Below are 115,343 nucleotides of genomic sequence, written 5' to 3'. Positions count from 1 at the left end.
GCATGGTAATGCACAGGATGAATCCAGCTAGGGCGTTCATTGTATTGCCCATCTGCACGTCGCGCAGCGTGGCTTCGGCAATGTTGCAGAACACGATTCCGTACAGCACCCATCGAACCCAGCGTTTGCGCATGAGCCGCCAGAAAGGAGTGTCTTTCTGCTCGACGGCGGCGATGCGTCCGAGCCCCGCGAAGATGAGCGGCAAAATGACGGACAGGTTTTTGGCCCAGCGGAACCAGTCGTCGCCCGGAATGTTGGCGATCCAAAGCGGAACGGTAATCAGAGAAATTACCCATACCCACATTGACGTGCGGTAATGTCGCCTCATGAACTCGGTGAGCAGCATGAGCAACACGGTGTAGACAACCATGGAGACGGGTGTGACCCAAACGGGCACGGTCATGGCGAATCCCCTTTCTGCCGAAACGACCTGGCCGTCTTTCGCGACGGCATTCGCGCTCTTTTCCCAGGTGGCGCGCTTGGCGCCAGTCTAGCATCGTCTGCGATTCGGCTTCTTTCACAAAAGGACCCCTTGTGTGAAAGACTTCCTTGAAAGCCCCTCGTATACTGCGGGGCGTATGGGTGGCGACGGAGGGGTTCGCCGCAAGAGAGTTTGCAAAGGGGCGATTCTCGTGGGCATTCTGTATCAAGCGGCCGATCCGCTGTACTGGGCCATTTGGCTGTTCATCCTGTTTGCGCTTATGGCGTTCAACGAACTGGGCCGCACGTCGCTGTGGGCGGGCATTGCGCTGTTTGCCGTGGTGCCTATCGTTTTGACCGTGTTCGTGTGGCCGACTACGGCGGCGCCTGGCAACGAATACGGTACGGGCACGTGGTTCAACTGGGTGAAAACGTACTCGGCGTTGGCCGGCTGCCTGGGATTCATCGCGCTGCGCTTCGTGAAGTGGCGCGGCAAGGACGGCAAGGTGCACCATCTGTACGAAAAGAAGTGGGCCTTGTGCTTCCCGCCTCTTATTCTGGCGATCAATATTGCCGAAGCGGTCATCCGCGATTTCCAGGTGTTCAGCTTCGGGCTATGGCAGGGCGGTATCGTCGAGAACCTGTGGACGATTTCGGGTCCGTGGAACATCATGAACGGCATTGCGGGCATTTTGAATATCGTTACCATTTGCGGTTGGTTCGGCATCTTCATCTCGAAGGACTCGTCTAAGGACATGATTTGGCCCGACATGATTTGGGCATGGATCATCGCGTACGATCTGTGGAACTTCGCCTACACGTACAACTGCATTTCCGACCACTCCGCCTACTGCGGCTTGGCGCTGCTGCTGGCATGCACGATTCCCACGTTCTTCATCAAGAAGGGCGCTTGGCTGCAGCATCGTGCTCAAACGCTGGGCTTGTGGATCATGTTCGTTATGACGGTGCCCCAGTTCGCCGATGTGCTGGCTCCAATTCCGACCACGCATAATCCGGCTGCGTTCTTCGCGGTGAGCTTGGTGGCGCTTGCGTCGAACGTGGCGCTTGCCGTCTACCAGTTCCGCAAGATTCGCCGCTGCAAGTTGAACCCGGTGAAGGACGAGCTGTACGCCGATACGAAGGCGTACCAGCGGGTCGCCCAGGAAAACCGTTAGCATGCGTCGGCGCGAGGGCGACTGCGCCCCGCGTCGGCAGCCGCTTGACGCGCAACGCATCTTCGCCATGACTGAACAGAGTCATCTTTCGTATAATGGACGCGCACAGGATCGCCCTGTGCGCGTCCATGCGCGTTTCGGCGCGAGGGGAGATGCAATGCGGTTGGGCACCCGACAGACCAGATACGAGCCGGCGCGGCGCGATTGCGGGCGTTCTTTGATCGAGCGCAAGCGACTCGATGGCCCGGCGGGGGATATCATGGCCGCGGCCCGTTCGCTGTTCGAGCGGCAAGGCGTGCGCGCGACTACCGTGAAGGACATTGCGGCAGAGGCGGGCGTCACGCGTGAACTGGTCTACTATTACTTCGAAAACAAGCAAGCCGTCATCGATGCGGTGCTGGACGACTACGTAGAAGACCTGGTGGAAAGCGTGGTCGTGTGGAACGAATCGCGCGCGTTCGGCGATACGCCCGGATCCCTTAAAACCTGCATCGCCACGTTTCGGCGCGCGCTGTACGACGCGGAGGGCAATCAGCGTCCGATGATTCGCGTGCTCGAAGAGCTGGGGATGCGCGACTCGTTCGACGTGCGCGCCGTGCGCGAAACGGTGGACTGCATTCACGATCACATCGTAGTGGAGTACGCGGAATACCACCATATTGAAATAGACCTGGTGTACGAGATGTTCTGCGTGGTCATATTCGGCTTGGTGGGCCTTGTCAAAATCAATCCCGACATATCCGACGAAGCTCTTATGAAGGTGGTTGAGCAGGCATTGCGCCTGGACATGGATCCAATTGCGGTATCATGAGCGAACGAAAGCCGATGAATCGTTCAGGGCGATAGGAGCCGCAATGACCACATTGTTCGTGAATGCCTGCATGAGGGGGCATGATTCCCGTACACTTACGTTGTGCCGCGAGTACCTTGCGCGGAAGCAGGACGTCGTCGAAGTTGACTTGGCGGCGCTCGCGTTGAAGCCTTTTGACGCCGATATGGTGGCGGATCGCGTGGAGAAGCAGACTGCGGGTGCGTGGGACGATCCGATATTCGCGCTGTCGCGCCAGTTCGCCGAGGCGGATGACATTGTAATTGGCGCGCCGTACTGGGACCTCTCGTTCCCGGCTTCGCTCAAGGTGTATCTGGAGCATGTCAGCGTGTGCGACAGCACGTTTCATTTTACCGAGGATGCGCGGTGCGAGGGCTTGTGCAAGGCGGCGACCCTCACGTACCTTACGACGTCCGGCGGCTTCGTGGGGGATGCGAACTTCGGATACGACTATCTGTGCGGCATTGCGCGCATGTTCGGAATACCGGAAACGCGTTTCGTGGCGGCGGAGGGCTTGGACATCGTGGGCATTGACGTTGAGGATCAGATGGACAAGGCGCGCGCTCAGATGGCGAAGCTCGGGTGAGTTGGCGGTAAGGCAGAGGAGGAATGCACATGAGTCGCTTGCTGATTGTGGTGGACTATCAGGTTGACTTTGTAGATGGCGCGTTGGGCTTTGCGGGAGCGGAAAAGCTCGCGCAGCCTATTGCGAACAAGATTTCGGAGTACCGGAAACGGGGGGACGACGTTGTATTTACGTTCGATACGCACGGATCCGACTACCTGAGCACCCAGGAAGGGCGCAACCTTCCGGTTGAACACTGCATCGAGAATACGCCTGGTCACAAGCTGTACGGAGCGGTTGCTTCGGAACTGCTCGACTCTGACAAAGTGTTTTTCAAGCCCGTTTTCGGCTCGGTCGAGTTGTTCGATTGGTTGAGGTCGGCCCAGCGTGCAGCCGACGAAGCGGGAGCGCTGCCGTTCGAGGAGATCGAGCTGGTGGGGTTGGTGTCCAATATATGCGTGGTGGCCAATGCGGTGCTGGTGAAGACCGCATGTCCCGATGTGCCGGTTACGGTTGATGCCGCATGCACGGGTTCGTTCGACGTCCGCTTGAACGAGGCTGCCCTCGATACGATGGAAAGCCTGCAGATCAAGGTGGCCAATCGCTGATGGGTCACCTGAAATCCAAACGATTCACGATTCTGAGCTGGTTGGCGGTTGCTGCTTGGGCGGTGTTCATCTTTTGCATGTCGGCGAACACGGGCAGCGATCTGAATCAAGGCACGGGACTCCTTTCGCACCTGTATCAGGCGTTGAAGGAGCTGCAGGCGCACATCTTGGGACCCGAGGCCGATGCCATCAACTCGATTGCGCATTTCTGCGAATACACCGTGTTCGGTGCGTTGTGGGCGAATGCGCTGCGTTGCCACATGCCCCTTCGACGTGCTTGCGCGCTGGCTGTTGCGTGCGGCAGTCTGTACGGCGTGACCGATGAGTTCCATCAGTTGTTCGTTCCTGGTCGCATGTGCGATCCCGTGGATTGGGCGGTTGACACCGCGGGTGCCGCGTTGGGCTCGGGGATTGCGTTCTTCCTGCTGAGCCGGCGCCTTGAGGGGCGGGTTCCGAACGACGCGCGGTAGCCTTTCCTGCTTGTTCCGCCGCAGAGATTGCGTGCCAGGTTGAGAAAACGATGCTGGCTGAGGAATGCGAGGCGGCCGAAGACGCGCGCAGCCGCCCGGCGACGGCTGCGCGCGTCTTCGGCCGCCTTGTTTTGCACGTGGGGTTCGTAAAAGCTTGATGGCTGGCAGGTTCTTGCGGTTTGAGGTCGTCGAACGGGGCGCCGCTTCTTTCGTCGTCTGATTTGCATTCTGTTTTACCTGATCACGGCGTTGGGTCGCTGCGTGATGTCTTCGGGTGCGCGCGATTCGCCGGCTTCGACGACCTCAAACCGTCAAAACCTGCCACGGAAAGCGATTTTTCGTGCGCGCGCCTTCTCTGCATAGGAAACGCTGTCACCCATTTGATGAGACTGCCGCTTTGAGCGAGCGAGGCGCGTGGCAAAACGGCGTCTTCGAGCCGTGCCGATTTTGGCGTAGCGGCAAAGTTCGGAAAAACTTTTGCATAGGAATTTGTAAAGTTCTGTGGTATCGTGTCAAAAAGTTAGCCTTAGATAACATATTACTACTAAGCTAATAATATATTTCGCATGCATGTAATGCAGGGGAAAGCCCTTTGAAGCGGGCGGTTCGACACGAAAGGATATCCATGGAACATTCGATGAAGGCGGGCGTTGTCGCGCGAGGCTCCGCTGTTGCGCTGGCGTTTGCTTTGGCGGCGGGCGCAGTGCCGGCGCAGGCCATGGCTGTTGGCGCAGCGCCGATGCCGACTGCAGAGGCAGCGACGGGAAGCTCTGTCTCCTTGGATAAGGATAATCTTGCGAACGGAACTTATGCGGTTCCGGTGCGCATGTTGCAGGCTTCCAACTTGAGTTCGTCTCAGGGTTCGATTGCAAGCAGTGCGCTGGATCCGATTGGTTTGCTGACGGTGCGTCATGGGGCGTACACGCTCAGCCTCAATATGAGCGGGCAGGTTCTGGGTCAGTACTGCAACTACCTGGGATATTTCGGGTCGTATCACGTGGATGGGAACGCGCTTGCCACCAACGGATCCGATGTTGCAGTTGTGGACTTTGGCGGCGAAGCCGGTAGGCCGTTCGTGGCGGATGTTCCTTTGGGCGAGGTTGCCAAGACTTCCGGTTACGTTGCGTTGCGACTTGGCGCGCAGGCCATGGGCGACAATCGCCAGACCGCTGCGGTCCTGATCGACTGGAGCGGCTTGACGGTTGACAGCCTTGACGGCGAGGGCCGACCCTTGGAGACCCTTGTCGATGAAGCCGCCGCCATCGCGCAGGGTGGCAAGAGCGACGAGGCGTATCGATCTTTGCAGGATGCTATCGCGCGCGCCCGTGCCGTTGTCGAAAAGGGCGCCGCTGCAACGCCGGAGGAGATCGTGGCTGCCGAAGCGGATTTGGCGTCGGCTATCGAGACGTTCAATGGCTCGCCTGATGCGGTCGACCCCGTTGTTCCGGAGGGTCCCGGAACCGAACAGCCTGCTCCGACGCCTGAAAAGCCGGGTACCGACGCCTCGAACGGAAACGGGAACTCGACGACAACTCCTTCGCAGCCTCAGCAGCCGAGCGCCGCTTCTTCTCGCGCCGAATACGTTGCCGGGCATACGTATGCCGTGCCTATGAAGTTTTACAAGGCGAATTCCGGCGAGCTGTCGATGGCCGATCAGTATTTCGGCGACACCGCTTACGTGGTTCCTCGTTCCGATGGCATGTTCGAAGTGCGCTTTACGACGAACAGGTCGGACTACGTCGAAAAACTCTCGTACGGCGGATACGCGGCCTCGGTGGTGAGCGAAAACGGCGCAAGCCGTACGTACAGCGTGGTGATCGCAGCTTCGAAGGATACCGTGGTGCTGCCCATCACGATGACCATCAAGCCCATGCGCGAAATGGGCGGCGGCGACGTGTCTGCCGACCTGCATCTGTATTTGGGAGATGCAAAGGTGAAGGATTTGGGGTCGGGCGACGCAGGTGTTCCGACCAGCGGAAAGACCGGCAATAGCCCCGCTTCCGGCGGTGCGCAAGGTTCGTATCTGCCGAAGACCGGAGACGACGGCTTGGCTGTTGCCGCAGGAGCCGTTGCGGTTGCGGCGGGAGCGGTTGCGGTCGGCGCGGCAGCGCGGCGACGCTTTTCGCTGCAGGGGCGAGGGGAAGGTCGTTGAACGTGCGGTCATCGTTCGCCGTGAAGTCCTCGCGCGCGTTTGTCGCCGTTGTTGCCCTGGCGTTCTCTGCTGCGCTTTCCGTTGGCGGTTCTCCTGCTCATGCGGCAGTTTCATCGGTTTCGACAGCTGCGGTTCATGCGAGCTACGCTAATCCCGACACCGGCGTGATCGAGGATTCGGGCGGGCAGGCAAGCGAGGCTTTGGGGACGTCGATGAGCCAAGGCATTACCGGATCCTCGGCGCTTGTCGAGAAAGATGCGGACGGAAGCGAGTTCGTGACCATCAGGCTTTCCCAGGCTGACCAGATCGGCGAGGTCAGCATTGCCTCCGACGTCGATCGTACGGGCGTTTATTCCGAGGACGTTGCGGCCGAGATAATGCAGCGCGATGCCGAGCTCAATACGGCGGACTATCGTGCGCAGGTGGCATCGGCGCAGGCTACGTTGCGCATTTCGATGTACGTGCATCCCATGGGGCGCTCGGTGGTGTACTTCGTGCAGTTGTCCGATGCGGCTCCCGGAAACTCGGAAGGTTTTGTCGAAAGCATCGTTGCTGGCCAAGGGTCCGAGCAGGGCCAAGCGCCGGACGGTGGAACGGCTCGGGGATCGAGCGAAGCGTTGGAGGGTTCTGCCGCTTCAACTGCCGCGTCCGGCGATTCCGCAGGCTCGGGCGTGAGGGAGTTCGACGGCGAAGGTCGCGAGGTGACGGGCTCTGCCGCCCCGATCTTCGCTTCTCCCCAGACGTATGCGATTGCCGCGGTTGCAGCTACGGCGGCAGTCGCGGCCGTGGCTGCGACGTACTACCTGGCGTACGGTCGCAAGCGCAAGGCGCGAAGCGATAACGCTGCCGCAGCGGCAGCGGGGCATGGCGGCAGCGCGCCGCCCGAGGCTTAGGGCTTCGTTGCATGAGCGGGAGAACGTTTGCCCGGGTTGGGCTTGCGGCGCTGTGTCTGGCTGTGCTGTGCGCCCTTTCCTCGTGCGTGGACCAGCATCCTGCGCGCGACGGCGGGGACGAGCGATCGGGAAAGCGCATCGTGGCCACTTCGCCGGCCGTTGCAAGCATGTGCGATCGGCTTGACCTTGACCTGGTGGGCGTTCCCGCTACGTCGCGCGCATTGCCGCAGCGATACGGCGATGCGGAGGTGGTAGGCCCTCCTATGGGACCCGACCTGGAGAAATTGTCGATGTTGCGGCCCGATTGCATCGTGGCGCCCGGATCGCTGCTGAACGACTTGCAGCCGAAGTTCGCCCAGATAGGAGTGCCTTCCATGTTCGTTGACCTGAACAGCGTGGAGGGCTTGCATCGCTCGATGGATTACCTGGGCGTCGCTTTCGGGCGCGAAGCCGAGGCGCTGAAGGCGCGCGCTGAATACGAAGCGTTCATGACCGCGTATCGGCAGGGAATAGAAGGGCTTGCCCGTCCGCGCGTTTTGGTTCTCATGGGCGTTCCCGGGTCGTATTTGGTGGCGACGCCGCGAAGTTACGCGGGCAGCCTTGTGCAGCAGGCCGGTGGCGAAAACGTGTACGCAGATGCTGCGGACGCATTCGTTAACGTGAGCGTCGAGGACATGCTCGATCGCGACCCGGATGTCATTTTGCGTACGTCACATGCTCTTCCCGACCAGGTCATGGAGATGTTCGCTCAGGAGTTTTCCTCGAACGACACGTGGAAGCACTTCCGTGCCGTGCGTGCGGGGCGCGTCTACGACCTTTCGCATGAGCGATTCGGAATGAGCGCGACGTTTGCCTATCCGGAAGCGCTCGAAGAACTTAAGCCGCTGCTGTACGGCAACGGCGAAACCGTTTAGGACAAGGAGCTATGCGTAAAGCCAGAAATATCGCGGCATTCGCGCTTACAGTAGGTGCCGTGGCGGCGCTGTTCGCGTTCGCCGTCAATGCGGGCACGCTCAAGGTGCCTGTCGACGAGCTGCTTGCGGGCTTGTTTGTGGCCTACGACGATCGGGTTGCAACCATTTTCGACCTGCGCTTCCCCCGTATATTCATTGCGCTTGTGGCCGGCGCGTCCTTGGCTGTGTCGGGCGTGCTGCTGCAGGCGGCCGTGCGCAATCCTTTGGCGGATCCGGGCATTATCGGCGTCAACGCGGGCGCGTCGTTCGCTGCTATTTTGGTGACGGCGTTTGCACCCTCGCTGTTCTTTTTCATGCCGATTGCCGCGTGCGCAGGGGGCCTTCTTGCGTTCGCGCTGGTGTACGCGTTGTCGTGGAAAGGGGGAGCGCTCGCGCCTGTGCGCATCATCTTGACCGGCATCGCGATGAGCACTCTGTTCGCCGGGCTGTCTTCTGCGTTCAGCACGGGATCGGGCGGGGTGTTGACGGGCGTTGCCAGCTTGGTTGATGCGAACATCTCGGCTAAAACGTGGAGCGATTTCTTCACGCTTGCGGGGTATGCGCTTGCCGGGTTGGTTCCGGCCCTGTTTGTTGCCAGGCGTTGCGATCTTTTGTCGCTGAGCGACGAGACGGCTGCTTCGCTTGGCGTGGACGTGACGAAAAACCGCCTGGTGGTTTCCGCTTTTGCCGTTTTGTTGGCATCGGTTGCCACGGCTATCGTGGGACCGATCAGCTTTTTAGGCTTGGTGGTCCCGCATTGTGCGCGCATTTTGGTGGGGTCGGGACACCGGCTGCTTATTCCGTATTCTATGGTGCTCGGCGCGTTTTGCCTGCTGTTGGCCGACACCGTGGGACGAACCATTGCCGCACCGTACGAGATTAGCGCCGCTGTCGTCATGTCGGTAGTGGGCGGCCCCGCGTTCATTTTGCTGCTGAGAAGGGCGCGTGATACGTATGGCGGGTAACGCGTTCACCCTTGAGGGCGTTGGATTTTCGTACGGGTCGACCCGCGTGTTCAAGGGACTGGATCTTGTCGTGCGCGAAGGGGCGGTGACCACGCTGCTCGGAGCGAACGGTTCCGGAAAGACAACGCTGTTCAACGTGATGACCAAGCGCCTCAAGCCGCAGGAAGGCCGGGTGTTCTTGCGCGCCGGAAACGTTGCGGACGTGCGTCCTGCGGACTTCGCCAAGTTGGTGTCGGTTGTGCATCAGCACAATATGGCTCCGGCTGACGCGGAGGTGCGAACTTTGGTCGGCTACGGGCGTTCTCCCTATCGAAAGCTGGGGGTGCGACGGTCTTTGCCCGATCGGGAGCAGGATGCTCGCATGATCGAGTGGGCTCTTGCTACCTGCGATTTGAAGGATGTCGAGCATCGCGTCATTTCGTCGCTTTCGGGCGGACAGCGCCAGCGCGTGTGGATGGCCATGGCGCTTGCCCAGGGGGCGAATGTGCTGCTGCTTGACGAGCCTACCACGTTTTTGGATGTGCGCTACCAGCTGGAAATACTCAAGTTGGTGCGCATGCTCAACGAAGAGCACGGCATGACCGTGGTCATGGTGCTGCACGATATGAATCAAGCCATCGAGTACAGCGATGAGATCGTGGCCTTGGTGCAGGGGCGGATTGTTGCGCAGGGAGCGCCGCACGATGTGGTGACCCCCGCTTTTCTAAGCCAGGTGTACGGAGTTGACCTGGACGTGGTGCGCGTACGGGGCAAGCCGTACGTGTTAGCGGTATGAAAGCGGCTTTCCGCAAAAGGACAAGCTATACGAAGAATCATGAGAAAGGAGCGAACGATATGACAAGTACGTTGCAACCGGTTCGCCGGGTATGCGCGGCTGCGTTGGCGCTTATGATAGCGCTGACGGGGTTGAGCATTACGCCGAGCGTGGCTCGAGCGGAGGGCGTCGCGCCGCCGCTCGATGCAGGGTCAAGCTATACGGTTTCGGTTGACGTCCATGACGCCGGCAATCCTTCCGAGCCGTCGATGTCTGCCGGCATGTTGGCTAAAAACGCCGAGATCGACGTGGACGGTTCGGGTCGGGCGCGCATCACGCTGCACTTCGTGCCCGCCCAGATCATGGGCCTTGATGTGCATGCGAGCGACCTTGGCGTGTATGAAGAGGGTTCCCAGAGCAACTTCATCGAAGGGGTTTCGTTCAAGTTGGGCGAAGACAACTCCGCTATCTGCCAGTTCGTCTTGCCGTATGTGCCCAATGACGGCTTGTATCGCGTTGAGATGCGCTCTGACATCATGAACAGAGACGCGCTGTTGTATGTGAAATGGCCCACGTTGAAGAAGACGGGCGGCTTGGGCGATACGCTGGCCGGTTTGGTGGAAAGCGCCAAAAAGTACTCCGCGAACGACTACACCGAGGATTCTTTCGGTAAGTTGAAGGCCGCGATTGCGGATGCGGATGCGGTTCTTGCCAATCCTGATTCGACGCCCGAACAGTTCCAGGCGTCGATCGACGCCGTCAACAACGCTGTTCAGGGGCTGAACGCTGCGGCGAAAAGCCCCTTTGAAGCGGGTCGTACCTACTATGTCGACGTGACCGATCAGGACCCCACGGGAAGTCGAGCGCTTGACCTTGAAGCCCGGTTCGACGTTGACGAAGCCGGCACCATCAAGGCGACGCTGCGTTTCAACCCGTACTCTGATTTTCTAGGAGCCTATCAGGTGTCGGCGGCAACGCTTCTCGATCGCGAAGGGGAGGCCGCTGCGAACAATGCGATCGAGCAGCATGACGACGGCGGGGCAACCTGGACGTTCGATCTGCCTTACTTCGCAAGCACCGGTCTGTACAAGGCGAAGGTGACGGCAACTTCGGCCAGTCCCGACAAAATACATACCCTGGCATTCGACTGGAGCACGATTCGCACCACGGCAGACTTCCGCAAGCTTGCCGCGGCCATAGAGAAGGCCTCCGGTCTTGCCGCGCCGGCCTACACGGCGTCGAGCTTCGCCGTGCTTTCCGAGGCGCTTGCTCGAGCCAAGGACGTGGCTGCCGACACCTCTCACGCGCAGACGACGGTCAACGACGCGCTCGCGGCGTTGACCGAGGCGATGGATAAGCTTTCCATTGCGGAGAATGCGGGTAGCGGCAATACGGTTAACCTGGGTATTTCCGGATTCAACGCCCCGTTTTCGGACGAGAGCGCTCCGGGCAAGCCCTGGGCTGGCAGCCGTGTATACTTCGGCAAGGACGACCAAGGGAAGCCGATTTCCTGGAGGGTTCTGCAGACTTCCAAGGATGGGGTCCTGCTCAATTCGGAGCACACCGTTACCGGTCAGGCATGGAACACCGATATGTCCATTCCTGCCAGCGAGTTGTTCTGGAATACCGCCACGCTGCGTACGTACCTGAACGACGAGTGGTTCAACAAGACGTTCGACGCACTGTCCAAGGAAGCGGTGAAGACCACGGAAGTGAAGTCGTTGTCTTTGGCGGACGCATCGAAAGAGGTGGCGCCTGCCACGCAGGACAAGGTTTTCGCGCTTTCGATACAGGATTACCGGAACAAGGCTTACGGGTTCGTTTCCAATGAATCGCGTGCGGCGAAGGAGATATCGCTTTTGACTCGCACGACCGACGAAAGCATGTCGTTCATGACGATGGTCTTGATTGTTCTGCCAGACGGAGACCTTGAAAGCGGCTTCAACACTATGATGCCCTATACCCCCAATCTGGGAGTTCAGCCCGGTATCACGCTTGATCCGAGCAAGGTTTTGTTGACTACGCCGGCGTCTGCGGCGGCTCCTTCGGGCATTCAGAAGCCTTTGGCCACCGAAGATAACGCTTGGAAACTCACGCTGATCAACGATGATTGGAAGTTCGATGCGAGCAGCCCTCGCGTTGACGGCGAAAAGATCTCCGTAGAGTATGCGGCCAACGCCTCCCCTTCTGGTCGAATGTCGCGAAGCGCCGTCCTCGATCAGGATGATCGCGTAGTGTCCGCCCTTGTGGTGCGCGGTGGCGATTGGAGGACCGGTACCCCTGTCGGCTACGGCACCGTGGGCAAGGTTTCGGGCGAGAGCGGTTCGGTTTCATTTGAGCTGCCCGCCGATTTCAATAAAGAAACCGACAAGCTTTACCTGTTCGCAGAGCGAATTGGCGAAGGTGCCGAGAGCAATATCGCAACGATGCCCGTAGAAGTGAGCGTTCCCGATGCCGAGGAGCCTCCGGCTCCGGAGCCGAACGACCCCAGCACTCCGGGCGGGGACGCCCCGGGAAATTCCAACGCGTCTGACAAGCCTGTTCCATCGAATCCTGGAAATGCCGGGACGTCCGGGTCCTCGCCTGCGCCGTCTGGCGGCCAGGGCCAGGCCGCCGGGTCGACTGATGCGGCGAAGGTCGTTGCTGCAAAAACGGACAGCCGTGCAGCGGCGCAAGCTATTCCCAAGACGGGAGACGCTGTTTTCCCCGCTGCAGCATTTGCTGGCATTGCCGGTGCGGCGGCAGCGTTGTCGCTGATTGCGGTGCGCGCCTATCGTCGTAAGTTGGAGGGTTAGCAGCTGAAGCGTGCGATGTGCGTTTTTCCGTGATACGTGCGGGCCTCGCCTGGCTTGAAAACCGAAGGCGAGGCCCGTGCTGGTTTGCTTGCGGCGTGCGAAGGCGCGAAGTCGCGTGGGCCGCTGGTGTGGGGCGTCTTTGCGCTGGCGGCTACCGTCTGTGCGCGAAGGCTTCCAGCACCAACTGGACGCGGGTGCCCAACGGGGTGGTGTTTTCTGCAAGGAATCGCGGGACGTCGGCGATGTCGAGCAGGAACGGCTCGATGAGCTCGGCGGGTTCCGGTTGCGCGTCCGCCGCTTTCTCGACCTGGGCGAACACAACGTGCACGGTCTCGTCGGTTAGCCCCGTGGACGAGAAGCCGGCTTGCGGCAGCGGGTCGATTGCTTGAGCGCCTAGGTTGGTTCGCAGCGCGTACCCTGTTTCTTCGCGAAGCTCTCGATCGACGCATTCCGCCAGGCTTTCTCCCGGCTCCATGAGGCCGGCCGGAAACGCGATGCACCAACTGTTCAGCGGATAGCGAAATTCCCTGATCAGGAGCAGTTTTCCGTCGGGGGTTTGAGGCACGATGGATACGGCGTCGGGAGGAGTTGGGTTCCCGGCGGCATTTGCTTCGAGTGCGCGACGGTAGGCGTCTTCTCCTTTTCTGGATGCGCTTTCGTATTCGTACAGCGATCCGTCCGGCATGGTGTAGGTGAGCACGTACTTCTTGATCCATCCGTCTGCTACCTGTCGGATGTCTTTGAGGCGGGGCGCGGTTGCGGTCACGGGGTCTCCTTAGGCGATTGTTGCATTTTGTATAGTGTAGCAATGAGGCGAGAGGGCGGAGTCATCGACTCCGCCCTCTCGCCTCATTCGTAGAGCAGGGCAGCTTTGGGGCCGCCCTGCTCGTTTCTTTTGCTGCCGTCCGCGTTTTCAGTGCGGTCCGATGCTGTGCTAGCCTTCGATCGAGATGGTCTTCTTCTCCTCGATCTTGGGCTGCTCTTGCTTCTTGGGCACGGCGATCTTCAGCACGCCGTCTTCGAATTTAGCCTTGATGTCGTCTTCTTCGATATCGTCTCCCACGTAGAAGGTGCGGCTGCATTTTCCGCTGAAGCGCTCCTTGCGCACGTACGTGCCCTTTTCATCCTTGTCCTCGGATTCGGATTGCGTTTGCGCGGTGATGCTAAGGTAGCCGTCCTTGAGCTCTGCCTGCACGTCTTCCTTCTTGAAGCCCGGAAGGTCGATGGTCAGCTGGTATGCCTCGTCGGTTTCCTTGATGTCGGTGCGCATGAGGGCGGGCGACATCTTCTGCATTGCCTGCATTGGCGCGGCTGCCGTGTTGAGGAATGCGTCAAAGGGGTCGGTCATCAGCTCGCTGAGAAGGTTGCGGTTCCTGCGCATGGGTACCATCATTGCCATGTTCATCATCTCCATTTCGTGCGGCTTGCGTGCACGTCATGCAGGTACGTCGTCGCATGGGCGTGACTCAAGCCTCGGTTGCGTCGTTTGTTTGTACGATTCATTTATAGTACGCGTTTTAGCACTCGTCAAGCGAGAGTGCTAAAACGTAACATTCTCGTTGACCTTAGGGGGTTTGCAGCATGCCTTTGCGGTTTTGACGCTTCGCTGAAGGAGGGGCTTGCTCTTGGCAGATGGCCTATACTGGTGCGCATTCGAGGAAAGGATGCGCACATGACGGTAATTGGCCTTATATCCGACACTCACGGGAATCTGTCCGATGATGCGCTGGCGGCTATGGCCGACGTTGACCACATCATTCATGCGGGAGACATCGGCAGCCCTGATATCTTGCGTGCTCTGGAGGCGCTTGCCCCCACAACGGCAGTATTGGGGAACAACGATTTCGATGAGTACGGATCGCGCGTGGGTCGGTTCGCGCATCCGGTTATCGACGGCGTACGTTTTCTGGTCGCGCATTACCCGCGCGATGTTCGCATAGGGTTCAACGGGTGCGCGGGGCTTGCTGCGGGCGATCCCATTCCGCAGGTGTGCGTTCACGGGCACACGCACGTTCCGGAATTGCTGACCGGCGCAGACGCTCGTCCCGCGGAGTATTTTCTGTGTCCGGGAGCTGCATTTCGCCCGCGCGGCGGGTTTCCTCGTTGCACGGGGCGGATGGAGGTTGAGAACGGGCGCGTGTTGCGTGTGCGCATCATGTCGTTGAGCGGCGACGTGATCATGAGCGCAGGGGAGCGGGCGTGAGCGACGGGCGCTTTCCGCCGGTGAAGGAGCGGGACGTTCGGCGAGCTGCGCGGCGCATGGCGAAGCGGCTGGGAAAGAGTCCGGCGGGCAGGATCGCAAGCGGTTTGCTGCTGCTTGCGCTGGCGGTTGCCGCATGGGCGGGGCCGCAGCTTGCTTCGTCGGGAGGGGGTTCGCCTGACGGGTCGGGTGCGCGTCCGACTGCGTCTGCCGGGTTGGAGGCCGCGCATGTAACGGAAGATGCGCGCCGCGCTGCCGAGCAGGACGCGAAGCGCTCGACCGACGTTCAGCGTGCGAACGCGGATCCTGCTGCGTTCGACCAGGTGACGGTCCGGCACGTTGTGGACGGCGATACGCTGGCGGTGCTTTTTGCCGATGGCGAGCGTGCGTCGGTGAGGCTTATCGGCATAGACACGCCCGAAAGCGTGGCGCCGCAAAAGGAGCGTAATCGCGAAGAGGGCGTATGGGCGTCCGACCACATGAAGGGGCTTGTGGGCGAGGGCGACACGTTGTGGCTGCAGTACGATACCAACCAGGTTGACAAGTACGGTCGTCCGCTTGCCTACGTGTGGCGAACCCTGCCCGCCAGTGCCGCCGAGGCCGACAATCCCGCTGTCATTGCGCAGCACATGTTGAATGCCATTCAGGTGATCGACGGCTACGGTCAGCCGAAAACTTACCGTCCCGACACGTATCACGACGGCTTGTTCGCCCAGTGGGGGATCGAGGCCGCCGCGGAAGGGCGCGGGGTGACGTACTTGTGGGCGTAGCGCTGCGAGGTCGCCGACGTCGTTGCACACACGTCGTTGCACGCACACTGCTGCAAGCACATTGTCGCCCGAAACGTACGGTTTTCGCGGCAAAACCGTACGTTTCGGGCGACAATGCGTTCTTCGTTGCGCGCGGGGCTTGGCCTTAGCAGATGATGGCGAGCTCCCCGGTTTCCGAGTCCATCACGCAGCCCGTGACGCGCACGTGCGGCGGCATGACGGGATGCGCGCGCACCATGTCGACGCTCTTCCGTACGGCCTCCTCGGTATCTCCGAAGCCGGCGAGCCAGTGGTCGAAGTCGATACCGCAATGACGTGCGAAATCAATGCGCTCAGAGGACACGCCGAGCCGTTTCATGTTCTCTACCATGCTCGCGCCGCTCATGTGTTGCGCTCCGCAGTTCGTGTGCGCAACCACCATGACGTCTTCCACGCCCAACTCGCATACGGCTATCAAGAGCGATCGCATCACGCTGCCGAACGGGTGGGAAACTTCGCCTCCTGCTACTTTGATGATCTTCGCGTCGCCGTTTTTCAGGCCGAGCGCAGCGGCCAGCAGCTCGGTCAGGCGCGTATCCATGCACGAGACGATCGCGAGCTTTTTGTCAGGGTATTTGTCGGTGACGTAGCGCTCGAATTCGCGCTGCTCGACGAACGAGCGGTTGTGAGCGAGGATGTCCTCGACGGTGGAGGATGCGGTAATGCATTGACGTTGGTTCATGGTGCCCTCTCTTGTTTGAAGGGTAGTATGATAGCGCAACGACGGGCGTTTGCCGGGCTTTCGCGTTGTCCGTGTTGTTGGTCGAACGGCATGAAACAATGCGAAACGACCGCCCGATGGGGCGGCCGTTTCTTGCGCAGGTGAAAAAGTTAGCTTAGAACGCCTTGAAGGAAGCCTTCGGGCAGAAGCAGATGGGGCACTTCTCAAAATCCTCGCCCTTGTGGATATAACCGCAGATGGGGCACAGATAGAAAGCGTCGTCGTCGGCAGCGTCGAGGTCGTTGTATGCGGCCAGGTAACGCTCGGCATGCACGGACTCAGCCAGCTTGGCGCGCGTGAACACCTGCACGGCCTTGGCGTTGCCCTCTTCCTGAGCCTTCTTGATGAATGCCGGATACATGTCGGAGGTCTCGAAGATCTCGCCCTGCGCGCCGGAGATCAGGTTCAGGTCGGTCTGAGCGCCGGAGCAATCAGGAGCTGCGGGCTTCTCGTAGCCGGGCTCCATGTCGGCGACCAGGGCGTACTCCAGGCCGATGTGGATTTGCTCGGCGGCTGCGGTTGCCTCGAACAGACGCGCGATCTGGTCGTACCCCTGTTCCTTGGCAGCCTTGGCGAAAGCGGTGTATTTCGCGGAAGCGCCGGTCTCGCCGCCGATGGCAGCCTTCAGGTTGTCGAGGGTGGAGCCAACTTCGCACGTGCCGAAGCCGTTCATGTTCGTGGAATTCTCAGCGGTGGGGATTTGCGCGCGCACTTTCATGGATGCATGCTCCTTCTCGTCTTAGTTCGTCTTCTCATCTTAATGAGAACAAATCTCATTAACTGAAATACTACCCTGAACGCCAGGTGCATGCAAGAGGGTAATCGAAACGGATGACAAGGCTTCGCACAAAGTTCATACGGCTCTAATATTGCGAACAGATGTACCCTTATGGTATACTATTGCCAAGAACCAAGCGCTTGGCAAGGAGAAGGATATGAACGTTGCGGTTTTGGAGAAGCCTCAAGCTATCAAAATATCGAGCAAGCGGCAGATCACCATCCCGGCGAAAATATACGAAAAGGCTGGCTTTGGGGATTACGCCTTGTGCACTTGGACCGACAAAGGGATGTTCCTTCAGCCGCTTGAGGTGGAAGACGAAGACGTGACGGTTGATATCCTGCGCCATTTGATCTCGGAAGGCTACGAGGGTGAGGAGCTGATCGAGCAATACTGCTCTTTGAAAAAGAAAGTGGTCTCGGTGAGGGAAAGGGTTGAGGAGGCTGAGCACGATATCGAGGAGGGGCGCTATATGACGTACGAAGATATGCGCGCTGGGATTCGGAATGAATACGGATTTTAGTATTTGCGTAGCAGATACATTCGATGATGATCTTCGAGATGTCCTGTCGTACCTGATGGTTGATTGCGGTTCGCCGAATGCTGCTGAACGTATGGTGCGTGCCGTGGATCGCGCAAAGGAGCTTTTAGCATGTAGTCCGTTTATAAACGCTGTTTCCAGCAGACCTCGTTGGCTCGGTCGTTCCTATAGGGAGCACTACGTTCTCAAGTACGTCATCGTGTATCGCATAGACGGCGAGGTGGTTTGGTTCTTGCAGCTCTTTCATCAGGCGCGACTGTACGAACGGTTCGTGACGGAATGGGGTGGTTCGGAGTAAGGGGGTGAGAAGCGGAGTGCCGGCGTGGTGCGAGGGACTGCGGCAGGGGGGCGAAAGGCCGTGGTGCATGCCCTTGTTCTGCCCCTTCGCCGCGCTGCGTTCCGCATAAAAAAGCGAGCGACCTGTTTGGGCCGCTCGCTCGAAAAGACGGTGCGAAGCGTTAGCGTTCGCGGGCGAGAGCTGTCGTGCTATTCGCTCCGCAGTGCTTCCACGGGGTCTTTGCGGCTTGCGGCGCTCGAGGGGATGAGGCCGGCCAGGAACGTGAGGAACACGCTGATGGCAACCAGGATAACGGCGGCTTGCCACGGCAGCGACGCTACGTCGGCTACGTTGAACAGGGAATACACAATCGCGTTGACGGGAATGCAGGCAAGCGCGGTGGTGCCGATGCCGATAAGCCCGGCCGTGAAGCCCACGATGATGGTCTCGGCGTTGAACACGCGGCTGATATCGCCCTTGCTCGCACCTATGGAGCGCAGGATGCCGATTTCCTTCTTGCGTTCGAGAACCGAAATGTAGGTGATGACACCGATCATGATGGATGACACCACAAGCGAGATGGCTACGAACGCTACCAGCACGTAGCTGATCATGTTCACGATGTCGGTAACGGAAGACATAAGCGTTCCTACGAAATCAGTGTACGTGATAACCTTGTCGTCTTGACCTTCGGCGGTCATGCGATCGTTGTAGGCGTCCAGGATCTCGATGGCCTTTTCTTTGCTTTCGAAGTCGACGGGATAGATGTCGATAGCGCCTGGTTTGTTGAGGTCGGCGTAGCCCAGTTTCTTGAGGTTGTTGTCATACGAGGCGTCTTCGCTGCTCATGAGCGACATCATAAGCTCGCCCAATTCCTCTTCGCTCATGTTCATCTGGAACGCGTCTTTGAACTTGTCGGGATCGATGGACATGGCGGAGGCCATGTTGGCGGCCATCTGGTTCATCGATTGCTGCAGCGCGGCGGTGACCTGCGTTTGCAGCTCGGTTGCCATGGCTCCCATGTACGTGGTCATAGTCGTTTGCATATAGCCTTGCAGGGCGGTGGCGATTTGGGCTTGCAGGTCGCTTTCCGTTGCAATGCCCGCTGCGGCTGCGACGATGATGGCTTGGGCTTCGGGCGTCGCCATGTAATCGGAGAAGCTCTTGTTGAACGCGTCGGGATCGCTAGGGTCGATCGGATGGGTGAGCAGGTACTTTTTGTATCCGGCCATGACGTTATCGACGATGTCGCGGGTTTGCTCGGGCGTGACCTCGAACTTGATCTTCCCGGCGGTCTCGTCCATGTTCGGCTCGGGGACCTGCGGCATGTTCTGAAGCCCGGACGACAGGTTGAGCGCATTGGACATGTCGACCGAGAGTTTGCTTTGGTCGATGGTGAATGCCGCTTGCAGGGCGTCGCCGTTAATGGTGAACAGCGAATCCATGGCGAAGCCGCCGTCGTTTTCATCCTCTTCGCCGAAGGGCTTTCCAGTGAACACGTTGGTGCCGGGGTTTGCCAACTGGTCTTTCACGATGGTGCTGTTGGCTGCCTGCTCGATCACGTGGTTGGTGAGGGACGCGGGGTAGTTGATGCCCGAACTGAGCATAGTGGCGGTTGCGTCTTCGCGCGGCTGGACAATGCCTACGATTTTGACGTCCTCGCCTTTCGACACCAGATCCAGCATGTAGTTGGTGTCATCGGTTTTATCCTTCCAGACGCCGAACTCGTTGTCGCGGACGTAATAATCGGTGGCGTTCACCAGCTTGAACGACACGTCGAGAATTTGATCGTAGGAGGGCTGTTCGATGTCGGTAGGAGCCGTTATCTCTTCTTCTGCGGCAAACTTCTTCACGATGTCGTCAAGTTCGGCCGAGTCGCGAAGGCCCATGGTGTACAGCATGAGGTCGCTGATGGCTCCGTTCCCCGTTAGCACGAGTACGACCTCGTTGTAGTTGCTGGGCCATCTGCCCGCTTTCACGTCGTATTGGCTTTCGTACAGGTCGGGATCGCTGGGCATTTCGTAGAACGTGTCGGTGCTCATGGACATGGACATGAGGCTGTTCGAGCTGGTGGTCGAGCCCAGCCCCAGCGCCGAGAACGATTTGTCCGGGTTCACCTGGCGGAGCTTTTCGGTGTTCGAGCTGTATATCTGCGGCGCGACGTTGTACGTGTACTCGATTGCGTTCGTGTACTGATCGATATCGCTTTCGCCGCTGTCGAAGTACGCCTTGAGCGACGCCAGGTCGTTCGATCCAATGCTTGAAACCATGTTGGTGATCATTTCAGCCACGCGGACAGTGCCTTCTCCGTCGCTTTCTGCGGCTCCCTGACCTGCTGAAACGTCGCTCTCAACGCCGGCGGCTCCCAGCATCATCGACGTCATGTCGAATCCGGTGCTTTGGATTTGCAGCGGGTATTCGGACAAGGTTTCTTCTTCGACGTTCTTAATGTAGTTGTTCACGCCGTTGGCAAGCGAAAGGATGGCCGCAATGCCGATGATGCCGATCGACCCCGCAAACGCCGTCATGAGCGTGCGACCCTTTTTCGTCATGAGGTTCTTGAACGACAGTGCAAGCGCGGTCAGAAACGACATGTTCGTTCGGCGTACGGGCTTGTCGCTGACGCGTAGATCCTCCGAACTGGGGTCGAAGGGATCGGTGTCCGCGCGGATAACGCCGTCGGCAAGGGTGACGATGCGGGTAGCGTACTCTTCGGCCAGCTCGGGGTTGTGCGTGACCATGACCACAAGGCGGTCGTTCGCGATTTCGGTCAGCAGGTCCATGATCTGCACCGACGTTTTCGAATCGAGCGCGCCGGTAGGCTCGTCGGCAAGAAGAATTTCGGGGTCGTTGATGAGTGCGCGCGCGATGGCGACGCGCTGCATCTGGCCGCCGGACAGTTGGCTGGGCTTTTTGTTGACGTGATCTCCCAGTCCTACTTTGCGCAGCGCTTCGACCGCCCGATCATGGCGTTCTGCGCGAGAAACGCCTGATAGCGTAAGCGCCAATTCCACGTTGGCGAGCACCGTTTGATGCGGGATCAGATTGTAGCTTTGGAACACGAAGCCGATGCGGTTGTTGCGATAGGCGTCCCAATCGCGGTCTTTGTACTGCTCGGTGGATATGCCGTCGATGATAAGGTTGCCGGAGTCGTAGTGATCCAGGCCGCCCACAATGTTCAGCAGGGTTGTTTTGCCCGAGCCGGAAGGACCAAGAATGGCGACGAACTCGTTATCGCGAAAGGACACCGATACGTTGTCGAGGGCAGTTTGGGTGAAATCGGCCGTAGTGTAGGACTTGCAGATGTTCAGAAGTTGCAGCATGGGGCGCCTTTCAATGCGCGACTCGTTGCCGGGTGCACGGCGCGCAATGTGCGTTTGCAATTAGTTTAGTTTCTATAGTAAATTTTCTCGCTTCGAATAAACCGCGAATTCCCAATCTCCACCGAGTTACCGAACGGTTACCTTGAACGTCCTACCTTGGTTTCTTCAAGAAATTCCTTGCGAGGCCCTTCATGCACGGCGTCAGCAGCGATAATGGCCCTGAACTAACGGACGTGCGAAAGGAAGCGTATGGAACACGAGACAGCCTGGAAAAAGTACGACGAAGCTGACCTGGAAGCTCTTGAGCATCTAGCTGCCGAGTACATCGATTTCATTTCCGAAAACAAAACCGAGCGTGCGTGCGCGGCAACTGCCGTGACCATGGCTGAGGCCGCTGGCTACCGGCCTTTGGCGGCTGCCGTGAGCGAAGGTCGGACGCTCAAGTCGGGCGACAAGGTATGGGCGCTCGCCCATGGCAAGGCGCTCATTTTAGTGCAGTTGGGTGCCGGTTCGCTGACGGCCGGTTTGAACATTCTGGGTGCGCACATTGATTCGCCGCGCCTTGACGTCAAGCAGAATCCGTTGTACGAGGCGAACGACTTCGCGCTTTTGGACACGCATTATTATGGAGGCATCAAGCACTACCAGTGGGTTACGCTGCCGCTTGCTTTGCATGGCGTGGTGGCGAAGACCGACGGCTCCGTGGTGGACGTGCAGGTGGGCGACGATCTGGGCGACCCGGTATTCTGCGTGACCGATTTGCTCATTCACCTGGCGAGCCAGCAGATGGGCAAGAAGGCGTCGGAAGTCGTTGAAGGGGAGGCTCTTGACCTGCTGGTGGGAAACCGTCCGCTTCTGATCGAGCGGGAAGGCAAAGGCGAAGCGACGTCTGAAGCGGCGGACGACAGGCCCGCTTTCGAAAAGCTGGCGGAAAAGGAGCCGGTGAAGGCGTTCGCGCTCAAGCTGCTGGCCGAGAAGTACGACATCGCCGAAGAGGACTTCCTTTCGGCTGAACTGGAAGTGGTGCCGGCCGGTCGTGCGCGCGACTTGGGCTTCGACCGCAGCATGGTCATCGGCTATGGGCAGGATGATCGCGTATGCGCGTTCACGTCCCTGGCCGCGCAGCTGGCCATGGCGGATCAGATGCTCGACAAGGCCGCGGTATGCGTGCTGGTGGACAAAGAGGAGATTGGCAGCGTGGGCGCTACCGGTATGGCCTCGCGATTCTTCGAGAACACGATAGCCGAGGTCATGGAGCTTGCTGGCGAGGGCGGTCCTTTGCCGTTGGCTCGCGCGCTGGCTTCGTCGAGCATGCTGTCCTCCGACGTGTCCGCAGGATTCGATCCTGCATACGCGAGTGTTTTCGAGGCTAAGAATTCCGCTTTCTTAGGTCGTGGCCTGGTGTTCAACAAGTACACCGGCGCGCGCGGCAAGAGCGGTTCGAACGACGCAAGCGCCGAATACATGGCGCGCATCCGCCGCATCATGGGCGATGCCGGCGTGTCGTTCCAGACGGCCGAGCTGGGCCGCGTGGATGCGGGCGGTGGCGGGACCATCGCCTACATTCCCGCCGAGCACGGCATGGACGTTATCGACTCGGGCGTGCCTGTGTTGTCGATGCACTCCCCGTGGGAGGTTACGAGCAAAGCCGACATCTACGAGGCGTTCAAGGGCTACGAAGCGTTTTTGAAGAACGCGTAGCGCGTCGATTCCAAAACTCGTGCGCACGTGGTCGATCGCGTGCGCACGAGTCGATTATATTGCTGGTGCTTCGGCCCCCTTTCCGCTACACTGCTCGCATTGTACGTGCGCGCCCGAGCCGCTGTCCGGTTCGGGCGCTTTCAGATAGCGAGGCGCTTATGGCTCGGGAGCAGTTTGGATCAAGGTTGGGGTTCATCCTCATCAGTGCGGGATGCGCTATTGGGTTGGGCAACGTTTGGCGTTTCCCCTACATTACCGGCGAGTACGGTGGCGCGGCATTCGTGCTGCTGTACCTTCTTTTCCTGGTTATTTTCGCGTTGCCCATTTTGGTCATGGAATTCGCCGTCGGCCGCGCGAGCCAAAAAGGCGTCGCGCGCAGTTTCGACGATCTGGAGCCGCAGGGGTCCAAATGGCACCGGTTCAAGTGGGCGGCTTTGGCGGGCAACTACCTGCTCATGATGTTCTACACCACCGTGGCCGGCTGGATGCTGGCGTTCATGCTGCTCACTGCAATGGGCACGTTCAACGGCATGGACGCTTCCGGCGTGGAAGGCGTGTTCAACGGGCTGTTGGCGAATCCCTTGGAGATGACGGCGTTCATGCTTGCGGTGGTCGTCATTGGCGTGCTGGTGACGCGCGCCGGATTGCGCAACGGCGTCGAGCGCGTTACGAAGCTCATGATGGTTGCCCTGTTCGCCGTGTTGGCCGTGCTGTGCGTCCGCGCGATCACGCTTCCGGGAGCCGAGGCTGGCCTCGAGTTCTATCTCATGCCCGATTTCGGAAAGCTGTTCGCAGGCGGGTGGGGAACGTTTGCCGATGCGGTGTTTGCCGCCATGGGTCAGGCGTTCTTCACGGTTTCGGTGGGCGTAGGGTCCATGTCCATCTTCGGCAGCTATATTGACAAGCGTCATCGGCTGGCGGGCGAAGCCGTGCGCATCGCGGGATTGGACACGCTGGTTGCGCTTATGGCGGGTCTGATTATCTTCCCGGCATGCTTCGCTTTCGGGGTCGAGCCCGGAAGCGGCCCGGGCCTCGTGTTCATCACGTTGCCCAGCGTGTTCGAGCAAATGCCGTTCGGTCAGCTGTGGGGCACCTTGTTCTTCCTGTTCATGAGTTTTGCCGCCCTGTCGACCGTGATCGCGGTGTTCGAGAACATTATGAGCTTCGGCATGGATCAATGGGGCTGGTCCCGTAAGAAGTCCTGCCTGGTGAACGGCATTGCGCTGGCGCTGCTTTCGCTGCCTTGCGTGCTGGGCTTCAACGTGTGGGCTGGCGTGGAGGTGCCGGGCATCGGTAATATCCAGGCCATCGAGGACTTCCTCATGTCGAACAACGTGCTGCCGCTGGGCGCGCTCGTGTTCCTTTTGTTCTGCACGAGCAAGCGCGGATGGGGTTGGAAGGCGTTCGTGGCCGAGGCCGACACCGGCAAGGGCCTTGGCTTTCCCCGGTGGGCTCGAGGATACATGCGGTTCGTGTTGCCCGTTCTTATCCTGGCCGTGTTCGTGATGGGCTACGTGCCTATCGTTCGCACGTGGATGGGGCTTGGATAGCGTCTTTCGCGAACTGCGACGCGAATATTTCTTCATATTCGGAGTTTTCCCGGGCGGAACCTCGCGTTTCCGGCTTTCCCGTGGCTATAATAGCGGATAACACTTGAGTAACGGTTGCTATGCGGGGCGTTCGCGCACGTCGTCCCCTTGCCGACCGTCGCCCGCGCCGGCCGCGCGAGCGAAGCGACATGCCGACAGCAGATGGAGGAGTTCATGGCCTATTATTTCGACGAGCCGTCCCGTACATTCAACGAGTACCTTTTGGTTCCCGGCTACTCGCCGTCTACGTGCGTTCCGGCTGCCGTCAGCCTGAAGACGCCGCTGGTCAGGTACCGCAAGGGCGAAGAAGAGTGCCCCATTTCGCTGAACATCCCCATGATTTCGGCTATCATGCAGGCCGTGTCCGACGACGGCATGGCCGTGGCGCTTGCCACCGAGGGCGGCATGTCGTTCGTGTACGGTTCTCAGTCCATTGAGAGCCAGGCCGCGATGGTGTCGCGCGTGAAGGACTACAAGGCTGGTTTTGTCACGAGCGACGCCAACCTGTCTCCCGACATGACGCTGGCCCAGGTTGTAGAGCTGAAGGAGAGGCTTGGCCACTCCACCATGCCCGTGACCGAGGACGGCACCGCTACCGGCAAGCTGCTCGGCGTGGTAACCGAGCGCGACTACCGCTTGTCCCGCATGTCCTTGGACGAGAAGGTCGCCGATTTCATGACTCCGCGCGAGAAGCTGATCGTGGCCCCGGTCAGCACGTCCCTGAAAGTGGCGAACGACATTATCTGGGATCACAAGCTGAATTCGCTGCCTATCGTTGACGAGGACGATCACCTGGTCAGCCTGGTGTTCCGCAAGGACTACGATTCCCATAAGTCCAACCCGAACGAAATGCTGGACGACCACAAGCGCTACATGGTGGGCGCCGGCATCAATACGCGCGACTACGCCGAGCGCATTCCCGCGTTGGTGGAAGCCGGCGTCGACGTGCTGTGCATCGACAGCTCCGAGGGCTACTCCGACTGGCAGAAGTTCACCATCGAATGGGTGCGCGAGCACTACGGCAACACCGTGAAGATCGGCGCGGGCAACGTGGTTGACGCCGAGGGCTTCCGTTTCTTGGCCGATGCGGGTGCCGACTTCATCAAAGTTGGCATCGGCGGCGGTTCCATCTGCATCACGCGCGAGACGAAGGGCATCGGCCGCGGCCAGGCCACGGCTACCATCGAGGTTGCCGCTGCGCGCGACGCGTACTTCAAGGAGACGGGCGTGTACGTGCCCATCTGCTCCGACGGCGGCATCGTGTACGACCATCATATCTCGCTGGCGCTGGCCATGGGCTCCGACTTCGTCATGCTGGGTCGCTACTTCGCGCGCTTCGACGAGAGCCCGTCGAACAAGGTGATGGTGAACGGCTCGTACATGAAGGAGTACTGGGGCGAAGGCTCGGCGCGCGCTCGCAACTGGCAGCGCTATGACCTGGGCGGCGACAAGAAGGGCATGACGTTCGAAGAGGGCGTCGACTCCTACGTGCCGTATGCCGGCGCTTTGAAGGACGGCGTGGCGCTTACGCTTTCCAAGGTGCGCTCCACCATGTGCAATTGCGGCGCGCTTACCATTGACGAGCTGCAGGACAAGGCGAAGCTGACCATCGTGTCCAGCACGTCCATTGTGGAAGGCGGCGCGCACGACGTTCTGCTGAAGGACAAGACCCCCTACGTGAGCAACACGAGCCACTAGGGCGCGGTCGGAAAAACGGATTCGCGAGCGGGGCGGCCTTCGGGTCGTCCCGCTTTTTTGACGCGCCGAGCACGGTGCAAAGGGAGTGCTCGGCGCGTCGGGCAGGGCGGGCGTTTCGGAGCCGGGCGCGAATCGCTCGATCAGTCTTCCCGGGCTTCCACGCTGGGATTCGCGTGAATGATGGCATGGAGTTCTTCGATGTAGCGCAGCAGCAGCGGGCTGGGGCGTCGCTCGTTGTGCATGATGTAGCCGACTTGCATGCGCTCGCCTTCGTCGGTATCCAAGGGGATGCTGGCTATGCCGGATTGCATTTCGGCCGAAAGCACGCCGGTGGACAGTGTGTAGCCATTATGGCTGGTCAGCAGGTTAGTGAGCGTGCCTCGGTCCGAAATGCGGATATTGCGCGCGTGCGGAAGGTAGCTCAGGGGCTCCTCGGAGTAGTAAAACGAGTTGGTGGTTCCCTGCTCGAACGAGTAACGCGGGAAGGGTGCCAGGTCGTCGGGCGCGATGCGGTCGCGCTTCGCAAGCGGATGGTGCTCGCCGACGAACACGTGGACGTCGGCGTCGAAAAGGGGCGCGTACGCCACATCGGCGTCGTCGAAGGCTTTTTGCAGGACGCGTCGGTTGAAGCTGTCGGTGTAGAGGATGCCTACTTCGCTGCGAAACGCCCGCACGTCGTCGATGATCTCCGCCGTGGTGCTTTCTCGTAGGATGAATTCGTAGTCGCAGGCATCGCATGCTTCCACTACGTTCACGAACGCCTGCACGCTGAACGCGTAATGCTGCGTGGACACGGCAAGACGCAGGTGCGCGGCTCCCTTGTTCTGGTAGCGCGCCTCCAGCATGTCGGCCTGTTCGACCACTTGGCGGGCGTACCCCAAAAGCTCCGTGCCGTCATTGGTGAGGGTGACGCCGCGGTTGCTGCGCGTGAACACGGTGATGCCCAGTTCGCTTTCCAGTTCTTTTATGGCGGTGGACAGGTTCGACTGCGAGGCGTACAGGTTTTGCGCGGCGGCGTTGATGGATCCGTATTCTGCGATGGCTATTAAGTAGCGGAGCTGTTGAAGCGTCATAAGGACCCCTTTCTTCGTTCTGGTCGCTATTCTACCGGGTTATCGTCAATATCGATAGCAAAGCATCAAAACATTGAATGACTTATATGGTTGTATTGAGCGGCTGTTCGTGGTTTCATGCAATACGCTGCTTCGCGCGCAAAACGATTCGGCGCATGCGGGCGTTTCTTTCTTCAGGGAAGCGCGCGCCGCGCAACTCGGCGAATCGTTTGAGCGATTTCGGTCGACGGTGCGCGGCGGCAGCGCGAAAGACGAAACGAACAAGGAGCATCTCATGGCGAAGGACATCCCCTACGATCAGAAGTACTACGATCCGGAGATCGAGTGCATGCCGCGGCCCCAGCTGGAGGAGCTGCAGCTGCAGCGATTGCAGGATATGGTGGCCTACGCGTACGAGAATACCGTGTACTACAAGCGCGCGTTCGACGAGGCCGGCGTGAAGCCTTCCGACATCGAAACGCTTGAGGACATTGCGAAGTTCCCGTTCATCGACAAGAAGACCGAGCGCGAAACGCAGCACGTGGGAAGCTTCTTCGGCGAGATGTGCTCGGTGCCCGAGGAAGAGGTCATCTTCATGGCCACGTCTTCGGGTTCTACGGGCGTGCCCACGGTGAGCCCGTTCACGCAGGAGGACTTCGACCTGTGGCAAGATACCGAGGCTCGTCTGTTCTGGCAGGCTGGCATGCGCCCGAACGATCGCTACGTGCACGCGCTCAACTTCGCGCTGTACGTGGGCGGCCCCGACGTCATCGGCGCGCAGCGGCTGGGCGCGCTGGCCATCTGGGTGGGCGCGGTGCCGTCCGACCGTCTGCTGTTCGTGCTGAAGCAGTACCAGCCGACGGTTATCTGGACATCGCCTTCGTATGCATGGCATTTGGGCGAGGTGGCGAAGGAGAAGGGATACGACCCGCGCACCGACTTCAACATCCACACCATCATCGTTGCTGGCGAGGCGGGCGGTTCCATCAAATCCACGCGCGAAAGCATCGAGGACTTGTGGGGCGCGAAGGTTGTTGACTTCTACGGCCTGTCCGACATTTACGGCGCATGCGCTGCGGCGTGCGAGGCCCACGACGGCCTGCACATCGTGGAGGACCAGATTCTGGTCGAGACGGTGAACCCGAACACGGGCGAGGTGCTGGCTCCAGGCGAGACGGGCGAGCTGGTGTACACCACTTTGAGCAAGAAGGCGCGCCCGATGATTCGCTTCCGTACGGGCGATATCGGCTACGTGAGCACCGATACGTGCGAGTGTGGCCGCACGCTTGCACGCATTCACATTACGGGCCGTAAGGACGAGATGTTCATCGTGAGCGCCGTCAACGTGTTCCCGAGCGATATCGAGTTCGTGGTGCGCGGCCTGGAAGGGCTGACGGGCGAGTATTCCATTCGCGTGTACGAGCAGGACTTCACGTGCAAGTACGAAGTGTCCGTGGAGCGTGCGCTGGGTAGCGACGAGCCTTACGACGAGGTGGCGAAGCGCACGATGGCGGCCATCAAGGCGCATGTGGGCGTGCGTCCGCAGAAGGTCATCGTGTATGATGCGGGTAAGCTGGGAACGTCGTCGGAGCACAAGGCGTCGCGCTTCGTTGACGAGCGCAGCTGCCAGACTCGATAGGGAAGGATTCTACCCATGGCTAACACCTTTGCAGTTTCCGGTCAGCACTATCTGTTCAACGTGCAGACGTTCGCCCATGTGGTTCTGGCTTTGGGCGGCGATGCGTACGCGTATGCGCTGCGCGATCGCAGCACGCAGGGCGTCATCGATGATGTTGCGTCGGGGAAAAGCCAGCTGGGCGTGCTGTTTCAGACGTCGGCTTCCGCTGAAACGCTGAACGCTGCGCTTGACGAAGCGGGTCTTGAATTCGTGGAGCTTATCGAGTCGGCCCCGCGCGTTGCGCTGCCGGCCAGCCACCCCATGGTGAACGCCGCCAGTCTTACTCTGGAGGATATGGAGGACTATCCCTACTTGTATTTCGAGCAGGACGAGGATTCTCCGGTTGCCTTCGCCGAAGAGGCGCTTGCGGGCGTGCCGCGTGCCAAGAGCATTGCCTGCACCGACCGCGCGTCGCTTTCGGAGCTGATCGTGGCACTGAACGGCTATACGGTGACGAGCGGCATTTTGGTGGGTATTTCCGACGGCGCCGGGCTGAACACCGTGCCGCTTGATACCGATGTGTCGCTGCACTTGGGCTACGTGGTGCGCAAGGGCGAGCAGCTGGATGAGAATGCCCAGCGTTTCGTGGACACGTTGAAGAAGAACCTGGTCAAGTACGCTCGATTCTAAGTAGGTTGCCGTCGCGTGTAGGCGAAACGGCAGCTCTTGAAACGAGGGGGACGGGGGCGGCGATGCCGCGCTCGTCCCCCTCGTTGTTTACTCGTTGTCGTTCGGATGGCGCCTGCCGGCCAGGTCGCGAGCCTCTTCGCTCACGACGGGTCCCGCGTGCGCGCCGCGTTTTTCCAGCACGCGTTCGCGCCGCGCTCGTTCGGCGCGTGCTTCGCTGGGGCGCGGACGGTCGGCTTGCTGCGGGGCGGTTTCGCGCGGGGCTTCGGCTTTGGAGAAGCCCATGCGGATGCCGATGTATTCGCTGACCAGCAACACGAACAGGATGCACATCACAATGAGGTAGCCGATCACCGCGCCGGGCAATCCCGTGAAGTTCACCAGCAGGATGGGAACGAACAGCGAGAATCCGAACGTGATCAGGTACAGGCGCGTGACGGCCTTCTGGCGGCGCAGCACGGTGATCACCTGGTACAGGAAATCGATAGCTGCCGTTACCCCGCCTGCGGCCAGCATGATGAAGCACAGGCCGCGGAATTGCTCGAAGTCAAGGCCGTACATGAAGCTCATCAGGGGAATGCCGATGGTCGCCATAACGCCTGCCACCACCAACGTGATGGCAACGATGACGGCCAGCACGGCCGCGATGGTCAGATCGAACCGCTTCCGCTTGCCGGGGTCGGCCCATGCTTCGGCCATGCGGACGAGCATCGGCTTGTAGATGAGGCCGATGGTCAGCAGGATGGCCTGGGCGGGGAAGTACAGCGCGTTGAAGTACAGCTGGTTGTCGTAGCTGAGTACGCCTTCCATCACGAATTTCGGCATGTTGTCGATGAGCGCGTACATGAACAGCGCTGCGAACAGAGGGAAGCACTGCTTGAACAGCGCGCCCACGTTGCCCATGCTCACACGGCGCGATTTCGGCGTTTCGAACAGGGCCAGCGGAAACGTGAGGAACAGGAACGTGGCGGCGGCAACCACGGCCATGGCGATGCAGGCAACGCCGAGGTTGCGGGTGATCAGCAGCACCAACGAGAACACGATGAACACGGCGACCGAGCGAAACGCTTGGGAGATTCCGGCAAGGTAGAGCTTGTCCACTTGCTGCAGGCGCCCCTCGTACACGTCGGCCAGGCCGTCGATCATCTTGTAGAGGTACACGCCCAAGCTGATGGTCAGCATGTGATCGGTGTATCCGCGAATCGAGCAGTACGCCACGCCGACAACCACCATGAGCGCGCACGTGATCCAGCGGTTTACCTGGTAGTCCGCGAACGAATGCTCTTCGGCCAGGTCGGACACTTGAAAGGTTCGCACGCCGTAGTTGGCAAGGATCATGAGCAGCGTGCCGGTGACGAACGCCAGCGAGAACATGCCGGCTTGCTCGACGCCCACCAGTTGCGTGACCACGATGGTGAGGAAGGGAAACACCATGCCCCACGTAGCGATGCCCAGCGTGTTGCACACGTAGTCGCGCGTGGTGCGTCCGGCGGCGTATTCTTCTTGCTGCGCCGAAAGGGAGCGCTCGGATACGGCCCCCAGAAGCCGGTTGCACCAGTGGTTGACGGCGCGCGTGATGAAGCTGGGCTTGCGAGGCTTTTTCGCCGCGCGACGTGCGCGGTTCCCGCGCTGATCGGAGGCGCTGTCGGGCTGTGTTTGCGGGTTCGGATCTTGGGCGCTGCGCCTGGTTGCGTGCAGCGGCGCGTGCTCGGTCGCCTCGTGCTCGGGCGCGGTGCGTTGATGGAGCGCCCGGGTGGGCTGGCTGCGCTGTTCTTGTTCGGAGTTGTTCCGCGGCATGCGGTCCATAAGCTGCGTCGAGCTCCTTCGCTGCGTGTGTCGTTGTCTCTCCTTGAGCATTATAGGGGTCGTGCGCAGTTGGTCCCCTAAGATTCATAGCAGCAGCAAACGAGGGCGTGCGCGTCCTTGCGCGCTTGCGTCTGGCCGTGCTGGGCTCGGTTGGAGGCTCCGCGCCTGTTGCGACACGGGCCGGGGCGGCTCCGTTCGAGACTGTCCCCCTGTCCCCCTGTCCCCCTGCTCCCCAATCGGGGGAGTTTGACGGCTGGTCGTCTGCGCGCGCCTGCGAACGCGCGAGGGCAACGCTATACTGGCATGATCAAGACGTGACACGAATGGGAGAGTTCCATGATCGAGGTACTGTGGCATGGGCGCGGCGGTCAAGGCGCGTTCACTGCGGCGCGGCTGCTGGGCGCGGCCGCATCGCTTTCCGAGGGCCGCTACGCGTTGGCGTTTCCGTCGTTCGGACCCGAGCGACGCGGCGCGCCGATGCGCGCGTTCACGAAGATGGACGATGCGCCTATCGGCGATCGGAGCGCGGTGGCGCGCGCCGATTACGTGGTGTATCTGGACGAGATGCTGCTGGGGCCTGGCTGGGAGCATGAGCTGAAACCCGGAGGACGCGTGCTGGTGAACAGCGCTGCAACCTTCGATGACGAGCGTATCGTGGCCATCGATGCCGACGGAATCTCCGCTTCTTTTTTGGGGCGCCCCATTCCCAACACGGTGTTTCTTGGGGCGATCGCGGGCCTGTGCGATCGGGTGTCGCTCGAGGATCTGGACGAGGCGATTCGCCAGTACATGCCGGAAAAACTGCACGGTAAGAACCTGGCAATTGTGGAGGAAGCGCTCCGGCGGATGGCCGATGCTTCCGATGCCGAAGCAATCGATCGGCCGCCTGTTGCGGGGATTGCGGTTGAATCCGGCGAAAGCGATCTGCGCGCGGAAAACTTCGAGGCGGCCGAAGGCTTGGAGGGCTCGCCCTCGGAATCGCCCGCTCGTCCGCCCGCGCGCATCTGCACCTTGCGCAGCGGGGACGCCTTGGACCCCGCCGTGTTCGCGCGCACCACGTGCTTCGAGGCGGGCTATCTGACCGCGAAGAACGCTGGCTGGCGCAACGTGCGCCCCGTGATCGACGCTTCTGCGTGCACGGGATGCCTCCAATGCTATTGGCTGTGCCCGGACGGTACGGTGTTCAAGGTTGACCAGGCTGCGTCCGTCGGCGCTCCTGTTGCCATCGATCTGGACTTCTGCAAAGGCTGCGGCGTGTGCGCGAAGGCTTGCAAGTTCAATGCGATTGCCATGATTCCCGAAAGCGAGGCGGATGCTCGATGAAGAGGTTCCTTTCCGGCGACGAAGCGCTGGCGGAGGGCGTGCGCCTGGCGCGTCCGCAGGTCATCAGCGCGTATCCCATTACGCCGCAAACGGTGGTGGTCGAGCGTTTGAGCGAGATGGTGGAAGAAGGCACGCTTGCCGCCGAGTACGTGCACGTGGAGTCCGAACATTCGGCGCTGTCGTGCGCCATCGGCGCGTCGGCTACGGGCGCTCGCACGTTCACGGCTACGTCGAGCCAGGGCTTGCTGTACATGGCAGAATGCCTGACCTATGCATCGGGCGGGCGGTTTCCCATTGTCATGATGAACGCGAACCGTGCAACCGCGCTGCCGTGGAACATCTACGGCGACCAGCGAGATTCGCTCGCCTTGCTGGATCACGGTTGGATCCAGGTGTATGCGCAGGACAACCAAGAGGCGCTCGATCTTGCGCTTATGGCGTATGCGTTGGCGGAGGACCCGGCGGTTATGACGCCGGTGATGGTGAACCTGGACGGTTTCGCGCTCACGCATACGTACGAGACCGTGGACGTGCCTTCGGCGGAGCAAGCGGACGCGTTTCTGCCGCCCTACGAGCCTGCTGGGAATCACTTCGATTTCGAGCATCCCGTGAACATCGGGTTTTCGGCAGGCCCTGAGTACAACCGCTATTTCAAGTACTGGGAGCATCGCGACATGCTGAACGCTCCCGACGCGGTGGAGCGGATCGAGCGGCGCTTCGCCGAGGTGTTCGGGCGCCAATACACCGGCATGATCGAAACGCTGAACTGCGACGATGCCGACGTTGTCCTGGTCACGCTGGGGTCGGCTGCAGGCCTTGCGCGCTCCGTGGTGGAGCAACTGCGCGCCGAGGGCGTTCGCGCGGGCATGCTGCGCATTCGCTACCTGCGCCCCATGCCCTCGGAGCTGATTGCCGAGGCGCTGCGAGGCGCGAAGGCGGTGGGCGTTCTGGAGAAGGATATCTCGTTCGGTTCGGAGGGAACCGTGTTCACGAACGTCAATTCGGCGCTGCAGCAGGCGGGCGTGTGCGTTCCCACGTACAACTTTGTAGGAGGTTTGGGCGGCGACGACATTTCCGAAGCGCAGACGATCGGCATGTTTCGCGCTCTCCAGCAGGTGGCCGACGGCGCGGGGTCCGGTAGCTTGCCGCGCGTGTCGTTTTTGGGTGTTGATGACGTTCCGCCTGCCTGCCAGCCGACGGAAGCAGCCGACGCTGCGGCTTCCGTCGCTGATTCATGCGAACCTGCGAGCTGCGACGAAAGGGGGCGATAGGAATGGCTCTCAATGCGAAGACCATAGCCAACGACGAGTTTTTCTTCGGTCACAAGGCATGCGCGGGGTGCGGCGGTTCCCTTGCCCTGCGCGCTGCGCTTAAGGTGCTGGGCCCGAACGCTGTGGCCGCGCTGCCGGCGGGCTGCATGAGCGCCGTCGGCTTCAATTTTCCGCAGCTTTCCTTTGCCAACAACGCAATGATCACGCCTTTTGCGGCTACGGCAAGCGTGCTGACCGGTATTGAGGCCGGGCTGCGCGCGCAGGGAAAGAAGCCCGACGATTGCACCGTGGTGGGCTTTGCGGGCGATGGCGGCACGGCTGACATCGGCATCCAGGCGCTGTCCGGGGCGATCGACCGCAACGACGACGTGTTGTACATTTGCTACGACAACGAGGCGTACATGAACACGGGCATCCAGAAAAGCTCGCTGACGCCTTTTGGCGCCAAGACCACCACGACGCCTGCCGGCCGCAACGTGCACGGCTGTCTGACGCAGAAGAAGAACATGTTCGAAATCGTGGCGGCGCACGGCATTCCGTATGCGGCCACGGCAAGCGTTGGCTACCTGAACGACTTCGTCCGCAAGGTGGAGCGCGCCCGGGACATCAAGGGCACGCGCTATATTCACGTGATGGCTCCGTGCCCGACAGGGTGGGGCTGCGGCGTGGACGAGATGGTGGACATCGCGAAGGATATCGTGGATACGGGCTTGTGGTACCTGGCCGAGTACGAAGGCGAAGCGGTGTGCGGCCAGTACGGAGGCCGCTTCAAGCTGAACAGGAACCCGAAGGAGTTCGCCAGCGTTGAGGCGTACCTGCGCAGGCAGGGCCGCTTCAAGGCGCTTTCCGATGACGAGATCGCTAGCGTTGAGGCCGGTCGTGACGCTGCTTGGGAGGCCATGCGCCGAGATTGGGCGTGAGTGGGGCTTTAAGGATGCGAAAAGGCGCCGCTTGAACAGCGGCGTCTTTTTTACGAGGCGGAGGGATGGGCTATTGGCTCTGTCCCTCCGTCTCGTTTTTTGCCTTGCCCCCTATGCAATAAAACAATCACATGATATAGTGTGATCTATCAAAAGATAGTAAAAAGGAGATAATCATGTCACATGATCTGACTTCGCAGGATATTAAGAGGATTCGAGAAAAGTACGGGCTGACGCAGCAAGGGTTTGCGCGCTTGTTGGGACTTGGCGAGGCTAGCGTGGTTCGGTACGAAAACGGACAAACTCCCAGCAAGGCGAATGCGAACCTCATTCGTGCTGCGGATGATCCGAGGTTTCTTGCGGATTGCCTTGAACGCGACGGGGCTTTGCTTGCGGACAGCCAGCGTGAGAAAACCGAGAAGATCGTGTATGCGCTGGTTTCTTTCGACGAGGATGGAGACGTCATGGACATCAACGAACTGTACGAAATCACGCTTCAACAGGAGGTTCTTAACGAGCAGGCTGCGCAGCTGATGGGGGAGATCTCGCGACTGCTTATCGCTGCTCGCAATGGAGGGGATGTCGCTTCCGCGGCGGTCTATGAAGACGTGTATATGCAGCTTGCCATGGTCAAGCCTCGCATTATCAGTGAAGGTCATTTGGACAAAGTGAAGCTTTTGGAATTGAAGGCGCAGATCGAATGCTTGGGGCGCGTGGCGGAAAGTCGCAAAGTGAAAGCTGCGTAACATGGCAGGTATTGAAGAGTACTCGAATGAGGAATTTCAGAACGGGTTTCAAGGGATCGTCGGCGCCCTCGTGGCAGATGGGAACCTGGCGCCCCTCAGCAGCCCGCGGGCTGTTTTGCTTGGCGGGCAGAGCGGTGCGGGAAAAACAACGCTGCACAACATCTTTCTTATCGCCCAGAAGGGCAATGCGATCATCATAAATGGTGACGAGTACCGGTCTCATCATCCGCGATTCAGGGAAATCAGTGCGCGGTATGGAATTGATGCTCCGTCGTATACGGCAGCATGGGCTGGAAGCATGGTGGAGGCGCTGGTTGACGCCCTTTCAACTGCAGGGTACAACCTGATCATCGAAGGAACGCTGCGGACATCCGAGGTCCCACTCAAGACGGCAAGGCTCTTGCGCGATCGGGGATACGACGTTTCGCTGGCACTGATGGCGGTGAAGCCGGAACTATCGCTGGTAAGTTGCCAGCTGCGATACGAGCAGATGCGTATTGCGGGTACAGAGCCTCGGGCGGTCGACCCGAACCATCATCTTTTGATCGTTGAAAGCATCGTCAGCAACTTGAAAGTGCTTGAGGAATCCGGGTTGTTCGATGCCGTAAGCCTGTACGATCGCGCTGAGCGTCGATTGTTCTTCAGCGAAGATGACGGCGGGTATGCGTGCGATGCGCTCGAGCGAATCTTGTTTGGTGAGTGGAGCGACGAAGAGCGCTTGCACTTGGCGTATCTGGAACGAAAGCTGGCTGAGCTGAAAACTCTTGGCTGATCGCCTTGCTTTCGGCGTTTGTGCTGGCGGGATCCATCCTGGTCAAACCCGTGCGGGCTGGAATATGGTACCCTGCTGAACACAGGGAACGGCGAAAGGGATCCATATGGGGACGGCCAGCACGACTGAGCGCATCCGCGAAATCGGGGCGGATATCGAATCCGAGGTCATCGCACTCAGGCGCGAGTTGCACAAGCATCCCGAGTTGAGCGGCAAGGAAACGCGGACGCAAGAAGCTCTTTGCATCGAGCTGGGCAAGCTGGGCGTGGAGTATCGCCGTGCAGCTGGGACGGGCGTAATCGCCACTATTCGCGGTGAAGCGAAGGGCGCGTACGATGCCGACGGCAATCCTGCCAAGCGCGTGGCGTTGCGTGCCGACATCGACGCTCTTCCCGTGACCGAGCAGACGGGCGCGCCTTACGCTTCGCAAAGCGAAGGGATCATGCACGCATGCGGTCATGATTGTCATATGGCTATGATGCTGGGCGCCGTTTGCATTCTGAACGGCTTGCGCGATCGGCTTTGCGGCGAGGTTCGCGTGCTATTCCAGCCTGCGGAGGAGATATCTATCGGCGCGCTCAAAATGATCGAAGACGGTGCGCTCGACGGGGTCGATGCGATCTACGGGGCTCATATTTGGAGCGAAGTGGATGCCGGGAAGATTTCGTGCGAGCCCGGACAGCGTATGGCTCATACCGATTGGTTCCGCATCGATATCGAAGGCGTTAGCGCACATGGATCCATGCCGCACAAGGGTGTGGACGCCGTGGTGGTGGGTGCTGAAATGGTGACGGCTTTGCAGATTCTGGTCAGCCGAGACGTTTCGCCGTTTGAACCCGTGGTGGTTACGGTGGGGGAGTTTCATGGCGGCGAAGCGCGCAACATCATGGCGGGGACGGCTTACCTGACCGGCACGGTGCGTACCTGGAGCGATAAGCTGCGCGCCGAAGTGCCTGACCGTTTGGAGCGCATTGTGGGGAAGATCGCTCGTGCGTTCAACGCTGAAGCTCGGTTCACGTTCGAGCCGGGCAATGCGGGCTTGGCGAATGACGTTCAGTGCGCGGAAGCGGCGCGGCGCGCTGTTGTCGAGGTGCTGGGGGAAGAAGCCGTCGGCAGTTACGAGGGTACGCTTTCCGGCGAAGACTTCAGCGAGTACCTGCGTCTGGTTCCCGGGGTCATGGCGTTCGTGGGTACGCGCAATCCTGCTGTGGGCGCCGAGCATCCCCAGCACAGTTGCTACTATGAAGTGGACGAAAGCGTGCTGGTCAAGGGATCCATGGTGGCTGCTCAGTGGGCGGTCGACATGTTGGGAGAAGGGTAGGAGTCGTGCGCTTCATTATCTCGCCCGCCAAGAAGATGAACGTAGCGGACGATATGTTCGCATGGCGCGAGCTGCCGGCGTTCGTTGACCGTGCCGAGCAGCTGGTCGAAGCTGTGCGGGCTCTGACGTATGAAGAAGCGAAGGTGCTGTGGCAGTGCAGCGATGCGCTGGCCGAGCTCAATTTCGATCGCTTCCGCACGATGGACGTGTCCGGTGGCGCGGGCTCGCTTGTTCCAGCGGTGCTTGCGTACGAAGGCATCCAGTACCAGCATCTTGCTCCGCGCGTTATGACCGCCGCGCAGCTGGAATACGTGCAGGAGCATGTGCGCATCCTGTCGGGCCTTTACGGCGTGCTGCGCCCGTTCGACGGCGTGGCGCCGTATCGTCTTGAGATGCAAGCCAAGTTGGCGGTGGGCCCGGCGCGCACCTTATACGAGTTTTGGGGCGATTCGCTGGCGCGCGCATTGGCTTCGGAGGCTGACGTTGTGGTGAATTTGGCTTCGGTCGAATATGCGAAAGCGGTGCTTCCGCATGCGAAGTGTCTTGGCTTGCAAACCGTCACGTGTTTGTTCGGTACGATCGATGCGCGCGGCCGCTTGGTGCAGCGTTCGACGGCTGCCAAGGCGGCTCGCGGTTCCATGGTGCGATGGTGCGCCGAATGCGCCGTCGAGTCCGTCGCTGATCTGCGCGCGTTCGACGTAGCTGGCTATGTGTTCGACAAGGCGCGCTCTACTGACGACTGCCTGGTGTTTGTGCAGTAGGAGGCAGAAAGCGTTCGCGGCGATCCTCGCTTTGAGAGCCGGCGTCGGGCCGGCAGGCGAGCGTCTGACGTCCTTGACGGCTCGCGGATTTGGGCGCCCTCTTTCGGCTCGGCTAGCTCCTTTTGCGGTTTGGCGTACGGCTAACGGATCCCGGCCGCGTTCGCCACGCCGAGCGTCTCTTCACCTTGGCTGCTCAGTTTGAACTTGAGCGGTCGGCGGCTTGTCGTTTCAACAAGATCGGTCCGTTCTAGCTCGGATGCGTATTTGCGAGCGCTTTGGGCTGTGACTTCAAGGTGCGTCGCGGCGTCCTGCAGCGTCACGTCCGCGTTCGCGCCGAAAAGCGACACCTGCACCACTTGGTACAGCAAATTACATGCCCGCTCCGACAAGTCAAACTCAGCGCGCACGCTGCCGAGTTTTTCTTCGGCTTTCATCAGCGCTTCCCGCTTTGCCTGCAGCTCGGCTACCAGTTCGTCTTGAGCCGTCCTGATCAAATTCATCATTTGCAGCACGAAGAACGTGCCCTCGGCATGGTTAAGGGGGTGCTCAGTTACCGAAAACGCCTGGTAGTACACTCCTTTATGCTCGGCGATAACGCGCGAAAGCGATAGCGTGGTGGGTAGGGACAGCGGACTGCTCAAGTGCAGCGCCAGCAAGAATCGGCCCGTTCTCCCGTTTCCGTCATAAAAGGGGTGGATGTACTCGAACAGGTAATGCGAAAGCAACGCACTGTACAGTTCCGGCACTTCCTCGGAATTGACCAGCCTGATCATAGCGTTGAGATGCGAGATTATGGCGGATTCGGGTTGCACGCCACGATGGACGATCCGTTGCGAGGACGCCTTGACGTCCACGCCATCGGCGCGGAACAGCTGGCCGTCAAGCGCGTCGCCCGAGTCGAGCGTACCCGCCACGACGGCGTCGTACAGCGCACGGATGTCCTCAGGAGTCTTGGGCGGCACGACGTCGCCGCTCGTCAGGCCAAGGTACAGGCGAGCGAATTCCATGAACTGCTTTGTCCGCCGATTCTCCCCGACAGGCTGCTCGATGCTGTCGATAGCCTCCCTGATCTGCTTGCGCGTGCTGCGAACGCCTTCCATTTCGTTCGTGCATACCACTTCGTCGACGATGAGGTTGCGTACGTAAGCGCCCTGCGCAATGCCGGGTAAGGCACTCCATGATCTTGACACCTTGCGCTCGGCGCGAAGAACCTGCTCCGTGACAAGAGACAGCTCGCGCGGCACGGCAAGAAAAAGCTCGCCTGTCTCTACGTTGATCCCGGTCCTGAATGACGAAGCGGCCGTGAGGCGCTTGCGGGCTTCACACTCGTTTTCGCCCTTGCGATCGCTCGAAGCGTCTTCGTAAAAGAGCCTGTCCATTCTTTTGTATGCCATACCGTAAGACCTTCTTTCGAATGCTTTTCACGATTTTAACGCATGTTAATACTATCTAATAGTGAAAAATCTCAATATTTCACTATTAGATAGTATTGCAGAATACTTTATGATGAATGAGCCTGTCCGGTAGCGGTTGGCTAACAACTTAAAACACAGGCCAACGCGAAGGAGGCTCTCGACAACGTCGAGGAAGCTTGCGAAGGGAGCGCGGCTTCGATCTGCTGACGCAGGAGAGGCATTGTTCGTCCGCTTGCGATTAAAACGATCGAGGTCTGCACGCAAGGGTTTGATTGCCCCTGCGAAGTCGTGAAGTCGATCGATAACGCTTCGCTTTCGCGCCGCAATCACTATAATGGGAACATTCGCGAATAAACGACCCTCTGCGCGGACGCGCGCGGGCGGTGCCGACCTGACGAGGAAAGCAACATGACCATGAAACCTTACAATCCGCACGAGATCGAACCCCGTTGGCAGCAGGTATGGGCCGACACCGACCTCAACAAGGTGACCGAGGATGCCTCGAAGCCTAAGAAGTACGTGCTCGAGATGTTCCCCTATCCTTCGGGCGACATTCACATGGGCCACGTGCGCAACTACACCATCGGCGACGTGATCGCCCGCTACTCCAAGATGCGCGGCTTCGACGTGTTGCATCCCATGGGCTGGGACGCGTTCGGCCTCCCGGCGGAAAACGCGGCTATCAAGCACAACAGCCACCCGGCTACGTGGACGTACGCCAACATCGAAACTCAGAAGGCCAGCTTCAAGCGCATGGGCTTTTCGTACGACTGGGACCGCACCGTGGTGGCGTGCGATCCTGAGTACTATCGCTGGGGCCAGTGGATTTTCCTCCAAATGTGGAAGAAGGGCCTGGTCGAGCGCCGCAACAGCCCGGTGAACTGGTGCCCGAACTGCGAAACCGTGCTGGCGAACGAGCAGGTGACCGAGGGCGAGTGCTGGCGCTGCCACGGCGCGGTGGAGAAGCGCGACCTGACGCAGTGGTACTTCAAGATTACCGACTACGCGCAGGAGCTCCTCGACGACTTGGATCAGCTGAACGGTTGGCCCGATCGCGTCAAGCAGATGCAGGCGAACTGGATCGGTCGCTCCGAGGGCGCGGAAGTCACGTTCACGCTGTGCGGCGCCGACGGCGAGGCTCCGGCCAGCCCGACCGATGACGATCTGATCACCGTCTTCACCACGCGTCCCGATACGTTGTTCGGCTGCTCGTTCTTCCTGCTGGCCCCTGAGTACAAGGGCCTGATGAGCTTGGTTGAGGGCACGGAATACGAGTCTGCCGTCCGCGAGGTGGTCGAGCAGGCGTCCAAGGTGAGCGCTGTCGAGCGCGCGCAGGGCGATCGCGAGAAGCACGGCGCGTTCACCGGCCGTTACATGGTGAACCCCATCAATGGCGAAAAGGTGCCGGTGTGGGTTGCCGACTACATCGTGAGCGATTACGGCACCGGCGCGGTCATGGCTGTTCCGTGCGGCGATCAGCGCGACTTCGAGTTCGCGCGCAAATACGATCTGCCCATCATTCCCATCATCCTGGGCGAGGACGACCCGCTGTTCGATCAGTTGAACGGGGTACAGGATCGTCGCGTCACCTCGGTCGACTGGGATCATGCCTACGATGCCGAAGGCGTGCTGGTGCAATCCGGCAAGTACACGGGCATGGTGGGCGGCAAGCACAGCCCGGCGGTTGACGCGATCATCGCCGACCTCGAAGCGGCCGGAAAGGGCCGCACGAAGGTCGAGTTCCGCCTGCGCGATTGGCTTATCAGCCGTCAGCGCTATTGGGGCAATCCCATTCCTGCCGTTCACTGCCCGACCTGCGGTTTGGTGCCCGTGCCCGAAGAGGATCTTCCGGTGCGCCTGCCCGAGGACATCGATCTGGCTGCTGGCGAGACGCTGGCTACCCACGAGGGCTTCGTGAACACGACGTGCCCCGTGTGCGGCGGCCCGGCTAAGCGCGAAACCGACACCATGGACACGTTCACGTGCTCGAGCTGGTACTATTTGCGCTACACCGACCCTCATAATGACGAGCTGCCGTTCGATCCTGCGAAGGCGAACCGTTGGATGCAGGTTGATCAGTACATCGGCGGCATCGAGCATGCTATTCTGCACCTCCTGTACAGCCGCTTCTTCACGAAGGTGCTGCGCGATCTGGGGCTGCTGAACGTGGACGAGCCGTTCGCGAACCTGCTGTGCCAGGGCATGGTAAAGGACGAGCACGGTGAGACCATGTCGAAGTCGAAGGGCAACGTGATTGCGCCTGAGGATATGATCGCCGAATACGGAACCGATGCCGTGCGCGCATACATCCTGTTCATGGCTCCGCCTGACAAGGATCTGCTGTGGGACGAAGGCGGCTTGGCTGGCATCTACAAGTTCATGAACCGCGCGTGGCGCATCGTGTGCGACCTGATGGGCACCGCCGATGAAGAAACGCTGTTCCAAGCGGGATCTTCGGAGGACGAGGGCAAGAAGGCTCTTGAGAAGCTGGTACGCGAGCGCCATCGCGTGGTGGGCAAGGTGGCCGATGACTTCGATCGCAACAACTTCAACACGGCGCTTGCCGCCATCATGGAGCTGACGAATGCGGCGAGCGATTACCTGCGCAAGTGCTCCGCGGACGAGCGCGCCGCAAGCGCGTTCTCACAGACGTTCGATCGCGAGGTTGCCGAGGTTATCGTCAAGCTTATGGCTCCGTTTGCCCCGCATTGGGCCGAAGAGCTGTGGCATGACGCACTGGGCAACGAAGGCTCGGTGCACGTGCAGCTGTGGCCTGAGTTTGATCCCGAGCAGGCGAAGGCTGACGAAGTGGAGCTTGCAGTTCAGGTGAACGGCAAGGTGAAGGCGAAGATCACGGTTGCTGCCGATGCCGCCGAAGACGATATCAAGGCCGATGGTTTGGCTGCCGTCGAGGCTGCTTTGGCAGGCAAGGACGTCAAAAAGGTTGTTGTGGTTCCCGGTCGCTTGGTCAACATCGTAGCGAAGTAGGGCGGCAGGCAAGATGGATAATGCGAAAGCGGCTCGGGTATCCGAGCCGCTTTCGTTGAGGGGGGGGGTCGATGAGGCGTTATCCCACGTAGTCGGCGGCGTTGTTTCCCGCTACACGACCAAACGTGTAGATGTCTGCCATGGATGTGGATCCTAGGCGGTTTGCCCCCATCTTGTGGCCGGCCACTTCGCCTGCAGCGAAGAGTCCGGGAATGGGATTGCCGTTCGCGTCGAGCACCTCGGCGTTCGCGTTGATGTGCAGGCCTCCCATGGTGTAATGCACGGCCGGCTTGTACGCCATGATGTAGTAGGGCGGCGTATCGATCTTATGCATGGTTCCGCGGTAGGCGAAATCGGGATCGGATCCTGCGTTTACGTAACTGTTCCATTGCTCGATTGTCTTTGCGAGCGCGGCGGCATCGATGCCGAAAGGTTCGCAGGCTTCTTCAAGCGTATCTGCTTTCGTACAAAGATTCCGTGAAACGAGGTTTTCAAATTCGTCTGCATGGATGTCGACCACTTTAGTCTCGTCTGCAGCCGCCTGATCCCAGATTTCGTAAGCGCGTTCGTCGGTCTGTTTGAGAATGGCTTTGGACAAAACGTCTCGTCGGCCAAGTTCTTCGACGAAGCGTTTTCCTTCCTTGTTAAACATGACCGTGCGTTCGTCCAGGCGCATGTCGTCCAAATACAGCAGCGCTCCGGTGTTTACATCGCAGATGGGATAGGTTTGGATGAGTTCCATATCTACGAGCTCGGCACCGATAGCGGATGCCATGGTAAGTCCGTCTCCCTGCGCTCCTACCGAATCGGTTGAATTGAATTGCTTCCCAAACTCAGGATTTGCCTGCTCGCGCATTTCGACGTTTGCGCCAAACCCGCCGCATGCCAGTACGACGGCTTTACATTCGAAGGAGTATTCGTTACCGGTGACGGTATTCGTTGCCTTGATGCCGCCAATGCCTCCATTCGCATCTTGCACGAGCGCGGTTGCTTTCGTGTTGTCGATGAGCGTGATGTTATCGATTGACTGGGCCCGGGCGGTCAACTTGGTCGTCATGGCGTTGCCTATGTGTCCCGAAGGAATGATGGAACGCTTGACCGAGTGGCCGCCGAAGAACAGAAGGTTGTGCTCCCAAGATATTCCTCCTTCGTAAGTGAGCCATTGCGCTGCGTCGTACACGCCGTTTGCGATGACGTTCACTAGGGCAGGGTCGCCGCGGTGGTCCCCGCCTTCTAGCATGTCATTCGCCAGCTGTTCGGAGCTGTCGCTTAATCCTGAGTTTTGCTGGATCCAATTGCCGGGCACGGCCATCTCTCCTCCGGACAATGCGGTGGAGCCCCCGAATACTCCTAGCTTCTCCATGAGCAGTACCTTCTGGCCCTTGTTGGCCGCGCTAATGGCGGCAGTAAATCCTGCGCCGCCTGTACCCACGACTACAATATCAAACGCTGTGGGTATATCGCTCTCTGGCTGTTGCACGGCTCTGTCGCGTTTCTTCCATTCGGATGACTTCTCTCCTGCCTTGTCAAGTGCTTCAGCAACGGCGGTGAGGTACGCCATGCTGGATAGCGAGGCGCCCGTCACGACGTCAACGTTCAACGTTTGATTGTCGACGATGAGCTTGCCCAGCTTTTTCATGCACACATCGCCCAATCCTGCGGACTCGCGAGAATCTAATACATCAATACGTTCGATAGCGCCATCTTTCGAGACAACCTCGATCTGTATGGCGCCGTGCTTTCCCATGCCGCTGCCGACGGTTGCGATGCTTGCGTCGGCGGACCGCTCTTTCGCGGCGCTTCCTGATGACGTGCATCCGCCCAATGTCAACGCGCCTCCTGCCGTCGCTAACGCAGCACCCGTAAGAAACTGTCTACGTGAAAGTCCTGCCATCTTGTTCATCCTCCTTGTTGTATCCGGTCCCGCCTCCCATGGTGCGCCACCTTTTTTGGTCGCGCTGTTCGGGACGACGAGAACATAGCACCGCAGTACCGCATCGGATGGACGCCGAAGGGGTTCAATGTGTAACCCAGCCTTGGTTTAAATAGGTAACCCTAGGCAAAACGCTCGGTGCATCATGCTTTTTCAGGGTAAGATGAAAACCCGAAATTGCAGGAAGGGGAGGTTCTGCATGAAGGAGTTGTGCGGTTGTTGGAAGAATGTGTTTACGCGCATCGGGACTATGCCCGTTGCGTTTCTCGGTATTGGATTGTACCGTGCGTGGCTTGCAACTTTTTTTCGGTACGATGCATTTCCGACCGTCGACTTTTTTGATTATGCGTTGTTCGAGGGAGCCATAGGCGTTGCGTCGTTTGCAGTTGTTTTTCTTGCGCGTCGCGTTACTCCTCTCTGGTCGAACCGGGTGGCGGTGGGCCTGGTTGCCTTCGGCATGGTGGGCGGGTCGGCGCTGTGCGCCATTGCATGCTTCTGGGTGCAGATTGCGGCGCTCAAGTATCTTGGGCTTATGTTGGCGGGCGCGGGGCTTGGGCTGCTCATTCTCATGTGGACGGAGTTTTTTGGATCACTTAATCCTATGCGTGTTGCTGCCTATTATGCCGCGGCTATTTTTTTGGGAGAGGTGTTAAAGTGGCTGTTTAGTGGACTTGAACCTGCATATATCGTCGTATTCTCTTTAACTCTTCCGCTCGTTTCCCTTGATTGGGTGCGCCGTTCTATGAAGCATTTACCAGAAATCGACCTGCCTAAACCTATGGGTAAAGCAGGGATTTCCGAAATTCCCTGGAAACCGATTGCTCTCATGGGGATATGCACGTTTGCGACAGGGTTTGGGGTTCTTCCTGATCAGCCCTTGGCGGCAGGAAATACTGTGGGTACGATGTCGGTTGCGGCGTTTGTGTTTTTTGGCGTCCTTTCATCGTCGAGGTGGTTTAATTTCGACATCATATACCAACTGGCGTTTCCTCTCATGATCGTGGGGCTTCTGCTCATTGCTCCGCAATTCTCGCTTGATTCGAAAACAGTAGCGGGTTGCTACGATGCAGGTTATACCATGCTGTCCATTTTCATTATGATTGTCTTGAGCAACATCACGTACCGATTCGATATTGCAGCTGCTTGGTTGAATGGTATTGAACGTGGTATTCGCTATCTGGTGGAAGCAGGGGGCTGGAGTTTGTTTGCGGTCACTTCTTTCTATTTGTCAAAAGATACTGTAACGGCAATCCATCTAGGAATCGTAGCGGTTGTGGCGCTGGCGTTCACGGTGCTGTTTTTTACGGAAAAACGGCTATCTGCCAAGTGGGGCATCAATTTGAAACAAACCTCCGACGGCGATGACGTGTTCTCGCCGGGATTGCTTGCTATGCGCGTGTCCGATTTGTCGCGCGAGCATAATTTGAGCCCGCGTGAGGAAGAGGTGTTGCAGTTGCTCGCGCGCAAAGGAACTTCAGCGCAGATCGAGGAAAACTTGTTCGTAGCACGCGGTACGGTGAAAGCGCATACGAGTCGCATTTATCGCAAACTCGGAGTCCACAGCCGGGACGAGCTTTATGAGCTGCTGGGCATTGGGGATTGACGAATACGGAAACGCATAGCAAGGGGGGCGGCTTGATGGGCGCGTTGTTCGAAAAGCTGGAGATAGGAGCGCTGCAAGCGCGGAATAGGTTCGTGCGCGCGGCAACTTACGAAGGATTGGCTACCGACGATGGGCACATGACCCCAGAGCTCCGAGCTGTTTACGAGGAGCTTGCCAGCGGCGAGGTGGGCACGATCATCGTGGGCTACGCGTACGTCACGCGCGACGAGCAGCCGAACCCGCGCATGCTTGGCATCTATGACGACTCGTTCGTTCCCGCGTACCGTGCGTTCGTTGACGATTTGCACGCTCGCGGCGCGCGCGTTGTTTCGCAGATCGTGTACGGCGGCTCGGCTACCAGGCTCGATCCGCCCAGCGCGCGAATCCTCGGGCCGTCTTCCGTTGCCAATCCGAAGACCGGCATCGTTCCCGTGGAGGCGACGAGCGCCGACCTGCAAGCGCTTGCGCGCGCGTTCGCGGGCGCGGCTGAACGTGCCCAGGCCGCAGGGTTCGACGGTGTGGAGCTGCATGCGGCGCACGGCTACGTGCTCAGCCAGTTTCTAAGCCCGCTGTTCAACAAGCGCACAGACGGGTACGGCGGCTCCCTTGAGCATCGTGCCCGCTTCCTAGCTGAGGTTGTCGATGCCGTCCGCGATCGAGTGGGCAAGGCGTTTCCGCTGATCGTGAAGCTGAACAGTTCCGACGGTGTGGAGGGCGGCTTGACCGAAAGCGAAAGCGCAGAAGTGGCGAAGCTGCTTGAGGCGCATGGCGTGTCGGCTATCGACGTAAGCGGAAATTGGCGCTCCTGCCGGGTGAAAGACTATGCGGGCGAGCCGTTCTTCGCTTCCTACGCGCAGCGTCTTGCACGTGAGCTCGACATACCTGTGATCTTGACGGGCGGCAACCGCAGCTTTGCTGCGATGGAACGCCTTGCAACGGAAGGCGGCATCGCGGGCTTCGGCTTGTGTCGCCCGCTTATTTGCGAGCCGCACCTTGTGCGACGCTGGAGCGCCGACCCGAATGCCGCGCCGCGTTGCGTATCGTGCAACGGATGCAGTTCCTCGCCCGGCCATCGCTGCATAGTGCCGTAGGTGTTTCGCATCGGCGCTTTCCGGCTGCTTTGACTCGCAGTTTGCGTGGATTCCCCCTTGAGTTTCGATGGCAACGCCGATGTTGCAGCGCACGGGCACCCCTCGTTTGCTATCATCGACGCCTATGGCAAAGGCGAAGAAACATGGATGGGTAAAGGCGATGCTGGGTGCAGTGCTCGGATGCGTGCTTGCGGTTGGGGCGGTGTTCGCGATAACGAACGTCGTGACCGTGGTCACGGCGAAAGGGAGCATCGTAGACTCGCAGGAGGCGATTGGCTACGATGCCGACGCCATAGTGGTGCTGGGCGCATCCGTGTTCGCGGACGGAACGCCGTCGAGCATTTTGCAGGACCGGCTTGACGACGGTATCGCTTTGTACCGATCCGGCGTTGCTCCGAAGCTGATCATGAGCGGGGACAATAGCACGATCGCGTACAACGAAGTCAAGGCCATGAAAGACTATGCCGTTTCCCAGGGGGTTCCTAGCGAAGACGTGTTCTGTGATCACGCCGGGTTCTCTACATACGAGAGCATGTACCGCGCCAAGCACGTGTTCGGCGCGCAGCGCATCGTGGTGGCCACGCAGACCTACCATCTGTATCGAGCGCTCTATGCGGCGCATGGCCTGGGGCTTGAGGCTATTGGAGTTCCGAGCGACTATCGCACGTACGCGAAGCAGACCCAATACGATCTGCGTGAAATACCTGCGCGCACGAAGGATTTTTTCAAGACGCTGTTCGAGGTCCCGTCGACGTTCGTGGGCGATCCCATCAGCTTGGACCAATCGGGCGACGTGACCGAAGGCTACTGAGTCGATTCTCCGAACGGGAGAGGGCGATCCTGCTATTCGGGCCGACGCAGCGGTTCCCCGAATGCGGTGGCTCGCGTTCTTAAAAGCTCCAACAGCAGGGTGCAAGCTTCGCACTGCACGGCATCGAGCACGGGAATCCCTGCTGCGCGTTCGAGTTCCGGAGCCAATCCTATGGTAGCGAACCCGGTGCATGCCAACGCGATCGCCTGAGCTCCTTGCGCGGAGAGGCTTTCGACGGATTTCAGAGCGCTTGCTCGCCCTTCGGGAGTTTGCAGGTCAAGGGTGCTCTTCACTCCGGCGGGTACGACGTTTGCCAGCAGCTGCGGTCCCAGGATGCGGTCGAACGCTGGCGGAGCTTCGGGTGTGATGCCCAGAACGCCGACCGGTCCGTTGAAGCGCGCGGCGGCGGAAGCGGTGCTTTCGCCTGCGCCGACAACCGGGATGCGCACGGCTGCGCGCGCTTCGAGAACCCCGGGATCGTCCGCGCAGCTCACGATAATTCCGTCGACGCCCGCCTGCTCGAGTTCCTGGGCCAGGGCCGCCACTTTGGGCGCAGCTGCGCGTTTGGTGCCCGCGTCGTGCACTCCTTCGGGCTGGTCGGGGATGCAGCGCGACAGCGTTTTCACGCCGGGGATCCACTGTTCGATCAGTTGCCCGTGCGCGTCCACCTGGGCTTGCTCCTGCGTGATCACGCGAATGATGCCCATGGTGTACGCAGGACTCATATCGACCTCTTTCTTGCGGGGATCTGTTGTCATTCGTACCGATCGATCAAGTCGATCAGCTCCTGCTTGGAGTGTAGCGCAGTTTTTTCCAGAATGCGCCGCGTGTGCGTGCGGATGGTGCTTTCGGATACGAACAAGGCATCCGCGATGACCTTCGCCGATCGTCCGCGCGCCAGATACGGAAGCACTTCCGCTTCGCGGCGCGTCAGGCCGTAGTACTCGGCTATCTGGTCGTAGACGCGCTCGCTGGCCGACTCCGCCTCCGCCTCGCTCATGGATCCTGCTCCGGTGGCGGCGGGCTTCGCAGCAGGCTGTTCAGGCGCTTCCGAAGCCATGCGATTTGCGCTTTGGGTGGACGCTTCCGCAGCGTTGACCTGCGGCGCTGGCATTGCGGTGGCAATCTGGCCCGTGAGCGTTGCGGACGCGTCGCCGATGTTTGCGGAAGTATTCTTCTCCTGTCGAGCGTCTGTTTCCTGGAAGAAGAACGAGAATCGATGGCGCGTACTTTGAAGCACCAAGAGCATGGCGAGCACGTACACAGCGCCCACCGAGATACCCACGATCAACATGGACGGTCTTTCCGGGATGAGCATGATCACGTACCCGATGCCAATGCCTACAAGTCGTGCGATGATGGACAGCGCTCGCACGATGCCGCCGATCACGAAACCCGACACTGCGAAGTCGTAGGCGGTCGAAACCACCATGTACCATATAATGACGTCGAACATGCCGTAGCCGGTGCTCATGATGACGTTGAGCATGACTGGGTTCGACTCCCAGAACAGCGGCATGATGGCGAACAAAACGACGATACCGGGCACGATCACGCGAAACGCGAAGGAAAGATCGATGCGCTTTCGCGCCAGCAGCACGAGCGCAATCAGCCCTGCAGCTGCGATGATATTGGCGATCAAGGGTAGCCGGTGCGCGTCGTCCGCCGACCCAACCGAAACGACCGTCATCTGCCAGACGAAGCCGAACAGGCACGAAAGAACCAAGCTGGATACGATCAGGCTCACCAGCGATCCGAGCGCGGTGCGGTACCGATCCGAATTGACGTTGCTGGCGTAGCGCCCTTCGGGAACCTCTTGCTTGCATCGCGCAAGGCAAAGCTGGGAAAGAACGGGCAGGGGAGCTATAAGCAGGAGCGCGGGGACGCCTCCGTGATCCGAGCAGATCGAGATCACGACGAACAGCGAAGCCGTTAGCAGCAGCACGACGGGGATGTAAAACGACGTGCGCGAGGGGTGCATGCGTCCCAGGTACTCCGCCCAGCTTCCCCAGTAGTAGCCGTACCCGGCGCCCGCAAGCACGGCGCCCGTGACGATAGGGGCGGCAAGAGCCGATTCCGGTAGCAATCCCATGCTAGCTAGAGGACCCGATCCCGACAGCAGCACAAGCCCGATAACGATGAGCGCGGTGAACGCCCCCGGCTTCAAGCGGTCGTAAAACGCAGGGTTTCGCTCGATGCGCGAGGCGATCAGAAACAGCGTTGTCATGTTCGCTACGAACGAGACGATGACGATAAGCGTTTGGCACGACGTGTTGTCGGCAGGCCCCTCCAGAAGAAGAGAACTGCGAAACGTCAGCATGCTGCACGCCCAAAAGAATGCGAGTCCCACGTGATGCGGCCGCAGCGTTTTCCAGATCATGCGCATGCTTCGCCGATCTGCATTGATACGCGAGTTTCCAACCATGAATCGATGCCCCCCGATAGCGTTCCGCCTCGTTGCGGTTGTAGCTGTACACCGTGATTGCCTACGTGTTCTATTGCTTGTCACACTATAGTTTACCAGCCAAAACGCAGAATCATCAGAAACTGATGATATGTAAGCAAGCTGCTGGATTTAGCCTTTTTCGCGACGAGAAAGGACGCTAGTGAATTCCCAAGAGCAATCCAACAAGGCGCTCATGCACGCTTGCGCCGAGGCCGCTTTGCTGTTCACGAGAATGGGTGAAGACGGGTTCACCGCTGCAAGCGAGCGACGTGCATGGGAGGGCATGGCGGCGTGCGCGGGCGTGGTTATCGAAGCGCCTTCGGCCGATGCGCGCCATGCGGTTGAAAGCGAGCTGCTTGTGCCGGGGCTGCCCCTGGCCGCTATGCCGGTGGAATCGCTTTACAAGCCGTGGCGGGCGCCCGACGGAACCGTGCGTGCGTCGCGCGGACTGTACGGCGGCGAAACGGCGGGTCACGCGCAAGCGTTGTTCGATGCGTGCGGTTTGGAGATTCCGCAGGAGTTCTCGGCGATGCCGGACCACCTGTCGTTGCTCTTGGAGCTGCTGGCGCTTTTTCTCGAGGTTGGCAACGATCAGGCTGCGGACAACCTGATCCGGGATCACTTCGATTGGCTGGGCGAGTACGATGCCGCTTTGCGCGACCGTGCAGAGCGCGCCGCCGACGCCCCCGCTTTCGACGAAGCCAAGCGCCGCGCCCTTGCGGAGGGGATCGCCTTTCTGCGGACGCTGACGACGGCGGTCGATAAAGCGGTGCATGCTCGGCTTGCGTAGCCGCTTCGATTCTGGGGCCAACAGGGAGGAGGCTGCGGGCTTGCTCGCGGCGAAGACGAGATGGTAGGAGGAGAAATGTTCGATTCAACGGTTTCGCGCAGAACGTTTCTAAAGGGATCGGCCGCCGCCGCATCGGTTGCAGCGGTCGGGTCTCTTTCGCTGGGCGCTTGGAGCGCCGAGCGCGCGAATGCGGCCGGGGGCGAGCGGGGCACGGCGCCTTCGCTGTGCAACGGATGCTCGAGCAAGTGCGGCCTGATGGCAACCACGCTGGGCGGGACGCTGTTCACGCTGAGCGGCATCGAGCAGCATCCGTATTCCAAGGGCAAGCTGTGCGCTCGCGGGCATGGCTTCGCGCAGATGGCGTACAACGAGGAGCGCGTGACGCAGCCGCTGCGGCGTACGGAAAGCGGTGAATTCGAGCCCATCGATTGGGACACCGCGTTCAGGGAGATCGGCGAAAAAGTAAAGGCAATCGTGGCTGCGAACGGCCCCGAGTCGCTTGCGCTCGTTCACGATCCGCGCCCGTCGGGCAAGTATTACACGAAGCGCTTCATGAACGCTCTGGGATCGGCGAACGTCTACACGCATGCGGCGGCGTGCAACCTGTCCAAAGAAGCCGGCTTGACCGAAACGATCGGCGCGTCGAACTATTCGGTTGACTTCGGATCGTGCAAGATGGTTCTGTTCATAGGCCGCAGCTACGGCGACGGCATTCGTCCGTCCCATGCTATGAGCTTGGCGGATGCTGCCGAGGCCGGCACGCGCGTGGTCATCGTAGATCCGCGCCTGAACAACGCGGGCATCTTCGCCAGCGACTGGGTGCCCGTCAACCCCGGCACCGACCTGGCGCTGCTCATGGGCATCTGCAACGTGCTCATCGAGGAAGACCTGTACGATCATGATTTCATCGAGCAGCATACGGTGGGCTTCGAGGAATTCGCCGCGCAGGCGAAGGAGTACACGCCCGAATGGGCCGAGAAGATCTGCGACGTGCCCGCCGATCGCATTCGCGAACTGGCGCAGGCTCTTGCGAAGGCGGCCCCGGCTGCCGCGGTGGAGGCCAGCTGGCGCGCTGCGTTCGGTTGCGCGTACAAGAACTCTTTCGACACGGCACGCGCGGTGACTGCGGTGAACGCGCTTCTGGGCAGCTGGGGCGCGAAGGGCGGTGCGCTCATCACCTCCTCGCCGAAGGCCGGCAAGATAGCTGACGAGCGTTTCGCCGAGCCGCCGAAGCCCGAAGCGAAGCGCATCGGCGACAAGGAGTACGGTGCGGTTAGCAGCTCCGGCTCGAACATCGCCGCGCTTGAGGCTGCGCTGGACGGCCGCGTCAAGGGCATGTTCTTCTACAACTCCAACGCGGCGAAGGGCTATGCGCAGCCCAAGGTGTGGTCCGAGGCGTTCGATAAGCTTGACCTGGTGGTTTCCATTGACGTGCAGATGTCTGAGACGGCTATGCAGGCCGATTACGTGCTGCCGGAGTGCACGTACCTGGAGCGCATGGAGGCGCCGGATTACATTGGCGGCAAGAAGCAGTTCGTGGCTTTGCGCGCCCAGGTGATCGATCGCCTGCATCCCGAAACCAAGCCCTGCGACGAGATTTTCGCCGGCCTGGCTCAGGCGTGCGGCGTGGGTCAGTACTTCGACTTCACGGTTGAGGAGCTGGCGAAGGCCGAGCTTGACACGCTGGGCGTGAGCTTCGACGAGCTTAAAGAAAAGGGCATCGTGGACGTGACGTCCAAGAAGTTCGAATACGGTGTGCCGAAGTTCAAGACGCCGACGGAAAAGTACCAGTTCGTCAGCGAGAAGGCGGGCAACGCGGGCTTGAACCCGGTAATCGGCTACGTGGAGCGCCTGGTCATGCCGCAGGGCGATCAGCTGCACTTCATCGGCGGCAAGCAGTCCATCCACTCGCACACCATGACGCAGAACGTGGAGTCCCTGAACGCCATTTCGCGCGAATACAACCTTGAGCGCGTGTGGATGAGCGCGAAGGACGCGGCCGATCGCGGCATCGCTGACGGCGACTTGGTGGAAGTGTCGTCCAGCGAGCATACCGGCCAGGTGCGCGCGAAGGTCACGGAGCGTCTCAAGCCCGGCGTGCTGTACCTGCCCACGCACTACGGCGGAACGTCGCCGTACCAGACGCGCGCGTACGAGTACGGCATCAGCATGACGGAGTTCGTGCCGTTCCACGGCGGCGAGCCGGGCGTCGGCTCGACCATGAGCCAGGAAGTGGCGGTCACGGTGAAGAAGGTGGAGGCGTAAGATGGCTCGTTACGGAATGCTCATCAACACGAAGAAATGCGTGGGATGCTACGCGTGCCGCGTGGCGTGCCAGATGATCAATGGCCTGGATCCTGACAAGGCGTTCATCCATTACGAAGAGCTGGAAACGGGGGCGTATCCCAACGTGTACGCCGAAAACGTGCCCGTGCAGTGCATGCACTGCGAGGACGCTCCGTGCCAGTCGGTGTGCCCGACGGGCGCCACGTATACTACCGATTCGGGCGTGGTGCTGGTTGAAGAGGGGAAATGCATCGGCTGCAAGTACTGCATGGCCGCGTGCCCCTACGGCGTTCGCGTGCAGCTGCACTCGGGCGTGGTGGAGAAGTGCCGTTTCTGCTGGTACGAGGGCGAGCCGGGCAACCCGCCGGCGTGCGTGGGCACGTGCATCACGAACGCTCGCATCTTCGGCGACCTGGACGATCCCAACAGCGAGATCAACCAGGCTATCGCGCGCTACAACGCTCAGCCTCTTGCGAGCGACCTGACCGAATCCAAGATCTTCTACGTGAGGTGATGAACAATGGTATGGGGACCCCTTATCGCTTGGTACCTGTTCCTGGCGGGCGCGTCGGCCGGCGCGTTTCTAACGGCTGCTTTCGTGGAGGCGAAGTATCCTGACAGCACGAAGATGCGCATCGCCGGACGTATCATCGCGCCTATCTTTCTGGGCATCGGCCTGATCATGCTCATGATTGACGCCGAGGCCGGGCTGCACAACCCGTTGCGGTTCGTGTACTTGGTCATGAACCCCGGATCGGTGATGACTTTGGGCGTGTACTTCATCTGCGTGTTCATGCCGGTTGCCTTGGCGGCGGCGCTGCTGGAAGTGCTCAAGAAGCCCGTGCCGAAGTGGCTCACCTGGATCGGCGTGGTGGCGGCGTTCGCCGTGGCGGCCTATACCGGCTTCCTCTTGGGCGTGGTGAAGGCGTATCCGCTGTGGAACAACGCCGTGCTGCCCATCCTGTTCGTGGTGTCGGCGCTGTCGGCCGGTTTGGCTGCCACCAGCTTCGTGGGACTGATCGTCGACCGCGAGCGTTTCGAACAGATGTGGCTGGTCAAGAAGTCGCACGTCATCTTGTCGGCTATCGAGCTGGTGGTGCTGTTCACCATGCTGGTGATCGTGTCCGCCGGAAGCTACGAGGGCGCGGCGTCCGTTCAGATGCTGCTGACTGGGCAGTATGCCGTGCCGTTCTGGATCGGCATCGTCCTGTTCGGCTTGGTACTGCCCTTCGCGATCGAAGGCTATCCGGTGTTCATCACCAAGCGCGTCGAAACCTCGATGACCTCTATGGTGGTGAGCGTCATCGGCGAGGCGGGCGTGCTGGTGGGCGGCTTCCTGTTGCGCCTTTTGGTCGTGATGGCCGCGCTGCCGGTGGCGTACCTGTAGCGCACCGCCGCGCGATCGCTGCTGCAAGCCCCTCCTTGAAGGACGTCGCCTTTTCCGGGCGGCGTCCTTTTTCGGTTGCGACGTGCTTTTCAAGGCTGGGTTGGGGCACGGTGGCGAAGCTCCGAAGCCTCGGATTCTTCGTTTCGCGCGTTAGCGGTACGTTTCTATAAGGTCGATGATCTGCTGCTTCGAGTGCAGCTCGGTCTTTTCCAGAATGCGTCGCGTATGGGTGCGAATGGTGTTCTCCGACACGAACAGCGCTTCGGCGATGACCTTGGCCGATCGTCCGCGTGCCAAGTAGGGAAGCACTTCCGATTCGCGACGGGTCAAGCTGAAGTCCTCGGCGATCATGTCGTAGATAGCCTGGTCTGAACTCGGCGAATTTGGCGCAGGAGAAGCTTGAAGTCCTGGCGTTTCGGGCCGTGCGTGCGGCGGCGCGGTTTGCGGCTTCGACGCGTCGGCGGCGGACTCGATGCGCTTTGCAGGGCTTCCCGCCGTCGTCGCACCCTCGGACTTTTTGCGCGCGACGTAGAAAAGGCCCAGCATAGCCAGCACGTATACGCCTCCGGTGGACACGCCGACGATGAGCATGGAGGGAGTGCCGGGAATGAGCATGAGCAGATACCCGATGCCGATGCCCACCAGTCGCGCAAGGATGGACAGCGCCCGTACGATGCCGCCCACCACGAATCCCGACACAGCGTAATCGTAGGCGGTCGAAGCCACCATGTACCAGATGATGACGTCGAACACGCCATAGCTTGCGCTCATCACAACGTTAAGAACCACCGGGTTCGTCTCCCAGAAAAACGGCATAACGGCGAACAGGACCACGATGATGGGAACGATCACGCGGTACGCCAGCGCCAGATCCATTCGCTTGTTCGCGTAGAGCACCAAGCCGATGAGCCCGACCGCCACCGCAAGATCTGCGACGAGCGGGATCTGATGGGCTTCGTTGACCGAGCCGACCGACAGCACGGTCATTTCCCATACGAACCCGAACAGCAGCGACAATACCAAGCTTGCCACGATAAGCGTTACCAGCGAGCCGAGCGCGGAAAGGTACCGCTTGGACGTTGTGGCGCTTGCATGGCCTCCGTCAGGGGCTTCGTCGCGGCAGCGGTGCAGGCACGCCAGCGACAAAACAGGCAGCGGGACCATGAGCGCAAGAGGCGGCATGCCGGCAAGTTCGGCGGCAAACGAGATTGCCAGGAACAGCGCTGCGCTCACCAGAAACGCCGCCGGGATGTAAAACGAGGTTCGTGACGGGTGCATGCGTCCCAGGCATTCCGCCCAGCTTCCCCAGTAGTATCCGTAGCCGATGCCGGTCAGCGCGCCGCCGCCTGCGAGCAGCACGATCATCGCTCCTTCGTTTTCCGTGCGCCCCGCGCTTGCAAGGGCGACGATGCCCGCTATGATGCATGCGCAGAACAGCTTCCCGGGAAGCCGGTCGATAACGGAGGGGTTGCGTTCCATGAAGGCGGCCATGGCGAAGAGCGTGGTCATGTTCGCTACGAACGAAACCAGCACGACAAACGTTTCGTACCCGGGCGTGTTCGCCGGGCCCGCAAGCAGAATGGAGCTGCGGAACGTGAGCATGCTGCATGCCCAGAAAAACGCCAGCCCGACATGGCGAAGCCTCAGCGTTTTCCATACCATGCGCATGCTGCGCCGCCCGCGTGTGGCGATCAGCGGATCGCTCAAAAGCTTACCTCCTTGCAGTGACGCGCTTCGACGAGCGTGCGCCCTTGGTTGTAATTTCCTAATAATGGCTTATCTACCAGGCAAAATGTCTAAATCACCAAAAACTGATTACCTGCCGAGTTTTCCAGATGCCTACGATTGTCCCGACGAGAGAGGACGAGATCATGCGGGCGGAACTGGCTTTGGCACGTACATTATCACTTATTGCACCTCTGTTCACATGTTTAAGTGAAGAGGAATACGCACAGGTTCTGCAAAGCGGTGCGGGGGAGTGCGCGCGAAGCGCCGCGCGCAGCTTGGCTCGGTCGGCCGAGGAGGCCGATTCGTGGGAGCGAGCGCTGTCGGCTCCGTTCGACTGGCCCGACCGCGCCGCGTTTCAGCGTAACGTGCTCGCATCCGGGATGCCGCTTGCGGCGCTGCCCGTGGAGTCTTTGTACAAGCCGTGGTCCCAAGAGCCGGGCAACGGCTATGGGGCATCGCGCGGTTTGTTCCTGGGGGATTCCGCCCGGCATATTCAGGCCGTGTACCGCTCGCTCGAGATCGACGTTCCCGCGCGGTTCGCGGCTGCTCCTGATCATCTTTCGCTGCTGCTGGACCTGCTTGCTTTGTACGCGCAGTGCGAAAACCGCGTTGCTGCGCGCGATCTTGTTGCCGACCACTTCGATTGGCTTGGGAGCTACGACAAGGCTCTTTCCCGTCGGGCTGAAGAAGCGCCGTTGCTGTTCGGCTCCGATGCTCATGCTCATGCCGATGCGCTTGACGCGGTGCTGCGCGGCATCGCGCAGGTGCGAGCGCTGCTCGGCGTGACGCAGCACTTGGCAAACGAGGTTGTCGCGCGATCAGGTCAGCCTGTGCTGGCGTGAGGGCTCTTCCGGCAGTTCGACGCATGCGCGCGTCGAACCGTTCCAAGTGATCATCCGCTGCGTGCAGCGGTGTTCAAGGGTTCAAGGCGTTTCGACGCCGATAGACGAGCGAAGACGAGATTTGACAACAGGGAAAGGAAGAGGCGGAATGTTCATTTCGGATGTTTCAAGGCGAACGTTTCTGAAGGGAACCGCGGCGACGGCGGCCCTTGCAGCAGCGGGTTCGCTTTCGGTGGGCGCTTGGCGCGCTCAAGCTGCCGAAGCCGGCGGACAAACAGGCAGGGCGGTGGAGGCTCCGTCGTTGTGTAACGGGTGCTCGAGCAAATGCGGGCTGGTTGCCACAACGGTTGACGGGCGGTTGTGGACGCTGCGCGGCAACGAAATCCACCCGTACGCCCAAGGCCGCATCTGCGCCCGCGCCCATGGCTTGGCTCAGTTGGCGTATTCCGACGAGCGCGTGACCCAGCCGCTGCGCCGCAAGGAGGATGGCTCGTTCGAGCCCATCGACTGGGACACTGCGTTTGCCGAGATTGGGCAGAAGGTGAAGGACGTCATCGCTCAAAGCGGACCGGAGTCGTTGGCCATCATCCAGGATCCGCGCCCGTCGGGCAAGCAGTACTCCAAGCGCTTCATGCATGCGCTGGGCTCGCCGAACGTGTACGCGCATTCCTCGTCATGCAACCTGTCGAAGGAAAGCGCCTACCAGCTGACCATCGGAGCTACGGGTTTCTCGAACGATTTCGCCAATGCGAAGATGGTCATGTTCATCGGCCGCAGCTACGGCGACGGCATCCGCCCGTCGTCGGTGCATAGCTTGGCCGATGCCGCCGAGCACGGAACGCGCGTGGTCGTGGTGGACCCGCGCCTGAACAACTCCGGCATTTTCGCGAGCGACTGGGTTCCCATCAACCCCGGAACCGATCTGGCGCTGCTCATGGCCATGGCGAACGTGCTTATCGAGGAAGACCTGTACGACCATGACTTCGTCGAGCAGTACACCTACGGTTTTGACGAGTTCGCCGCGCAGGCCAAAGGGTACACGCCGGCCTGGGCGCAGGAAATAACCGACGTGTCGGCCGAGCGCATCAAGGAGCTGGCCCGTGCTATGGCCGCCGCCGCGCCCGCTGCGTCTATCGAGTCTGGATGGCGCTCGGTTATCGGCTGCTCGTACAAGAACTCGCTCGAAACGGCGCGTGCCATCACGGCGATCAACGCCCTGCTGGGCAGCTGGGGCGCGAAGGGCGGCGCGCTGATCACGTCCTCGCCCAAGGTTGGCGCCCTTGCTGACGCTCGTTTCGCCGAGCCGCCGAAGCCCGAGGCGAAGCGCATCGGCGACAAGGAGTATCCGCTGGTGCTTTCAAGTGCGGGAACGAACGTGGCTGCATTGCAGGCAGCGCTTGACGGACGACTGAAGGGCCTGTTCTTCTACAACTCCAACGCGGCGAAGGGCTACGCGCAGCCGAAGGCGTGGACCGAGGCGCTGAGCAAGACCGATCTTGTGGTGACCATCGACGTGCAGATGTCCGAAACGGCGCTCCAGTCCGATTACGTGCTGCCCGAGGTGACGTATCTCGAGCGGTTGGAGCTGCCCGAGTTCGTGGGCGGCAAGAAGCACTTCGTGGGCATGCGCACGGTGGTCTTGGACCGGATTCATCCGGAAACGAAGACGTGCGACGAGATATTCAACGGCTTGGCGCAGGCATGCGGCGTAGGGCAATTCTTCCAATTCACGGCCGAAGACTGGGCTGCTGCGCAGCTGGCGACGGTGGGCGTCGACATCGAGGATTTGAAGCGCGAGGGCGTGATGGAGCTTCCCGCCGCCCCCTTCGAGTACGGTCCTCCGAAGTTCAAGACGGCATCGGGCAAGTTCGAGTTCAAGACGGACAAGTTCGCCGAAGCAGGGCTCAACCCGGTGATCGGCTGGATTCCGCGCAAGGTGGCGTTCAAGGAAGGGGAGTTCGCCATCGTCGGCGGCAAGCAGGGCATTCACTCCCACACCATGACGCAGAACATCGAAGCGCTGCATGCCATTTCGCGCGAGTACCACATGGAGCGGCTGTGGATGTCGGCCAAGGACGCTCAGGACATAGGCGTTGAAACCGGCGATACGGTCGAGGTGTCGTCAAGCGAGCACACCGGCCAGGTGGAAGTTCGCGTGACGCAGCGCCTCAAGCCGGGCGTGGTGTTCCTGCCCACGCATTACGGCGGGGATTCCCCTGCTCAAACGCGCGCGTATCAGTACGGCATCAGTCTGACCGATTTTATTCCGCTTGATGCGGAACCGGGCGTGGGCTCGATGATGAGCCAGGAAGTGGCCGTTACGGTGAAGAAGGCGGGGGCGTAACATGACACGGTACGGAATGCTCATCAACACGAAGAAGTGCGTGGGATGCTCGGCGTGCCGCGTGGCGTGCCAGATGAAGAACCATCTCGAGCCGACGGAGTCGTTCATCAAATATCACGAGATCGAAACGGGGGAGTACCCCAACGTGTACAACGAAGTTGTGCCCACCCAGTGCATGCATTGCGAGGACGCGCCGTGCGCGGCGGTTTGCCCGACGCATGCCACCTACATCACTGATTCCGGCGTGGTGCTGGTGGATGCGGAAAAGTGCATCGGCTGCAAGTACTGCATGGCCGCGTGCCCTTACGGCGCGCGCATCGTGCAGGAGTCAACTGGCGTGGTGGAGAAGTGCCGCTTCTGCTGGGACGGCCAGAATCCGGGCAACCCGCCTGCGTGCGTGGGAACCTGCATTTCGGGCGCGCGCATCTTCGGCGACCTGGATGATCCCAACAGCGAGATCAACCAGGCTATCGCGCACTACCATGCGCAGCCGCTCGCTGACAATCTGACCGTTTCGAAAATCTATTACGTGAGGTGATGAAGCCATGGTTTGGGGACCTATGATCGCGTGGTACCTGTTTTTGGCCGGCGCGTCGGCGGGCGCGTTTCTAACGGCCGCGTTCGTCGAGGCCAAGTACCCCGAAAGCGTGAAGATGCGCGTGGCCGGGCGCATCATCGCGCCCATCTTTCTGGGCATCGGCCTGCTTATGCTCATGTTGGACGCTGAAGCCGGGCTGCACAACCCGCTGCGCTTTTTCCTGCTTGTTTCCAATCCCGGGTCGGTTATGACACTGGGCGTGTACTTCATCTGCATCTACATGCCCGTTGTTCTGGCGGCTGCGGTGCTTGAGCTTCTGAAGCGCCGCGTGCCGAAGTGGCTCATGTGGATCGGCGTCGTGCTCGCGTTTGCCGTGGCGGCTTACACGGGCTTCCTGCTGGGCGTGGTGAAGGCGTTCCCGCTGTGGAACAACGCCATTTTGCCCATCCTGTTCGTGGTGTCGGCGCTGTCGGCTGGTTTGGCGGCAACGTCGCTGGTGGGGCTTATCGTGGATCGCGAGCGCTTCGAGCAGATGTGGCTCGTTAAGAAGTCGCATGTGATTCTGTCCGTTGTCGAGATCGTGGTTCTTGCGACGATGCTGGTCATCGTGAGCGCTGGCAGCTACGAAGGCGCCGCGTCGGTGCAGTCGCTGGTGGCTGGCCCGTACGCGCCGGCGTTCTGGGGCGGCATCGTGCTGTTGGGCCTGGTGGCGCCGCTTTTGATCGAGGGCTACCCGGTGTTCATCGCGAAGCGCGTGGAAACGTCCACGACCTCGCTTGCGGTGAGCGTGGTGGGCGAGGCCGGCGTGCTGGTGGGCGGCTTCCTGCTGCGCCTGCTGGTTATCCTGGCAGCGCTTCCGGTTATGTACTTGTAAGCATATTCGTGCATCCGCCGGGTTTCTCGGCGGATGCGAAGGCGGCCCGCGCTTCCCCCTCCTGCGGCGCCGTCGATCTTCCTCCTTGGGGCGCCGCGACTTTCTCCCCTTTCTCTTCGCGGCGCCCCCTCGTATTCTTCGCCGTCGCTCGTCGGCTTTGGCCGCAAGATGCGCGGCTATTCTCGCAGGTCGTTCGGGTCGAAAGACTCAATCAGATCCAAGAGCTCTTGCTTTTTGTGGATGGCCAGCTTGGCGTAGATGCGCTTCGAGTGGGTGCGGATGGTGTTTTCCGACACGATCAGCTCTTCGGCGATGCGCGCGACCGTGTTGCCTCGCGCGATCAGCTCCATGACCTCGGCTTCCCGCGCGCTCAGGCGGTAGTGCTGCTGCAAAAGGGCTGCTTGTTTGGAAATGCGGTCCTGGTAAACGGGCGCGGCGTCGGCGCTTGTTTTAGGGGATTCCGCACGTGCCGCTCGGCGCTTTTTCGGCGGATCGGGCGTTGCGGCGGAGCTGTCTGCCGGTTCGTTGGAGGCGGGCGACGCGTCGACGGGTCGCATTTTCTCGTCGCGCGGACGCAGGGCGACCAGCTCGATGCTTGCCGCCGCCTCGTGCTGTGCACCTTCTCCCGCATGGCGCAGAATGCGCTTGAAACCGCCCTGCCCCACGAAGTACATGAGGCCCAGCAAGTATACGGCCACCAGCGCAATCACGGCGATCGGCGTAATTCCCGTAACCATGATCTGCTCTGCGAAGGTTCCTCCGGCAAAGCCCACGTCATGCAGCACGTACACGATGCCCGCGAAAAAGCCGTAGATGAACACCGGGTTGATGCCGCGGTCGCGCGACGCTTGCGCGCATTGGATCATCATGAGCATGATGGCCACGCTGTACACCGCATACAGAACGGCGGCCAGCCAACGCTGATATTCGACCGGGAAAAACGGCAGCAGCAGAAACGACGTGATAACGAAGGGGAAGAATATGCGGTACGCCCCCACGACGTTCACGCGCAGGTTCTTGAACTGCCACAACACCAGAAGCACCACCGCGGCGGTAAGCGATCCGCCCATGGACAGCACGTTCACCAGCGATCCCACCGAAGGTTCCCCGATGGCCAGCGCCCGCATGATGCCCGTGCAGAATCCCAGCGCGCCCACGCACAGGGCGCTGCGCCAATAGTCTTCGATTACGCGCTTGTATACGCGCGGATGCTCGCGGGGGATGTCCTGGAACATGGATTGCTCGCGGTCGATCTGGCGGCTTTTCAGCGCGATGGTCAGCCCGAACAGCGGCAGGAACACCAGGGGGATGAGAAATGCCGTCACCGCCTGGGGAATAAGGTACAGCGAAAAATACAGCAAGGCTCCCCATGCCGTGCCCAAGATGAGGTCGCGGTTGCCCGAATCCGAGTCTTGGCTTGCGAACACGCGCTGCCACAGCATGTAGAACCCGGCGGAGCCCAGGCCCAGCAGCGCGCCGCCGGCAACCACGAGCGGAAGCTTGTATCCGTCAAGATAGATGGCGGCTATCAGGCAGCACCATCCCAGCAGGTAGGGCATGGTGGCCAGGCGCACGATGAAGGTGCGCGTAGGGCCGGGGAAGAAGTACACGCCCAACGCGCTGGCGAAGTAGCTGAACGAGAACACGAGCGATTGCGCCAGGAAGAACCAGAACACGATCTGCGGCGTTTGGAACTCCATGGGCAGGAAGGGGAACACGCCGCCCCAAACGCCGGCGGCGTTGATGGCGATGAACAAGCCATAGCCGAGCGACGTGACGTTCGGCTTGAGGATATGGGCGATGCTCTTAATGGACACGGTTGCTCCCTGCAAGGTTGAAGAGCGTTTGTGCCTGTGCAGTATACCCGACTTCGATGGTGCGGCAAGCGATTCTCGGGCTCGGCTTGCTGGCGCAGGGGGCGCTCGCGCGCATGGCGAGGGGGTTTGCGACCGCGTGCGGGTATGCGGGCTGCGCCGCGGGCGGCGGTTGCCGCGTGGATGCCGCTCTGCGATGCGGACGCAGCGCGCACGACCCTCGATGCATTCGATTGAGCGCTGCTCGCGGCGTTGGCGCCACCTGACGAGGGCCCGCGCACTCGCGAAATCGGGTTTCGTGGTAGGTTTTGACGGTTTGAGGTCGTTGTGCCGGGCCTTGGCTTCGTTGTTGTTCGGCTCGGTTTTTGTTTTGCCTGGTCAGAAGGCCGCGCTTCCGCATTGCGTTTTCGATGACGCTCGCGCAGTCGGGTCAGACGACCTCAAACCGTCAAAACCTGCCAGCAAAGCCGGTTTTTCGTGCGCGGCATGGCGATTTCTCGCTGACGGCGGTTTGGTTTGCGGGTTGGCGCTGTCTCTAGCTTGATCGCGGATCGCGTTTCCACGCAGGCGCGCTGTTGGATCGGGCACGCGAGATGTGCCCTGCGGCACGCGGAAGAAGCCTCCTGCGTCGGCGCCGTCGTTGGCGCGCCGTGTTGCGCCGTGCTGGTGCTTGCAGGGCCAGTTGCTTGGTGACGACCGTATGTGACAGTCTCTGACCTGGGTATACTTCAAATTCGCATATTTTATGTGACACGCCGGCAAGCGCCCTCTCCTAGAATGACGACAGCTTTTGAGCAAGGGGGAGGGGCTGAGCGCATCGTTGCCTGGTGCACGGGCTTCCGTCTCTTTCCCGCTCGGAAGGCTACGGTTCGCAGGACGAGGCGAGCCGGTTGGCAAGACGAGGAAGATAGAGGAGAGGGAGGGAACATGCTAGGTTCTAATGACTCCACGCTGTCGCGCCGCACGTTCGTGAAGGGCTCGACGCTCGCCGGTCTGGGCGCTGCCGCGCTTGGCAGCGGCGCGCTGTTCGGCTGCTCGCCTAAGGCGGAGGCGCCGAAGGAAGAGGCCGCCGACGCAAAGGTGACGGGCGCGAACACCGTGGGCGCCGAGGAGACCATCACCTGGGGCCACTGCGCCATCAACTGCCCGGGTCGCTGCAGCTTGAAGTTCCACGTGCAGGACGACGAGGTTGTGTGGGTTGATACCTACACCAGCTCCGATGCCGGTTTCGACGATCCGCAGCCTCGCGCATGCCTGCGCGGCCGCAGCTATCGTCGCTGGATGAACAGCCCGGACCGCCTCAACTACCCCATGAAGCGCGTCGGTAAGCGCGGCGAGGGCAAGTGGGAGCAGATCAGCTGGGAAGAGGCCATCGAGACTTCCATGACGAAGCTCAAGGAAGTTATCGAGAAGTACGGCAACGAGGCCGTGTACGTCCCGTACGCTACCGGCGTGTCCGCAACCACGTCGCGTCCGTTCAACCGCGTGCTGAACTTGGTGGGCGGCTACCTGAATTACTACAACAGCTATTCCACGGCGCAGATCTCCTGCATCACGCCGTACATGTACGGTGCCAAGGGCAACGGTGGCAGCTCCTTCAGCGCTGCGCGCGACTCCGCCCTTATCCTGATCTTCGGCTCCAGCCCCACGGAAACGCGTCAGGGCGGCCTGACCACGCACTACGACTGGGTGAGCCTGCGCGAGAAGACCGGCGCGAAGATCTACATGATCGACCCCCGCATGAACGACTCCATCATGGGCCACTCCGACCAGTGGCTGCCCATCAACCCGGGCACCGACGCCGCGCTCGTTGCCGGCATCGCCCATGAGCTGATCGCCAACGACATGGTGGACCTCGACTTCCTGCACACGTACTGCGTGGGCTACGACGAGGAGACCATGCCCGAAGCGTACCAGGGCAAGAACATGTCCTACCGCGCCTACATCATGGGCGAGGGCTACGACATGGTGGAGAAGACCCCCGAGTGGGCCGCGAAGATCACCGGCATCCCCGCCGATCGCATTCGCAGCTTGGCTCAGGAAATCGGCACCACCAAGCCGCTCTACGTGAACCAGGGCTGGGGGCCGCAGCGCCGCAGCAACGGCGAATGGACGGCCTGGTCCATCATGACCCTGCCGTGCCTCGTCGGCCAGGTGGGCCTGCCGGGCACCAGCAACGGCACGCGTGAAGCGCGCAACGCTCCTTCGCTCGGCTCGCTGCCCAAGGGCGACAACCCGGTAAAGGCTTCCATCCCGTGCTTCCTGTTCACCGACGCTATCGATCACGGTCCGGAAATGACCTCGAAGAACGCAGGCGTCAAGGGCGTCGATCAGCTGTCCACCGGCATCAAGTACATGATCAACTACGCCGGCAACTGCTTGACGAACCAGCATTCGGACATCAACAAGGCACACGAGGTCTTGGCTGACGAGTCCAAGTGCGAGTTCATCCTGGGCGTTGACACGGTGCTGTGCGATTCGCTCATGTACGCCGACATCATCCTGCCCGACCTGTTCCGCTTCGAGCAGACGTCGCAGATCGCCACCGGCTCCGACACGGGCTACATGATCACGGGCACGGCCTGCACCACGCCGAAGTTCGAGCGCAAGACCGCCTACGAAATGGCCGAGCTCATGGCCGACAAGCTGGGCGTCAAGGACCAGTTCACCGAGGGCAAAACCGAGGACGACTGGATCAAGAGCATCTACGAGACCTCGCGCGAGAAGGACGAGAAGCTTCCCACGTGGGACGAGGCCGTGGAGATGGGCGTGTACACGCGCGACTACGCTCCGGTCATCTCCATGAAGAAGTTCCGTGACGATCCCGTGGCCAACGCGCTCGAGACGCCGTCGGGCAAGATCGAGATCTTCTCCGAGAAGCTGCTGCAGTTCACCGAGGGTTGGGAACTAACCGAGGGCGATACGCTGTCCGGCATGGCGACGCTGCCCCCGATTCCCGTGTACGTTCCCGAATGGTACGGCGTGGAGACGACCACCGACGAGTATCCGCTGGTGCTCAACGGCTTCCACTATCGCGGCCGCATCCACTCCTCGTGGGGCTTCATGCCCGAGCTGAAGGAAGTCAACCCGCAGGAGGCATGGATCAACCCGGCCGACGCGGCTTCCCGCAACATCAAGCAGGGCGATACCGTGCAGGTCAAGAACGAGTTCGGCTCCATCGAGCTGCTGGCGAAGGTCACGCCGCGTACGCTTCCGGGCGTGGTGGCCGTGTCCCAGGGCGCTTGGTACGACGGCGACCGCAAGGGCGGCGTGGACAAGGGCGGCAGCATCAACACGCTGACCACCCAGCGTCCCTCTCCTCTGTCGAAGGGCAACCCCCAGCACACGAACATCTGCCAGGTTGCGAAGGCGTAAGCGGCGAGCTTCAGGAAGGATGATATATCATGTCTCAAATGGCATTCTACTTTGACGGCACGCGCTGCACCGGTTGCAAAACCTGCGAGATGTCGTGCAAGGATTTCAACGATCTGGGCGTGGGCCTGACGTTCCGCAAGGTCTTCGAGGCCACGCTGGGCGAGACCACGCGCGACGCCGACGGCGCGATCACCACGACGTGCGTCAGCTACCCGGTGTCCATGTCGTGCAACCACTGCGACAGCCCGGTCTGCATGGCCAAGTGCCCGCAGGCGGCTATCTCGAAGAATTCCGAAACGGGCTTCGTCGAGGTTGACCGCGAGAAGTGCATCGGCTGCGGCACCTGCGCTCTGACGTGCCCTTACAGCGCTCCGAAGGTCGACGAAGAGGCCAAGAAGTCGGTCAAGTGCCACGGTTGCGCCGATCGCGTTGCCGCCGGCATGAAGCCGGTGTGCGTGGAGGCCTGCCCGGCTCGCGCCCTTGACTTCGGCACGGCTGAGGAGATGGCGAAGCTGGGCGAGCGCGCCAACATCGCGCCTTTGCCCGACGTATCGGAAACCACTCCGAACTTCTTCGTCAAGGCTTCTGCCGACGCGCAGCCGGTGGGCGGCGCCGAGGTGGTCAACCCGCTTGAGGTTGCGTAGGCTCTATCGCCTGAATGCGGACGGTCGACGGGCGTGCGGCTCTCTTGCCGAGGGTTCGTGAATCCGCTCGACGTTCCGTAGGACAAAGGCGGGGTACGCTAAAATAGGCGTGCCCCGCCTTTTCGGTAAGGGGCGTGCGTGCTCGGATGTTGACGAAAGGGGGATCGTTGCATGTCTCAGCGGGCATTCTTTTTTGACGCGTCGCGCTGCACCGGGTGCAAAACCTGCGAGTTTGCCTGCAAGGACGCATACGATCTTGACGTGGGCACGGCGTATCGCAAAGTGTACGAATACACCGGAGGCGAAACGGTTCGCCGGGGCGACGGTTTCGCCACGACGTGCTTCGCGTACAGCGTGTCGGTGTCGTGCTGCCATTGCGAGAACCCGGCATGCGTGCGGGTGTGCCCGACCGAAGCCATGCATAAAGAGGCCGAATCGGGCCTGGTGCTGGTGGACGTGCGTCGCTGCATTGGCTGTGGGTACTGTCACCTGTCGTGTCCGTACAACGCCCCGAAGGTCGATCGCGAAAAGGGGCATTCCGTGAAATGCCACGGTTGCCGGGATCGCATTGACGAGGGGAAGAAGCCGGTGTGCGTTGAGGCTTGCCCGGCGCGCGCTTTGGATTTCGGCCCGTTCGAAGCCATGGAGAAACTTGGGCGTCGCGCGGACATCGCCCCGCTTCCCAAGGCTTCGGCAACGGCTCCGAACCTGTTCGTGCGGCCGTGCTCGGACGCACGGCCATCGGAGTCGAAGGACGGGCGCATCGTGAATCCGCTTGAAGTGCTGTAGCAAGCAAGCCGATAGAAGACAAGCATGAGGGAGAGAGGACTGCTCATGGAGGAACACAAGGATCTGGTGCTCGAAGCCGTTGCCTTTACGGGCGAAACGCTCGCGCCGTTTTTCTTGCAGGACCCGAAAACGGGCGATGCGAAGGAGGCGTTCGCCGCGATGGCTGCGCTCGATGCCGCCGCTGCCGCTGCCGAATGGCCCTTTGCGGATGAGGAAGAGGCGCGTCGCGACCTGGGCTTGATTGCGCAAGGGCTTGCGAATGGCATCGACGATGAGGCTTTGGTCTGGGAGTATCGTCGCCTGTTCATCGGCCCCGCCGTGAAGCCGGCTCCCCCGTGGGGCTCGGTGTACACGGATCGCGAGTGCGTGGTGTTCGGCAAGAGCACGCTTGAGCTGCGCGCCTGGATGCGCGAGCAGGGTATCGAGCGCCTGGTGGACGATAAAACGCCCGAGGATCATATCGGCCTGATGCTTGCGCTTATGGCCTGGATTGCCCGCGAGAAGCCGGAAGCGCTCGACGATTTTATGCGCTTGCACCTGCTTACCTGGTCTTCTCATTTTCTCGGTCAGCTGGCCGAAGCAGCCGAGCAGCCGTTTTACGAGGGCCTTGCCCGCCTGACGAAGGCGTCGCTTGAGGGGATTCAAGACGAGCTGGGGCTCGAGGTTGTCTATCCGCGGTTCTACCGCTAGAGGACGCTTGTGATCACGGGATTCGACACCGCTTTCAGCGAGATCACGCTGGTGCTGTTCACGACGCTTGCGCCATCGGGCGTTGTCGCGTACCTCTGCATGGCCGTACCCGTGCTGGCGCGCGGAACCGATGCGGCCATGCGCCAGCGCCTCAACGTGTTTCTTGCTGCTCCGTTGGTCGTATCCATGGTGGGCTTGGTGGCTTCGGCCACGCATCTGGGAAATCCTGCGAACGCGCTCTACGTGTTTTTAGGCGTCGGGCGCAGTCCGCTTTCCACTGAGGTGTTCTGCGCGGTGCTGTTCTTGGCGCTTGCCGGTTTGTACTGGCTGTATTGCTTTGCCGAGCATCCGCGTCCCTTGTTGCAGCGTCTGTGGCTGATGGCGGCGATGATCGCTGGCGTTGGATTTGTGATTGCGGTTGCTTTTGCGTACGCGGCCGAAACCATCGCGTCGTGGCACACGGTTTACGTTCCGCTTAACTTGATATTGAATTCCCTGGTCGGAGGCCCTGTTCTTGCGATTGCGGGCCTGTGCGCGGCGGGATATGGGGGCGTGCGCGGTCGTTGGGGCCGAGTTTTGGTTGCCGCAGCCGCAGCCGCTCTTGCGCTCAATGTGGGAGGCTTTGTTTTGCAGGGGGCCGAGCTTCCCCTTATCGGCAACTCGTTTACCACGGCGGCCGACCTGGTTCCGGGGTTCGGGGCGATGGTCGGCGTGTTCGCCGCTGCGGGCGCGCTGGCTGTAGGCTTGGACGCGTTCGCCCTGTGGGGCTGTTCGCGCTTGAGCATGCCCGGCGCGCTTGCCGCGGCGGGGTCTGCCCTGGTTGGCATTTTCGTCATGCGCTTTGCGTTCTACATGATGCACATGACCGTGGGAATGGGCATCTAGGGAAGGTGGTCGTGGCCGTGCGCTTGCTGCTGGTTGGGATCGTGCACGAAGAAGCGGCCCTTCCCCGCTTCCTTTGCCCGCCGTAGCGCCACATCGGCTTTTTCGTAGGCCTGCTCGAAGCTGGTTGCGTGATCGGGAACAAGGGAGACGCCTGCGCACACCGAAAGGCCAATGACCTGGCCGGGTTCGGCTTCCGTTTCCCAGGTTCTTTCGCACAACGCCCGCATGCGCTCGGAAGCCTCTTCCTTTGAAATGCCCTCGCAGTACGCCACGAACTCGTCTCCATCCCAGCGACAGATAAGGGATTCCTTGCAAAGGGCCGTGCGGAGGTGGCGGCTCATGTGCGAGAGCGCGGTGTCTCCGCATAGGTATCCGTAACGGTTGTTGATCGACTTGAAGTTGTCCAGATCGATGATGGCGAAGGCCCCCACGGCTTTTTTCTCAACCGTTTTTTCAATCAGGTTATGGATGCGCGTCATGCCCGTTTGGCGGTTGGGCAGGCCGGTAAGAGCGTCGTGATCAACCTGGCTTTCAAGTTTCAGTTCGCGGCGTTTGCGCTGGTCCACGTCGATTGCGTACAGGTAGACGTACACGTCGCCGGTTTCGTCGAAGCGGATCAGGTGGTAATTGAGCTCGGCCCAAAACGCGGTGTCGTCGATCAGGTCTTCGTCGGCGCTTTCCCCGTCTTCGTAAAACGGCGAGAACTCGAGCTTCGCTTGACGGTATTCCAGCTTGCGCGAGCTTATGCCTTGCGAGAAATCGTCGAGCATGCGGCTTTGGTCCAGGAACGTGCGCACTGCTTCTTTGTCGTGGTTCGTTCGGATGGCGCTTTTCAAAACGTCATCCACGTCGTACATGCTCCAGTCTTCGAAGCGCACGCCAAGTTTTTCGTTCAGGAGCGCTCGGTCCTGCTCGTTCAGGAACGCCTTGCGCGAAAGGTTGATGTACCAATGGTTCATCGCCGGAGCGCCCAGCAGCTCGAATGCGTGGCCAAGCTGCGTTACGGATCCGAGCGAGGCCATGGCGTGCATGCGCTGCTTGGTCACGTCTTCCACCGAAGCGTAGAACAGGCGGCGCTCCTCTTGATGGCTCAGGAAAAACACGCGTGCCTTCATCCACATGAGATCGCCGTTGATGCGGTAGCGGCGGGCTACGCCTTGCGCCCCGGTGACGGGGTGGCGTTCCGCCTCGTCGAAGACGCTCATCACCATGCCCAGGTCATCAGGGTGAATCTGCTTCCAGATGACAGTCTGGCGCTCCTTGAGGGCGGCCGGGTTGCATCCGGTTACATGATAGTAGGCGTTGTTCACTTGCAGCAGCTCGTAGTGGTCGTCGTACACGGCGTACACGGCCATGCCTCCAATGAGGTTGTTCAGCATGGTGCGGCTGATGCCGTTGTCTCGCATGAGGGCCTGCATATCTATGGCGGGCATTGCGGCATCGAGAATGCCGTGGCGATCGATGGCGTCTTCGTCGCTCAAAAGCGCTTCGAGATCCGTTGTGCACATGGGCTTGTGGAAATGGTAGCCCTGGGCGTATTCGCAGCCGATGTCCTGCAGAAAATCGACCTGCTGCTCCGTTTCGGCTCCTTCGGCGACAACGCGAAGGTCAACAAGCCGGGCCATGGATACGATGGCTTCCAAGATGCTTTCGCCCCGACGAGCGTTTCTTTCTTGGGAGAGGAACCCCATGTCGATTTTCAGCACGTCGACGTTGATGTCCTTGAGCATGTTGAGCGACGAGTACCCGCTGCCGAAGTCGTCCATGAAGATGACGTATCCTAAGTTCCTCAACCGATTGACCATGTCGGTTATCTTTTCGTCTTCAGCGTACGCGCCTTCGGTTATCTCGATTCCCAGAAGCGATCTGTCAATCCCGTAGCGCCTGGTCAGGTCTTCGATGGCTTCCGGCACGTCGATGGTGTGGATGTCTACGCGCGATACGTTCACGCTGACGGGCAGCGGGTCTATGCCGCGGTTGATCCAGTCGCGCAGCTGGCGGCACACGGCTTCCCATACGTACAGGTCGAGCGACGTCACGAACCCGTTTCGTTCGAGCACCGGGACGAATTCGCCGGGCGCGACGATCCCTCGTTCGGGGTGCTTCCACCGCACGAGCGCCTCCAGCCCAACGATGCGCCCCGTGCGGGTGCTGCATTGCGGCTGCCAATAGGGAACGAACTCGCAGTTTTCCAGAGCCCGCTTGACTTCCAGCAGGATTTTCGTTTCGCTCTCCAGCGCTTCGGTCATGAACGGCCGATAGCGCGATACGCGTTTGGTGTACGATCCTTTGGCGTTGTTCATCGCCGTCATGGCGTGGTCGCAGGCGGTGATGACGGGCGTTCGTGGATAATCGATCTCGCAGATGCCCAGGGCAGGTTGGAAGCCGATGGCGTCTTCGGAGTCGAACGGGGGCATTCTCAGCCGCTTCTCAACGCTTTCCTGCGTGACCAGGCCGCGTGGAAGGATCAGGACGAAGTCGTCCCCGCCAAGATGCCCGGCGATTCCGCCCTTGGCGCCCGCGATATCCGATACGTGGTCGGCTATGGCGCGCAGCATGTCGTTGCCGGCTTCGTGTCCATGCCATTCGTTGTACAGCTTGAAGTGCTCGATGTCCACGTAGACGGCTTCATACACGATGCCAGGCGTGCTTTCCAGCAGCTCTTCGGCCTTTCTGTACAGCGTGCCCGCGTTGTACAGGCCGGTTAGCTGATCTCGCTCCCTCAAGGTGACGAGATGGGCATTCTCCAGGCTGTCTTCCCGCAGCTTCACGTTTGCGTCGATGTCGCAGACGAAGCACATGACCACGATTTCGCTGTCGGGGCCTCGCTTTACGGGAACGACGCTTTGCGAGGTCCAGGCCCAGTCGCCTGATTGCAAGCTTTTGCGGAACTCCCCTTGCAGCGTTCCGCCGGCCTTGTCCAGGCGCTCGGGCATTGTTTCGAGGTTCCAGAATTCCAAAAACCGCTGCATGTCGTCGGGGTGCACGAATCCTTCGAACGTTTTTTTCGGAGTGCCGCCGAACGAGCCTTCAGGCGGCAGCGTTTTGAATTTGCCGGGTTCGTTGCAAAGCGTTTTGTACGTTTGCTCGGTGAGGTTGATCTCGAACAGCTCGTCGTAGGAAAGGGGCTCTTTGAGTGCCGTGAACAGGTTTTCTCCTCCGGTGCTAATCGGGCGGCTGGAGAACAAGACGCAGGGGCCGTGCTTGAACCAATCCAGTTCCAGGCAGGTGGTTTCGTACCACTGCTGCAGTCGATCGCTGAACACGGCGGCTTGCGTAACGCGCTCGTTCGCGCCTGGCTGCCAGGGGCAGTCCTTGCACGGTTCCGATTGGCTTCGGAAGCTTTCGTAGCATCGCGCGCCGATGCGCCCGTTGGGAAACACCCTTCGGGCTGCTTGGTCGAGGTGCACGATACGGTATTCGTGGTCTATGACGTATACATGTCCGGTCGACGCGTTGTTGTGGAGGCGAGTGCGCGGCATGTGGTCTCCCTTTGATTCTGCTGGTTGCTCCATTGTAGAGCCTTTGCGTAATGGTCAAGGCCAGCAGCGACAAAAAACGGGCATTCTCAAGGGAGAGATCCGAATAAGCGGGAAGCGGTCGGCGTCGTTCGCTTCCTTTCGAGGCTCGTTCGTTGAAGATGCCGGCCCTTGGCTTTCCAACGCGGAGGGAGAAAGGGGGAAACGCAAAACCAGGGGCCGGCTGTTGATCTGTCGCGTTGATTCGGAAGGGAGGGAGGAGAGCCTTGTCAACGCGACGATAGATCGGCGGAAACGGGGCGTTGGGGGAGGGAGGGGCCCCGCTTCCGCCGATCTTCCCGGTGCTTGCAGCTTGATGCCGGGAAGATCGGGCGTCCGGCGCCCGAAGGCGCCGGGATGAAGCGCTAGTACAGCAGGAACACCGAGTATCCCAACTGGTAGATCAAAACCCTGAACAGGAGCGACGTTGCCACGGCTACGATGGCTGCCACGATCATGAGCGTCTTGGACGCGCCGACCTTCTTCTTGGCAACGAGGGCGCACGCAAGGGCAAGCACGGCGCATACGAGGGCCAGCCAGAACATCATCGCTCCGTCGCCGGTGGTCATGACCGCCAGCAGGCTGTCCACATGCACCGGCGCGGTGGTCATCTGCGTCGGGTCGGCGTAGTGGCCGTAGGAGGCGATGGTCGCCGTGGCGCAGGCGGCCACGTAGATCAGGTCGCCCACCAGCTGGGCGATGGCGCCGAAGAACGTCAGCTGGATGGCCGTTTTCTCGACGGCTTCGTCCTTTTTCAGAACGGAGATGAACCACAGGGCCACCGGGCCGAGCAGGCAGGCGTTGCCCAGGTAGAAGGCGATGAGCGCCATGCCCCATGCGGGACGAGCCGGCATCAGGTAGGAGTGGGCGGTTGCGAACACCATGCCGACGGCCACGATCAGCGTGACGATGGCCAGCCACTTGGGCAGAGCCTTGTCACCGCGCAGCATCGCGAACCAGATCACGATCACGATGCCCAGCGCCACGCACCCGATAAGCTCCTGGGTGATGCCGGACGTGATGTGGCCGAAGCCGTTGAAGATGCGCTCCCAATGCTCCAGGTGTAGGAAGGCGCCGATGCCGCCGATCACCAGGGATGCGAACGACGTGACGAGCGCCGGCATCTGCAGGTTGTGACCCTGGCCCTTGATGGCCAGGATGGACATGCTGGCCAGAAGGCCGCACGTCAGGCAAACGAACAGCGTGAAGATAACCAAAGGCCACTGAGTTTCCATTACTCATCACCTCCTTCCCAATGATGGTCGCGCAAGATGAACGAGAACGCCGGGTCGTTGCCCACGTTGGGCAGGTGGTAGATATCGGACTCCTCGAACGGCTCCAGGAATTCGGTCATCTTGCGCTGCTTGTCGGCCGAGTCGAACGATCCCATGTAGGAATCCAGGCCCTCTTCCGTGTCGCCCACCCAGCGAGCGTTGCCGCCGCACTGGCTGACGCACTGGGGCAGCTCGCCCTGCAGAAGCTTCTGCTCGCACAGCGTGCACTTCTCGACGACCTTTTCCTCTTCGTTGAGGTAGCGAACGCCGTACGGGCAGGCCATGACGCAGAACTGGCAGCCGATGCACTTTTCCTTATCGATCTGGATGGAGCCGTCCTCGGCCACATGTGAGGCTTCGGTCGGGCACGCCTTCACGCACTCGGGGTTCTGGCAGTGCTGGCAGCCGATGGGCAGGAAGTACATGTACACATCGGGGAACTGGCCCGATCCGCCCGGGATGGGGTTCGGCCCCACGCGGACGACTTTGTTCCAGTAGTTGCCGATGGGCACGTTGTTCACGGCCTTGCATGCAACCGAGCAGGCCAGGCAGCCCACGCAACGGTTGAGGTCGGTGATGATAGCCTTCGTCATGTCTTACTCCCTCCCTTCGTAGACGGGCAGCCATTCCTTCAGACGGGGGTCGTCGGAGGTATGGATGATGGGCGTGCCGTTGCTGTCGCACGGCACCGGGTTGTTGAACGGCGAGTTCTCAGGCGTTGCCTTGTAGATCTTCACCTGGTAGGCGCGCAGGTTGGACGTGCCGGAGTGCGGGTCCTGGGCGTCGTGGTCGATCAGCTGGTTGACCTGCGAGAACTGGAATCCGTGGCCAGCGTCTTGCACCTCGGGGTACCACCAGGTGTGCTCGAGGTTGATAACGTCCTCGTCCACACCGTAGTACAGGTCGGCCACTTCGCGTATCTTGCCCCACTCGGTTTCGATCCACACCCAGTCGCCCTGCTCGATGCCGTATTCCGCAGCCGTCTTGGGATTGATCTCCACGCGGGGGATCGGCCATAGCTCGCGGCACCAGGGAAGCTGGCGATGCTCGGAGTGGAAGTACACCGGAATGCGGCGACCGGTGGTAGCGGTCAGCGGGTACTCCTTGATGCGGTCGCCGTCCTTCGGGCCATGGGGCGGCTCGACCCAGCTGGGCAGCCACCAGTCCTTGCGATCGGGATGGTGGGATTCCATGACGGTGGACCAGATCTCCTGCTTCATCGTGGGGGTGAACCAGCCGGGCTTCCAGTCGCCGATGCCCTTGCCGGCCGTGTAGTCCAGGCGGGCCCACACGCGGTCGCGTGCGCGCATCGCGCCGGTCTGGTAGCGGCGGTACGTGCCCCAGTTGCGCGGCTCGATGTCCTTGGCCTGCCACCAGCCGTGCTCCTGGAAGGCCGCCACGTACTCGTCCCATGTCTTGTACTTGGGCTTGACTTCCGCCATCGGAACGCCGTGGCGCTCGTAGGTGGGAACGCCGTTTTCAACATGCCACGTGGTGTAGGTCAGCTCGTCGTCGGTCAGGAGCTTGATGGAGTCGTCGAGCTGCCACTGGATGTCGGGCCACTCGTTGCCCGGCTCGTCGGTCCACTTCCACTTCATGCGGCGCGCCAGATCCATGACGATCTCGGGGTCGTACTTGGCTTCCGCGGGCGGCTGCACGCACTTGACGGTAGCGCCCATGGCGCCGGCGGAACCCTGGCTTGCGCGGGGCGAGTTGAGCTCGATCCAGTGCGCAACCGGCAAGATGATGTCGGCGGTGTCGTTTTGCGGCGTATGCCACAGGTTGAGGTCCACGAAGAAGTCCAAGGACAGCAGAGCTTCCCAAGCGGTGGTGCTGTTGGATTGGCTCATGAAGTTGCCGGACTCGTTCCACAGTGCGCGCACCGGGTACGGATCGCCCGTGAGCACGGCGGTCCACAGCGAGTGGCTGTCGCACCAGTACTGCCACCAGCTGATCAGCGGGAACTTCTCGATGCCGATCTGCTTCTGGTTGACTTCCGCCGGCGGGGTGGATGCGCCCGGAGCCCAGGCGCTGAAGCCCTGCAGGTCGCCGTCGATGGGGACGATTGTCGGGCCGCGGTTGCCGCCCGGGGTGTCCATGTTGCCGGTGATACCCACCAGGTTGTCGAAGGCGCGGCAGTTCTGGATGGCGTTGCAACCGTGCTCGACGGCCAGCATGTACTGGATGCCGCCGTTGCCGTAGCCGGTGGACGGGTCGAGGCGCGTGCCGTACGCCGTAGCGGCGGCTTCGATCTCGGAAGCGGGGATGCCGGTGATTTCCGCGGCAACCTCGGGCTTGAACTCGGCGGCGCGAGCCTTGTAGTGCTCCCAAACCGGCTTGACCTTGTGCTTCTTGCCGTCTTTGAGCTCGATTTCGAACTCGCCCTCAAGAGCGGGGTCGATGGCGGGGTCGAACGGCATGGGGTCGGGCAGCCAGCCCTGGGTCTGGCCGGGCAGCAGGTTGTCCTGCGCGGCCTCGCGGCCCTGGCGCGCCTTCTCGGAGTCGTAGTTCTCGCCTTCCCAGAAGCCGCCCGTCTCGTCGATGACGCCTTCCTGGTCGGCGTTGAACCAGGTGAAGGGGCCGTACTCGTGCTTGACGCCCTCGGCGGCAAGCTTCTCCCAGTTGTTGTCGTACACGAGGAACTTATAGGGGCTGCCGCCCTCTTTGACGTCGCTTTCCTTGAGCAGGTGCGTCTTCACGTCCCAGTACGAACCGTCGGTGCGGACGGTGGGGAAGCCGGACGGCTCGATGTCCTCGCATACGAGGAACGGCGCGTTCGTCCACTTCTTGACGTACAGATCGTCGTAGAGCTTCTTCTCGATAATGACGTTGGTCCAGGCCAGCGCCAGTGCGCCGTCGGTGCCGGGACGCAGGTGCTGCCAATAGTCGGCTTCCTTGCCCATGTTGGCCATGCGGGGGTCGCAGCTGATGTGGATATCGGCGCGCGACGCGACGTCGACCGTGGTGCGGCAGGAGTCGTCGTAGTTGGACAGCTCCGAAGCGCCGCCCCACTGTACGTATACCTTCGGTCGGGTGATGGTTTCCATCCAGGACATGGCGAACTGCGACACCATGGTGGTGGCGAAGTGGCGCGGGCCCTTGCAGATCTGCCACGCCTCGATGTTGTTCGGCGTTTCCAGCATGTTCTTCAGAATGGACTCCGAGTGCATGCACCAGATGCGCGAGGTGCCTACCTGGCAGGCGATCGACTCTCCGCCGTACTTGCCCTTGATCTCCATGAAGTTGCTGATGATGGTTTCCATCGCCTCGTCCCATGTGATGCGCTGCCAGCCGGGCTCTTCGCCCTTGGGGTTGGTGCGCTTCATGGGGTAGTGCAGACGGTCGGGGTGGTACGCGGCCTGGATGGACGACTGCGATTTCGTGCAGCAGTTGCCCATCGATTGATACGCGCCCTCGTCGCCCTCGATGCGGATGGCGCGGCCGTTCTGGACGATGACCTTAACGCCGCATTCCATTTTGCCGCAGCCGCGGCAGCACGTCTTCACGGCGACGGTGTCGTTGCCGGAAACTTCGCTGTACGTCTGGTCTGCCAACGCCGTACGCGTCGACGCGCCGAACGCGGCGACGGTTGCGCCCGTGATGGCTGCGGTCTTGACGAACGTGCGTCGAGACATGGTCAGTGTATCCATACTCCTCCTCCTTCTCCTTGCTTCTCGTCTTCTCCTCGTCTGCGGATGAGAGGGAAGGGGGCTGCCGTGGACCGTGGCCCGACGGTGCAGAGTCCCTCGTTTCCGCGGTCATGACCTTACGGATGCGAGGGGGTTGCGAGCATCGCTTAAAGCTTGCGAGGGCGGGATCAGCGCATCATAAATTCTTATGATTTTGCAATCATGAAAAAGAACAGGTGCATTTGACCTGGTGTTTTACTGCTTGGTCTCTAAAATATCTCGAAACTAGGATAAATGCGTCCACGAACGCGCCCGCCGCTTTTTCGTATAATCGAACGCGCCGGCAGAGGGGCTGGCGCAAGAGGCGTTTCTCATTGGCTCGAGGGGTGGGGGGAGCATGGAACAGCTTCGTACTGCATGGGATTCCACGTTGGGAAAGCATCTTTCCCTGAAACGCGTAGCGGGCCTGGCCTTGCTGTGGCTTTGGATGATCATGATGTTCTACAGCATTGTGCCGTACGGGTTTTCGTCGGACGTGCGTGGTTCCTTGTATGCGAGTTTGCTTGTATCGCTGGTGACCATGGTGGTCACCATGCTGTTCGTGGTCGTGATCGTGCGGCGCGAGCGGATATGCCAGAACCGGTCCGTTGTGGCGGGGTCGGCCGTGATGATGTGCTTGGGCAGCGCGCTCACGCCGTTCTCCGATCCGAACACGCCGACGGGTATGCTTGTTCTGGGCATCAGCGCCATCATGACCGGCACGGGGTCCGCCGTTTTGTTCCTGTGCTGGATTGAGCATCTGTCCAGCTTGGGCGGACGTCTTGCCCTGGTAGAACTTGCCATGTCGCTGTGCATGGCGTTCATTGCGGGCTTCATTCTTATTACCACTCCGCCGCTTCCCGCCATCGTGGCCGTGGCGGCGGTTCCCATTGGATCGGCGTGGCTGCTTCGATCGTGTTCGCAAAGCGACGTCCAGCTTGTTAAGGAAACCGAAGAGCCTTTGTCTCGGAATACGATTGCGCTGTTCGTGAAGTCGCTTGCGGGGGCGGCCCTTATCGGTGCGCTGGCGGGTTTTTTCGACGTGGTCTCGGGGTGCAAAACCTATGAAGTGCAGGATATTTTCGGAGCGTACCTGTTTCTTGCCGGGTTCATCGGCGCACTGGCGGTGTGCCTGATCGCGGTGTTTCTGCACCGCGACAGCATCTTCTTCTCGTACCGGCTTTCCATGCTCATGCTGTGCCTGGGCTGCTTGTCCACGCCGTTTCTGGCGGACAACAACACGTATTCGAGCGCGCTCATATTCGGCGGATACCATTGCTACGTCATGGTGCTGTGCGTGGTATGCATCGACGTGGCAACCAGTTTCAAGATTGGGGCCGCACGAGCGATCGGGCTGGGATTCGTTGCCCTGTACGGCGGCGAAACCATGGGATCCTTGCTCGCTCATTCCCTGGAGGCTACCGGCATCCCCCTGTTCGATCTTACCGTGGTGACGTTGGTGGCCGTGTCGATCCTGCTCATTGCGCATCTGTTCCTGTTCACGGAAACCGACCTGATCAAAATAGGCATTGGCGAGGTCAGCATGGTCGCGCCTGTTTCGGAGGACGCCGAGGAAAGCCGGGAAAGCCAGGTTGATCCTTGCGACGTTATCGCCGATCGCTTCAGGCTTTCGCCGCGCGAAACCGACGTCTTGCCGCTTTTGCTGGAAGGGCGAACCATATCGCGCATTCAGGAGACGCTGTTCATATCGGCGGGAACGGTCAGCACGCACATCAGGCACATCTATCAGAAGACCGGCGTGAACAACCGCCAAGAGCTGATCGATTTGGCGCACGGCTCGCTTGAGGACGGGGCGGTTTAGCGCGCGATGGAAACGACTTACCTTCACGAATACGTATGCGTTGCGCGGCTGGGCAGTTTCACGGCTGCTGCGGGCGAGTTGCACCTTACCCAGTCGACGTTGAGCAAGCACATCGCCGTGCTCGAGCGCGAGTATGGGGTTGATTTGTTCGTGCGCGAACGCAGCGGCGTACGGTTGACCGAGGCGGGAAGGGTTCTGTACGCCCAGGCCGTGAAGCTAGAACGCGTGCTTGCGCAAACCCGAGCGCTTTTGCAGGCCGTGCCTTCGGGAGTCGTTTCCAATATGGGCGTGGTTTGGGACGTTCGACGCAACACCGAGCTGCGTTGCAAGTGCCGTCGAGCGGCCGAGAAGTTCGGCTTGACCGATCGGGAAGCGGGGGCGCTCGTTCTTTACCTGGAGGAACGCGGGTTCGACGGCATCCAGGAGGAGCTGGGCATCGGGCGCGACGACGTGGCCGAGGTTCTGGGCGGCGCGTACCGGAAGCTCGGCGCGGAGGGCAAGCAGGAAGCCCTTGATCTTATCCATTCCATTTCGGAATGATCGTAGACCCGACCGAAGCGGTTGGGCATACTGGGACGGTAGCTGAGCACTTGATACGAAGCTGGGGGGCTTCAAGGCAGAGGGCTTCATCTTTGGAACTGCAAGAAGATGGAGGCCTGACAATGAGTGCTGATACTGTTGCATCAGTCGAAGACGTGATGCGATTTCTTTTGGATTTGGACGACGGCGCCTGCGCGCGCATCGAGCGTCCTTCATCCGTCGATCTTACCGATGCGCTTTTGGCGAAAGCGAACCAGCGGGCTGCCGCCGGCGCGCGCGTGCTCGTCGTGTGCGCAGATACCGTGGCCGAGCGCCGCTACCTTGATCGCTTGCCCGCGTACCCGGCTTTGGACGCCGCCGCCGTTTCCACGATGGAACGCGTTGCGCTTCGCGTGGCGGCGTTAGACGGGGTGCGCGCGGCAACGAATCGCGATCCGCGCATTTTGGACGCCAACGAACTTGACGTGCTCATGGAGGACATGAAGGTGAGCGGCCTCAAGCCTCGTCGCCTGCGCGAAATGCTCAAGTTCTTCTACAAAGGCTTGAGCGAGTACGCCAACGAGCAGGACGATTGGCTGATCAACTACGAAGAGCAGCATTTGTTCGCCATGCTGTCTGAGAACATGGAAGTGCGTCGCGCCATGTTGCCGTTCGAGGCGTCGGCCTTGGCGTACCGCGGCATGGTGGAGGCGGGCGTCGAGCGCGAAAGCCTGATGGTGCTCGTGGACGACTACGGCACGCTGAGCAAAGCGTCCCAGCGGCTGATCGAGCACCTTGCCACCGATGGGATGGTGGTTGCCGGAACGACCGCGCCCGTATGCAACGCCGACGAAGCGTATCCGCATGGGGAGGGGTTCCGAACGTTCGCCGAACGCCGCGATGCCGTATGCGTGCGCGTGGGCGAAGCCGCCCAGCCGGTGCGCACGTGCGTGGTGCTGGACAGTCCGGTGGACGAATTCGCGTTCGTGACCGATGCCGTTGCGCAGCGTTTGGAAGAGGGCATGGACCCGAGCGACGTGCTGGTGGCCGTTCCCAACAAAACGTGGGCGTCCCAGATTGCATCGGCGCTCGAGCGGCGCGGCGTGGCCGTCTGCGTGGACGCAGGACCTGCGAAGATCAAAGGGGACCCTCGCACGCCGGGCGCGTTTTCTCACATGAAGCTTGCCGCCTTCCTGCGCTTGCACGCCAATCCGAACGACCTGCCGGCGTTGCGGTCATGGCTGGGATTTGGCGACTGGCTGCTTCGTTCCGATGCGTTTTTGGAGCTTATGGCGTATGCGCGCAACCATGAGACGACGGTGCCGCAGGCTATTGCGGATTTGCGTCGCGTGCCCGATGCCGAGCGCGCTTCCGAGGTGTTCGGGAAGCTGGACGCTCCGTTGGACGAGCTTGCCGCCCTGCAGGATGCTTGTCGATCCGGTTTGACGCGCGACCAGGCCGTCGCGCTGTTCGAGAGCGCTGGCATGTTGCTTACGCCTGCGCAGCAGGCGCTGTTGGGCGACGACCCCAACCATGCTGACATTGACGGACTTGCCGCGAGCGCGTTCGGCGGCCCGGTGCGATCGGGCGACGGGGCCGGCGTGGTGGTTGCGCCGTACCGACGCTGCCATGGGCGCTTCTCGCGCGCGACGTTCGTGACCGGCTTGGTGGGCGGGTTCCTTCCGGCGCTTGACGCGGTGGACGACAAATTCACCATCGACCATCGCCGTGCTGCCCTGGAGCGCGAGCGCGCGCTGTTCGAGGACGTTGCCGCTACGGCTCAGGACCAGACTGTATGCACATGGTTCAAGCGCGACCTCTTGGAGAACACTGCGTCGTTGAACATGCAAACCGGGCGCGTGTTCGTGAAGGACGACGTGCGCTACGCGACGCTGGTTCCCTCCGAGTTCGTTTCCGGCCTGGCATCTTAGCAGGACGACTTCTTCGCACCATTCAATTGAAAGGAACATGATATGAGCGATATGGACGTGTTCGTCATCGACGACGATTTCGATCCCCTAGCCGATCTCGAGCTGGTGGAGGAGGGCGAGGGCCAGGAAACCGACTACATGCCCCCCATCCCCGATGCCGACAAAAGCGTGATGCCCGAGGTGGTTCCCTTGACGCCCCAGGAGCGCATCGAGAAGCTGCTGGCGGGCATTCCGGGGCAGCAGTTCCGCCTGCTGCGCGCGGTGGAGCTGTGCGTCGAGCCGAAGACGCTCGACGAGGTGGTGGAAGTGCTCGACGTCGAGCATCCGCAGCGCGCGAGCGTGTACGACGCCGCGCAGGTGGTGCGGCTGCTGGAGCGCGACGGCGCGCTGGAGCGGCTTGAGGACGAGGCGTCGACCGATGAGCCGCCGGTTGAGCAGGATCCGGAGGCGGACTACCTGGTGGTGACGCCTGCTCCCTTGGCTCGCTTCGTTGCGACGGAGGCGGGGCTGCAGGCGGTTGCCGACCATGTGGGAGAGCGCGTGGTCGTGGACATGTTGAACGAGGAGCCGCAGTATCTGCCGCTGTACCGCACCATTCTTGAGATGTGTTCGGTCGAGGGCGGTGGTAGCACCAAGGAGCTGAACGCGGTCGTCGACGTGAACCCGCTGTGCGAGGAGCCGCGCCGTTTCTGCACGTACTTTTTGGGCAAGCTCGAAACCGCTGGCGCTTTGGTCTGGCGCGATGCCTGGGTGGTTACCGACTTGGGCGCGCGCGTGTTCGCATCCGATATCTTCGCAAACTAGAACGGGGGAGCATCATGTCTCAGGATCAGGAAATCAGTTTCGTCGACGTTCTGCGCGGCCGCATGGCAACGTACCAGTTTCTCTCGCGTTTGTTTCGCGTTGAGGTCGACCAGGAGCTCTACGATACGCTGCTGGCGATGCGCTTTCCGGCAAATACCGGAAACGACCTGGTAGACGAGGGGTACCGTCTGATATGCGGATACTTGAGCCGCGCCGACGGCCCGGTTCTCACCGAGCTGGCCGTCGACTACGTGCATGCGTTCATCGGGTCGGGCAACGACGGGTTCTCCGCTGCGTATCCGTTCGAGTCGGTGTACACCAGCCCGAAGCGCCTCATGATGCAGGATGCGCGCGACGAGGTGCTGGTGCTGTACCATGCCGCCGGCCTGGACAAGCAGGAAAGCTGGAAAGAGGGCGAGGACCACATTGCGCTGGAGCTGGAATTCGAGCAGATTCTTATAGAGCGCGCCGTTGCGGCATGCGAGGCCGACGACGAGGACGCGTGCTTCAAGCTGCTTTTGTCGCAGCGCAACTTCCTGGAAGATCACCTGCTGGCGTGGTACCCCATGATGGCGAAGGACATGGAGAAATTCCCCAAGACCGACTTCTATCGCGGGTTGGGCAAGCTGACGCTGGGCTTCTTGCAGAACGACCTGGAGTTCCTTGACGCTGTTCTGGCCGAGAGGGAGGAAGCGGTCGCTGCTGTCGAGGGCGAGGTTGCGTAATGGCCGCTCATGACGAAGAGGTTGAATCCGGCGCCGGTCCTGCAGTGTCGCGCCGCACGTTCGCTTTGGGAGCGGTGGGGGCATGCGCTGTCATCGGCTTGGGCGGAGTGAAGTACCTTCCCAGCAAGACGCTGCTGCGCCCTCCGGGGGGTCAGGACGAAGAGCAACTTGTTCGAGGCTGCCTGCATTGCGAGCGGTGCCGTGAAATATGTCCGAAGCATGCCATCGCTCCTGCTCATCTGGAGGACGGCATCTTGAACGCCCGTACGCCGCGCATGGATTTCAAAGCGGGTTGGTGCGACTTCTGCGAAAACGAGCCGGGCGGTCCGAGGTGCGTGGCCGTGTGCCCCACCCATGCGCTTTCAAGCCCTGATCCGTCGAAGGCCATCATCGGCAAAGCGGTGCTCGTGCGCGATTGGTGCTTGGCGCAGCGCGGAATGGGGTGCCACGAATGCGTGGACGTGTGCCAGTACGAGGCGATCGAGCTGGGCTACGACGGCGTTCCCGTGGTGGATATGGACGCCTGCAACGGGTGCGGCGCGTGCGAGCTGGCGTGCATTTCGTTGAGCGCGGGCTCCATCGGCGTGGGCGCGACCGATCGCGCCATCGTTGTCAAGCCGGTCGATGAAGTGGAGGCGTAGGGCTATGAAGAAGTTCAACACGTACCGGCTTCGCTTCTTGGTCATGCTGGCCGTGGTCGCCGTTGTTGCCGTGGGGTATTTCACGGCGGGCGGCATCGGCAACCTGTGCGGCATCGGGTTCGAGTCCATTACGCTTTTATGCCCGCTGGGCGCGCTTTTGGCTATGATCGCGGAGCGGACGGCCATCCCGATGGCCGTTGTGAGCGTGGTGGCCGTGCTTGTGGTCTGCATTGTTCTGGGAAAGGTGTTCTGCTCGTGGGTGTGCCCGGTCCACTTCATGTCGGGCTTGCGTCGAAAGAAGGACAAGAGGGCTTTCGGCAAGCGCGCGGCCGAAGGTGCGGCCCACCTGGACGCGGAGGCGTCGGATGCCGGGGAGGCGAGGGCCTCTGCCGAGCCCGCCCCCTTGACGGCGTTCGAGCGCAAGGCTTTGGGCGGATGCGCAACCTGCGCGTCTCCGTGCGGCAAGAGCAAGGGCATCAAGATCGATAGCCGTCACGGCATTCTGGCGGCCGCGCTGGGGTCGACGCTGATCTTCGGGTTCCCCGTGTTCTGCCTGATCTGCCCCATCGGCCTGACGTTTGCGACGGTGCTGCTGGTCATGCGCCTGTTCGCGTTTGGCGACGTCACGTGGACGGTGCTCGCGTTTCCCGCCATCATCCTCATCGAGATACTGCTGCTGCCGAAATGGTGCCAGCGCTTCTGCCCCCTAGGAGCGCTGCTTTCCCTGTTCAGCGGGTTGAATCGAACGTTTCGGCCCCAGGTGAACGCGGAAACGTGTCTGCGCGAGTCGCAGGGGAAGGCGTGCAACCTGTGCAAGAAAGCATGCCCCGAGGGCATTAACCTGCACGACGTTGCGGCGGGGGAGACGACGCTCAACGATTGCAGCAAGTGTCGGGCGTGCGCCGACGTTTGCCCCGAGCATGCCATCACGTTTCCCCTATTTTCGAAGAAGGCGGCGAAGGCGTCGATGATCGCTGGGGAAGCCGAGCCTGTTCAGGCGGATGGGCCTGCTGACAAGGCGGCCTCGTCCGAGGCGGAAGGGAGGTAGCGCCATGTCCTTGATCGACGGTTTGCTGGCGATGCTGGGCGCTATCGAAAGCGATGCGCTGGCCGTGCACGAAGAGCGGTGCATTTCGGTGCGCAACAGAAACGCGTCGTGCCTGCGGTGCGTGGAGGCTTGCACGTCGGGCGCGATAGCGTATCGCGACAACCAACTGAAGGTGGAACCCGATCGGTGCATAGGCTGCGGGACGTGCGCTACTGCGTGCCCGACCTGCGCCATCGAGATTCGCAACCCCACCGATGACAAATTGACCTCCTTGATCAAAGGGTCGATCGTGGCTACGAAGGGGCATCCGGTCATCGCGTGCGAAACCGCGCTGGCCGCTTTCGAGGCTCAAGTTGCGGCGGCTGCGCAGAAGACGCGCAAGCCGTTCGGCGCGCGCGGTCACGAAGAGCCGGCGTACGACGCGGCGTGCGTGGTGGCGTTGCCGTGCTTGGGCCGCGTGGATGAGTCGGCGCTGGTGGGGATAGCTGCTTACAAGGCGCTCGACGCCACGCTCGTGTGCGGTGATTGCGCGTCGTGCGCGCATGCGCCCGGCGGCGCGCTGGTTCGCCAGGTGGTTGATAGCGCGTGCAACATGCTGGAGGCTTTCGGGTCGAACATGCCTGTTGACCTGGTTGATCAGGTGCCGGAGCGCGTGTGCTGCGTCCAGGGGGGCGTGTCTCGCGATACGGGAGGCGTGTCGCGGCGCGATTTCCTGCGCACGGCGAAGGACGGGTCGGCACGAGCGGCGGGCGCAGCCGTGCAGCAGGAGGTTGCTGCGGTTTTGGGGGAGGATGCGAAACCGGTGCCCGTTGCCTACCGAAAGGTGAACAAGGACGGCACGCTGTCTCATTTCGTTCCCACAAGGCGCTTGCGCCTGTACAACTACCTGAAGCACATCGGCGAACCGGTGGCCGACCAGGTGGAGACGCGCGTGATCGGGGCCGTTTCGATCGACGAGGAGGCGTGCAGCGCATGCCGCATGTGCGCCGTGTTCTGCCCGACCGGGGCCATCGTGAAGATGGACGAAGGCGACGCGTTCGGCATCATCCATCGTCCGAGCGCCTGCATGCAGTGCCGCCTGTGCGAGCGTATCTGCCCCGAGCAGGCCATCAAGGTGAGCGGCCTTGTTCCCATCAGGCAGTTCATGGGCAAAGAGGCCGTGTGCTACGCGATGAAGCGTCCTTCGTGGACGCCGAACCGACCCGCGTCGATGTACGATAAGGTGCACTTCATGATCGGCGAGGATTTGGAGATGTGCATGTTCTAAGAGGTTCCGGCGGTCTGGCGGCCGTCGGAACTGCTCGACGCTGCGGGACGTTGGGATACCCAATCTTGCCCCTTTTTCGCTTACCCTCACGTGCAAAAGCACGCTCGGCCGCGAAACGGCGCAACCTTGGGCGTCCCAACGGCCCTCGCTGACTTACTGGGCCAACCTGTTTTGCTGGTCCGATGGCTGATGGAACCCCCTCGCTGACTTGCTGCGCCTACCTGGTTCTGGTGTCTGCTCGTGGGAGCCGGGTTGTCGCTGTGGGGTGGGTGATTCGACACGTTTTCTGGAAGAGATTGAGGATTCGACATGATCAAGTACACGCTGCCTGATTTCACGGTGGGGCTGGGGCTTAACCTGTTCTTCATCAGGTTGCTTGAGCAGCGCCCCGATTGGTTCCAGGACGGCGTTGCCATCGACAGCGTGTACGGATGCTTTCCCAACTGCATCATGAACGGCGGTCGCGCTTACGTGCGCGAACGTGCGTCGAAGGCACAGATGGACGAGGCGTTCTCTCTGTTGGAGGAGCGCGGCGTGAAGCCGCGGATCACGTTCACAAACATGCTTGCCGGCAGCGAGCACTTGGGCGATGCGTACTTCAACGAGATTCTTGAGGTCGGCGCGCGGCATGGAGCCGAGGCTATCGTGTACGCGGATGTCGTGGGCGATTACATTCGCGCGAACTTCGGAATGAAGCTGGTGCTGTCCACCACGCGCGCGATCGAGGATGCGAGTGCGGTGAACCGCATGCTCGATCGTTACGACTACGTGGTGCTCAACTACAATCGCCACAAAGACGCGGCTTTTCTTGCGGCTATCGAGGATGCCGCCCGGGTGGAGGTGATGGTCAACGAGTTTTGCCAGCGCAACTGCCCGCATCGTCAGGAGCACTATCTGCATAACAGCCAGGATCAGATGACGGAATCCATGCGGCCCTTCGCGTGCATCGCGCAACGCGCTGACTTCTTCGACCATAAGCCCGGCCATCCGGTTATGTTCACCAACGACGAGGCGCGTGCGCTGCACGATGCGCATGGCATCGAGTACTTCAAAATTGTCGGGCGCGGCGTGCCGTTCGCCACGGTGTTGGAAGCCTACGCGTACTACCTGGTGCGCCCCGCGTACCGCGAAGACGTCAAGCGCCTGGTCATGCGAGCTGCGGGGTAAGGGCGGAGGCGCTACCGCGCTTGGGCTCGCAGGTTTTACGCCACTTGTCAAAACGAGCGAGTTTTGCGGCGATTTTCCACCCCTGAGTGAGCCGTCTCTCAAATGCGTTTTGCATCTCCCCAGGTCACGCAGCCGCCAGTAGCTTTTATCCTGGTTCGAGGACCAGCAAAACTCGTTTGTTTTGACAGGATGAGCGGAACCGGTGCCGCGACGAAAGGTGCCGGTAGCGTCGGGAAAAACTGGGCGCAAATCGGTACCTATGACAATTTTTACCAGCATTTTCGCCATGCGAAGGCTCTTCTTCTCATCGGGCGCCCCCTATCTTGCGCCGCCGACTGCTTGTCGTTGTGCCAGCTGCCCTTAGTGCAAGCTCTTTTGCCAAGCGTTGCGTGCTGTGGTACAAAAGCGGGGCGTGAATGACGGTGGAGGGAGATGGGGCGCATGGTTGAGAGCGCGCAAGGACGGCGCGAGCGGTTGCTCGTGGAGGCTGTCGAGCGGTTTGCGCCGATTCGGCGTTTGGGTTGGGCGTTTCTGCTGGCTTGGGTGTTCTGCGTGTTCTACACCAATGCGGTGAGCGGCTATACCGGCGCGAAGGCTTCGATGCTGAAAGGAGGCGCGGGCTGGGATCTGTTCTTTACGGGGCTGCCTGTATCTATGTCAGTTGCCATGCTGGTGCTTGTCGTGGTGCTGGAGAAGCGGCTGGGGTCGCCTACGCAGCATGCATCGCTGTTCTGGATTGCGCCGTTGGCTACGGCGGTTTCTACACCGCTTTTGTTTTGCGAGCTGCCCGACTTCGCTGCAACGACGATGCTGTTCGTGACGGGCGCGGTGCTCACGGGTTTCGGCAGTGGTTTCATGTGGGTGATGTGGGGCGAGTACTACGCGAAGGTGACGCAGGAGGAAGTAGAGTTTCTTGCGCCGACGTCAGCGGTGACGGCTGCTGTGCTCGTGCTTGTGGTTTCCGCGATGCAGGGTTGGGTGGCGCTTGCGGTGGTGACGGCGTTCCCTCTTCTGTCGGGCCTGTGCCTTTTTCTTTCTTGGCGCGATGCGCAGGAGCGTGACGCGCTGGCCGAGTACCGGGGCGCTATCGAGCAACGCGCGTTTGCCGAGGCGCACGACAGCGCGCGCAAGGGGTTGCCGCGCGTGTTGAGGTCGATGGGGCGCGCCGGATTTGGCATTCTTGCGGCATGCTTGTTCGTGTGCGTCGGGGGCTCGTTTTGGACGGGAGCTTCGGGGCAGGATGCTACGGCTTCTCAGGTGGCGATTGTCGTGAGCATCATGTTCATGCTGATGGTTGGCTTATCGGCTACGGCAGGGCCGCGCCGCGTTTCACTATCGTTTCTGTATCGATGGATGTGCCCGGCTCTCGTCGTGGGCTTCGCTGCGTTCATCGTGTTGGGAGAGGGGGCGGGCGCGTACGTTGCTTACGTAGTGGCTATTGCCGCACGGTTCGCGTTCTGCTTAATAACGCAGATGTACTTTGCGCGCTATGCCGTGCAAGGTGCAGCTACGCCCGTGCAATCGTACGGCTTAGGGTGGATTTTCGTGCATCTTGGCGATCTGCTGGGCGTGATTGCCCTTGTGCTGGTTGAATCCGGTGTGGCGGCGAACGCGTTTTCGATTGAGCAGGTGGCAGCTGTGTCTATCGCGCTATTGGTGAGCTCCACCATGTTCGTGCTGAGCGATGGGCGTGCGTTTGCCTTCGGCGCGTGCAGGGAAGAGTTCGCGCCGCTTGAGGCTTCTTCCGGTTCGGCGGGGTCTGCGAATGCGGGACGCGCATGCGCGGACAAAGCTGTAGACGTGGATGCGACTGCAGCTGGCACCGATGAACTGAGCGCCCGTATTCTTGAGCTTGCGGAACGAAGCGGCCTTACCCCGCGCGAGACTGAAGTGTTCGATCTGCTGGTGCGCGGACGCTCTATCCCTTATGTGCGGGATGCTCTGGTGATCTCGCGCGAGACTGCCGCAACCCATGCCAAGCACGTCTATGCCAAGCTCGACGTTCATTCTCGTCAGGAGCTTATCGATTTGGTGCATTAGCCACCCCGTAACATTTCAAGTGCAATATTCTGCACATCAATCAGGGAGGTTCGTGTATGGACGGCGAATCGTTTGCCAGAGAAGTTGGGCACCTTGTACGCGAGCGCCGCAAAACTCTCGGCATAACGCAGAGCATGTTCGCTCAGATGATGGGCGTGTCTCGACGGTTCATCATTTCCCTTGAAATGGGGGAGACTCCGGGCGTACGCATGAACACGCTTTTGCGTATATTCGAGGTTCTCGGCATATCGCTTGCTTTACTCGTCGAGGAAGAGGATGCGGTTGCCGAGGAAGCGAAAGACGGTCACGTGAGTCTGTTGTCGGAGGAACGCGCCAAGAATGACAAGGAGCGCTATTCGAGTGCTTTCGAGAACGCTGTCGGGAAGCTGGGGAGGCCGATCGAGTGAGTGGGGAGATCCTCAAAGTTCTGTTGGCCGGTCGTGTCGCGGGCACGCTCGCGCAGCGAGAAAGCGGAAAACTGTCCTTTGAGTACGAGCGCAACTATCAAGGGCCGCCGCTGTCTTTGTCGATGCCTGTATCCAATCGTACTTACGGAGACAAGCGCGTCCGTCCTTTCTTGTGCGGGCTTCTGCCCGATGATGCCTCGGTTCGCCAAAACATGGGCAGGGAGTTCGGCGTGTCGGGCAACAATCCGTTTGCTTTGCTCGGGCACGTTGGGCTCGAATGCCCTGGCGCCGTGCGATTCTGTGCTGATGAGGCCGTGGAGGAAACGTTGATCGGTCGTTTCGGTGGTCTTGAACCGTTGACGGAACAGGATGTGGCTCGCCGGTTGAAGAGGAGCCGCGAGTACTACGAGGCATCCTGGATGGACGACCGCGAGCACTGGTCGCTAGGCGGTCAGCAATCGAAATTCGCGTTACGCCTTAAAGACGGGGCTTGGTTTCGGTGTTTGGGTGCAGCTGCGACAACTCATATCCTTAAACCCGGTATCGGTCACCTGAATTTCCAGGCGCTCAACGAGTTCGTTTGCATGCGGACTGCTTCCGCGTGCGGAATAGCGGCAGCGAGTGTCGAATACCGCATGTTCGTTGATGAGCCGGCTATCGTTGTCGAGCGCTACGACCGCGTCGTTGACGAGCGGGACGATGTGATTCGCCTCCACCAAGAAGATTTCTGTCAGATTCTCGGGGTTTTACCCGACAACAAGTATGCCGAATACGGTGGTCCCAGTGCCGCTGCGGTGATCGACGTGCTCAAAAAGACGGGAGAGTACGCCGAAGCGAATGTTCGGCGGTTCGTCGAGATGCTGTTCTTCAACTACCTCGTCGGCGCACCCGATGCCCATGCGAAGAACTACTCGGTGCTGCTGGGGATGAAAGGTCAGGCGGTGTTGGCGCCTCTCTACGATGTCGTATCGGCTTTCCCGTACCGTGAGCCAAAGGATCGCATCAAGATGGCGATGAGCGTCGGGGGAGAGAACGAGATCGGCAAGCTGGGCGCTCGTCATATTCGCAGATTTGTCGAAGCGAACGCTCTCGAGGACGTTGGCCTGGATGGAGAAGCGTGCATAGGGGTTCTGGCGCGCTTGGCTGCGAACGTTCCTTCCGAGCTTGAGCGCACGTTCGTCGATTTAGGTGATTGTGACGGTACGGGTGAAATGAGGAGGCGCCTTGTCGAGCCGGTCGAAGAGTTGTGCAGCAAGACGCTCGCCAAGCTCTGAAAGTCAGAAAGGCCCCGGACGGGGCCTTTCTGCTTGGGAGGGAGGGTGTTCTGCTGCTGTGCGCTTACGCAATGCCCAAGGCGTGCTTTGCGGCGATGCGGGCGAACGTGGCGGTGCGGCCTGCGTTGATGCCCGTGAAGTTGCTGGGGTAGTTATGCGGATAGAAACCGCCCTGGTCGTTGCCGCACACGTACAGGCCGTCGATGATGCTGCCGTCCTTGCGCAACGGCTGTGAGTCGGTGTTCGTGATCACGCCGTGGATGGTGACCAGCAGCTCGCCGGCGATGCGCGCAGCGTAGAACGGCGGCTGATCGACGGCGCTTAGGCGGTAGGCCGGCTTGCCGAAATCGGTGTCTTCGCCCGCTGCGACCAGCTCGTTGTAACGCTCGATAGTGGCCTTGAACGCAGCGGCTTGATCGGCGTCGAGTTTCATGGCTTTGGTCAGCTCGTCGAGCGTGTCGCACTTCTTGAGCGCGCCCGATTCGATACGCGGCTCCAGCCAGAACGAGTCCAGGTGCTCTTTCGTGATGGCTTCGCAGTCGTATACGTCGGCGTTAAATGCGGTTCCCGAAGGAGCTGGGGCTAGACGAGAACATCCGCAGGTGTCGAACTTTTGAATGTCCTCCCAGTAGCTGCCATCCCAGACGATCCAAGAGAAATGTCCCGGTTGGTTCGCTCCGCCGGCGTAACTCATGGGGTAGCACTGATCCTCGTTCATGAAGCGCTCTCCGTTGGCGTTCACGTGCAGGAACGGCTGGCTGCCGGGCAAGAAGATGTCGCCGCCCGAGTACGAGCCGTCGAATTCGGTATCGTCGAACATGATGCCGCGGTTCCAGATCATGCAGCCGCCGCCGGCCTCGAGTTCTGCGCCCGCCCATAGCGCCATGCGGATGCCGTCGCCTTCCTCGTTGATGCTGTCGCGCAGAACGCACCAGTTGGAGTTGCCGGGGCATAGATCCTGCAACATGTCATCGTTCGCGCCGTAGCCGCCGGTGCACATAACGACACCCTTTTTTGCGTTGATTTGGATGGTGCCTTTGTCTTTGGATTCAGCTATGACGCCGGTTACTTTGCCGGATTCGTTTTGTACCAGCATTTTCGCCGGAGTCAGGAACATGATTTGGCCGCCCAGCTCACTCAGAACCTCGCTCATGACCTCGAGGTGCGCGTAGGCTCCGTAGTTGGGGCCGTCGGGATTGTACTCGCCCAGGCACGGGTTGTAGCACATGGCGGGGTAGTAGGCGTGCGGGTCGTTGGGGCAGTGCCATTCGAACGGAAAGAGCATGCCCTTGGGCTCGAGCGTTTCCTTCATCCATTCGATCATTTCCCCGGACTTTTCTGCCCAGGTCTTGTACATGAGCATGTTGGCGTCTCCGGACTGCGTCTGGTTTGCATGATTCAGCAGCGTGGGGACGTCTTCATGATGATCGGGCTCGAGTGCGGAGTTGAGCGCGCCAATGGCTTCGCGTGCAGCTTGGACGGCGCCGCCCTTTTCAAGCACGATAACCTTTGCGCCGTTTTGCGCTGCAGTGGTAGCTGCAACCAGACCGCCGTTGCCGGCACCTACAACCACAAGGTCGGCTTCTAGCGTTTCGACGATGTTGGTAGGCATTTCCGGCTTGTCGCGCCAACTTGCCTGCGCAGGTTCCTTGCTGGCTGCGGTTGAGCTTTGCGCTTGAGGCGCGCAGCCTGCGAGCGCTCCGGCTGCAGCAAGCGCGCTGGTTGCGCCAAGCCCTGCCAGAAAGTTGCGGCGGCTGATGGTGTGTTCTCCCATGGTTCCCTCCTTGTTCGTACGGTTTCAACGGAATGCATGCTACGCGCTGCCGTCTGCCTCGTCATCGCGCGGAACCGGGTATATTGGCCCTTGTCCAGGTAAAACGTCGAAGATACCCGAAAACGGGGGAGTGTGGTACAGGGACCCGGCGGCGTCGCCCCTGAGGTTTGAGGGGTTGAAACGAAGGTCTTGGAACCGTTCAAGCCTCCGCTGCAACACGCTGTTTTCTTTGCAGCGATACGCGACCGTCAAGGAGGGAATCATGTCGGATCTACCACACAGAGACTTCATTGCCGGAGGTGTCGTTGCCGCGTTGGGTGGTACGCTCGCACTTGCGGGGTGCGAGTGGCTTTGCGCGCTGCGGGGTAAGGGCGGAGGCGCTACCGCGCTTGAGCTCGCAGGTCTTGCGCCGCTTGTCAAAACGAGCGAGTTTTGCGGCGATTTTCCACCCCTGAGCGAGCTGCTTCTCAAATGCGTTTTGCATCTCCCCAGGTCACGCAGCCGCCAGTAGCTTTTATCCTGGTTCGAGGACCAGCAAAACTCGTTTGTTTTGACAGGATGAGCGGAACCGGTGCCGCGACGAAAGGCGCCGGTAGCGTCGGGGGCTCAGGAAGCCCGCTCGACGCACGACCGGCGCACAGCAAGGCGCACAACGAGGCGGACACGCTCGCTTCGCCCTCCAAGAGCCCTCGGTTGCCGCCGTTTTATCCTAGCCCCAGGATGGTTTTGCGGGCGACGCACGTGAAGGCTCGTTTTCGATGGCGTTATTCCCCCAGTTCAACGGCATCACCCCTGAGGTTTGAGGGAGTAATGCGGGGGTTCTTGAAGCGTTCAAACCTCTGCGGTGATGCGCCGCCTTTTTTGCAGCGGCTAGCATCGTTGCAGTCGAATCGGGAGTTCGGCTGCAACAATACGCGAACATCAAGGAGGGAATCATGTCGAACCTGTCACGCAGGAACTTCATTGCAGGAGGTGCCGTTGCTGCATTGGGCGGGACGCTTGCGCTTGCGGGATGCGCGCCAACGGGGAAAAGCGGTTCGGGACAATCGGGCGCTTCGGGCGAAGGCGCCCGCGCATGGACTGGCACGGCCAACGGCAAGGGCGGCGAGCTTTCCGTGGAGGTTGTCACCGAGGGTGACGCTATCGCCCGTATCAACCTGGTGAAATCGCGCGAATCGTACGGCGTAGGAACTGCGGCGATGGACGTTTTGACCGATCTTATCATCGACAATCAAACGCTCAACGTGGACATGGTGACGGGTGCCACGGTTACCAGCATGGCGTTCATGTCGGCTGTCTCCGATGCCGTCGATGCGTCCGGTATGAAGTCGAGCGAATGGAAGAAGCGCGATCATGCCGTTCCTGCCGAGCCTTCGGATTTGGAGGAGGCCGTTGACGTGGTGGTGGTCGGCGCGGGCGGTGCAGGATACGCTGCAGCCCTTACGGCTGCCGACGCCGGCAAGAAGGTCGTCTTGCTGGAGAAGCTGGGCATCACGGGTGGCGACACTATTCTTTCGGGCGGTGCCATGGCCGTTCCCAACAACTGGTTCCAAGCTAAAGCGGGTATCCAGGACAGCGTGGAGAACATGGCTGAAGACATGATCGTCGGCGGTGATCATGTGGGCGATCCGGCTCTGGTGAACGTTATCTGCAACGGTGCGACTGAAGCCCTGGACTGGTTGATCTTCGAAGGCGGTGTGGCATGGCAGCCTTACGAGCGCTTTTTCGGCGGTCATTCGGTAGCGCGCTCTTTGATTCCCGAGGGCAACGAGGGCAGCGGCATCATCTGCAAGCTTGAAAAGCGCGCCGAGGATTTGAAGAACCTTGTGATCTGCCGTAACACGAAGGCGGAAGAGCTGATTACCGACGCATCGGGCGCGGTCGTGGGCGTGAAAGCTACGAACCTTGTGACGGGCACTGCGCATCAATTCAGCTGCAAGGCGGTCGTTTTGTCGGCCGGCGGTTTCGGCTCGAACGTTGAAATGCGCATGAAGTACAACCCCGAGATGGACGAGAAGATCCTGTCGACCGACTCGGTGGGCGCAACGGGCGACTGCCACGTGATGGCTGAGAAAATCGGCGCGAACCTGATCGACATGCAGTACATCCAGACGTATCCCACGTGCGATACGCAGACGGGTGCGCTGCTCTACGTGGGCAACATGCGCCTGGAAAACCGCGCTATCTGCATCAACAAGGAAGGTGATCGGTTCGTGGAGGAGATGGAGCGCCGCGACGTCATTTCCAATGCTATCAAGAAGCAGACCGACGGCATTGGCTACATGCTGTTCAACCAGGCCGGTTTGGATGCTACCGATATCGCGACGGTGAACGCCGCAGAGTTCGATGGGCTGATGGCGCGCAACCAGTTGGTGAAGGGCGATACCATCGAAGCGGTTTGCGAGCCTCTTGGCGTTGATGCAGCCGAACTGGAAAAAACGGTTGGGAAGTGGAACGGGTACTGTAAGGACGGGAAAGATCCGGACTTTAATTACCGCGCCGCAATGCATCCTATCGAAGGCGGCCCTTACTATCTTTTGGCGTACAAGCCTTCCGTGCATTACACGATGGGCGGTCTGCATATCGATACCGACGCGCGCGTTCTGGACGACGCGGGCAATCCCATTCCCGGTTTGTTTGCTGCGGGCGAACAGGCGGGCCATAAGATGGGAACGAACCGCTTGGGATCGTGCTCGATTACGGATATCTTCGTGTTCGGTCGCATAGCCGGTGCGAATGCGGCGGCGCTCGCATAGCGAGTGATTGCTTAGAGGGGCCCTCCTTGCCCGCTCGGTGATTTGCGCCGGGCGGGCCTCTTCTTGTGTCGAAGGGCCGGTTCCTCTATGATTCCCCCATGAGAAGCGACGCGTTCAAAACAAAGAATTCAACTCCAGGGGCTTCTTCGGCGGAGGATTTTTCTATCTTTCCCAAATTCGATCGCGGCATTATGTTCGATAGCCTGGGGCTTTCATGCTACATAGCGTGGAGCTTCGTTTTTTGGAACGGCTCGATTCTGTTCGGCGATTTACGGCACGAAGTCCCTGTTGGCGAAGCTCAGATTCTGCAAAGTCTGTTGACGGCTGCGGCTGCGCTTTTGCTGGTGCTGCTGGCGCGCAAAATTGCTCCTTTGCGCCGCCGACGCGTGCTGCTTGCCCTGCTCGCGGTGATTTCGAGCCTGGCTATCGTACTTGCTGCTTTTGCTGGCTTCGGAAAAGCTCCGATGGGTTGGATGCTGGTTGCGTTCGCTTTGAGCGGCGTCGGAAGCACGCTGCGCTTGGGTTGGGAAGAGCGCTTGAGCATGCAAGGAGTGCACCGAACGGCCGTGTGCGCGGGGACGGCTTACCTTTTCGGTTTTCTGCTATTCGCGTTTGTCTCTTTGCTGCCTGAATGGCCTGCGTTGGTTGCTTCTGCGCTGCTGCCGTTCGGCGCATACGTTTTGCTGATGGTCGCCGATCGAACCGGGTCTTTGAAGGGCTCCGCCGAGATGGACGTTTCGTTCGACTGCCAGGACGTTCGGAGTTTTCGGGCACGTGCGTCTTCCATCCCCTGGAAGCTGATGGCGGCCATTTCCCTAGCATTTTTCAGCTACGGCGCCACCAGGGTGAACGGCATCATGGGCGGCTTCGAGGCGGCTGCCGTGTTCCATGGCGCTTTGGCGGGTGCGCCTGCGCTGGCTTCGTTCGCGGCGATCGTGCTTGCGTACTTCTTCTATCGGAAAAACGCCATGCTGGCTTTTTATCTGGCGTTTCCCCTGATGGCGCTGGCTTCGCTGCTGCCTGCCTCGCTTGATCCGTTCGGCGGTGGCACCACGTTTTGCGTAGCGCTTGTAGGGGCGGAGCTTGTCAAGTACCTGGTGTGGTTCCTGCTTGTCGACTCCTTTTTCAAAGACGGGTTGGCGGCGTTGTTGTGCTTGGCCCTTATGCGCTTCGTGCAATGGACGGGAAGCTGCTTGGGCCAAGTTGCGGCGGACGTGCTTCCTACGCCGGAGTCCGTCTCCATTGCCGTTTTGCTGTCGCTTATGGTTGCGCTGCTGATCATCATGGGATCGCCCGCGTCGTTTAAGGGCGTTACGGTTGCCGAAGATGCCGCCAGCGTTTTGGAGCGGCGAGTTGCCCAGGTTGCCGCGCGATGCAAGCTGTCTCCGCGCGAGCAGGAGGTTCTTGCTATCTGGGCGACCGGCCATACTGGTGCGTACATAGAGAAGCGCCTGTTTATCTCGAAGAATACGGTCAAGACCCATCTCAATCATATCTACGCGAAAACGAATACGTCCAATCGTGAAGAACTATTGCAGCTTTTGGAGTCCGTCGACGTGAGATAAGCGACGAACCCGATCGGTGTCGAGGCGTGGCTGGAAAAGCGGCGACGCACCACGTGATCGAATGCTCTCTGCTTTGGTTGCGAAACTCGATTTTGCGGCCGAAGCCTCCGCTGTGTCGAATTGCCATCGATGCGAGCGGGCGCATGTCGATGACGGTTGAGCAGCGGATGGCAACCGTTGCGCCTGGCGATCCGTCGAAGCTTGTGACGGCTTGACCCTACTTCTCTATGCTGCTTTCTTGTTCCAGCAGGTCGATCAATTCTTGTTGCGAATGCACGTTGGCCTTGCGGTAGATGCTCTTCACGTGACTCTTCACGGTTTCATCGCCGATGACCAGCTCCTCGCGGATGTAGGCGCGGTTGCGACCCTTTGCCAGTAGGAAGAATACCTCGATCTCGCGCGGCGACAGGTGGCATCTGCGCGCCAGACGCGTGCCTGCCTTCTCGAAGTTAGACGTTGCATCGGCTTCTTCCATGGGCTTTACGAATCCCCATCCTGTACTGGTGGAGCCATTTCCCAGGGCGAACAACGCGATAATCAGAATAAAGAATATAACGAAGGCCGAAACCATGGCCATTCCCAGATCGTCTTCAATTAAAGAGAGCGTGCACGAAGCGGCTATCGAGCCAACGAATTGCCCCAATTGAATAAAGAGAAGCCCCCAGCATACCACCCACCCCGCAGGGACGTTTCTTCGCGCGGACAGAACCGGCCAGAGCGCCCATAGCACAATGTAGAAGTACTGGTACCCGAACTGATGCACGGCGGTGCCGATAACGTTCCACGGCTCGTGAAGCGGAAGAAACAGGAATCCTGCCGCCATCAGCGGCAGCGCTATCTGGTAGGTAAGATGGTCGAAGTCCATCTTGTACACGCTCATTGTGATGAAGATGGCGAGCGATCCCCCTACAATGGCAACGATATTCAATATGTCGCGTATGACGATCCAATCGTCTCCAACGGGGGCGATCAGTCCTTTCATGATTCCGAACGAAAGCCCGAAAAACGAGGCTACCGCGATCATGCGCACAGGCGGGCGTTCTTTTACTCGCGCGTTGCGGGTTCGTCGCGGCGGGCGCGGCACGCTTTGCTTGAAATGAAGGAAGCATCCCATGCTTATACAGGGCAGAAAGGCTACGATCAACTGGGCAACGTCGTTGGAGAGAAGGCGTATCAGCAGGTAGGCGAGCGCCGCGAAAAGCAGGGCGATCACGCTGTAGTGGACGGTTCGCTTGGGGCCGAGCGACGCGAACAGCTCTGCCCACAGTACCACGACGATGCCGCTGCCGATTCCCGTAAGCAGCGATCCCGCCAGGTAAACGCTCCAAGCCGCCGTTCCTGCCAGGGCGAGCGCGTCGTGGGAAAGCGCTAGGGTTCCAAGCATGGTCAGAATTCCCGCGCTATGGGGCAGGAACCGTATGTCGGCTAGCGGATTGCGAAAGCGCGAACATGCCAACAGGCATGCGATAGTGACCACGTTCGTCAAGAGGGCGCAACCCAGAGGGGTTCAAGGGAGAGCATCGCGATACCTTGCAGCCCGGATGTTTCTGCCGTCGGCGTCAGCAGCTTGCCCTCGCTGTAGAACAACGAGCTCCAGAACAAGCACCAAATCCAAGTCCAATGCGCGGCGAACCCCATAAGATCGGGCGTTCTCCAAAGCTCCTTTTTTAACGACGATGCCATTGAATCCCTCCCTGATGCGGTGCTGCCCGATCTCGCCATGGCGCGAGCGGACGGTCTCCCAACCGCGTTCCCCGCTCGAAATTATACGTCAGGGGTCGGCGATTTTGCTCCTGATCCGCTGACGGGACGTATCCCCCTAACAGGGGGAAATCACGTGCGACGAGCCGTTTTCCCCCTGATGACGGGATGGTGGCGGCTGGGGTTTTCGGTATGGTCGTGTCAGCGCAGCGGAGGGCTGCGCGCGGAGGGGTGCTGCTTTTCCTTCATCGGGCAAGGGCAGCACGTCTGCGCATAGCGAACAAGGAGGGTACCATGGAGGAAGAGAAGATGGGGAAGAAGGGCTTGTCCCGTCGATCGTTCTTGGGCTTGGGCGGTGCCGCGCTGGCGGGTGCGGCGGTGGCCGGGATGGCTGGCTGCGCCCCGCAAAGCGCTGGTTCGGCCTCGTCGGAAGGCGCGGGATCTACGGTTGAGGGCATGCCCGTGGCCGAAAGCGGAGCTTCGGCCGGTCCCGATGTGGCTGGCATGCACAGCTGGGAGATTGCTCCCGACGCTATTCCCGCGGACAAGATCACGAATACCGAAGACTGCGACGTCCTGGTGATTGGCGCCGGTCTCGGTGGATGCTGCGCCACGATCGCCGCGCTTGAAGAGGGTGCTAAGAAGGTTATCACCATCGACAAGAATCCCGAAACGGTGGTTGCTCGCGGCGTGCACATCGCTGGCTTCCATACGAAGGTGCAGCAGGGCTTGACGGAGAAGGGCCTGCTGGAAGAGCCTAACTACAACAACGTGGTGCGTCGTTGGATCAACTGGGCGCAGGGTCGTGTGAAGGAGCCGCTGCTGTGGGAGTTCGCGCACAAGAGCGGCGCGTGCTTCGATTGGCTGTACGACCTGGCTACGAAGAAGGGCCTCGAGGCGCTGCTGTGGGACGGCTACTACAAGGGCCCCGACTACACCGAGTACCCGGTCACGCACATCTTCTATCAGGCCGACAAGTACGAAGAGACTATCAACTTTACGTTCTACCAGGGCTCGGGCGTGGGCGACGTGTACGGCAACGCGGTTCTTGTTCCTGCGCTGTACGAGACCATTGGCGAACTGGGCGGAGAGATTCGCTGGAACACCAAGAGCGAGCGTCTTGTGCGCGACGGCGACGGGCCGGTGACCGGCGCCATTGTTGCCACGGGGAAAGATGAGTATGCGCAGATCAACGCCAAGTCGGTCATCATCGCTTCGGGCGACTATGCGGCCGACGACGAGATGTTCCAGTACTATTCGCCCATGACGGCGTACGCGATGGACGGTCGCTTCTACAATCCGCCCGACTGCGACACGGGCGACATGCATAAGCAAGCGCTTTGGGCTGGGGCGGCCATGCAGAAGTCCGAGCCGCATTCGGCGGTTATGCACCTTGACTTCGGTGCGGCCAGCTACGGTTTCTTGCATGTGAACTGGGAAGGCAAGCGCTTCAAGAACGAAGACGTGAACACCCAGTCCAAGAGCGTCACGAAAGCGCTGCAAACCGAGAAGGACGCTTGGACCATTTACGACTCTCACGGGCTGGAGCAGGTGAAGGCTCAGATGGACGCCGGCCTTGGCGGCGGATTGCAGTGGGGTCAGCTCACGCAGCCCGTGGGCGGAGAGTACAACCTCGAGGCTCAGAAGATCGTTCTCGAAGGAGAAGTTGAAAGCGGCCAGACGTTGAAGGCTGATTCGCTGAAGGAACTTGCGGAGAAGATGGGCGTGCCCGCCGAAAACCTTGAGGCCACGGTTGCCCGTTACAACGAACTGTGCGATCTGGGCAAGGACCTGGACTTCGGCAAGCGCCCCGAGGTTATGGGCAAGGTCATGGACCCGCCGTTCTATGCCGGAAAGCTTGTTGCTAGCCTGCTTACCATGTGCGGCGGTCTGCGCACGAATACCGATTGCCAGGTGCTCGATGCGAAGGATCAGCCGATTGACGGCCTGTATGTGTGCGGCTCGGCTGCTGGAGAATTCTTCGGCGCAGGCGATTACCCTACCTACGTGCCGGGCATCGGTCATGGTCGGTGCGTGACCTTCGGGCGCATCGCCGGCATCAACGCTGCTGGTGGCGATGCTGAAAAGAAGATTCCCAGCTTGGACATTTAGGCATATCCCTCCCAAGGCCGTCTCCCGCGGCCTTGGGTCCTTATCGACGAGCCGCCGCCCCTCCCTCCCTGGGCGGCGGCTTTTTTGCGAGCAGGGAAGCTGCGCCGCGTCTCTTTCTTCGAGAAGGATGCACGTTGGCCTTGCGGTGGGGCGGAGGTTTCCGTTCTACCAGAACAGTTGCGGCTCTTTCCGTTCGAGGCACTTCGATTCCAGCATGGCTATCAGCCGGTCGGTGGGTTCGCTTGAGAAGTACTTCGCGTCCTCGGGGCAGCTCTTGACGCAGGCGCGGCAGTGAAGGCACCCGGCGTCTACAAGCGCGGGATCGTCCTCGTCGATGATGCCAAGCGGGCAGCACGCGACGCATACGCCGCAATTCGTGCATGCGTCCGTGGTGATCGGGCGTACGTCGGCGCCGGGCTTGAGCTCCCGGTACGGGCGGTTGCCTTCGATGGTGGGCGCGGGCACGCTGCGCGACTGTGCCAGGCGCGCTCCCATCTGCGTGCCGAAACGCTGCGCGACGGCGATGTCGGCACGGTCGGGGCGTCCGGTTCCCACACGGGCTGTGAGCGAGTGCTCGCCGATGAACGCGCCTGCGGCCACCACGTTGAACCCCCGTTCGCTCAGCAGGTCGGCGGCTTCCAGGAGGGCGTCGTCGAAGTGGCGGTTGCCGTACAGCCCTACGATCACGGCGGGCGTGCCGTGGCCTTCCAAGTACGCGAACTCGTCGCGCAATAGCACGGGTACGCGCCCGGCGTATACGGGGAACCCGAATACAAGCACGTCGTCGGCATCGCACGAAACGTCGGTCGGGCGCTGGCGGGGCAGCGTGAGGTCCGTGGTCTCGATCGTGGCCGAGAGCGGTGCCGATAGCGCGCTTGCCACCTCTCGCACGATGGCTTTGGTAGTGTGCGTGGGGCTGAAATACACGGCGCGTACGATCGATGGCATAGCGGTTCCTCTCTTTTCGGAGCTTTCGATGATACTCCTTTTCGCCTCTGCATGTGACCGGGCGCGTCTCCCGCCTTGTTCTTCGGCAAAATACGATGCTCCATCTGATGCGGTGAAATGGGGCGTAGGTATCATGGAGCTTGCACTTGATTCAAGCGATACTAGGAGGAACCGATATGGGACGAATCGTCTTGCCTGTATACACCCCGCACTATCTTCCCAATGGCAACGAGGTTGCAGTTATGGAGACTTCGCGCGGCACGATTCGCGTTGAGCTTGCCGGCAAAGACGTTCCCGTGACGACGGGCAACTTCATAGAGCTTGCGGCACGCGGATTCTATGAGAACTTGAAGTTTCACGCGCACAAACCCGGCTCTGTGGTTCTGGGCGGGTGCCCTACCACGCGAACGCTTGGTCCGGCTCAGGTGGATTCTGCAGCGCGCGGCTTGATCCGCGGCATTCATCCCGGCACCGGAGATGCTCGCTACACTATCGTCGACGAATGGGAAACGAACCCGAACAACAAGCATGTGCTAGGAAGCCTGTGCTTCGCTCATAAGTCCGAGCCGAATTCAGGTAGCTGCCAGTTCTACTTCTCGTTGTCCGAGCAGCCGGAATTCGACGATAAGTTCACCGTGTTCGGGCAGACCGTCGAAGGATTGGACGTGGTCGAGCAGCTGACCATCGGCGACATCATCAAGAGCATCGTCATCGAAGGCGCCGACGACGATGCGTTGGCAGAGGCCATCTCCCACGAAACGCCTCGGCCGAAATCGGCTCGAGAAGTGCTTGAAGAGCTGGAGCGTCGACGTGCGGAAAACGAAGCTGCCGCTCAAAGTCAAGATGTCGTCGAAGCCGACGGTCTTCCCGTGGAGGGTCAGGCGTAAATTCGCTTGAGTATTGTCGGGGCAAGCGAAGCGGCGGGGCGGGACAGGAGGATCGTCGATCTTTCCGTCCCGCCCCGCCGCTTTCTGGTTCGTCAGCCGATCTCGTAGCCTTCTACCAGGTCAATGAGTTCTTGCTGCTTGTGCACGTCGAGTTTGCGGTAGATGTTCTCGATGTGCGTGCGCGCCGTACCCTTCGCTATCTGCAGATCGCGCGCGATGATGGACAGCGTTCGTCCGTAGGCCAGCAGCACGATGACCTCGCTTTCGCGGGGCGTCAGGCCGAAGTCCTGCGCTACGGCGGCGCAGCGCGATTCCAGGCGGCCGGAAACCTCTGCTTCGGCGGATTTCTCAGCGTTGTCCGGACGCGGGCCTTCGGGCTCCCTGTCCTTGCGTCCCGAGCGCATCGTGCCGGAAAGCTGCGTGATCACGCCTTCAGGCAGCACCATGAACGCCACGATCACCAGGCACAGCGTTGCCAACATGGCCACCGCGGTGATCTGAACGCTGCCGTCGGCAACAAGCGGATTGAGAACGCCTCCCGCCAGGTTCCCCAGCGCCATGCCAACGAACATGAACGCTACGCCCAGGCCGAAAATATGCAGGGCGTTCTCGTTCTTGCGGCGCGATACGTCGGCGAACAGGATCCAGGCAAGGATGTCGAAAAACTCGTATCCTATGTTGATCAACAGGATGGACGCAGCGGCATGCGTGTCGACAAATAGCGCGATGGCTACGAAGCCCGCCACCATGATGGGCAGAGACAGTCGATAGGTGAGCGAGGGGTCGAACTTGTCCTTGAGCTTGGCCACGATTCCCAAGAACACCACGCCAACCACGATGATCGCGAATATGGCGCTGCCGCCTATGAACGCGAACGGATCGTCTTGCCGGGGCGCGGCGTCGAACAGACGACAGAGAAACGAGAACGTCATGATGGAGAACATGAGCTTGCCAACGCCCAGGCCCATCTGATGCCGTTCGCTGCTGCTGCCTGCGGTTTCGCATGGTTCGGCAGGCGCGTCGGGCGTGGGTTCTCCATGGGGCTTGCCCGCGCTTTCAACAAGGGTTCGCCAAGAGCAGCCCGTTCGGTTCGCCTCGAACATCAGAAGGCCGAACGAAAGCAGCGGAATCACGGCGAATCCGACGAAGCTGGTGTTGTCGGTGGACATGGCTGTTACCAGTGCCGTCACGATCGCTGCAGCCGGCGATGCCAACGCGGCGAATCGCGTGGGATGCCCGGCGAAGCGATCGCCCCAGAGCACTTGCAGGGGGCCTGCTCCAAGTCCGCCCGCCACGAAACCCAAAGCGATGAGCGCTTCGTTGTCGATCCAGATGGCAAGGGGGATCAACAGGCCGCTCGCCAGCAGTGCAAACGGGGTTATTCGAAACATTCCGACGCGAACGGCGCTCTCGTGCTTTCCCTGTCGGTTCACCGCGAACGAAACGATGAGCGCGCTCAAGGCTCCGAACACCAGATACATCCAGTGCAGCGAAGCGGTTGCGCCCGCAACCAAAGGTGCTCCCAGGCAGAAAATGATCCACGCGCGGCAGAGACCGAATCCGATGATGGTAACAAGGTAGTCAAGGGTAAGGGCGTCCTTCGCCGCTTCTGCGGCATCAAGGCCGCCTTCCGATTGCCGCAACGTCCGGCCGGCTTCTTGTTGCGACGGCTTCGCTGTATCGCAAGCGTCTGCGACGCGGCGATCGTCTTCGCGTTTCGTGCGGTGCGGCATATAGTCTCTCCCCGGTGGTTATCGCCACGGGCGCGGCAGTACGTCCGCGTCCCTCTCCCGTGTGCATGAGCGTGCGTGAAAATGATAGCACTCATCATACGTAATTGTACCCCGCGAGCCTATCGGATTGACAATCCGATAGGCTGCTGACCTGCAAAATCCTATTCATCATCGGAAGGCACGCGCAAAATCCGACAGCCCATCAGATGCGCGAGGGGGCCATCCCTCGGTACAGTTTGGCGAGTAAGGACGGGTGCTCAAACGGAGGGGCCCGTTCCACCGAGAAGGAGGAACAGTATGAGCAATGGCATGGAGGGCGGAGTTTCCCGTCGTTCGTTCCTGAAGGGCGCTGGCGTTGCCGCTGCCGCCGTGGCGGGTTCCGCTGCGCTGGCCGGTTGCGCTTCGGGTTCTACGGGCGCGGCAGCGGGCGACTGGATGCCCAAGAATTGGGATTACGAGTGCGATCTTCTGGTCATCGGCTACGGCGGAGCGGGCATGTGGGCTTCGCTCATCGGCGCTGACGAGTGCGGCCAGGAAGTCATCGTGCTGGAGAAGGCTCCCGAGCGCGGCGGCGGAAACAGCTCCATCAACAACGGCGAATGGACCATCGTCGAGGAGAGCGAAAAGGATCGCTTCAAGAAGTACATCAAGTCCTTCACGCACGGCAAGACCCCTGAGCCGATGATCGACGCTTGGGTCAACGAGTGCGCTCGCAACACCGAGTACGCCGACAAGTACGGCATGACCTACGAAGTGACCGAGGTTGCGCTGGCTGGCGCCATTCCCGAGTACTACTTCCTGGACGACAACGCCTACGAGGGCTCCTGCAAGCTGTCCTCCGTCGACGGCTTCGGCATGCTGTCCTTCCACGAACTCGACGCCAAGCGCGAAGAGTTGGGCGTGCAGCTGTTCTTCGACTGCCATGACGAGCGTCTCATCCAGAACCCTGAGACCAAGGAGATCGTCGGCGCGTACACGATGATCGGCAACGAGGAGAAGACGGTCAAGGCTCGCAAGGGCGTTATCCTCACGCTGGGCGGCTTCGAGTTCAACGAGGAGCTGAAGAACGAGTACCTGAAGTGCTACCCCTTCAAGTTCGAGGGTTGGCAGTACAACACCGGCGACGGCATCAAGATGGTCGAGGACGTGGGAGCGAAGCTGTGGCACATGGACATGGTCATCTCCATGTACTCCATGTGGACGCGCGACCCGGAGAACGACTTCTCCATCCTGTACTTCATGCCCGGCTTCAGCTACTTCAACGTGAACCGTCTGGGCAAGCGCTTCGTGGACGACACGGCCATGGGCTCGCCGCACAACGGCTGGCACACGCTGCTGCACTTCGACGATGCCATCGACGACTACGATCGCATCCCCACGTGGTGCATCTTCGACCAGAGCTGCTTCGACGCCGGCAAGCTGTCCACCAGCCAGGGCGACTTCTTCGAGTGCGGCAACTTCGCCTCCGACCTGCCCGATTCCGTGCGCGCATGGGACGGCTGGAGCCAGGACAACAAGGCCGAGGTGGAAAAGGGCTGGATCATCAAGGCCGACACCATCGAGGAGCTTGGCAAGAAGATCAAGGAATTCGACCACTGGATGGATGTCGATACCCTGAAGGCCACGTTCGAGGAGTACCAGGGCTTCTGCGAGGCCGGCAAGGATGCGCGCTTCGATCGCGCGGCGAAGAGCCTCGTGGCCCTGGACGGCGGCCCGTATTACGCCATCTCGGTGTACCCCGGCTCCTGCTCCACGCTGGGCGGCCCCATGAAGAACGAGCATGCCCAGGTGCTGGATCCGCAGCGCAACCCCATCCCGCGTCTGTACGCGGCGGGCTGCTTCGGCAACTTCCAGGCGCACAGCTACGGCATCACCGGCGGCAACAACGCCGAGAACCAGGTGTGGGGCCGTATCTCCGCTCGCCATGCTGCTGGTTTGGACGCATGGGACGCGAAGTAGCATTCCTGTAGCAATCGCGCGGGCGCCGTCCTCCCCGGATGCGCCCGCCGGTTCTTGGTTCGGCCCTGCCGCTTTGCGCGGCGGGGCCGGATGAACGACCGCTCCCTTCGAGGAGCTTTCAAGACGAGATAGGAGTAACGCATGACCGTGCAAGCACACACCGCCGACAAGCGTCTTGTCGTGCTCGCCGTCCTCGGCGTCGTCCTCGCGCTGGCGGCCGCTATGTGGTCGCTGGCCGGCTGCGCGCCGCAGGAGGCTTCGCAGGCCCCCGCGCAATCCGAGGACAAGGACTCCGGCGCGACGGCTATGGACGGACAGCCCGTCAACTGGACCATGGAGTCCGACTGCTCTATGTGCCATACGGCTGAGGCCGAGTCCGCTACCGATGCCGCTTGCCCGCAGGGCGCGGCGCACGGGGCTCAGAACGTGACCTGCGTCCAGTGCCATACCGAGCAGGACGTTCTGAAGACCGAGCATGCCGACGTGAAGTTCGGCGACAAGACGTCCACGAAGGCGACCGTCGTTACGGTCGACCCCGCTACGTGCGAGTCGTGCCACGGCACGATGGCCGATGTTGCGGCTAAGACCGCCGATTCCAAGGCATTGACCGACGATAAGGGTACCACCGTGAATCCTCACGATATTCCCGCTGGTCAGAAGCATGACGCGAATCCGCCGACGTGCACGAGCTGCCACAACAACCATTCGAAGGCGCTCGAAAAGGACGCAATGAAGTATTGCGCTCAGTGCCACCATCGCGGCACGTTCGAGTGCGGCACCTGCCACGAGCTGCGCGAGTAGCCGGCGGGGAAGCAACCAAGCATATCCGCTTGTGGACGGCAACCCTCCCTCCCCGTCGCCCACAAGATAGTCGAAGACCCGGCCTCCTCCCTCGGCCGGGTCTTTCGCGTTGCGCAGGGTTGCTATACTGGTTGGAACAACGACGAAGGGACGGCCATGCCGGTGTTTCAATACGGGGAAGAAGAAACGGCGTACCTAGCCGCGCGCGACCCGCGGATGGCCGAGGTCATCGCGGCGGTCGGGCATATCGAGCGCGAGGTTCACCCTGACTTGTTCGCCGCTCTTGTGAACAGCATCGTGGGGCAGCAGATATCGACCAAAGCGCAGGAAACCGTTTGGAACCGCATGCTAGATGCCTTTGGTACGGTGTCTCCGGAGATCATTGCCTTGCGCTCGGAAGACGAGTTGCAGTCGGTGGGGATCACGTATCGCAAGGCCGGCTACATCAAGAGCGCCGCCGAGCGCGTGCTGGCTGGCGAGATCGATCTGGAAGAGCTGCACGGCCTGCCTGACGACGAGGTGTGCCGGCGGCTTTCGGAGCTTCCCGGCATCGGCGTGTGGACGGCGGAGATGCTCATGCTGTTTTCCATGCAGCGCCCCGACATCATGAGCTACGGCGATCTGGCCATTCAGCGCGGTCTGCGCATGGTGCACCACCATCGCCGCATCACGCCTCAGCTGTTCGCGAGGTATCGGCGTCGGTATTCTCCGTACGGAAGCGTGGCCAGCTTGTATTTATGGGCCGTAGCCGGAGGCGCGGTTCCCGGTTTGCGCGATTGGGCTCCGAAGGGGAAGAAGGGGTAGCGAGCCGGGCCTTTCTGTTCCATGCGCCCTTCGGTTCGGGTGCCGATGGCGAGCCGGTTTGCGACTTTCCGTCGACTTTGGCTTGGCGGTGAGCCTTGTTTTTCGATCCTGTTGACATCTCTTTTTCTTCGATTGCAAATTATGCTTGCTATCAGGCGTAACACGCTTCTATAATGGCGCGGGGTCACGTGATTTCAAGGGGATGTTTTCGGGTTTTAGCAACGGGGGAGGGCGCATGAAAAGGCGGTCGCTATCGAAAGGCCAAGCGTTTCGCGGGTTCTTCGTTGCCACGGCGGCGTTCTTCGCGGTATTCGCCTCCACGGCTGTTCCCATTCCCCTGTACGCGACGTACCAGACGACCATTGGCTTGACGAATACCGAGATCTCGTTCACGATGCTCGCTTATTTGGGTGGTGTCATTCTGACGCTTTTGCTGGCGGGCCGTTTGTCTGACGCGCTTGGCCGCAAGGCTACGACATTCGTTGCGCTGCTGTTGGCGGTGGCTGGCTGCACGTTGTTCCTGTTCGCCGCCGATGCCGGCGCTATTTTGACCGCGCGGTTCGTGCAAGGAGTTGCCGGCGGTTTGGCTATGAGCGCTGTTTCCGCGCTTATCGTCGATTGCATTTCCGATTACCGGATGGGCTGGGGTTCGGCTATGGCCAGCTGCGGATCGATGGTGGGCATCATGCTGGGTTCGCTTGGCGTGGGGTTTCTCTATGGCGCCACGACCAGCACCGATATTGTGTACGGGGCGATGATCGCCGTTTTGGCGTTGATCGCTTTGCTTTTGCCGCTGGTTCCCGAACCGCTTGAGAAGCGGGTTTCGTGGCGGGCGGCAACGAAAGTGCACGTGCTGGTTCCCCGCTCGGCTCGGATGCTGTTCTTGATTTCCGGGTGCGTCTACATTGCCACTTGGAGCGTAGGGACCTTCTTCCAGTCGTTTTCCGCTCCGCTCTCCGTGGAGTGCTTTGCCGCCGATTCGACCCTGACCGCCTCCCTTGTGTTGGCATGCGCTATGGCTCCGAGCGCGTTGGGCGGTCCGCTGACGGCGCGGTTGGCCCCTATGACCGCCTTGAAAGCGGGTGTGCTGCTGTTCGCCGTCTCCACTGTTTTGCTGGCGCTTCTTCTGGCGGCTGGATTCCAGGCGGCGTTTCTGCTGGCGGCGGTGGCGTTTAGCCTGTCCATGGGGATATGCGTGTCCACAACGTTGCGCATGTTGCTGCTGGCGGTGGATGTTTCCGAGACGTCGGCCATTATCTCGTCCATCAATTTGACCGCGTATGCGGGCACGTCTGCGCTGAGCATCGTCATGGGCGTGCTGGTGGGCATGTGCTCCTTTTCGGATATCCTGGCTTTCCTAGCCGTTATGACCGTTGTCGTGGCGGGCGTGGTCTTCGTTTACGACAGAAAGCCTGCCAAGGCCCGCTAGCGGTCGACTTCGTCCGAACCGCTTCCCCCCTTTTGCCCTCAATGCGTGTTCTCCTTGCCTTACTTTCGGCTATTTTATGCGGTCTGCCTGGGGTAATGCTTTGGTTTCTTAATTGTTGATTCGCGTTATTTTTGCTAGGATGCGCCTCAACATCGCGCAGGACGTTGCAGAAAATGCTGTGCTTGCCGCATGCGAGGGCTGCGCTGCTTCGGATCTCGCACGCTCCCTTCGCGCTTGCTGCGCGTCTTGCGAATTCGGAATGTGCGATGTTGCTCGGCCGAATAAGCGGCCGGTTGAATCGAAGGAGTCGGCAACGATGGCGTTGAAGAAGGTTTTCTGCATGCTTGCGGCGGCTGTGGTCGCGTCCTTTGCGTGGACGGCGATCTTCGGTGCTGTTTCCGCGCAAGCTGACGAATGGAACGACGAAGAGACGCAGACCTCGACCTTGTACTTTGCCTGCGTCATGGCGCAGGGAGCCCAACCTGCTTTGGTTGACCCGGGGAACATGGCTTTGGGCGTGGAGGGCACGCTGTACGATGACGCCGGGGCAGTGGTGGCGGTGGCGTCGTCGTCGGACAACGGGTACCTGGTGTTCAAGGGCCTGGCATGGAACGGCACGTACACGTTCAAGGTGACGGGCATGCCTGACGGCATGTTTCCCGTGCGGCATCAGTACAAGGCGGGATCGGACGAATACCTGATCACGGTCACGTCGCAGGGGTGGGTTCTGGTTGACGGGAAAAGCGGAAACGCTGCGGCTCCGACTCCATCCTTTCCCGGCGTGAACCATCTTGGGGGCAAAACCCCGTTCAAACTGTATTTTGACCGGCTCCCCTCTGTTTCCAAGACGGTGAACGGTGTCGATCGTATCGAATCCGAACCTGGCGATGAGCTTGTATTCGAGGTTTCCTCGACGTTGGGGTCGGCGGTGGGGTATACGTTCAGCTTCCTGCCGGCTGCTGATCTGCGCATTGCCTACGATTCGGTTGTGTTGAGCGATTTGGTTGATCCTATGCTGCAGGTTGAGCGCGTGGAGTGCTTTCTGGACGGGGATCTTCTTGCGCCTGAGGAGTGCGTTATCGTTCAGGAGGACCGCGGTGACAAGGGGACGTTCGTCTCTGCGGCGCTGACGCGCGAAAAGCTCGCGCAGCTTGTCGTGAACTATCCGGAAGCCGCTTCGTCTCATGAGGTTGTGCTGAAGGTTTCCGCCGTTTTGAAAGAGGAGGCTCGGCATCCGATCGAAAACGAGGGGACGTTCACGATAAACGGGTACGGCGCGCATAGCAACGTGGTTGTCGTGGTGCCGTCGACGATCGATGTTCCCGCGCGCAAGGTATGGGAGGGCGTGTCGGACGACTTTCCGGCTGTTGCGTTTCAGCTGTTGAGAAACGGCGAGCCTTACGGCGCGCCCGTTGTGCTCGACGGGATGGAGGACGAGTTCGAGCTTGCTCCCTGGCAAACGGCGTGGAAGAATCTTCCCAAGGCCGATATGCAGGGGCGCCCGTTTTCGTATACGGTGAGCGAAGCGTTCGTGGATCCGTCGGTTGCCGCTTTGTTCGAGGTGGACTATGCGTACGGCACGGATGCGGATCCTTCGATCGTGGTGACGAACAGGGCGCTTCCGGTGGTTCCGGGCGAGCCGGACGATCCTGAGCCCGGACCGGAGCCGGAGCCCGGCCCTGATCCCGATCCGGAGCCTGGTCCCGATCCGAAGCCCACGCCCAAGTCCGATGCTCCAAGCGGCGAGACTCCGCGCCCCCTGCCCCAAAACCCGCAGGCCAAGGCAATTCCGAAGACAGGCGACAGCTTTGCGTACGCGGATGCTGCCGCGCTTGTGGCGCTGTCCGGGACGGTTGCGACGTGCGCTTTCTTCAGGCGGCGGCACGGCGAATCGTAAGCCGAGCTTCGCTGTGCAGGCGCCAGACGCTTGCTGGCGTTTGGGCTCGGATTCGCGTTTGGCGAGTTCGGGCCCTTTGGCTTGGGGTTGAGAAGCGCAAGTAAAAAGGCCAGACGATTGTCTGGCCTTTTTGCAGTCACCTAGCAAACCCATTCTGCGACTGTTTGTGGGAAAGGATTGAGAATAGGGGTGTTTCTGCAACCGGCGTTACTTCGCATTGAAGCAGCTTTCTTGGTGTCGTAACGCTTTTTATGTTCGAGTTCGTAGTGCGAGCACAATGCCCAGGACCGTTCCATACATTATGCCCGAACTAAGGATTCGAGTGCTACAATTCTAGCATCACTGATGGAGCGGCATCGATTTGCTCCAATGATAAAAAGGGGGCTAGCTGGAAGATGTGGAAGGGCGTAAAGAAAATATCTGCGTCGGCAATGGCAGCTATTTTGGTTGCCATGTCGGTTCCGATGGCAGCATTCGCTGACTCGGCGAGCGACGATACATCGGGGGGGGGGGCTCTCCTCGAGGCAATTGATCAGGGATCCCCAGGTTCGGTAGAGCCTGAAGATCTCGTCTCGGATTCGTCAGCCGAGCATAAAGAAGCTTCTGACGAGGTGGCAAGGATCGCGGCCGAGGAGCCGCGCAACGCAGCTGCAACGACGTTGGATCCGCTCTCGCAGGTGTCCGCCGCTCGAGGTACTGTGTATGAAATTGCCAGCGGCAATGATGTCGCATCTGCTGTGGCAGCTATCGAAGCCTCGGATTCCGCCGAGGCGACTATCAAATTCACCGCAAACAACATTGACGTGAACGGATTTGCCGGCATTGTGGGCAAGCGGGTTGTGCTGTGCAGCACTGAAGGGCATAAGTTCACGCTCGACAAGATGGGCACCGAGCTCGTCGGCGACCTTGTTCTCGACAACGTACGCTGCTGGGGCGACTATTCCAAAGTGTTTGCGAACGGGCATTCGCTCGAGACTACGATCAATTTCGAGGCTGCAGGCAGCACGATATTGCGATTGTTCGGCGGCGGCAACGTGGGCAACGACGTGACAGGCGATACGAACCTCGTCTTGCGCGGCGGTAGGTATACGGACGTGTACGGCGGCGGCATGGACAGCAATGTGAGCGGCAGTACATCCGTGACGATTGACGGCCCGTTTGTTCATGCGGGCGGTCTGTACGGCGGCGGTCATGCGCATGCTACCGACAAGGGCCGGGTTGGCGGAGATGCCACGGTAGCGGTGCGGCAGGGAACGAATGGCATGTTGTTCGGCGGCGGGCAAAACGAGTATTCTGTTGACAGCCGCGAGCCGGCTAGCGTTGCGGGTAGCGTGCGCGTCACGCTTGGCTACCCAGGTGCTCCTGCAGGCAGCGTGAACACGGGAATCGCTATGTACACCTACGGTGGATCGTGGCACTCTACGGTGGGCAACGTTGTGCTCGAGCTGCTGGACGGCAGCACGAACGCATCTACGGGCGGTGATCGAAATTACTTTGGTTGCGGATACCGAGATACGGTACGGGGCACCGTCAAGGTCATCGTCGACGGATCCGATCTGCGCTCCGACGGGCATGTGTACGGCGGCGGCAATACGGATAGTAATATGACCGCTGATTACGGGTCGGTGTGCATTCTGAACGAGAACAACGAACCGCATGCGCTTGAGATGACCTACAATTCTGCGTCCGACAACACGGACGGCGGCATGCAGGCGGGAAGCAGCGGTAGCATTCCAACCGAAATCAAAGGAGACGTGCTTCTTCGCATGGCGGGCGGAAACATTGCCTTTGCGATTCTCGATAGCGGGGATGCTGGTGCCTGCACCATTGCGGGCGAGGCGACGATACGGGTCACCGGCGGTCGTATCGCGCAGATCCAGGGAAACAGAAACGATGTTGGCAGCAGTCACCTCGTTTACGATGGGTGCGGCTCAGCTGACGCTCCGCAAGAGAGCGGCTATGTGTTTAGTTTCAAAGATGCGGCACTCGTGAACGCCGCGAACGTCCGTATCGACAGTGATGCATTCTTCCAGTTTTCGGGCGTCCAAAAACCGTTTTATTCAAAGCCCGATCTCTCAATCGGCAACGCGAGCATGCTTACTACGCGCGATAGCGACACGCAGGTGTCGAGGGTGTTGGCAGACAACGGTACCTGGCACGCGCTTGGGAAAGTGTACGTCTACGAGGATTTGACGAGCAAGAACGGCTATTATTTCTGGGACAAGTACTTTGCCGTGGGGCAAGGGCATAAAAGCGACCCAGATCCTGCGCTATTCGATGCGTATCGAGGCGAGGGAGACGAGTTCGTGGGGTTGAAGGAAGGCGCGTTTGTTAGTCGGTTCTACGGCAACGTCTCTCTTTCAGACTGCGATGTTGCGTTCATGGGCCCTGTAAACGTTTCGGGTAACTTTTCGGGTGGAAATTCCTTGCTGCGCCTTCCTGTTGCTACGGGCAGCAACTACACGGGCGGCGATGACTCCCCTGTCATCCCGCTCAATGTAGACGGCATTGCGACGGGTTCGCTTAGCGTACTTGCTGTTAACGCGAGCGATCGCCTGATTCCTTCGGCTCCCGCCCTCGGTGACAACTACGTTACCGGTTGGAAGGCGGATGGCGCTTCGAACGAAGCGCTTGTGTTGGCGAACGACGACGAGGCGACCGTTGCGGCTGGCCTGTATCTCAAGCGCGTTGAGGATCCGGGCGTGAACGACGGTAGCTACTATATGTGGCAGGTGGCGAAAAAGCCCTCGTACCGCGTGACCTACGAGTTCGTCAGCGGCACGAAGGACAAGGGGCTCCCGCAGGAGGTGACCGACCTGCTCCCGATCGACCCCGCCTCGTACGCGCACGGCTCCACCGTCGCGGCCATCCGGCCGGCCGAGACGGAGGTCCGCACGGACGACGGCGTGTGGGCGTTCAAGGGCTACGACGCCGACTCGAAGGTGGCCGCCGGCGCGGTGGGCTTCACGGGCACGTGGGAGTTCTCGGCGCACGAGTACCGCGTGACCTACGAGTTCGTCAGCGGCACGAAGGACAAGGGGCTCCCGCAGGAGGTGACCGACCTGCTCCCGATCGACCCCGCCTCGTACGCGCACGGCTCCACCGT

General features: G+C 60.6%; 89 protein-coding genes (1 of these 89 running past the window's edge). 66 read left to right on the top strand and 23 right to left on the bottom strand.

Annotated features, from left to right (window positions below; translation table 11 throughout):
* Nucleotides 1-403: the 5' portion of a hypothetical protein gene (locus ACTQZK_RS10020; RefSeq protein WP_114566149.1), read on the bottom strand. It extends 512 nt beyond the left edge of the window; 403 of the gene's 915 nt are visible here — the first part of the coding sequence; its start codon is at nt 401-403; the stop codon falls past the left edge of the window.
* A 229-nt stretch (nt 404-632) separates the two neighbouring features.
* Here ACTQZK_RS10020 and ACTQZK_RS10015 point away from each other — a divergent pair, with 229 nt between their 5' ends.
* From ACTQZK_RS10015 to ACTQZK_RS09965, 11 genes are all read left to right on the top strand, one after another.
* A complete protein-coding gene (locus ACTQZK_RS10015) occupies nt 633-1,595 on the top strand; it encodes a DUF5692 family protein (protein WP_114566150.1) in 963 nt (320 codons plus the stop codon).
* A 259-nt stretch (nt 1,596-1,854) separates the two neighbouring features.
* A complete protein-coding gene (locus ACTQZK_RS10010) occupies nt 1,855-2,406 on the top strand; it encodes a TetR/AcrR family transcriptional regulator (protein ID WP_225749810.1) in 552 nt (183 codons plus the stop codon).
* Between the two features lie 43 nt (nt 2,407-2,449).
* Nucleotides 2,450-3,010, top strand: coding sequence for an NAD(P)H-dependent oxidoreductase (locus ACTQZK_RS10005; RefSeq protein ID WP_216529999.1), 561 nt, complete (start codon nt 2,450-2,452; stop codon nt 3,008-3,010).
* A gap of 29 nt (nt 3,011-3,039) precedes the next feature.
* Nucleotides 3,040-3,597, top strand: coding sequence for an isochorismatase family cysteine hydrolase (locus ACTQZK_RS10000; protein WP_216529998.1), 558 nt, complete (start codon nt 3,040-3,042; stop codon nt 3,595-3,597).
* Entirely contained in the window at nt 3,597-4,067 is a 471-nt protein-coding gene (locus ACTQZK_RS09995; protein ID WP_216529997.1) for a VanZ family protein, read from the top strand. Before ACTQZK_RS10000 ends, ACTQZK_RS09995 begins: the two co-directional genes overlap by 1 nt.
* A gap of 625 nt (nt 4,068-4,692) precedes the next feature.
* Nucleotides 4,693-6,219: an NEAT domain-containing protein gene (locus ACTQZK_RS09990; RefSeq protein ID WP_114566154.1), complete on the top strand. Its 1,527-nt coding sequence runs from the start codon at nt 4,693-4,695 to the stop codon at nt 6,217-6,219.
* Nucleotides 6,220-6,221: 2 nt separating this feature from the next.
* Nucleotides 6,222-7,112: a heme-binding Shp domain-containing protein gene (locus ACTQZK_RS09985; RefSeq protein WP_258552578.1), complete on the top strand. Its 891-nt coding sequence runs from the start codon at nt 6,222-6,224 to the stop codon at nt 7,110-7,112.
* A gap of 11 nt (nt 7,113-7,123) precedes the next feature.
* Nucleotides 7,124-8,026 (top strand): heme ABC transporter substrate-binding protein IsdE, encoded by a 903-nt coding sequence (gene isdE, locus ACTQZK_RS09980; protein WP_114566156.1) that lies wholly within the window; start codon nt 7,124-7,126, stop codon nt 8,024-8,026.
* 11 nt (nt 8,027-8,037) lie between these two features.
* Nucleotides 8,038-9,030: a FecCD family ABC transporter permease gene (locus tag ACTQZK_RS09975; protein WP_114566157.1), complete on the top strand. Its 993-nt coding sequence runs from the start codon at nt 8,038-8,040 to the stop codon at nt 9,028-9,030.
* The gene (locus tag ACTQZK_RS09970; protein ID WP_114566158.1) at nt 9,020-9,805 is read left to right on the top strand and encodes an ABC transporter ATP-binding protein; all 786 of its coding nucleotides are present in this window, start codon (nt 9,020-9,022) and stop codon (nt 9,803-9,805) included. The genes ACTQZK_RS09975 and ACTQZK_RS09970 overlap by 11 nt, the downstream gene beginning before the upstream one ends.
* Nucleotides 9,806-9,864: 59 nt before the next feature.
* Nucleotides 9,865-12,579 carry a DUF6273 domain-containing protein gene (locus tag ACTQZK_RS09965; RefSeq protein WP_114566159.1) on the top strand — a complete coding sequence of 905 codons (2,715 nt, stop codon included), beginning with the start codon at nt 9,865-9,867 and terminating at the stop codon, nt 12,577-12,579.
* Nucleotides 12,580-12,730: 151 nt separating this feature from the next.
* Here ACTQZK_RS09965 and ACTQZK_RS09960 read toward each other — a convergent pair whose 3' ends face one another.
* Both ACTQZK_RS09960 and ACTQZK_RS09955 read right to left on the bottom strand, forming a co-directional pair.
* Nucleotides 12,731-13,345, bottom strand: a complete 615-nt coding sequence (locus ACTQZK_RS09960; protein ID WP_114566160.1) for an NUDIX hydrolase — start codon at nt 13,343-13,345, stop codon at nt 12,731-12,733.
* Between the two features lie 168 nt (nt 13,346-13,513).
* The gene (locus tag ACTQZK_RS09955) at nt 13,514-13,978 is read right to left on the bottom strand and encodes an Hsp20/alpha crystallin family protein (protein ID WP_114566288.1); all 465 of its coding nucleotides are present in this window, start codon (nt 13,976-13,978) and stop codon (nt 13,514-13,516) included.
* 273 nt (nt 13,979-14,251) lie between these two features.
* On the opposite strand from ACTQZK_RS09955, the gene ACTQZK_RS09950 reads away from it, so the two are divergent.
* Both ACTQZK_RS09950 and ACTQZK_RS09945 read left to right on the top strand, forming a co-directional pair.
* Entirely contained in the window at nt 14,252-14,782 is a 531-nt protein-coding gene (locus ACTQZK_RS09950; protein WP_114566161.1) for a metallophosphoesterase family protein, read from the top strand.
* Nucleotides 14,779-15,549: a thermonuclease family protein gene (locus ACTQZK_RS09945; RefSeq protein WP_181792517.1), complete on the top strand. Its 771-nt coding sequence runs from the start codon at nt 14,779-14,781 to the stop codon at nt 15,547-15,549. The genes ACTQZK_RS09950 and ACTQZK_RS09945 overlap by 4 nt, the downstream gene beginning before the upstream one ends.
* A 145-nt stretch (nt 15,550-15,694) precedes the next feature.
* Here ACTQZK_RS09945 and ACTQZK_RS09940 read toward each other — a convergent pair whose 3' ends face one another.
* Entirely contained in the window at nt 15,695-16,270 is a 576-nt protein-coding gene (locus tag ACTQZK_RS09940) for a beta-class carbonic anhydrase (protein WP_114566163.1), read from the bottom strand.
* A 154-nt stretch (nt 16,271-16,424) separates the two neighbouring features.
* Entirely contained in the window at nt 16,425-17,027 is a 603-nt protein-coding gene (gene ngr / locus ACTQZK_RS09935; protein WP_114566164.1) for a nigerythrin, read from the bottom strand.
* Between the two features lie 217 nt (nt 17,028-17,244).
* On the opposite strand from ngr, the gene ACTQZK_RS09930 reads away from it, so the two are divergent.
* Nucleotides 17,245-17,610, top strand: coding sequence for a delta-aminolevulinic acid dehydratase (locus ACTQZK_RS09930; protein WP_441899558.1), 366 nt, complete (start codon nt 17,245-17,247; stop codon nt 17,608-17,610).
* Entirely contained in the window at nt 17,594-17,926 is a 333-nt protein-coding gene (locus tag ACTQZK_RS09925; protein ID WP_114566166.1) for a type II toxin-antitoxin system RelE/ParE family toxin, read from the top strand. Before ACTQZK_RS09930 ends, ACTQZK_RS09925 begins: the two co-directional genes overlap by 17 nt.
* Before the next feature lie 188 nt (nt 17,927-18,114).
* Here the strand turns inward: ACTQZK_RS09925 and ACTQZK_RS09920 are convergent, their stop codons facing one another.
* On the bottom strand, nt 18,115-21,228 hold the full coding sequence (locus tag ACTQZK_RS09920) for an ABC transporter ATP-binding protein/permease (protein ID WP_418830479.1): 3,114 nt from the start codon (nt 21,226-21,228) through the stop codon (nt 18,115-18,117).
* A 249-nt stretch (nt 21,229-21,477) separates the two neighbouring features.
* Between ACTQZK_RS09920 and ACTQZK_RS09915 the strand changes: the two genes are divergently transcribed.
* The 3 genes from ACTQZK_RS09915 (at nt 21,478) to ACTQZK_RS09905 (ending at nt 26,216) form a co-directional block, all read left to right on the top strand.
* Nucleotides 21,478-22,929, top strand: coding sequence for an aminopeptidase (locus tag ACTQZK_RS09915; RefSeq protein WP_441899555.1), 1,452 nt, complete (start codon nt 21,478-21,480; stop codon nt 22,927-22,929).
* Nucleotides 22,930-23,087: 158 nt separating this feature from the next.
* Nucleotides 23,088-24,479, top strand: coding sequence for a sodium-dependent transporter (locus ACTQZK_RS09910; RefSeq protein WP_114566169.1), 1,392 nt, complete (start codon nt 23,088-23,090; stop codon nt 24,477-24,479).
* Between the two features lie 213 nt (nt 24,480-24,692).
* Entirely contained in the window at nt 24,693-26,216 is a 1,524-nt protein-coding gene (locus ACTQZK_RS09905) for an IMP dehydrogenase (RefSeq protein WP_225749821.1), read from the top strand.
* A 140-nt stretch (nt 26,217-26,356) separates the two neighbouring features.
* Here ACTQZK_RS09905 and ACTQZK_RS09900 read toward each other — a convergent pair whose 3' ends face one another.
* Nucleotides 26,357-27,289, bottom strand: coding sequence for a LysR family transcriptional regulator (locus tag ACTQZK_RS09900; protein ID WP_114566171.1), 933 nt, complete (start codon nt 27,287-27,289; stop codon nt 26,357-26,359).
* A gap of 274 nt (nt 27,290-27,563) precedes the next feature.
* Between ACTQZK_RS09900 and ACTQZK_RS09895 the strand changes: the two genes are divergently transcribed.
* A complete protein-coding gene (locus ACTQZK_RS09895) occupies nt 27,564-28,907 on the top strand; it encodes a phenylacetate--CoA ligase family protein (protein WP_114566289.1) in 1,344 nt (447 codons plus the stop codon).
* Between the two features lie 15 nt (nt 28,908-28,922).
* Nucleotides 28,923-29,576, top strand: a complete 654-nt coding sequence (locus ACTQZK_RS09890) for a LysR family transcriptional regulator substrate-binding protein (protein ID WP_225749822.1) — start codon at nt 28,923-28,925, stop codon at nt 29,574-29,576.
* Between the two features lie 87 nt (nt 29,577-29,663).
* Here the strand turns inward: ACTQZK_RS09890 and ACTQZK_RS09885 are convergent, their stop codons facing one another.
* A complete protein-coding gene (locus ACTQZK_RS09885) occupies nt 29,664-31,379 on the bottom strand; it encodes a lipopolysaccharide biosynthesis protein (RefSeq protein ID WP_418830469.1) in 1,716 nt (571 codons plus the stop codon).
* A 336-nt stretch (nt 31,380-31,715) separates the two neighbouring features.
* On the opposite strand from ACTQZK_RS09885, the gene ACTQZK_RS09880 reads away from it, so the two are divergent.
* The 7 genes from ACTQZK_RS09880 to yaaA all read left to right on the top strand — a co-directional run bounded on the left by ACTQZK_RS09880 (nt 31,716) and on the right by yaaA (nt 38,493).
* The gene (locus ACTQZK_RS09880; RefSeq protein WP_418830467.1) at nt 31,716-32,702 is read left to right on the top strand and encodes a 2-oxoacid:acceptor oxidoreductase family protein; all 987 of its coding nucleotides are present in this window, start codon (nt 31,716-31,718) and stop codon (nt 32,700-32,702) included.
* Nucleotides 32,699-33,973 carry a transketolase C-terminal domain-containing protein gene (locus ACTQZK_RS09875; protein ID WP_418830464.1) on the top strand — a complete coding sequence of 425 codons (1,275 nt, stop codon included), beginning with the start codon at nt 32,699-32,701 and terminating at the stop codon, nt 33,971-33,973. The genes ACTQZK_RS09880 and ACTQZK_RS09875 overlap by 4 nt, the downstream gene beginning before the upstream one ends.
* Nucleotides 33,974-33,975: 2 nt before the next feature.
* Nucleotides 33,976-34,893, top strand: a complete 918-nt coding sequence (locus ACTQZK_RS09870; RefSeq protein WP_418830461.1) for a thiamine pyrophosphate-dependent enzyme — start codon at nt 33,976-33,978, stop codon at nt 34,891-34,893.
* A 176-nt stretch (nt 34,894-35,069) separates the two neighbouring features.
* Nucleotides 35,070-35,639, top strand: a complete 570-nt coding sequence (locus ACTQZK_RS09865) for a helix-turn-helix domain-containing protein (RefSeq protein ID WP_114566176.1) — start codon at nt 35,070-35,072, stop codon at nt 35,637-35,639.
* Nucleotide 35,640: 1 nt separating this feature from the next.
* Nucleotides 35,641-36,411 carry a zeta toxin family protein gene (locus ACTQZK_RS09860; protein ID WP_441899550.1) on the top strand — a complete coding sequence of 257 codons (771 nt, stop codon included), beginning with the start codon at nt 35,641-35,643 and terminating at the stop codon, nt 36,409-36,411.
* 106 nt (nt 36,412-36,517) lie between these two features.
* A complete protein-coding gene (locus ACTQZK_RS09855) occupies nt 36,518-37,732 on the top strand; it encodes an amidohydrolase (protein WP_418830455.1) in 1,215 nt (404 codons plus the stop codon).
* A 5-nt stretch (nt 37,733-37,737) separates the two neighbouring features.
* Entirely contained in the window at nt 37,738-38,493 is a 756-nt protein-coding gene (gene yaaA / locus ACTQZK_RS09850) for a peroxide stress protein YaaA (protein WP_441899549.1), read from the top strand.
* A 140-nt stretch (nt 38,494-38,633) separates the two neighbouring features.
* Here yaaA and ACTQZK_RS09845 read toward each other — a convergent pair whose 3' ends face one another.
* Nucleotides 38,634-39,887 carry a Fic family protein gene (locus ACTQZK_RS09845; protein WP_441899547.1) on the bottom strand — a complete coding sequence of 418 codons (1,254 nt, stop codon included), beginning with the start codon at nt 39,885-39,887 and terminating at the stop codon, nt 38,634-38,636.
* Between the two features lie 435 nt (nt 39,888-40,322).
* Here ACTQZK_RS09845 and leuS point away from each other — a divergent pair, with 435 nt between their 5' ends.
* Nucleotides 40,323-42,896 carry a leucine--tRNA ligase gene (gene leuS, locus ACTQZK_RS09840; protein WP_441899584.1) on the top strand — a complete coding sequence of 858 codons (2,574 nt, stop codon included), beginning with the start codon at nt 40,323-40,325 and terminating at the stop codon, nt 42,894-42,896.
* 79 nt (nt 42,897-42,975) lie between these two features.
* Here leuS and ACTQZK_RS09835 read toward each other — a convergent pair whose 3' ends face one another.
* Nucleotides 42,976-44,790, bottom strand: coding sequence for a flavocytochrome c (locus ACTQZK_RS09835; RefSeq protein ID WP_441899582.1), 1,815 nt, complete (start codon nt 44,788-44,790; stop codon nt 42,976-42,978).
* 238 nt (nt 44,791-45,028) lie between these two features.
* Here ACTQZK_RS09835 and ACTQZK_RS09830 point away from each other — a divergent pair, with 238 nt between their 5' ends.
* The 3 genes from ACTQZK_RS09830 to ACTQZK_RS09820 all read left to right on the top strand — a co-directional run bounded on the left by ACTQZK_RS09830 (nt 45,029) and on the right by ACTQZK_RS09820 (nt 48,334).
* Nucleotides 45,029-46,432, top strand: a complete 1,404-nt coding sequence (locus ACTQZK_RS09830; protein ID WP_114566181.1) for a response regulator transcription factor — start codon at nt 45,029-45,031, stop codon at nt 46,430-46,432.
* A 35-nt stretch (nt 46,433-46,467) separates the two neighbouring features.
* Nucleotides 46,468-47,523: an NADH:flavin oxidoreductase gene (locus tag ACTQZK_RS09825; RefSeq protein ID WP_441899580.1), complete on the top strand. Its 1,056-nt coding sequence runs from the start codon at nt 46,468-46,470 to the stop codon at nt 47,521-47,523.
* Between the two features lie 160 nt (nt 47,524-47,683).
* Entirely contained in the window at nt 47,684-48,334 is a 651-nt protein-coding gene (locus ACTQZK_RS09820) for a SanA/YdcF family protein (RefSeq protein ID WP_114566183.1), read from the top strand.
* 32 nt (nt 48,335-48,366) lie between these two features.
* Here the strand turns inward: ACTQZK_RS09820 and ACTQZK_RS09815 are convergent, their stop codons facing one another.
* Nucleotides 48,367-49,059: an aspartate/glutamate racemase family protein gene (locus tag ACTQZK_RS09815; RefSeq protein ID WP_441899544.1), complete on the bottom strand. Its 693-nt coding sequence runs from the start codon at nt 49,057-49,059 to the stop codon at nt 48,367-48,369.
* 29 nt (nt 49,060-49,088) lie between these two features.
* Nucleotides 49,089-50,720 (bottom strand): response regulator transcription factor, encoded by a 1,632-nt coding sequence (locus tag ACTQZK_RS09810; RefSeq protein WP_441899542.1) that lies wholly within the window; start codon nt 50,718-50,720, stop codon nt 49,089-49,091.
* A gap of 220 nt (nt 50,721-50,940) precedes the next feature.
* Between ACTQZK_RS09810 and ACTQZK_RS09805 the strand changes: the two genes are divergently transcribed.
* The 4 genes from ACTQZK_RS09805 to nrfD (ACTQZK_RS09790) all read left to right on the top strand — a co-directional run bounded on the left by ACTQZK_RS09805 (nt 50,941) and on the right by nrfD (ACTQZK_RS09790) (nt 55,243).
* Nucleotides 50,941-51,570: a molecular chaperone TorD family protein gene (locus ACTQZK_RS09805; protein WP_441899540.1), complete on the top strand. Its 630-nt coding sequence runs from the start codon at nt 50,941-50,943 to the stop codon at nt 51,568-51,570.
* Between the two features lie 75 nt (nt 51,571-51,645).
* Nucleotides 51,646-53,835, top strand: coding sequence for a molybdopterin-containing oxidoreductase family protein (locus ACTQZK_RS09800; protein WP_418831074.1), 2,190 nt, complete (start codon nt 51,646-51,648; stop codon nt 53,833-53,835).
* A gap of 1 nt (nt 53,836) precedes the next feature.
* On the top strand, nt 53,837-54,370 hold the full coding sequence (locus tag ACTQZK_RS09795) for a 4Fe-4S dicluster domain-containing protein (protein ID WP_216528723.1): 534 nt from the start codon (nt 53,837-53,839) through the stop codon (nt 54,368-54,370).
* A gap of 6 nt (nt 54,371-54,376) precedes the next feature.
* Entirely contained in the window at nt 54,377-55,243 is an 867-nt protein-coding gene (gene nrfD, locus ACTQZK_RS09790) for an NrfD/PsrC family molybdoenzyme membrane anchor subunit (RefSeq protein WP_114566187.1), read from the top strand.
* 150 nt (nt 55,244-55,393) lie between these two features.
* On the opposite strand, the gene ACTQZK_RS09785 is transcribed toward nrfD (ACTQZK_RS09790), so the two are convergent.
* On the bottom strand, nt 55,394-56,950 hold the full coding sequence (locus tag ACTQZK_RS09785) for a LuxR C-terminal-related transcriptional regulator (RefSeq protein ID WP_441899537.1): 1,557 nt from the start codon (nt 56,948-56,950) through the stop codon (nt 55,394-55,396).
* Nucleotides 56,951-57,078: 128 nt separating this feature from the next.
* Here ACTQZK_RS09785 and ACTQZK_RS09780 point away from each other — a divergent pair, with 128 nt between their 5' ends.
* The 4 genes from ACTQZK_RS09780 to nrfD (ACTQZK_RS09765) all read left to right on the top strand — a co-directional run bounded on the left by ACTQZK_RS09780 (nt 57,079) and on the right by nrfD (ACTQZK_RS09765) (nt 61,569).
* Nucleotides 57,079-57,813, top strand: a complete 735-nt coding sequence (locus ACTQZK_RS09780; RefSeq protein WP_441899535.1) for a molecular chaperone TorD family protein — start codon at nt 57,079-57,081, stop codon at nt 57,811-57,813.
* Between the two features lie 148 nt (nt 57,814-57,961).
* Nucleotides 57,962-60,157: a molybdopterin-containing oxidoreductase family protein gene (locus ACTQZK_RS09775; RefSeq protein ID WP_441899533.1), complete on the top strand. Its 2,196-nt coding sequence runs from the start codon at nt 57,962-57,964 to the stop codon at nt 60,155-60,157.
* Nucleotide 60,158: 1 nt separating this feature from the next.
* The gene (locus ACTQZK_RS09770; protein ID WP_123191033.1) at nt 60,159-60,695 is read left to right on the top strand and encodes a 4Fe-4S dicluster domain-containing protein; all 537 of its coding nucleotides are present in this window, start codon (nt 60,159-60,161) and stop codon (nt 60,693-60,695) included.
* Between the two features lie 7 nt (nt 60,696-60,702).
* Nucleotides 60,703-61,569, top strand: coding sequence for an NrfD/PsrC family molybdoenzyme membrane anchor subunit (gene nrfD / locus ACTQZK_RS09765; protein ID WP_418831081.1), 867 nt, complete (start codon nt 60,703-60,705; stop codon nt 61,567-61,569).
* A 176-nt stretch (nt 61,570-61,745) separates the two neighbouring features.
* Here the strand turns inward: nrfD (ACTQZK_RS09765) and ACTQZK_RS09760 are convergent, their stop codons facing one another.
* Nucleotides 61,746-63,269 carry a helix-turn-helix transcriptional regulator gene (locus ACTQZK_RS09760; RefSeq protein WP_418831104.1) on the bottom strand — a complete coding sequence of 508 codons (1,524 nt, stop codon included), beginning with the start codon at nt 63,267-63,269 and terminating at the stop codon, nt 61,746-61,748.
* A 1,041-nt stretch (nt 63,270-64,310) separates the two neighbouring features.
* Between ACTQZK_RS09760 and ACTQZK_RS09755 the strand changes: the two genes are divergently transcribed.
* The 5 genes from ACTQZK_RS09755 to ACTQZK_RS09735 all read left to right on the top strand — a co-directional run bounded on the left by ACTQZK_RS09755 (nt 64,311) and on the right by ACTQZK_RS09735 (nt 69,766).
* On the top strand, nt 64,311-66,758 hold the full coding sequence (locus tag ACTQZK_RS09755; protein ID WP_114566193.1) for a DMSO/selenate family reductase complex A subunit: 2,448 nt from the start codon (nt 64,311-64,313) through the stop codon (nt 66,756-66,758).
* Nucleotides 66,759-66,787: 29 nt separating this feature from the next.
* Nucleotides 66,788-67,402, top strand: a complete 615-nt coding sequence (locus tag ACTQZK_RS09750) for a 4Fe-4S dicluster domain-containing protein (RefSeq protein ID WP_114566194.1) — start codon at nt 66,788-66,790, stop codon at nt 67,400-67,402.
* 171 nt (nt 67,403-67,573) lie between these two features.
* Nucleotides 67,574-68,191, top strand: coding sequence for a 4Fe-4S dicluster domain-containing protein (locus ACTQZK_RS09745; protein ID WP_216528731.1), 618 nt, complete (start codon nt 67,574-67,576; stop codon nt 68,189-68,191).
* A 24-nt stretch (nt 68,192-68,215) separates the two neighbouring features.
* Complete coding sequence (gene dmsD, locus ACTQZK_RS09740) at nt 68,216-68,881, top strand: Tat proofreading chaperone DmsD (RefSeq protein WP_231088228.1); 666 nt, start codon at nt 68,216-68,218, stop codon at nt 68,879-68,881.
* A 9-nt stretch (nt 68,882-68,890) separates the two neighbouring features.
* Nucleotides 68,891-69,766 (top strand): dimethyl sulfoxide reductase anchor subunit family protein, encoded by an 876-nt coding sequence (locus tag ACTQZK_RS09735; RefSeq protein ID WP_441899529.1) that lies wholly within the window; start codon nt 68,891-68,893, stop codon nt 69,764-69,766.
* Here the strand turns inward: ACTQZK_RS09735 and ACTQZK_RS09730 are convergent.
* The 4 genes from ACTQZK_RS09730 to ACTQZK_RS09715 all read right to left on the bottom strand — a co-directional run bounded on the left by ACTQZK_RS09730 (nt 69,763) and on the right by ACTQZK_RS09715 (nt 78,208).
* Nucleotides 69,763-73,248, bottom strand: coding sequence for an EAL domain-containing protein (locus tag ACTQZK_RS09730; RefSeq protein ID WP_428420627.1), 3,486 nt, complete (start codon nt 73,246-73,248; stop codon nt 69,763-69,765). The two genes, ACTQZK_RS09735 and ACTQZK_RS09730, sit on opposite strands and share 4 nt — an antisense overlap.
* Nucleotides 73,249-73,649: 401 nt before the next feature.
* Nucleotides 73,650-74,519 (bottom strand): dimethyl sulfoxide reductase anchor subunit family protein, encoded by an 870-nt coding sequence (locus ACTQZK_RS09725; protein ID WP_441899527.1) that lies wholly within the window; start codon nt 74,517-74,519, stop codon nt 73,650-73,652.
* Nucleotides 74,519-75,151, bottom strand: a complete 633-nt coding sequence (locus ACTQZK_RS09720) for a 4Fe-4S dicluster domain-containing protein (protein WP_441899525.1) — start codon at nt 75,149-75,151, stop codon at nt 74,519-74,521. Before ACTQZK_RS09720 ends, ACTQZK_RS09725 begins: the two co-directional genes overlap by 1 nt.
* 3 nt (nt 75,152-75,154) lie before the next feature.
* On the bottom strand, nt 75,155-78,208 hold the full coding sequence (locus tag ACTQZK_RS09715) for a molybdopterin-containing oxidoreductase family protein (protein ID WP_441899524.1): 3,054 nt from the start codon (nt 78,206-78,208) through the stop codon (nt 75,155-75,157).
* A gap of 376 nt (nt 78,209-78,584) precedes the next feature.
* On the opposite strand from ACTQZK_RS09715, the gene ACTQZK_RS09710 reads away from it, so the two are divergent.
* The 12 genes from ACTQZK_RS09710 (at nt 78,585) to ACTQZK_RS09655 (ending at nt 91,871) form a co-directional block, all read left to right on the top strand.
* A complete protein-coding gene (locus tag ACTQZK_RS09710) occupies nt 78,585-80,048 on the top strand; it encodes a response regulator transcription factor (RefSeq protein WP_441899522.1) in 1,464 nt (487 codons plus the stop codon).
* A 6-nt stretch (nt 80,049-80,054) separates the two neighbouring features.
* Nucleotides 80,055-80,588 (top strand): LysR family transcriptional regulator, encoded by a 534-nt coding sequence (locus ACTQZK_RS09705; protein WP_114566203.1) that lies wholly within the window; start codon nt 80,055-80,057, stop codon nt 80,586-80,588.
* A gap of 122 nt (nt 80,589-80,710) precedes the next feature.
* The gene (locus ACTQZK_RS09700; RefSeq protein ID WP_441899520.1) at nt 80,711-82,498 is read left to right on the top strand and encodes a hypothetical protein; all 1,788 of its coding nucleotides are present in this window, start codon (nt 80,711-80,713) and stop codon (nt 82,496-82,498) included.
* 42 nt (nt 82,499-82,540) lie between these two features.
* Complete coding sequence (locus tag ACTQZK_RS09695) at nt 82,541-83,302, top strand: hypothetical protein (RefSeq protein ID WP_418831093.1); 762 nt, start codon at nt 82,541-82,543, stop codon at nt 83,300-83,302.
* 14 nt (nt 83,303-83,316) lie between these two features.
* Entirely contained in the window at nt 83,317-84,027 is a 711-nt protein-coding gene (locus ACTQZK_RS09690) for a TorD/DmsD family molecular chaperone (RefSeq protein WP_114566206.1), read from the top strand.
* Nucleotides 84,027-84,668, top strand: coding sequence for a 4Fe-4S dicluster domain-containing protein (locus tag ACTQZK_RS09685; RefSeq protein ID WP_441899518.1), 642 nt, complete (start codon nt 84,027-84,029; stop codon nt 84,666-84,668). The genes ACTQZK_RS09690 and ACTQZK_RS09685 overlap by 1 nt, the downstream gene beginning before the upstream one ends.
* A gap of 4 nt (nt 84,669-84,672) precedes the next feature.
* Entirely contained in the window at nt 84,673-85,716 is a 1,044-nt protein-coding gene (locus ACTQZK_RS09680) for a 4Fe-4S binding protein (RefSeq protein WP_441899516.1), read from the top strand.
* A gap of 4 nt (nt 85,717-85,720) precedes the next feature.
* Nucleotides 85,721-86,983 carry a 4Fe-4S binding protein gene (locus ACTQZK_RS09675; protein ID WP_441899514.1) on the top strand — a complete coding sequence of 421 codons (1,263 nt, stop codon included), beginning with the start codon at nt 85,721-85,723 and terminating at the stop codon, nt 86,981-86,983.
* Between the two features lie 309 nt (nt 86,984-87,292).
* Complete coding sequence (locus ACTQZK_RS09670) at nt 87,293-88,150, top strand: hypothetical protein (RefSeq protein WP_428422347.1); 858 nt, start codon at nt 87,293-87,295, stop codon at nt 88,148-88,150.
* Nucleotides 88,151-88,591: 441 nt separating this feature from the next.
* Entirely contained in the window at nt 88,592-90,190 is a 1,599-nt protein-coding gene (locus ACTQZK_RS09665) for a response regulator transcription factor (RefSeq protein WP_231088227.1), read from the top strand.
* 56 nt (nt 90,191-90,246) lie between these two features.
* Nucleotides 90,247-90,597, top strand: a complete 351-nt coding sequence (locus tag ACTQZK_RS09660) for a helix-turn-helix domain-containing protein (RefSeq protein ID WP_216528743.1) — start codon at nt 90,247-90,249, stop codon at nt 90,595-90,597.
* Nucleotides 90,594-91,871 (top strand): type II toxin-antitoxin system HipA family toxin, encoded by a 1,278-nt coding sequence (locus tag ACTQZK_RS09655; protein WP_216528744.1) that lies wholly within the window; start codon nt 90,594-90,596, stop codon nt 91,869-91,871. The genes ACTQZK_RS09660 and ACTQZK_RS09655 overlap by 4 nt, the downstream gene beginning before the upstream one ends.
* Before the next feature lie 64 nt (nt 91,872-91,935).
* On the opposite strand, the gene ACTQZK_RS09650 is transcribed toward ACTQZK_RS09655, so the two are convergent.
* Nucleotides 91,936-93,645, bottom strand: a complete 1,710-nt coding sequence (locus ACTQZK_RS09650; RefSeq protein WP_216528745.1) for an FAD-dependent oxidoreductase — start codon at nt 93,643-93,645, stop codon at nt 91,936-91,938.
* 935 nt (nt 93,646-94,580) lie between these two features.
* Here ACTQZK_RS09650 and ACTQZK_RS09645 point away from each other — a divergent pair.
* Together ACTQZK_RS09645 and ACTQZK_RS09640 are read left to right on the top strand one after the other, a co-directional pair.
* On the top strand, nt 94,581-96,401 hold the full coding sequence (locus tag ACTQZK_RS09645; RefSeq protein WP_216528746.1) for a flavocytochrome c: 1,821 nt from the start codon (nt 94,581-94,583) through the stop codon (nt 96,399-96,401).
* A gap of 191 nt (nt 96,402-96,592) precedes the next feature.
* Nucleotides 96,593-97,966, top strand: a complete 1,374-nt coding sequence (locus ACTQZK_RS09640; protein WP_225749843.1) for a helix-turn-helix transcriptional regulator — start codon at nt 96,593-96,595, stop codon at nt 97,964-97,966.
* 217 nt (nt 97,967-98,183) lie between these two features.
* On the opposite strand, the gene ACTQZK_RS09635 is transcribed toward ACTQZK_RS09640, so the two are convergent.
* Nucleotides 98,184-99,350, bottom strand: a complete 1,167-nt coding sequence (locus ACTQZK_RS09635) for a helix-turn-helix transcriptional regulator (protein ID WP_441899511.1) — start codon at nt 99,348-99,350, stop codon at nt 98,184-98,186.
* 611 nt (nt 99,351-99,961) lie between these two features.
* On the opposite strand from ACTQZK_RS09635, the gene ACTQZK_RS09630 reads away from it, so the two are divergent.
* Nucleotides 99,962-101,779, top strand: coding sequence for an FAD-dependent oxidoreductase (locus ACTQZK_RS09630; protein ID WP_418831380.1), 1,818 nt, complete (start codon nt 99,962-99,964; stop codon nt 101,777-101,779).
* Between the two features lie 165 nt (nt 101,780-101,944).
* Here ACTQZK_RS09630 and ACTQZK_RS09625 read toward each other — a convergent pair whose 3' ends face one another.
* Complete coding sequence (locus tag ACTQZK_RS09625; protein WP_418831378.1) at nt 101,945-102,727, bottom strand: 4Fe-4S ferredoxin; 783 nt, start codon at nt 102,725-102,727, stop codon at nt 101,945-101,947.
* Nucleotides 102,728-102,903: 176 nt separating this feature from the next.
* On the opposite strand from ACTQZK_RS09625, the gene ACTQZK_RS09620 reads away from it, so the two are divergent.
* Complete coding sequence (locus tag ACTQZK_RS09620; protein WP_418831376.1) at nt 102,904-103,614, top strand: peptidylprolyl isomerase; 711 nt, start codon at nt 102,904-102,906, stop codon at nt 103,612-103,614.
* Nucleotides 103,615-103,706: 92 nt separating this feature from the next.
* On the opposite strand, the gene ACTQZK_RS09615 is transcribed toward ACTQZK_RS09620, so the two are convergent.
* A complete protein-coding gene (locus ACTQZK_RS09615) occupies nt 103,707-105,257 on the bottom strand; it encodes a LuxR C-terminal-related transcriptional regulator (protein WP_225749845.1) in 1,551 nt (516 codons plus the stop codon).
* Between the two features lie 387 nt (nt 105,258-105,644).
* On the opposite strand from ACTQZK_RS09615, the gene ACTQZK_RS09610 reads away from it, so the two are divergent.
* The 5 genes from ACTQZK_RS09610 to ACTQZK_RS09590 all read left to right on the top strand — a co-directional run bounded on the left by ACTQZK_RS09610 (nt 105,645) and on the right by ACTQZK_RS09590 (nt 112,237).
* The gene (locus tag ACTQZK_RS09610; RefSeq protein ID WP_114566216.1) at nt 105,645-107,306 is read left to right on the top strand and encodes an FAD-dependent oxidoreductase; all 1,662 of its coding nucleotides are present in this window, start codon (nt 105,645-105,647) and stop codon (nt 107,304-107,306) included.
* A 141-nt stretch (nt 107,307-107,447) separates the two neighbouring features.
* Nucleotides 107,448-108,107 carry a cytochrome c3 family protein gene (locus tag ACTQZK_RS09605; protein WP_114566217.1) on the top strand — a complete coding sequence of 220 codons (660 nt, stop codon included), beginning with the start codon at nt 107,448-107,450 and terminating at the stop codon, nt 108,105-108,107.
* Nucleotides 108,108-108,263: 156 nt separating this feature from the next.
* On the top strand, nt 108,264-108,911 hold the full coding sequence (locus ACTQZK_RS09600; RefSeq protein WP_114566218.1) for a DNA-3-methyladenine glycosylase family protein: 648 nt from the start codon (nt 108,264-108,266) through the stop codon (nt 108,909-108,911).
* A gap of 235 nt (nt 108,912-109,146) precedes the next feature.
* Nucleotides 109,147-110,340, top strand: a complete 1,194-nt coding sequence (locus ACTQZK_RS09595) for an MFS transporter (RefSeq protein ID WP_181792518.1) — start codon at nt 109,147-109,149, stop codon at nt 110,338-110,340.
* Nucleotides 110,341-110,656: 316 nt separating this feature from the next.
* Nucleotides 110,657-112,237, top strand: a complete 1,581-nt coding sequence (locus ACTQZK_RS09590; RefSeq protein WP_441899507.1) for a Cna B-type domain-containing protein — start codon at nt 110,657-110,659, stop codon at nt 112,235-112,237.
* Between the two features lie 325 nt (nt 112,238-112,562).
* Here the strand turns inward: ACTQZK_RS09590 and ACTQZK_RS09585 are convergent, their stop codons facing one another.
* Nucleotides 112,563-112,691, bottom strand: coding sequence for a hypothetical protein (locus ACTQZK_RS09585; RefSeq protein WP_255616301.1), 129 nt, complete (start codon nt 112,689-112,691; stop codon nt 112,563-112,565).
* A 157-nt stretch (nt 112,692-112,848) separates the two neighbouring features.
* Between ACTQZK_RS09585 and ACTQZK_RS09580 the strand changes: the two genes are divergently transcribed.
* Nucleotides 112,849-115,343 (top strand): SHIRT domain-containing protein (locus tag ACTQZK_RS09580; protein ID WP_441899505.1); only part of this gene is annotated, 2,495 nt, incomplete at its 3' end.

Origin of the sequence: Paraeggerthella sp. LCP19S3_G8, from assembly GCF_052119225.1 — a bacterium.
GTDB classification, from domain to species: Bacteria; Actinomycetota; Coriobacteriia; order Coriobacteriales; family Eggerthellaceae; genus Paraeggerthella; species Paraeggerthella hominis.
The sequence above is the reverse complement of the archived record's forward strand: the minus strand, read 5'-3'. Positions and strand labels throughout refer to the sequence as shown.

Coding starts and splice junctions, on each gene's coding strand:
- ACTQZK_RS10010 (WP_225749810.1), top strand. CDS start 1,855: ATGGCCGCGGCCCGTTCGCTGTTCGAGCGGCAAGGCGTGCGCGCGACT.
- ACTQZK_RS10005 (WP_216529999.1), top strand. CDS start 2,450: ATGACCACATTGTTCGTGAATGCCTGCATGAGGGGGCATGATTCCCGT.
- ACTQZK_RS10000 (WP_216529998.1), top strand. CDS start 3,040: ATGAGTCGCTTGCTGATTGTGGTGGACTATCAGGTTGACTTTGTAGAT.
- ACTQZK_RS09995 (WP_216529997.1), top strand. CDS start 3,597: ATGGGTCACCTGAAATCCAAACGATTCACGATTCTGAGCTGGTTGGCG.
- ACTQZK_RS09990 (WP_114566154.1), top strand. CDS start 4,693: ATGGAACATTCGATGAAGGCGGGCGTTGTCGCGCGAGGCTCCGCTGTT.
- isdE (WP_114566156.1), top strand. CDS start 7,124: ATGAGCGGGAGAACGTTTGCCCGGGTTGGGCTTGCGGCGCTGTGTCTG.
- ACTQZK_RS09975 (WP_114566157.1), top strand. CDS start 8,038: ATGCGTAAAGCCAGAAATATCGCGGCATTCGCGCTTACAGTAGGTGCC.
- ACTQZK_RS09970 (WP_114566158.1), top strand. CDS start 9,020: ATGGCGGGTAACGCGTTCACCCTTGAGGGCGTTGGATTTTCGTACGGG.
- ACTQZK_RS09965 (WP_114566159.1), top strand. CDS start 9,865: ATGACAAGTACGTTGCAACCGGTTCGCCGGGTATGCGCGGCTGCGTTG.
- ACTQZK_RS09955 (WP_114566288.1), bottom strand. CDS start 13,978: ATGGCAATGATGGTACCCATGCGCAGGAACCGCAACCTTCTCAGCGAG.
- ACTQZK_RS09950 (WP_114566161.1), top strand. CDS start 14,252: ATGACGGTAATTGGCCTTATATCCGACACTCACGGGAATCTGTCCGAT.
- ACTQZK_RS09940 (WP_114566163.1), bottom strand. CDS start 16,270: ATGAACCAACGTCAATGCATTACCGCATCCTCCACCGTCGAGGACATC.
- ngr (WP_114566164.1), bottom strand. CDS start 17,027: ATGAAAGTGCGCGCGCAAATCCCCACCGCTGAGAATTCCACGAACATG.
- ACTQZK_RS09930 (WP_441899558.1), top strand. CDS start 17,245: ATGAACGTTGCGGTTTTGGAGAAGCCTCAAGCTATCAAAATATCGAGC.
- ACTQZK_RS09925 (WP_114566166.1), top strand. CDS start 17,594: ATGAATACGGATTTTAGTATTTGCGTAGCAGATACATTCGATGATGAT.
- ACTQZK_RS09920 (WP_418830479.1), bottom strand. CDS start 21,228: ATGCTGCAACTTCTGAACATCTGCAAGTCCTACACTACGGCCGATTTC.
- ACTQZK_RS09915 (WP_441899555.1), top strand. CDS start 21,478: ATGGAACACGAGACAGCCTGGAAAAAGTACGACGAAGCTGACCTGGAA.
- ACTQZK_RS09910 (WP_114566169.1), top strand. CDS start 23,088: ATGGCTCGGGAGCAGTTTGGATCAAGGTTGGGGTTCATCCTCATCAGT.
- ACTQZK_RS09905 (WP_225749821.1), top strand. CDS start 24,693: ATGGCCTATTATTTCGACGAGCCGTCCCGTACATTCAACGAGTACCTT.
- ACTQZK_RS09900 (WP_114566171.1), bottom strand. CDS start 27,289: ATGACGCTTCAACAGCTCCGCTACTTAATAGCCATCGCAGAATACGGA.
- ACTQZK_RS09895 (WP_114566289.1), top strand. CDS start 27,564: ATGGCGAAGGACATCCCCTACGATCAGAAGTACTACGATCCGGAGATC.
- ACTQZK_RS09890 (WP_225749822.1), top strand. CDS start 28,923: ATGGCTAACACCTTTGCAGTTTCCGGTCAGCACTATCTGTTCAACGTG.
- ACTQZK_RS09885 (WP_418830469.1), bottom strand. CDS start 31,379: ATGGACCGCATGCCGCGGAACAACTCCGAACAAGAACAGCGCAGCCAG.
- ACTQZK_RS09880 (WP_418830467.1), top strand. CDS start 31,716: ATGATCGAGGTACTGTGGCATGGGCGCGGCGGTCAAGGCGCGTTCACT.
- ACTQZK_RS09875 (WP_418830464.1), top strand. CDS start 32,699: ATGAAGAGGTTCCTTTCCGGCGACGAAGCGCTGGCGGAGGGCGTGCGC.
- ACTQZK_RS09870 (WP_418830461.1), top strand. CDS start 33,976: ATGGCTCTCAATGCGAAGACCATAGCCAACGACGAGTTTTTCTTCGGT.
- ACTQZK_RS09865 (WP_114566176.1), top strand. CDS start 35,070: ATGTCACATGATCTGACTTCGCAGGATATTAAGAGGATTCGAGAAAAG.
- ACTQZK_RS09860 (WP_441899550.1), top strand. CDS start 35,641: ATGGCAGGTATTGAAGAGTACTCGAATGAGGAATTTCAGAACGGGTTT.
- ACTQZK_RS09855 (WP_418830455.1), top strand. CDS start 36,518: ATGGGGACGGCCAGCACGACTGAGCGCATCCGCGAAATCGGGGCGGAT.
- ACTQZK_RS09845 (WP_441899547.1), bottom strand. CDS start 39,887: ATGGCATACAAAAGAATGGACAGGCTCTTTTACGAAGACGCTTCGAGC.
- leuS (WP_441899584.1), top strand. CDS start 40,323: ATGAAACCTTACAATCCGCACGAGATCGAACCCCGTTGGCAGCAGGTA.
- ACTQZK_RS09835 (WP_441899582.1), bottom strand. CDS start 44,790: ATGGCAGGACTTTCACGTAGACAGTTTCTTACGGGTGCTGCGTTAGCG.
- ACTQZK_RS09830 (WP_114566181.1), top strand. CDS start 45,029: ATGAAGGAGTTGTGCGGTTGTTGGAAGAATGTGTTTACGCGCATCGGG.
- ACTQZK_RS09825 (WP_441899580.1), top strand. CDS start 46,468: ATGGGCGCGTTGTTCGAAAAGCTGGAGATAGGAGCGCTGCAAGCGCGG.
- ACTQZK_RS09820 (WP_114566183.1), top strand. CDS start 47,684: ATGCTGGGTGCAGTGCTCGGATGCGTGCTTGCGGTTGGGGCGGTGTTC.
- ACTQZK_RS09815 (WP_441899544.1), bottom strand. CDS start 49,059: ATGAGTCCTGCGTACACCATGGGCATCATTCGCGTGATCACGCAGGAG.
- ACTQZK_RS09810 (WP_441899542.1), bottom strand. CDS start 50,720: ATGCGCATGATCTGGAAAACGCTGCGGCCGCATCACGTGGGACTCGCA.
- ACTQZK_RS09800 (WP_418831074.1), top strand. CDS start 51,646: ATGTTCGATTCAACGGTTTCGCGCAGAACGTTTCTAAAGGGATCGGCC.
- ACTQZK_RS09795 (WP_216528723.1), top strand. CDS start 53,837: ATGGCTCGTTACGGAATGCTCATCAACACGAAGAAATGCGTGGGATGC.
- nrfD (WP_114566187.1), top strand. CDS start 54,377: ATGGTATGGGGACCCCTTATCGCTTGGTACCTGTTCCTGGCGGGCGCG.
- ACTQZK_RS09780 (WP_441899535.1), top strand. CDS start 57,079: ATGCCTACGATTGTCCCGACGAGAGAGGACGAGATCATGCGGGCGGAA.
- ACTQZK_RS09775 (WP_441899533.1), top strand. CDS start 57,962: ATGTTCATTTCGGATGTTTCAAGGCGAACGTTTCTGAAGGGAACCGCG.
- ACTQZK_RS09770 (WP_123191033.1), top strand. CDS start 60,159: ATGACACGGTACGGAATGCTCATCAACACGAAGAAGTGCGTGGGATGC.
- nrfD (WP_418831081.1), top strand. CDS start 60,703: ATGGTTTGGGGACCTATGATCGCGTGGTACCTGTTTTTGGCCGGCGCG.
- ACTQZK_RS09760 (WP_418831104.1), bottom strand. CDS start 63,269: ATGGAGTTCCAAACGCCGCAGATCGTGTTCTGGTTCTTCCTGGCGCAA.
- ACTQZK_RS09755 (WP_114566193.1), top strand. CDS start 64,311: ATGCTAGGTTCTAATGACTCCACGCTGTCGCGCCGCACGTTCGTGAAG.
- ACTQZK_RS09750 (WP_114566194.1), top strand. CDS start 66,788: ATGTCTCAAATGGCATTCTACTTTGACGGCACGCGCTGCACCGGTTGC.
- ACTQZK_RS09745 (WP_216528731.1), top strand. CDS start 67,574: ATGTCTCAGCGGGCATTCTTTTTTGACGCGTCGCGCTGCACCGGGTGC.
- dmsD (WP_231088228.1), top strand. CDS start 68,216: ATGAGGGAGAGAGGACTGCTCATGGAGGAACACAAGGATCTGGTGCTC.
- ACTQZK_RS09730 (WP_428420627.1), bottom strand. CDS start 73,248: ATGCCGCGCACTCGCCTCCACAACAACGCGTCGACCGGACATGTATAC.
- ACTQZK_RS09725 (WP_441899527.1), bottom strand. CDS start 74,519: ATGGAAACTCAGTGGCCTTTGGTTATCTTCACGCTGTTCGTTTGCCTG.
- ACTQZK_RS09720 (WP_441899525.1), bottom strand. CDS start 75,151: ATGACGAAGGCTATCATCACCGACCTCAACCGTTGCGTGGGCTGCCTG.
- ACTQZK_RS09715 (WP_441899524.1), bottom strand. CDS start 78,208: ATGGATACACTGACCATGTCTCGACGCACGTTCGTCAAGACCGCAGCC.
- ACTQZK_RS09710 (WP_441899522.1), top strand. CDS start 78,585: ATGGAACAGCTTCGTACTGCATGGGATTCCACGTTGGGAAAGCATCTT.
- ACTQZK_RS09705 (WP_114566203.1), top strand. CDS start 80,055: ATGGAAACGACTTACCTTCACGAATACGTATGCGTTGCGCGGCTGGGC.
- ACTQZK_RS09700 (WP_441899520.1), top strand. CDS start 80,711: ATGAGTGCTGATACTGTTGCATCAGTCGAAGACGTGATGCGATTTCTT.
- ACTQZK_RS09695 (WP_418831093.1), top strand. CDS start 82,541: ATGAGCGATATGGACGTGTTCGTCATCGACGACGATTTCGATCCCCTA.
- ACTQZK_RS09690 (WP_114566206.1), top strand. CDS start 83,317: ATGTCTCAGGATCAGGAAATCAGTTTCGTCGACGTTCTGCGCGGCCGC.
- ACTQZK_RS09685 (WP_441899518.1), top strand. CDS start 84,027: ATGGCCGCTCATGACGAAGAGGTTGAATCCGGCGCCGGTCCTGCAGTG.
- ACTQZK_RS09680 (WP_441899516.1), top strand. CDS start 84,673: ATGAAGAAGTTCAACACGTACCGGCTTCGCTTCTTGGTCATGCTGGCC.
- ACTQZK_RS09675 (WP_441899514.1), top strand. CDS start 85,721: ATGTCCTTGATCGACGGTTTGCTGGCGATGCTGGGCGCTATCGAAAGC.
- ACTQZK_RS09670 (WP_428422347.1), top strand. CDS start 87,293: ATGATCAAGTACACGCTGCCTGATTTCACGGTGGGGCTGGGGCTTAAC.
- ACTQZK_RS09665 (WP_231088227.1), top strand. CDS start 88,592: ATGGTTGAGAGCGCGCAAGGACGGCGCGAGCGGTTGCTCGTGGAGGCT.
- ACTQZK_RS09660 (WP_216528743.1), top strand. CDS start 90,247: ATGGACGGCGAATCGTTTGCCAGAGAAGTTGGGCACCTTGTACGCGAG.
- ACTQZK_RS09650 (WP_216528745.1), bottom strand. CDS start 93,645: ATGGGAGAACACACCATCAGCCGCCGCAACTTTCTGGCAGGGCTTGGC.
- ACTQZK_RS09645 (WP_216528746.1), top strand. CDS start 94,581: ATGTCGAACCTGTCACGCAGGAACTTCATTGCAGGAGGTGCCGTTGCT.
- ACTQZK_RS09640 (WP_225749843.1), top strand. CDS start 96,593: ATGTTCGATAGCCTGGGGCTTTCATGCTACATAGCGTGGAGCTTCGTT.
- ACTQZK_RS09635 (WP_441899511.1), bottom strand. CDS start 99,350: ATGCTTGGAACCCTAGCGCTTTCCCACGACGCGCTCGCCCTGGCAGGA.
- ACTQZK_RS09630 (WP_418831380.1), top strand. CDS start 99,962: ATGGAGGAAGAGAAGATGGGGAAGAAGGGCTTGTCCCGTCGATCGTTC.
- ACTQZK_RS09625 (WP_418831378.1), bottom strand. CDS start 102,727: ATGCCATCGATCGTACGCGCCGTGTATTTCAGCCCCACGCACACTACC.
- ACTQZK_RS09620 (WP_418831376.1), top strand. CDS start 102,904: ATGGGACGAATCGTCTTGCCTGTATACACCCCGCACTATCTTCCCAAT.
- ACTQZK_RS09610 (WP_114566216.1), top strand. CDS start 105,645: ATGAGCAATGGCATGGAGGGCGGAGTTTCCCGTCGTTCGTTCCTGAAG.
- ACTQZK_RS09605 (WP_114566217.1), top strand. CDS start 107,448: ATGACCGTGCAAGCACACACCGCCGACAAGCGTCTTGTCGTGCTCGCC.
- ACTQZK_RS09600 (WP_114566218.1), top strand. CDS start 108,264: ATGCCGGTGTTTCAATACGGGGAAGAAGAAACGGCGTACCTAGCCGCG.
- ACTQZK_RS09595 (WP_181792518.1), top strand. CDS start 109,147: ATGAAAAGGCGGTCGCTATCGAAAGGCCAAGCGTTTCGCGGGTTCTTC.
- ACTQZK_RS09590 (WP_441899507.1), top strand. CDS start 110,657: ATGGCGTTGAAGAAGGTTTTCTGCATGCTTGCGGCGGCTGTGGTCGCG.
- ACTQZK_RS09585 (WP_255616301.1), bottom strand. CDS start 112,691: ATGGCAACCAAAATAGCTGCCATTGCCGACGCAGATATTTTCTTTACG.